Here is a 114,073-nt window from a genome sequence, read left to right on the forward strand (position 1 = left end):
CGCCCGCATCCAGGCCGGCCAGCACGCCCGCCTCGCCTTCAACCTCGACAAGGCCGTGTTCTTCGATCCGCAAAGCCAAACCCGCATCGCTTAAACCAGGAGCCAGGATTCCAAACATGAACAGCTCGGATGTGGGGCTGCGCGAGTGCCAAGACAGACCAGCATCCGTCGGTACGCGTGAGAAGGGATCGGACCGGAAGCTGTTGTCGGTCTCGATTCCAGGGTCCATGGTCTAGAGGCTTCGCGTGCGTGATTCGTTGGTCATGCCGCGAATTCCATCGTACAACAACGCACCAACCATCATGGTTGGCGAACGAGGCTCCGACTTATCCGGAGACTTCCGCCGTTGCCTGCCGCGATCCTCGCTCACGAGCGCAAATGAAACGCGCCAGAGGGCAGGGCAATCGCCCGCCAGACCAGGCAGGTGTTCGGACTGCGAACTTTGAAAATGGAGTAGGGTTTGATTTCCGATCCACGAGCTTTCCTGCAAACCCTGTTTCACCAAGCCGTCAAGGCCGCCGATCCTTACGAGGCCCTGGTTCGCCATCTTCCGGATCCGCCGAAAGGCAGGACAATCGTTGTTGGGGCAGGGAAGGCCGCAAGCCAGATGGCGGCCGCTTTCGAACGCGCTTGGTCTCATCCCTTCGAAGGTCTCGTTGTTGCCAGGCATGGGCCAATCGCAGAGTGCCGATCGACGAAGATTCTCCAGGCGGCTCATCCGGTCCCAGACAGAGCCGGTCTTATCGGCGCCGAGGCGCTGATGAACCATCTGCATGGGCTGACGTGTGATGATCTGGTGATCGCACTGATATCCGGCGGCGGCTCGGCCTTGCTGCCGGCCCCGCCGACCGGTTTCACCCTCACCGACGAGAGCGCGTTGAACGAAGCGCTGCTGGCGTCGGGCGCGCCGATCTCCGGGATGAATGTGGTGCGGAAGCATTTCTCCCGCATCAAGGGGGGACGGCTTGCCGCACTTGCCCATCCGGCAAAGGTCGTCAGCCTCGTCGTCTCCGATGTTCCGGGCGACAATCCGGCCTTCGTTGCGTCGGGGCCGACGGTTCCCGACAGCAGCGATGCGGAGGAGGCGCTACGAGTGATCCGGGACTACCGGATCGATCTCCCGGCGCGCGTGATCGATTGTATCCGCAATACCAGAGCGCCAAGTGCCGGTGACCGCGTCTTCGCCAACAACGAAGTGCATGTGATCGCCTCGGCGCGGGTGTCCCTGGAGGCGGCTGCCGATCGGGCAAGATCTCTCTGCGTGCAACCCCTCATCCTTTCGGATTCGATCGAAGGGGAGGCGAAGGATATCGGCCGGATGCATGCGGCGCTTGCTCGGGAGTTTTTGACGAGACCGCCGGCTCCAAAGCCTCTCGTGCTGCTTTCGGGCGGGGAGACTACGGTCAGCATCGGAACCGGAACATATGGCAAGGGCGGGCGAAATTCCGAGCTTCTCCTCTCGGCGGCGATCGATCTACAAGGAGTCGATGGCGTTGTAGCGATGGCCGCTGATACCGACGGTATCGACGGCTCCGAAGACAATGCTGGCGCCTTCTGTGACGGCGGGACGGTGGCGCGGATCAGGAGCGCCGGCGGCGATGCGCGCGCGTTCCTGGCGGGCCATGATGCGTGGTCGGCCTTCAACCTCGCGGGCGATCTGTTCGTTCCGGGACCGACAGGTACCAACGTGAATGATTTCCGCGCTTTTCTTGTAGAATAGCGCGCCACAAGGCCGAGCAGCTTTAGCGTGTGCCAAGCTGCCGACGTCCTGCGTGGAGCGTCGGCGGCGCCAAATCAGTAAGGCGCAAGCCTGCCTAGTAGGTTGTCACAGACACGTATGTCTTTGTAAGAGTTGGGAAGCCCGCCCCAGGCCCCTCGGGGGCGGGCTCTATCGATCCGGACCCCTTCCGGACCGCGGCTGATGGTGAGCCGCTGGAAACACACATGCCCGGTGTTGCGTGTTGAGACAACCGAAAGCTGTTTTGTTGGTTATTTGGTAAGGTTACCGGGCGACGCAGGTGCGTCTGGACATTGACCGGGACTCTCTTCAACACTGCATCGGCAGACGCCCACTCGACGACGAGTGAGTGACGGCGAACAACGGGAGCAAGGGGATTGGGGTCATGGTCGACCGGCTGAAGGGGAAGATTGCAATTATTTCAGGCGGCGCGACGGGCATGGGCGGAGCGGCCTCGCGCCTCTTCGCTGCCGAGGGCGCCAGGGTAGCGATCATTGACCGGAATGAAGCGGCAGCACGGCAAACGGCGGAGGAGATTTGTTCCGCCGGTCATGTCGCCGACTACTGGGTCGCCGACGTGTCGGAGGAGGCCGCCGTCGTCGCGGCCGTCAGGGGTGTGGAGGATAGGTTCGGCGCCGTCACCGTGCTCTTCAATCACGCCGGCACTATCGTCATCAAGCCGTTCCTGGAGACCACGCTCGAGGAGTGGGAGTGGCTGCACGCGGTCAACGTGCGATCGATGTTCCTGATGACGCGGGCGGTCCTGCCGGGGATGATCGCCGCGGGCGGTGGTTCCATCGTCTGCACGTCATCAATCTCGGCCGTGGCCGCAACGCCGATGGAAGTGCTCTACGACACGACGAAGGGCGCTGTGCATATGTTTGCTCGTGCGATCGGGGTCGAATTCAGGGATCGCAACATCCGCTGCAACGCCGTCTGCCCCGGCTTCATCCGCACGCCGCACGGATTGCGCGAGGTCAGCGAATTGCAGGCATTCGGCGTCGATGTGTCGGACGCGGCTATTGCCGCCCAGCAGGGACGGATCGGCGAACCCGAGGACGTGGCACGCGCCGCGCTCTATCTCGCTAGCGACGAGTCGATGTTCGTCAATGGCGCGCATCTCTTCGTCGACAACGGCTTCACCGCTATCTAAATTAAACGCTGCAACGCCGCCAGCGTGCCGGAGGATGCCCCGTTTGGCGTCGGAACACTGTGATGAAATGGGTCCGCGATCGAAATCCGACGTCGATCGCGATTTCATCGATGCTCAGGCCATCGCTGATCAGCTTCGCTTTCGCGCGCTCTATCCGACGTCCCTGCAGATAGACGCGTGGACTGAAGCCCGTCGCCGACCGGAACCCTGCTGCGAAGTGCATTGGACTGAGCCCCGCCGCGTGCGCGATGTCCGCGAGCCGAAGCGAGGTCGCCAGGTTGAGTTCGATGAAATCCACGGCGCGCTTAACCCGCCAGGGTGCGAGGATGACGGAATTATTCCGGTGCTTCTTCATCTCTGCTTCTCTCCACTGGTCGCGGCAAAAAGTCGGGACTGGACCCGCTGAAGGGTCCGTTCGAAAACCTCAGGCTCGTCGAGTGCTCTGGCGACCACGAGGGCTCCCTGAACGGCAACGACGGTCTCCTCGGCCAGCGCGGCGGCATCCGGCTCGAGGCATCCGGCTCGCGTGAGAGCTGAGGCAAGCGCGCTATGCCATTCGGCGAAGTAGTCCCTGACCTGAGCGCTGAACCGGTTGCGGACATTATCGAGTGCGAACGCACCAACGAGGCACACTCGGCTGCCGGAGCGAAAATACCGGGAAACAGAGCGAAACATGTCGGAGATAGCGGAGCGCGGATCATCCGCGTTCCGTAACGGTTCGAAAACCTGTGTCACGAACCATTCGTCGATCTCGCCGAGCACGGCTATGGCCATCTCTTCCTTTCCGCCGGGAAAGAAGTGATAGAGGCTTCCCTTTCCGAGTCCTGTTTTTTCCGTGATGGTTGAAAGACTTGCGCCCTCGAAGCCATACTCCCGAAAGACTTCGGCCAGGGATGGGATTGCGTCGGAGCGCTCGGCGACGATCTTTGGCATGTGTTACAGTCCCAATTCAGAAAGGCTTGGGTGGTCAGCAGGCCTGGGGCCGGACCGATCCCAGAAAAACTTGCGTTCGGATTCCTTGATGGGCATATCGTTGATGCAAGCATAGCGGTGGTGCATCAGGCCGCTCGCGTCGAACTCCCAGTTCTCGTTGCCGTATGCCCGATACCAGTTCCCGGAGTCGTCGCGGTATTCGTAGGCGAAGCGAACCGCGATGCGGTCGCCGTCGTGGGCCCACAGTTCCTTGATCAGCCGATACTCGAGTTCCTTGCGCCATTTCCTGGTCAGGAACTCGACGATCTTTTCCCGCCCTTGGACAAATTCCGCGCGATTGCGCCAGTAACTGTCAACGGTATAGGCGAGTGACACCCTGTCGGGATCGCAACTGTTCCATCCATCCTCTGCGGCTCGGACTTTGGCAGCCGCGGTTTCGCGGGTGAAGGGAGGGAGTGGTGGGCGGTGTTCAGGCATGGTTTCGATCTCCTAGTGCTCGTTTCTGTACCGATCGGTAAACAGTATTTCAATCGGTACAATCGATGGTGCGCAGAGTCAACGCAATCGCCAGGCACTGCATCTTTTTGCCGTGCGAATCGAAAGTTTTCGGATTGGAAAGCACGCAGTCCAGCAAGTGCCAACCACTGCAGACTGAGTGCGACAGGGTTTAGGTACACGCCAGCTGCCGAAGGCTGAAAAGGGCCGAGATGGTGATCTTGGCCCTTGTCGTTGTGCGCCCAGCATGGGCGCATTCTTGTGGGTGGAAGTCCCACCGTAAGCTGGTCACAGCGAGCGAAGTGAAGCGCAACTGCGGCAGGGTGACCAACCGTGGGGAGGAAGCGATCCGATCAAAATTATCTGTAAAAACCCTTGCAAGTGGGAGCCGTCCACATATGGGGAGATCTCGCAAGTGGCAGCAAATGCCGGTCGCTGGTCGCGCAACAGCGGCAAGCTCCTTAACGCCACCCTCACCATTAGATGGGCTGACCAACTTGGAATGCCCAGGCTCGTCTAACCTCAATCTCTCGAACCACCCGGTGCGGACCCGCATGCCGGGTGGTGTGGCAGGGGTGCGATCACATCGATCGCCCCCTATGCCGATTGGTAATCCTGCGGGTGTTCGCTTACTTGCCCGCTTTCGTGGTGTGGCGGCGGCCCTTGCCGATGTCCGGCAGGAAGATGGTCAACAGGCCGAGCAGCGGTAAATACGAGCAGATTTTGTAGACGAACTCGATGCCCATGTGGTCGGCCACCATGCCGAGGCCTGCTGCGCCAATGCCGCCGATACCGAAGGCAAAGCCGAAGAACAGGCCGGCAATCATGCCGACACGACCCGGAACCAGCTCCTGCGCAAAGACGACGATGGCCGAGAAGGCGGAGGCCAGGATGATGCCGATCAGGAAGGTCAGGAAGACCGTCCAGTTGTAGTCGGCATAAGGCAGGGCAAGGGTGAAGGGCAGGGCGCCGAGGATCGAGAACCAAATGACGAACTTGGTGCCGAACCAGTCGACGACAGGGCCGCCGGCGACGGTGCCGATGGCCACGGCGCCGAGGAATACGAACAGCAGAATCTGCGCGTGCTGCACCGACACTCCGAAGCGTTCGATCATATAGAAAGTGTAGTAGCTCGAAAGGCTCGTCATGTAGACGTATTTCGAGAACACTAGCAGTGCCAGGACACCGATCGCCGCAATGACCTTGTTGCGTGGGAGATGGACCGCGGGTGCCGCCGCCTTGCGACCGGCGTTATTCTTGCGGTGATCGGCGTACCAGACGCCGACGCGCCACAGGACGATCATGCCGGTCAGAGCTGCGAGCGAGAACCATGCAACGCTATGCTGGCCCCGCGGTAGTACGATGAAGGCGGCCAGGAGCGGACCTATCGCCGAGCCGAAGTTGCCGCCAACCTGGAACAGTGACTGGGCAAGGCCATGGCGTCCGCCTGATGCCAGCCGGGCAACGCGCGAGGATTCTGGATGGAACACGGCGGAGCCGAGGCCGACGACACCCGCGCCGATGAGCAAGACCCAATAGGCGTGCGCATATGCGAGCAGCACCAGGCCGATCAGCGTGAAGCCCATGCCGACAGACAATGAGTAAGGCAACGGGCGTTTGTCGGTGTAAATGCCGATCAGCGGCTGCAGGAGCGACGCGGTGACCTGGAACACGAGGCCGAGGAAGCCGATCTGCGTGAAGTCGAGGCCGTAGCCGTCCTTGATCATCGGATAGAGCGCGGGGATCAGCGACTGCATGGTATCGTTGAGAAGATGGCAGAAGCTTACCGCCATGATAATGCCGAAAACCGTCTGTTCCGCAGAGTGCCTCTCTGCCGTCATTGCGCTGTCTGTCACGATTCTGCTCCGTCCTACGAGGCTTTGGAATAACCGACTTGTGGTCGTCCCGCTTTCGTGTTTTGGTCTTGCTATTTCGCAAGTGGGCCAAAAATGGTGAAATCCAAGCAAAGCCTGGCGACGAGTGAGTTGGCCAAGCTCCATGTGGAGCGTCTTGCTGCCATCGAGGCAGCCTCAGAGCCGGTCTATGCCATCCCCTCGGAATATCCGGCCGGCTACCATGTGGAACCCCATAGTCACAGCCGTGCACAGTTCGTCTATGCTCGGTCCGGCGTGCTTATGGTGTCGTCGATACTGGGGCGCTGGATGGTGCCGCCGCAGCATGCGTTGTGGATACCGGCAGGACTTGTCCACACCGTCGACATGCTCGGCGATGTTGCGATGCTTTCGGCCTATGTCTCGCCCCAGGCCTTGGCCGATCCACCGACGGCCATCCGCGTCGTGGCGCTGACTGATCTTGCCAGAGCGTTGATCACCGAGGCTGTTGCGCCGCCCGAGGCCAAGAGCGGCAGACGGGATCTCATCATGGCGCTGCTGCTCGAGGAGGTCTTGCGGCTTCCCGACCGGCCGTTGGGATTGCCGTTCCCCTCAGATACGCGCCTGGCGACGCTCTGCCGCGGCTTCATGGAAAGTCCGAGTGCAAGGCTGGTCATCGACGATTGGGCGGAGCGGCTTGCCATGAGCCGGCGCGCCTTTACTCGGTTCTTTCGCAAGGAAACGGGTATCAGTCTCTCAACCTGGCGGCAGCAGGCGGCGGTGTTCACCGCCTTGCCCCGCCTCGCAGCCGGGGAGGCGGTTACAGCCGTTGCCCTCGACCTTGGCTACGACAGCGTCGCCGCCTTCACCACGATGTTCAGGCGGACGATGGGAGCCGCTCCCCGCGCGTATTTCAGGGCACCCGAACAATATTGAGCCTCTGCCCAAGCATGGATCCGCCGTCTCGCAGGACCGGGCGATGACGCGCTGCGTCCTCGATTTGACGTTTACGTTCACGGCAAATCTGTGAGTTTTAAGAATTCGAAAAACATTCGTTTGACATTCGAATAATCTTCGCTTTAATTGCTCTGACTTTCGCAAATGCGTGAGCATGTTGCGTTGCGGCATATTCTGGCTCGGAGGGGGAACGTGAGCCGTCAGATTCACGATCTTTTCATTATCGGCGGCGGCATCAATGGCTGCGGGATCGCGCGGGATGCGATCGGGCGGGGCTATTCGGTCGCGCTTGCGGAAATGAACGATTTCGCTTCGGGCACGTCTTCCGGCGCGACCAAGCTCATCCATGGCGGCTTGCGCTATCTCGAGCACTACGAGTTTCGTCTGGTGCGCGAATCTCTGATGGAGCGCGAAGTGCTCTGGGCGATGGCGCCGCACATCATCTGGCCGATGCGCTTCGTGCTGCCCTATCACAAGGGTGGCATCCGCCCGGCATGGCTGATCCGTCTCGGGCTGTTTCTCTACGATCACCTCGGCGGACGAAAGTTGTTGCCGCCGACCGCGGTTCTCGACATGCGCCGCGACCCGGCCTCCAAGCCATTGAAGGCACTCTTCACGAAGGCGTTCGAGTATTCGGATGGTTGGGTCGACGATGCGCGCATGGTAGTGCTCAATGCGCGGGACGCGGCCGACCGCGGCGCGCTGATCATGCCGAGAACGAGAGTCGTTTCGGCGCGGCGCGAGAACGGATTGTGGTCGATCGAGACGGTCGACACCGTCAGCGGGCAGGGCAACAGTTTTCAGGCGCGGATGCTGGTGAATGCTGCCGGGCCATGGGTCGATCAGGTCATTCGCACGGCCTTCGGGCAGAACGAGGCCCGCCACGTGCGGCTCGTGCAGGGCAGCCACATCGTCGTAAAGAAGAAGTTCGACGATCCGCGGGCCTATTTCTTCCAGAACCCGGACAACCGCATCATCTTCGCGATCCCGTACGAGCAGGACTTCACGCTGATCGGTACCACCGACCGCGACTACTCGGCCGATCCGAAGGATGTGAAAATATCCGAGGAAGAGACGATCTATCTCTGCAACGCGGCGAGCGAGTATTTCAAGGAGCCGGTACGGCCGGAAGACATCGTCTGGACCTATTCGGCTGTGCGGCCTCTATTTGACGACGGCGCTTCCAAGGCGCAGGAGGCGACCCGCGACTACGTGCTGAAGATCGAAGGCGAGGGTGAAAGCGCACCGCTGCTCAATGTCTTCGGCGGCAAGCTCACGACCTATCGGCGCCTATCCGAACACGCACTGGAAAGGATCGCCGAGGCGATCGGCGCCAAAGGCGCGTCCTGGACAGCGAAGAGCCATCTGCCGGGCGGGGATTTCGCCGCGACCGGCTACGAGGCGGAGGTTGCTAAGCTGAAGGGCGGTTATCCGTTCCTGGCGGACCGGCATGCGCGCCAACTGGTGCGCCGCTACGGCACCAAGGCGTCGGTCCTGCTCGGGCGGGCCGCCAGCGCGGAGGACCTGGGACACTGTTTCGGAGGCGATCTCTTCGAGGCAGAGGTTCGCTATCTCATCGATCACGAATGGGCCAGACGCGCAGAGGATGTGCTTTGGCGAAGAACGAAAGTCGGCCTGCGCCTGACCAAGGAACAGGCTGCGCTATTGGAGGAGTACATGGCCGCGCGACCGGCGCAGATGGCTGGTTGAAGCGGTAATGTCCCCGCTGTTGAGGAGGCACGGGAACCGGAATGCTTGAATTGCGGAACGCTGCAAAGATGGTGGGCGGGGAGTATCACATCCACGCAACCAATCTTGCATTTGAAAAAGGCACATTGAATGTGCTGCTGGGGCCGACGCTGTCCGGCAAGACATCGCTGATGCGACTGATGGCCGGGCTCGATCGACCGACGAGCGGTTCCGTCCATTTCGACGGCGTAGACGTGACCGGCATGCCGGTGCAGAAGCGCAACGTCGCGATGGTTTACCAGCAGTTCATCAACTATCCGGCCCTGACGGTGTACGAAAACATCGCCTCGCCAATGCGGATTTCAGGCAAGGACACCGCGACGATCGATCGTGAGGTTCGCAAGGCCGCCGAACTCTTGCGCCTTACGCCCTATCTGGATCGCACCCCGCTCAATCTCTCCGGCGGCCAGCAGCAGCGCACGGCGCTTGCGCGTGCCCTTGTGAAGAATGCCAGCCTTGTGCTGATGGACGAGCCGCTCGCGAACCTCGACTACAAGCTGCGCGAGGAACTGCGTGCCGAACTGCCGCGGATCTTTGCGCAGTCCGGCGCCATCTTCGTCTACGCCACAACGGAGCCTTCCGAAGCGCTTCTGCTCGGCGGCAACACGGCCACTCTTTCGGAAGGCCACGTGACGCAGTTCGGACCGACGATCGCCGTCTACCGAAATCCGCTCGACCTCGTAACTGCAAAGACCTTTGCCGATCCGCCGCTCAATTTCATGGATGTGATAAAGGCCGGCGGTTCGTTCCAGAGGCAAGGAGCTGATATCCTGCCGGTGCCCGCGCATTTGGACGACATGGCCGATGGTCCGGTCACGATCGCCTTCCATCCGCACCACCTCGCTCTTTCGCCGCAGACTCAGACGGCAGCAAAACTGCAGGCACGCACGCAGGTTTCCGAGATCACAGGCTCCGAAAGCTTTGTGCATATGGATTTCGACGGTGTCCGTTGGGTCATGCTTGCCCACGGCATTCACAACATCGATCCGGATACCGAGGTCGACATCTACCTCGACACCCGTCACGTCATGGCGTTCGGCACCGATGGCCGGGCAATCGCAACTGGCGCAAAGGCGTAAGGGAGAAGGACATGGCACGCATCACGCTCGACCACATCCGCCACGCCTACGGACCGAACCCGAAGTCCGACGCAGACTATGCGCTTCGTGAAGTCGATCACGAATGGCGGGACGGCGGCGCCTACGCGCTTCTCGGACCATCCGGCTGCGGAAAGACGACGCTACTCAACATCATTTCCGGCCTGCTGCAGCCGTCGCACGGCCGTATCCTCTTCGATGGCCAGGATGTGACGAACCTTTCCACGCAGGCGCGAAACATTGCGCAGGTGTTCCAGTTCCCGGTCATCTACGACACCATGACTGTCTACGACAACCTGGCTTTCCCGCTGCGCAATCGCAGGGTCCCCGAGCCGGAAGTCGATCGGCGCGTTCGCGACATTCTCGAGATGATCGATCTCGGCGGTATGGCCAAGCGCAAGGCACAGGGCCTGACGGCCGACCAGAAGCAGAAGATCTCGCTCGGCCGCGGACTGGTGCGCAACGACGTCAACGCGATCCTGTTCGACGAGCCTTTGACCGTGATCGACCCGCACATGAAGTGGGTACTGCGTTCGCAGTTGAAGCGCCTGCACAAGCAGTTCGGCTTCACCATGGTCTATGTGACGCACGACCAGACGGAAGCGCTGACCTTCGCCGACAAGGTTGTCGTCATGTACGAAGGACAAATCGTCCAGATCGGCACGCCGGCAGAGCTTTTCGAGCGGCCGAGCCATACCTTCGTCGGTTACTTCATCGGGTCGCCGGGCATGAACGTCCTGCCGGTGCAACTGCAGGGCAACGCGGTGCGTATCGGCAGCGAGACGCTGTCATTGGACTACGCGCCGCAAGCGGCTGCCGGCGCCAAGACCGAGCTCGGCATACGCCCGGAGTTCGTCAATATCGGCCGCGAAGGAATGCCGGTCACCGTCAACAGGGTCGAGGACATTGGACGGCAGAAGATCGTGCGCGCCACCTTTGCCGGCCAGCCGATCGCCATCGTCGTGACGGAGGACTCCGAAATCCCGGCTGATGCGCGGGTGACCTTCGATCCGGCTGCCATCAATATTTACGCCAATTCCTGGCGCGTCGGCAGGGAGGGCTGAGCATGGAAAAGACCTGGAACAACAAAGCCTGGTTTCTGGTTCTGCCGGTCCTTGTGCTGGTCGCCTTCTCGGCCGTCATTCCGCTGATGACCGTTGTGAACTACTCGGTCCAAGATACGTTCGGGAACAACGAGTTCTTCTGGGCGGGGACTGACTGGTTCGTGCAGACGCTTCATTCCGACCGCTTCTGGGCGGCGTTGCAGCGCAATCTCGTCTTCTCGCTGATCGTTCTGGCGCTGCAGATCCCGCTTGGCATCTTCATTGCCCTCAACATGCCGAAGAAGGGGATCGGCGTACCGATCTGCCTCGTGCTGATGGCGCTGCCGCTGCTCATTCCGTGGAACGTGGTCGGCACCATCTGGCAGGTTTTCGGGCGTGTCGACATCGGCCTGCTTGGTCATACTCTTGAGGCAATGGGGTTTGACTACAACTATGTCCGCGACCCCCTCGATGCGTGGATCACCATCATCCTGATGGACGTCTGGCACTGGACGAGCCTTGTGGTGCTGCTCTGCTATGCCGGCCTCGTTTCGATCCCGGATGCGTATTATCAGGCAGCGAAGATCGACGGCGCGTCGCGCTGGTCCGTCTTCCGCTACATCCAGCTGCCGAAGATGAAGCGCGTGCTACTCATCGCCGTCCTGCTGCGTTTCATGGACAGCTTCATGATCTACACCGAACCTTTCGTCGTCACCGGCGGCGGTCCCGGCAACTCGACCACCTTCCTGTCGATTGACCTTGTGAAGATGGCCGTTGGCCAGTTTGACCTCGGTCCGGCAGCGGCAATGTCGATCATCTACTTCCTTATCATCCTGCTTCTGTCATGGGTCTTCTACACCGTCATGACCAGCAGCGACGCGAACGCCTGAGAAAGGAGAGGACCATGGCTCAAACAATGAAATACAAGCCTGCGGGCAACTTCTCCTGGGTCGTTTCGACGGTCTACATCATCTTTCTGCTGCTGCCGATCTACTGGCTGATGAACATGAGCTTCAAGGAGAATGCCGAGATCACCGGCGCCTTCTCGCTGTGGCCGCAGAACCCGACGCTCGGGAACTACATGGTGATCTTCACCGATCCCTCCTGGTACAACGGCTACATCAACTCGATCATCTACGTGGTCATGAATACGGTGATCTCGGTGCTGGCGGCGCTGCCTGCGGCCTATGCCTTCTCGCGCTACCGGTTCCTGGGCGACAAGCATCTGTTCTTCTGGCTGCTGACGAACCGCATGGCACCGCCGGCCGTCTTCGCGCTGCCGTTCTTCCAGCTCTATTCGGCTTTCGGGCTGATCGATACGCACATCGCCGTGGCGCTCGCCCACTGCCTGTTCAACGTGCCGCTGGCAGTCTGGATCCTGGAAGGCTTCATGTCCGGCGTGCCGAAGGAGATCGACGAAACGGCCTATATCGACGGCTATTCTTTCCCGCGGTTCTTCGTGAGGATCTTCATGCCGCTGATCGCGTCAGGGATCGGTGTCGCCGCCTTCTTCTGCTTCATGTTCTCGTGGGTGGAACTGCTGCTGGCCCGCACGCTGACGACGACTGCCGCAAAGCCGATTTCGGCGATCATGACGCGCACCGTCTCGGCTGCAGGGATGGATTGGGGTGTGCTGGCGGCTGCCGGTGTGCTGACCATCATCCCCGGCGCGCTCGTCATCTACTTCGTACGCAATTACATCGCCAAGGGCTTCGCGCTCGGCCGCGTCTGACAAGGGAGGACCACTCATGAACTTTTCCTGGATGGCGTGGACGCTGCCGACTGCATTGTTTTTCCTGGCGATTTTCATGCTGCTCGTTGGCATGAGCATCTGGGAGTATTTCGTGCCTGGCGGCTCGCCGCGCGTCGGAATCCTCAGGTTCGAAACCACGCGAGGGGATCGGCTCTTCGTGTCGCTGCTTGGCGCAGCATACATACATCTCGCATGGCTGGGTCTTGTCGGACCCAACCTGTGGTGGGCTCTTGCCCTCTCCGTAGTCTACGCCATCGGCGTCTTCCGCTACGTGTGACGGCAGGGAAATACAGATGGCCGGGGGTACTGGCCGCCTGAACGTGAAGACTGCAATCGCAACCCTGGGAGGATATTATGCGAAGGCATTTACTAGCGACAACAGCAGGCATGTTGCTGACCATGGCGGGCGCCGCCTATGCCGGCATGGATGAAGCGAAAACTTTCCTGGACAAGGAAATCGGCGATCTTTCGACGCTTTCCCGCGCGGACCAGGAAAAGGAAATGCAGTGGTTCATGGATGCGGCGAAGCCTTTCGCCGGCATGGACATCAAGGTCGTTTCCGAAACCCTGACGACGCACGAATATGAATCGAAGGTTCTGGCGCCGGCCTTCACCGCGATCACCGGTATCAAGATCACGCACGATCTCATCGGCGAAGGCGACGTTGTCGAAAAGCTGCAGACGCAGATGCAGTCGGGCGAAAACATCTATGACGCCTATGTCAATGACTCGGACCTCATCGGTACGCATTGGCGCTACCAGCAGGCCCGCTCGCTGACCGACTGGATGGCGAACGAAGGCAAGGATGTCACCAACCCGGGCCTCGATATCAACGACTTCGTCGGCACCAAGTTCACGACTGCACCGGACAAGAAGCTTTACCAGCTTCCCGACCAGCAGTTCGCGAACCTCTACTGGTTCCGCTACGACTGGTTCAACGACGAGAAGAACAAGGCCGACTTCAAGGCGAAGTATGGTTACGATCTCGGCGTTCCGGTCAACTGGTCTGCCTACGAGGACATCGCCGAATTCTTCACCGGCCGTGAGATCAACGGCAAGAAGGTCTTCGGCCACATGGACTACGGCAAGAAGGACCCATCACTCGGATGGCGCTTCACCGATGCCTGGCTATCGATGGCCGGCAACGGCGACAAGGGCCTTCCGAACGGCCTTCCGGTCGACGAGTGGGGCATCAAGGTCGACGAGAACTCGCGTCCGGTTGGTTCGTGCGTTGCGCGTGGCGGCGATACGAACGGCCCGGCTGCCGTCTACTCGATCCAGAAGTATCTGGATTGGTTGAAGGCCTATGCACCGCCGGCAGCGCAGGGCATGAACTTCTCCGAATCCGGTCCTGTGCCGGCGCAGGGCGAAGTCGCCCAGCAGATCTTCTGGTACACCGCCTTCACGGCCGATGCCGTCAAGCCCGGTCTGCCAGTCGTCAACGAGGACGGTACGCCGAAGTGGCGCATGGCGCCAAGCCCGCATGGCGTCTACTGGAAGGACGGCATGAAGCTCGGCTACCAGGACGTCGGTTCCTGGACGCTGATGAAGTCGACGCCTGACGATCGCGCCAAGGCCGCTTGGCTCTATGCGCAGTTCGTGACCTCGAAGACGGTCGACGTGAAGAAGAGCCACGTCGGTCTGACCTTCATCCGCGAGTCCACCATTCGCGACAAGAGCTTCACGGAGCGCGCTCCGAAGCTTGGCGGTCTGGTCGAGTTCTACCGCTCGCCCGCCCGCGTCCAGTGGTCGCCGACCGGTACGAACGTTCCTGACTATCCGAAGCTCGCTCAGCTTTGGTGGCAGGCGGTCGGCGATGCGTCGTCCGGTGCGAAGACCGCGCAGGAAGCGATGGACTCGCTTTGCTCCGAACAGGAAAAGGTGATGCAGCGACTGGAACGCGCCGGAGTGCAGGGCGATATCGGTCCGAAGCTCGCCGAAGAGCATGATCTCGAGTTCTGGAACAAGGATGCGGTCGCCAAGGGCAACCTCGCGCCGCAGCTGAAGATCGAGAACGAGAAGGAAAAGCCGGTTACCGTCAACTACGACGAACTGGTCAAGAGCTGGCAGTCGAACTGATCAGCAAGGTTGGCCGGGGTGTGTGCCCCGGCCAACCGCCGACCGCATAACGTCGGCATTACACCCTCTTATGAATGACCTATCGCTTCCGCTGGCGCGTTCGCGCCGGCGAGGTGAGCTATTGCGCCGGAGAAGACAATGAGCGGCCATATTCTCGCGATCGACCAGGGCACGACGTCCTCGCGTGCGATCGTCTTCGACGCCGGGATGAAGATGATCTCGTCAGCACAGGAGGAGATCAAACAATCCTATCCGCAGCCAGGCTGGGTCGAGCATGATCCGAATGAGATCTGGACGAGCGTGGTTAGCACGGCGCGGCAAGCGCTGGCGAATGCCAACATTCCACTCACCGATATCGCCGCGATTGGCATCACCAACCAGCGCGAGACTACGGTCGTCTGGGAACGCAAGTCGGGCAGGGCGCTTAACAAGGCGATCGTCTGGCAGGACAGGCGGACGGCTGAAGTCTGCGATAGTCTCAAGGCGGATGGATATGAGAAACTGTTCAGCGCGAAGACGGGTCTGCTGCTCGATCCTTATTTCTCCGGGACCAAGCTGCGCTGGCTGCTCGACAACGTCGACGGATTGCGGGAGCGCGCCGAGGCAGGCGAGGTCTGTTTCGGCACGGTCGACAGCTGGCTGATCTTCAATCTGACTGGCGGACGCGTTCATGCGACTGATGCCACCAACGCGTCGCGAACGCTGCTTTTCAACATTACCGAGGGCAGGTGGGACGAGGAGCTTCTCGGCCTGCTCAGGATCCCGGCATCCATGCTTCCGGAGGTCAAGGACTGCGCGGACGATTTCGGCGTCACTGATCCGGATATCTTCGGTGCGCCGATACCGATCCTCGGTGTTGCGGGCGACCAACAGGCAGCAACTATCGGTAGTGCCTGCTTCGAAGCGGGCATGATGAAATCGACCTATGGGACAGGCTGCTTTGCCTTGCTGAATACGGGGCGGGATTGCGTAACATCCAGCAACCGGATGATCACGACGATCGCCTATCGGCTCGGCGGCGAAACCACCTATGCGCTGGAAGGATCGATCTTCATCGCCGGTGCGGCGGTGCAATGGCTACGCGACGGCCTCGGCTTGATTTCAAACGCATCGGAGAGCGGCACGCTGGCGATGAGGGCCGATCCCAATCAGCAGGTCTATGTGGTGCCGGCCTTTACCGGCCTCGGTGCTCCCTATTGGGACCCGGAGGCGAGGGGTGCGATCTTCGGTTTGACCAGGAACAGCGGGCCGGCGGAATTGGCGCGCGCCGTGCTCGAGTCTGTCGCCTACCAGACGCTCGATCTCCTCATCGCGATGCGGAAGGATTGGGGCGGCCATCACATTGAGACGGTCCTGCGTGTCGATGGCGGCATGGCAAGTTCCGACTGGACGATGCAGCGTCTTGCCGACGTTGTCGGAAACCCGGTGGATCGGTCGGCTGTCGTCGAGACGACGGCGCTCGGCGCGGCCTGGCTCGCCGGTTCGCGAGCAGGGGTTTGGCCCGACAAGGAGAGTTTCGGAAAAGCATGGGCGTGCAGCCGGCGGTTCCAACCCTCCATGGAGGAGGCAGAGCGACAGAGGAAGATCGCTGGCTGGCGCAATGCGGTCTCACGCACCTTGTCGGGCGCGCAATTCAGCAATCAGTTGGCCTGACCGTCGTCACGCCACCATCAGGACGCCGTTTTCAGGTGGTTGTCAGGCCAAACCGGCAATGCTAGCTCGCTGCAAAAGTTGCGACGAGGTTGGCATGAAACGCCTGTGGAATTTTCGGTGGTGGAAGGCATCCCTCATCGGCACCGTTACGATTGGCGCGATGTTCGGGGGCTATATTGTTTATCTCCAAGCGAGCGGGAATTTTCACGCCGTCATCGCGGATCAGCTCTACCGTTCGGCGCAACCCTCGCCTGAGCAGCTGGCATCTTACGTGCGTAGTCATGGCATCGAGACGGTCATAAACCTGCGCGGGATGCACGTTGGCAAGAAATGGTATGCCGACGAGATTGCAACTGCACGCGGTCTCGGTGTTCAGCATATCGACTTCGAAATGTCGCCGTCCAAGGTCTTGTCGCCCGAGCGCGCCGAGCAGCTGCTGGCGATCATGAGAGCGGCACCAAAGCCCATCCTTCTCCACTGCCAATCTGGCGCCGATAGGACAGGGCTCGTGTCGGTCCTCTACAGCCAACAAGTGGCCGGTATCAATGAGGACGTCGCCGAGCGTCAGCTCTCGGTCTACTACGGCCATATTGCCATTCCTTACCTGTCGGGAACCTACGCGATGGACAGGAGCTGGAAGGGCCTCGAAAGGTATTTTGGGATCCAGGGGTAGCCGAACGGCCGCAGCGCTTGCCAAGGTTATTCAGGTGACTGTCAGAAAATCCGGTCATGGCTGGCGAATATTCTTCGACGGCCATCAACTACAGATGATTCGATCCTGGTTCCGTCGACGCCAAAATCTGGACGCGGAGACGACCAATTGGAAGATAATGCCACCAAGGTCCGCCTGATCGAGCGGCGGCCCGCAATCGGCAGCGTGACGCTTTGCCTTGCTACGACTCTCTACCTGCTTCTTGTGACAAACAGATCGTTCTGGAGCACGGCCTTTAGCTATTTTGCGTCCGATCATCTCTCGTTCGTGCTCTTTGTCGTCGGCATTTCGGCTATGAGCATGGCAATCATCACGGCCTTCTCCGCCAAATATGTCACCAAGCCTTTTTTGATCTTCTTCGTTCTCGCGGCAGCCGCCGGCTCCTGGTTTACCGATCAGTTCGGCGTGGTCGTGGACAAGGAAATGATCCGCAACGCGGCGGTGTCGACGGGCGCGGAGGCAGGGCATCTGATAACGACGCGTTTTGCCCTTTATTTGATGCTCACTGGTATACTTCCGTCACTCGTCATCCTCTGGGTACGCATCCGGCATCGCCCGGTGCTGTCCAAACTTGCTCATAATACCGGCGTGATCGTGGCTTGCCTGGCTGTCTTCGTCGTGGTCGGATTCGGCGACTACCGTGCCTTTGCGGGCGTCGGGCGCGCCCACAGAGACATCCTCGACCGGCTGAACCCATTCGTACCGATCACCAGCACCATTCGCTTTGCGGTTTCGTCCGAGCAGGATGCGCATGTCGTCGCCGAGCCGCTCGGTACGGATGCGCATCGGGTGAACACTGCCGGCCTTAACAAGCCGCGCGTAACGATCATCGTTGCGGGCGAGACAGCGCGTGCCGATGACTTCTCGCTTGGCGGTTATGCGCGGAAAACCAATCCGGAGCTCGAAAAGCGGAACGTTGTCTATTTTCCGAAAACGACCAGCTGCGGCACAGCGACGGCAATTTCTATCCCGTGCATGTTTTCGGTCTATCCGCGAACAGCCTATACGCACCGGAAGGGCCTTGCGACCGAGAACCTCCTCGACGTGCTGAGCCATGCCAAGGTGGACGTATCCTGGCTGGATAATGACACCGGCAGCTATCATGTCACCGACCGGGTCCCGTTCACGTTCTTGCCGGAGTCGGCCGATCCACGTTTTTGCAAGGATGGTGAGTGCCTCGACGCTATCCTTCTCGACAAGGTCGACGATTGGCTCGACCACGTAAAGGGTGACAGCGTGCTGGTCTTGCACCAGCTCGGAAGCCATGGGCCAGCCTACTTCGCTCGTTATCCCGATGAATACCGACGTTTCGTTCCTGATTGCCAGGCGAATGATTTCGGCAGCTGCACGGCCGAAGAGATTACCAACGCCTATGACAATACGATCCTCTACACGGACCACATTGTCTCGACGGTCATCGATAAGCTCAAGCAGCATTCCGACAAGGTTGCCGGTGCAGCGATCTACGTGTCGGATCACGGTGAATCGCTTGGCGAAAACGGAATCTACCTGCATGGCGCGCCCTATATCGTAGCGCCGTCGCAGCAGACGCACGTGCCGTTCCTGGCGTGGGTCAGTGACGATCTCGCGAAGGGGGCCGGCTTCGATATGAGTTGCATGGCTAAGCAGGCAGACAGGGACCGTTCGCACGACAACTTCTTCCACAGTGTGCTCGGGCTCATGGACGTGGCGACCAAGGCCTACGATCCGAATCTGGATGTTTTCGCCGGATGCCGCCGACAGGCGGATAAACTCGCAAGCCTTCAGCGATGAGACAGCGAGGCTGCTGCAACGCAACAGCCGGAATAGGCTCTATCGTTGTATCGATTGCCTCGGGATGCCAATCCAGGTCTCAGTGCTTGTGGTTTGCCGCTTTCATCCGCTCTGAAAGCTCGGAGAGCCCGAAGGGCTTCACCAGGAAATCGTCCGCGCCGCTTCGCAGGCCCTCGATCTGATCCGAAGTCTGGTCGTGCGCCGTCAGAATGATGACGGGGACGGAGTTCGCTTGTCGTCTAAGCGCCTTCAATAGGGTTAAGCCATTACCATCGGGCAAGCGCAGGTCGAGCAGGATGACGCCGTATTTGCCGGTTTCGGCCGCTTGGGTTGCTTCCGCGAGATTGAGGCACCAATCGACCGAATGACCGTCGGCCGCGATGTGATCGCGCACGGCGTCTCCCAAAAGGACGTTGTCCTCGACCAGCAATACGTTCACACGCTATCTCCCTTGAATGCCTGCCTTCCGGCGGCATCCTCCATGGCCATGACGGCGTCTATCCGTCGCCAGGATTTCTAATGAGATCGCTAGCTGACAATGACCTTAAGGCTTTGCGGGGATCGGCATTAAACGCGGTTGTGATCCCGGCTTCCTCGGCACTGGCCTGCAGGTGAGAATATACGTCGGCGTGCTGCCAGGTCATGTCGGCATTCCGACGTCAGAACCGGCGAGCAGCGAAAGCTCGTTGGCGGTCTTCATCACCATGGTGATCGTCTGGCTGATATCGGGCGCTGCCGAGGCATTGACCAGCGCGATATAGGGGCAGGTGAGGGCCGCAATGCAGCGTCCGTCCGGCCCAAGGATAGGAGCGGAAAGGTTATTGACGCCTGCCGTCTGGGCGCTCGCCATCATTTCGTAACCGTGTTCGCGGATCTGGGCGAGGCGCTCGTAAAATTCCGGTCCGAGATTCACTTCCGCGCGGCTGCGCACGTGTTCCGCGATCATCATCTGCCGCTCTTCATCGCTTCGGAACGCAAGAAGCACGTGGCCGGAGCCGGTGTCGAAGAGACTGATGTGCGACCCGATGCGGATCGAGAGACCCCAGTAATCCGGCGCCTCGTGCTGCGCGATCACCACCGCCGAACCGCGGTCAAAGACGACCAGGTGGTTCGCCTGTTTGGTCTTCTGCGCTAGTTCACGCATCAATGGCATTGCGAAAGACGCCAGCCGGCGTGTTGGCGCGTGCAACTGGGCCAGCCCGAATAGCTTGAGTGTCAGTGTAAACCGGTCACCCTCCAGCTTCGTCACGTAGCCGCGGCGGACGAGGCGATCGAGCATGCGATAGAATTCGTTGGGGCTACGATCGAGACGCTTGGCGATCTCCGCCTGGGTCAGCCCTTCCTCGACGCTGGCCAAAAGCTCGAGGATATCGAGCCCCTTGTCCAGCGCCGGAGCGCGGTACCGATCAGCGTCATCTGCTTCCATCAATTTCTCCTGTGAATGCCACCTTACATATACAAATGCGTAGCTGCCGAAAAGCGCAGCGTGCAGCTCGGTTCGGTCGGTAGCGTCGCCTGTATATGAAAAGGAACCTCATATATGGGTAGGTGCTTGCCGGCGCGAACTGCCGATCCGCAGCGCGTGGCGGACCTTAGTAGTGAACTTCTTCATCGACTATGGAAAACGGGCAGGTTAGGCTCGCGCTCTTGAGGTGAGGCTGTTCGTGTTCCGAGGATTCTGGTGATGTTTTTGACTGATGGAGAACTAAGCGAAATCAAAGCGTTTCGACGGGAACTTCATCGCAATCCGGAAGTCTCGGGTGAGGAGGCGGAAACCGCATCCCGCGTTACAGAGGAACTCGGCCGCACGAGGCCAGATCGCATCGTTGCCGGCATCGGCGGCCATGGCCTCGCGGCCGTCTATGAAGGAGCGGCATCAGGTCCGACGATCATGATCCGTGCGGAACTGGATGGCCTGCCGATCGAGGAAATCTCCGATGTCGCGCACCGTTCGACGGTGCCGGGCAAGGGCCACCTTTGCGGCCATGACGGTCACATGGCGATCCTGATGGCACTCGCGAAGGGTCTTGGGCACGAGCGGCCTGCGAAGGGGCGGGTTATCCTGATGTTCCAGCCGGCCGAGGAGAACGGTGCAGGGGCAGCGGCCGTGCTTGCCGATCCGAAGTTTGCGACGCTGACGCAGGATCTATCGCTCTCGCTTCATAACTTCCCGGGTATCCGGCTCGGACACGTCCTTCTCAAGGAGGGGCCGGTCAATTGCGCATCGCGCGGAATGAAGATCATTCTAAAGGGTAAGACATCGCACGCCTCTTATCCGGAGCAGGGCATTGCGCCGACTTTCGTGCTGGCGCGGTTGCTCGGTGATCTGACGGCGTTGGGCAACAATGGGCCGCTGGGGCCGGACTACTCGCTGGTTACGGTCACACATGCGCGGCTCGGGGAGCCGGCATTTGGGATCAGTCCCGGCGAAGCGCAGATCTGGGCGACCCTGCGGACGCTGACCGATGAAGCGATGGCCGCGTTGGTTTCCCGCGCCGAGGAACTGGTGCAGACCCAGGCGAAGGCCGGGCAATTGCAGGTGGAGATCAGTTACGAGGACGTGTTCCGCCAGTGCTACAATTCCGCCGAAGCGGTCAAGGAGCTGCGGCGTGCCCTGGATGACGAGGGCGTCAGCCATGACGATGTCAGTAGCCTGCTGCCAATGAAAGCTTCTGAAGACTTCGGTCTGTTCCGGACTGTGGCGCCCGCAGCGATGTTCTTTCTCGGGGCGGGTGAAGATCATCCGCGACTGCACAACCCCGACTACGATTTTCCCGATGAGCTGATCGCGACCGGATCGCGGGTCTTCATGCGCGCCATCAGGAACATTCTCGGCCGAGCTACCCTCCGGCGGCCCCTGTAGTAGCTGCCGGACATTCCCGCCGGTGATTTGGCCGATGGCGAGGACCCTGCTTCCGTTCCGTCGGCGCGGTGCCTTCGCATCTCCGGTCAAATTAGATCGCAATCCCTGATCGACTTGGGAGTGGATTTGCGCAATATTTTCAGCATCGGATGCATGCGCGGTTCGCGCAGCGTCACGTCGGAACCATTTGACTTCCTCCAGAGTGCAATGGGATTAGCATGTTTGCTCAAGACATCATGAACACCGACATCACAACGATCAGCGCCGATAGCAGCATCCATCAGGCAATAGACCTGATGGTTGCCAAGAATATCAGCGGCCTGCCTGTTATCGACAACGATGGCAATGTTTGTGGCCTGCTGACAGAAGGAGACCTCCTCCGGCGCATCGAGTTCGGTGGCGGCAGATCGGCCGGCAAGCCGGATGAGACGTCGCTCGTCGACCTCGACGACTATATCCGAAGCCGCAGCTGGCGGGTATCGGATGTCATGTCCGCAAGCGTGATCAGCGTGACGCCGGATACGCCGGTTGCGGCGATCGCCGAGGCGATGTTCCGGCACAAGATCAAGCGGGTGCCCGTCGTCAGCGACAAGCGCCTTCTCGGTATCGTCAGCCGTATCGATCTCCTCAAAGCAATCGTTGCGGCGCCGGCCGAGAGAACGGCAAGTGGTGACGATGCTCTCGCCCGCGCCATCCGCGCGCGACTGCAGGGTGACCTTGGTCTCGACACCGATGCGATCAAGGTATCGGTTCAGGATTCCAGAGCGGTGCTTGAAGGGACCGTATCGAGCGAACTGGAGCGGCGCGCCATCCGTGTCCTGGTAGAGAACCTCAAGGGCGTCAGCGGCTTCATTGACAAGCTCGGTGTTGCCTGATCGGAGATCCTCAGGCTACCGTACGGAGAAGCTTTTTCGCTTGTGTTGCCATCAGTCGTTCTTCGTTGGTCGGGATCACTAGCGTTTTGAAATCACCCAGGAAGCGCAGCCTTCGCAGGATTGCCTCGCGGACAGGGGCGGCGTGCTCGCCAATCCCGCCCGTAAAGACAAGCGCATCGATGCCGCCTAGGGAGACGGCCATCATCGCGATATGCTGAGCCGTTTTGCGGGCAAAATACTCGAGCGCAAAGGCGGCTTTGGGATCGTCGCTTTGAAGCAATGCCTCGACGTCGTTGCTGATGCCGGACAAGCCTTTCAGGCCCGAACACTCATAGAGGATATCCTGGACCGCTTCGACGCCGAGCTCCAGGTCGTGGATCATGTAGAGAACGGCGCCCGGATCGATTGAGCCGCTGCGGGTTCCCATAGGAATGCCGTCGAGCGCGGTCATGCTCATCGTCGTATCGACGCTGACGCCGTTCTTCAACGCACAGAGGCTGGCGCCATTGCCGAGGTGGCCAACAACGACACGGCCGGCATGGAGGTCCGGATAGTCCTTGGACAGCACCTGAGAAATCCAATCATAGGAAAGCCCATGGAAGCCATAGCGGCGCATGCCTTTGTCGCGCATCTCCTGCGGTAGTGCGAAGCTGCTGGTCAGCTCGTCGTGGCCTGCGTGAAAGGCTGTGTCGAAGCAGGCAATATCGGGCGCTCCGCTCGCGATTCTCGCCGAAGCGGTGATACCGGCGAGATTGTGGGGTTGGTGAAGCGGCGCTAACGGGATCAGCGCCTCGAGGCGGCGCATCACATCCGGCGTGACAATGACGGGCTCTCGGAAGGTCTGCCCACCATGGACAACGCGATGGGCAACGGCTGTTGTGCGCCAGCCGTGATCCTGCCCGCCTATGAGCTCAGTCACCGCGCGGAGTGCTAGATTGTGATCAGTGCTCGCGGGCAGGGTACTTCGCGTCTCCTCACCATTGGGAAGCTTCGCACGCATCTCAGGCGTGTCACCAATACCGGTGACCTTGCCGCTCATCAGCACGTTTAGGTCCCGTTCCGCGAAGATCTGAAACTTCAGGCTCGATGAACCGGTGTTGAGAACAAGCAGCGTGTCGATCATCGAATTGTGCTCCGAGGCCGATCAAGAGAGTACAAAAGCGAGACGGTGTGTCAGGGCGTCGCAATTGCCCTGCGCCGGCACTGAGTACCCCTCTGCTGCGGCAGGGTGGCCGCAGAAGATGCAAGTGTCAAATTGTTTCTGTTTCAGGATTCGCGTATAACGAGTTCTTTCTCAGGTGGCGTTGCGGTGGATCAAATCCTGCCTTTATGCGGTTATGGTCGCCGGCTCTATTCCCGAGGGTTTGGACTTGCCGTGGTCGATGCGGGCAGACTCCAGCGTGTTATGGTTGTGGGCAGCTCGAGCACCACGCTACTCGATTTGGGAGGGATGGGAATGGAAATGCAGCTATCCATTGCTGCTCGCCCTGAAGCGGTCAGCTTCGATCCTAGCCGGACTGCCGTCATGGTCATCGATATGCAGAACGACTTCGGCTGCCGTGGTGGAATGTTCGATCGCGCCGGCCTTGACGTCGCGCCCATCGCGCATCTCGTTCAGCCGATTTCGCGGTTGCTCGAAGCGGCGCGGCGTAACGCATTGCTCATCGTCTACACCAGGCAAGAGCATAATGCGGACCTTTCCGATGCCGGTAACGAAGATGCTCCGCATCGCATCAAGCACAAGCGCCTGAATATCGGGGCAGCCGTGGTAGCCCCAAACGGCATCCAAAGCCAAATCCTGGTGCGCGATACCTGGAACACTGCAATTATCCCGGAACTCGAGCCCCAGCCAGGCGACGCCGTGATCTCCAAGCATCGCTACAGTGCATTTTTCGAAACGTCGCTCGATACCCTCCTTCGCGCCAGGAGGATCAACACGCTCATCTTCACCGGTGCCACGACCAGCATCTGCGTTGAGTCCACAGTCCGTGACGCGACTTTTCGCGACTATCGTTGCATCGTGCTTAGGGACTGTACGGCAGAACTAATCGCGGCTGACACAATGCGCAGCAACCATGAAGCGTCGCTGCTCGCAATCGAGCTGCTCTTCGGTTGGACAGCGGAGTCCGAGGCGGTGATTAACGCCTTATCCAGAAGTGCAAAAGCCGGGTAGGGGGCAAGCCGTAATCGCCGCTGATCGGTGCCCCTACTCACAAAATCCTCTGAGATCTCAGGATTTTTCTCTTTTCGGGTTGCGCCGATCGGCCTATCAAGCGGTAGTGCTGTTCGGCACGCCTCGGATCCCGCTTCTGTGTCCATTCTATCCGGATGCATCCATTCCACATCGGCAGATCAATGACAGCTATGCAGACGACTGAGAAAGACGATGTGGAGAGCATCCGCAGGGCAAAGATCGTCGCGCTGGTCGTTGCCGTTTCGTTTTTCATGCAGATTCTCGACGGCACCATCGTCACCACTTCATTGCCGCAGATGGCGGCGAGTTTTGGCGTTCAACCGATATCCATGAGCATCGGCATCACGGTCTATATGCTGACGATGGCGGCCTTCATTCCGCTTTCGGGATGGCTTGGGGATCGATACGGCGCACGGCGCGTCTTCATGGCCTCGATCGCCGTCTTTACGATCGCATCGCTCTTCTGTGGGGTCTCCGATGGGCTTGCGGAGTTTGTCATCGCCCGCGCGGTGCAGGGCGCGGGCAGTGCGCTGATGACGCCGGTCGGCCGGATCATTGTCCTCAAGAATGCCCGCAAATCGGAGCTCGTCCAGGCGATCGCGCTGATAACCTGGCCGGCGCTGACGGCTCCCGTTGTCGGTCCGCTGCTCGGCAGCTTCATCACCACCTACGCAAGTTGGCATTGGAACTTCCTCATCAATGTGCCGATCGGGGTGCTCGGCATGGCGCTGGTTCTTCGTTTCGTGCCGGAACAGCGCGAGGAAGATGCCGGGCGGCTGGATTTACTTGGCTTCGTTCTCAGCGGCGGCGGATTGACCTTCCTGCTGGCAGCACTTGAGTTCTCGGTGAAATGGCATGGCGGGCTGGTACCAATTTTGCTGATGCTGGTGGCAGGGCTCGTGCTCTCGGTCATGGCGACCCGGCATTTCCGGCGAGTCAGCAATCCATTGCTCGATCTGTCTGCCTTCAAAGTGCAAACCTTTGCGATCGCGACCCTTTCAGGCGGGACGGCGAGCCGTCTCGCGATCAACGCGACGCCCTTCCTCTTGCCGCTCCTCTTCCAACTCGGATTCGGATTGAGCTCGATCGAAGCGGGTGCCTATCTGCTGGTCTACTTTCTCGGAAACCTCGGCATGAAGGTCGTCACGACACCGCTGCTCGCCAGGTTTGGATTTCGCGCGGTGCTCTTCTTCAACGGGTTGATTGCTGCATCGGCGATTGCCGCCTGCGGCTTTCTCGTACCCGAAACGCCGCGTATTGTTATCTACGTGCTGTTGATGACCGCGGGTCTCTCGCGCTCAATGGAATTCACGGCACTGAATACACTGGCCTTTGCCGATATCAGTTCTGCACAACGCAGTTCGGCTTCCACTCTGTCGAGCATGCTGCAGCAGATTTCGATGTTGCTCGGCGTGGCGATCGCGGCGGCGGTGCTCAACATCTCCGTCGCCTTGCGCGGTGTCGAGGGGCCGGGGCTCGTCGATTTCCGATGGGCGTTTCTTGTCGTCGGCGCAATCGGCATCATATCGTCAGTGAGCTTCCTGCGGCTGGTGCCGGATGCAGGCGCCGAGGTGTCGGGTCACAAGATCGGCACGAAATAGTTGGCCGCCGTGCAGTCGGGCGGCTCTCGCGGGAGGAAATATGGAACTCGGATATGTCTGCACGCCACAGGAGGTCTTCGACTTCTGGTTCGAGGAGTGCGGCCGCGATCAATGGTTCAAAGCGACGACGGCGCTTGATCGGGATATTCGCAAGCGCTTCCGCGACACGCATCTTGCGCTCTCGCGCGACGTGTCGGAGGAGTGGCGTGCGACGCCCCACAGCAGGCTTGCCGCAGTAATCGTGCTGGACCAGTTTCCTCGCAACATCTACCGCACGACACCGCTCGCCTTTGCCACCGATGGGCTTGCGCTGCGGGAAGCAAAGCTTGCCGTGGAAGCTGGCGCCGACCAGCAGGTCAGCCCGGAATGCCGGACGTTTTTTTACATGCCCTTCGAGCACTGCGAAGATCTGGCCGAGCAGGATCGTGCCGTGGCACTATTCAGTGCGCTTGGCGATGAGGAATATATCGACTATGCGCTTCGCCACCATAAGGTGATCGCCGCCCACGGTCGATTTCCGCATCGAAACGCCATCGTCGGACGACAATCGACCGTGGCAGAACTAGAATATCTGGCACAGCCGGGTGCAGGCTTCTGAGCGCGTCGCCTTTCTGTTGCCTTTCTTTCTTATGAAAAACTGGACTCCAATTTTGATCCAGAACCTTCCGAGCGGGGATATTTTGCGGCCGACCCAACTCTTGCTTCGCATTTTCCTAGTCGCTGCGCTGGCGACCGTTGGCGCGAGCCTTGCAAGCGCGGAGGCGCCTCAACCGCAGGCCGAGCAACAGCCCCAGGCGACCGAGCAGGCTTCAGTTGCTGACGGTCCGATCGAGCAGGCCGCTAAGGCGCTGGAGAAGGCAAAGCAGGACCTCGTCGCGCTCGAGGACGGCGTAAGGCAGAAAGGCGACGATGACGACGCGCTGGTGGCTCTCGCCGGAAAGACCGACGAACTTGGGCGCTCGGTTCTCAACATATCCGTCGGCCTCCGGCCGCGGCTCGACCAGATCAAGAACCGCCTTGGCGAGCTAGGCGATCCACCAAAGGAAGGGCAGCCGACCGAAGCGGAGATCGTTACGACCGAACGCAACGCCCTGACGGCCGAGCGCGCCCAGATTAACGCCGTTACCGGTGATGCCGAGACCCTGTCTGCTTCCATCAGCAAGCTTGGTAACGTTATCGCTGAAACACGCCGACAGCTTTTCGCCGCGACCTTGCTGCGACGCACCGATGTCTCGGTTTCTGTTATTGACGATGCGGCGCGCGCCTTCGTCCAAGAGGGGTCGGAGTTTGTCCAAGCCCTTGGAAGCTGGCTGGGATTTGTACTGAAGTTCAAGGCTTTCGCGTTCTTCGCGGCCATCTTCATGTCGCTTGTGACGGCGTTGGTGCTGTTGTCCGGCGGTTACCGCATCTTCGGTCGCTACCTGCAGCGTAAGGAAACGGACGAGCAGCCCTCCTATATCAATCGTCTCTCGATTGCTTTCTGGTCGACGCTGATCCGGACGTTCGCGCTTACTACGCTCCTGGTGACCTCCTATTTCTTCCTCAACAGTTTCAACGTTCTGAGACCGGATATCGCGCCGATCATCGGGGCGCTCTTCGGTGCGATCGGGTTGATCTATTTCGTCAGGCGTTTCACCAATGCGGTGTTCGCACCGAAGGAGCCGCAATGGCGTCTCGTCAAGCTTTCCAACCGCGGTGCGAGTTCCATCGGAGCCTGCTTGCTCGCGATGGCCATCGTCAATGCGCTTGACTACCTCTTCGGCAGCATCAGCGAGGCGATGGGGTCCCCACTCGTCCTGACCGTGGTCAAAAGTTTGATTGCGGCATTGATCATCGGCTTCATCCTGATTGCTGCCTCGTTTGGCAGGCCGATGCTGGCGCGAAATGGCGATCCTGACGCGCCGGGACGCCATTGGCCGCGGGGCATGGCGATCATTCTGCGCGTCCTGGGTGCGGGGCTGATCATAACCGCGCTGACTGGTTATGTCGGGCTTGCGCGCTTTGTTGCGACCCAGTTGATCATCACCGGCGCGATCATCGTCACGACCTATATCGGTCTCCTGTCGGGCAAAGCGATTTCACGCAGCGAGACTTTTGGCGAGACATCGCTTGGTCGTTTCCTCCAAAAGCGTTTCAAACTCGGCCCTGTTGCCATCGACCAAGCGGGCCTGTTGGTTGGCATGTGCATCTCGGCCGTCGCGCTGATAGTTGGGATTCCGCTGGTGCTGCTCCTGTGGGGCTTCCACATCCAGGATCTTGAACTTATCGCCTATCGCCTTCTCACGGAGGTCAGGCTGGGTGGGATCAGCATTTCGCTGGTCGGGATAATGACTGGTGTCCTTCTCTTTGCAGGCGGCTACCTGCTGACGCGCTGGATCCAGCGCTGGCTCGACAGCAACGTCATGGCGCGGAGCCACGTCGACCTCGGCGTTCGAAATTCGGTCAAGACAGGAATCGGCTACCTTGGCGTTGGTCTTGCGGCGATTGTCGGCGTTTCCGCTGCGGGCATCGACCTCTCAAACCTCGCGCTCGTTGCCTCGGCGCTTTCGGTCGGCATCGGTTTCGGCCTCCAGAACATCGTGTCGAACTTCGTTTCCGGTCTGATTTTGCTCGTAGAACGGCCGTTCAAGGTCGGCGACCACGTGGTTTCCGGTACCGCTGAGGGCATCGTGAAGCGCATCTCCGTGCGCGCAACCGAGATCGAGACATTCCGCAAGCAGTCGATCATCGTGCCGAATTCCGAGCTGATCAACGCATCGGTCGGTAACTGGACCCATCGCAACAAGATGGGGCGCTCCGAAATTCCGGTTTCGGTGAGCTACGATTCCGATCCGCAGAAGGTGATGGACATCCTGCTGGAGCTGGTGAATGCCGTGCCTGTCGTCCTGCGCAATCCTGAGCCGCATGTCGAGTTCCTTCGCTTCGGGCCGTATTCGCTGGATTTCGAGCTTCGCTTCATGCTTGCTGACATGGGGGACGGCTTGAAGGTCCGGAACGATCTCCGGATCGCGATCCTCAAGAGATTCAGGGAGGAGGGCGTCCAAATCCCGCTTCCGCAAAGCGATGTCGTATTCCATCGCCAGCCGGACCAAGTCGGAGGGGCAACTCCCGCAAGCAAGGCGCCGGCGAAGATCGAAGATGTCTCCGAGACGAGCGAAATGGACGACGAGGCCGGCACTGTGCGCCGGTTGCGCGGTAAGTCGGCTGATGGCAATCTCAAGGGGTAAAGGCGTTGTTCAGCGATCGTTCAGAGCGGTCGCCGTATAACGCCTGCAATCGGGTTTTCGCTGCTGGGGGCAGCAGCGCCGAGACGCTCCGAGGGAGGGCGCAACATCCGCGCCGCACTGCATGGCAAGATTTGCCGTCGTACTGCTTTTTTCGCTCACGGCCGTAGGCCAAACTCACGCAGCTTCCATCACCAATACCGATAGCGCCGCTGTTGTGATCGTCCTTTCCGAGGGCGGTCACAAGATGCAGCTCGTGCTCGATCCTGGTGCATCCGAGACGTTCTGCCAGTCGGGCTGCTTCATCACAACGCCTGACGGTGATCGCATCGGGCTCGATGGCGGCGAAACGATCGACATCATCAAGGGATCGGCCGTCGTAAAGTGAACGACGGCGCGCTCTGATCACAATTTTTGTCCACGGATTTTCGACCAAAGGCCTTTTGCGGCTTGCCTATTTGCATGCAGTCGCGGCAAGCTTTTCGCATGTCGTAAACAGGCATTTGGCAAGCCCGGCCTCGCTGCATAGTTCGCTAAGGCGATTTCCGTCGGCGGCATTCGTCGGACAGGTTAGTAGAACAGAGGGTAATTCTCCATGAAGACACATGCGCGCGCAGTGGTCATCGGCGGCGGCGTCGTTGGCGTTTCGACGCTTTATCACCTCGCCAAGAAGGGCTGGGACGATGTCGTCCTGATCGAACGCAAGGAACTGACCTCCGGTTCGACATGGCATGCCGCGGGTCTGCTGCCTTTGTTCAACATGAGCTACTCGGTCGGCCAGATCCACAAGTACTCGGTTCGGTTCTATCAGGAGCTTCAAAAGGAAACCGGCATGAACGTCGGTTTCAGCCAGGTTTCCAACATTCGTCTGGCGCGCACCAAGGATCGCTGGGACGAGTACATGTACTATGCCGGCATCGCGGAGACGATTGGCGTCAAGGTCAACGTACTGACGCCGGAGCAGGTCAAGGAGATTTGGCCGCTCTGCGAGACGGATGGTCTCCTCGGCGCGATCCAGCATCCCGATGACGGCTACATCCAGCCTGCAGATCTGACCCAGGCGCTCGCCAAGGGTGCGCGCGACCGCGGTGCCACGATCTATCGCAACACCACAGTCACCGCGATCGAGCAGCAGCATGATGGCCTCTGGAAGGTGACGACGGACAAGGGCGAGATCACGGCAGAGCACATCATCTCCTGTACCGGCAACTTTGCCCGCAAGACCGGAGAGATGGTCGGGATCAACATTCCGGTTATCCCGGTCGAGCACCAGTATATCGTCACCGAGCCGCATCCGGCGATCCTCGAGCGCAAGGCCAAGGGCCTGCCGGAGATGGGCGTGCTCCGCGAATCCGACAGCGCCTGGTACATGCGCGAAGAGAATGGCGGCCTCATTCTCGGGCCGTACGAGCACGGCGCGCCAGTCTGTTACGTCAACGGTCCGTCGGATGAGAGCGAGTACGAACTCTTCCAGGAAGAGCTCGATCGCCTGATGCCGCATATCGAGACCGCGATCGCCCGCGTCCCTGCTTTTGGTGAAGTCGGCATCAAGAAGGTCTATAACGGCGCGATCGCCTATACGCCCGATGGCAACCCGATTGTTGGTCCCGCACCGGGCCTCCGCAATTTCTGGCTCAACGAGGGGCACTCCTTCGGGATCACCGCAGCCGGTGGCGCCGGTTGGCAGTTGGCGGAATGGATCGTGGATGGCGAGCCGACCGTCGACATGATGGGCGTCGATCCGCGTCGTTTCGGTCCCTATGCGACCGAAGGCTACCTCATCGCCAAGAACGAAGAGGCATACGCCAACGTCTTCACCATGCACTATCCCGATGAAGAGCGCGGTGCCGCTCGTCCGCTGAAGACGACGCCGGTCTACGATCGCCTGAAGAAGCTGGGTGCTGTTTTCGGTTCCGTCTATGGCTGGGAGCGCGCCAACTGGTTTGCACCTGAAGGCTACGACCTGCCGAAGGATCAGATTGGCGTTGGCGAGGATGTCCTCACCAACCATAATCACTCCGATCCTGAAGAGGATGGTCGCATCCTTGAACGCTGGTCGTTCCGGCGCTCGAACTACTTCGAGCATGTCGGCAACGAAGTCATGAATGTGCACAAGAATGTCGGTGTGCTCGACATGTCCGCCTTCGCCAAGATGGAAGTCTCCGGCCCCGGCGCACGCGCCTGGTTGGAATCGATCTTTGCCAACGCCATCCCGAAGAAGCGCGGTCGCATCGCGCTCTGCCACATGCTGACGGTTCACGGTGGCGTTCGCGCCGAGTTCACGGTCTATGAATGGGCTCCGAACCGCTTCTACCTTGTGTCAGCCGGCGCCTACGAGGCGCACGACCATGACTATTTGCGCAGGCTCGCGCCGACCGATGGTTCCGTTCGGCTGCAGCAGATCACGCAGCGACTCGGTGTGCTGGTGCTTGCCGGTCCCAAGTCGCGTGACCTGCTCAAGAAGCTCACGCGGACGAGCCTTGAGAACAAGGACTTCCCGTGGTTGTCGGGCAAGGAGATCTCGATCGGCGTTGCGAGCGCACATGCGCTGCGCGTCAATTTCGTCGGCGAGCTTGGCTGGGAATTGCATCATCCGATCGAGATGCAGAACTACATCTTCGACAAGCTGATGGAAGCCGGGGCCGAATTCGGCATCAAGCCGTTCGGTATTCGCGCGATGCTGTCGATGTCGATCGAGAAGTCCTACCGTCTCATCCCCCGCGAGATGTCGATCGAGTACAACGCCTATGAATCGGCGCTTGATCGCTTCATCAAGCCGGAGAAGGAGTTCCTCGGTCGTGAGGGGCTGTTGGCCTACAAGGACAAGGGGCTGAAGTGGAACTTCGCGACCCTCGTCGTCGAGACCGGCAACGATGTCGATGCCCGCGGTTCCGAAGCCATCTACAACGAGGCTGGCGAGCTCGTCGGACGTGCGACAAACGGCACCTTCGGCTTCCGCATCAATCGGTCGCTGGCGCTGGCGATGCTGCGTCCCGACTACGCCAAGGAAGGCACGAAGCTGAAGATCAAGATCCTCGGCACGACGTACAACGCCACCGTCGTCGGCGAGAGCCCCTTCGATCCGGACAACGCCGCGCTGAGGGCATAGTCCTTTAAGCATGTTTCGAAGAAAGTCAGGGCGGCCCTCGTGGCCGCCTTTTTGTTGGTCAGTGACCGCAGCCGATTAATACTTATTCAAACCGGCTACTGTACCGCTTTGAAGCGGGGATACCATTTTATCAAAAGGTTTCGAAATGGCGTTTTTGGGTATTTCAGGAATGCAATATTCCGGAGGCATGTTTGCCGGTGCGCGCATTATTCTCGCCGAGGATTCCAATGTCTTCACATCGATGATCGGCAGGCGGCTGAAGGAGCTTTTCGATATCGACGTGGAGATCTGCCGGAGTTTCGAAGAGCTGCAGCTGTCATATGACAAGTCCACCGACCCGATCACGCTTGCCATTTCCAACATCAATCTGCCCGGTGCCGAAAATGGCGAAGCATTGGAATATCTGGTCGATCTCAGCATCCCGACCATCGTCTTCACCGGCACGTTCCAAGAAGGTATGCGCGACAAGCTGATCGCCAAGGACATCGTCGATTACATCCTCAAGGACAATGTCTTCGCGGTTGATCTTCTTGCCGAATCGATCTGCCGCTTCCTTACCAATCATCGTCATCATGTTCTGATTGTCGATGACAGCGCTACGGCCCGCGCGCTGCTCTCGAGCCGCCTCAAGCGCTACAATTTCCGGGTCAACACCGCGGAAAGCGGCGCCAAGGCGCTCGAAATCCTCAAGGCGAATCGCGACATCGGCTTGATGATCACCGACTACAACATGCCCGATATCGATGGCTTCGAGCTGACGCGACGCATACGCGCCAACATCGGCTCGCACGAGTTGCGCATCATCGGCGTGTCGTCATCGTCCAACCGGCTGCTGTCGGCGCGGTTCCTCAAAGCCGGCGGTAACGACTTCATGCTGCGCCCATTCATCGACGAAGAGTTCTACTGCCGCGTCAACCAGAACCTCGACACGCTGCTGCAGATCCAGTTGATGCGCAGGGAGCGGGCCGTTGCCTGACGCACTTCCTGCGCTCGAGGATTGTAGATGGGACGCATTCACGCCCCCGGAAACGGAGATTTATGCAATTTCCGGTGTTGCCAAGTCTCGATATCTTCTCAGGCGTGTTTCTGTGAGTTATCTTCATAAAAGTCGAGAAGACGGTCGATTCGGACTGCGGCGGCTTTCTGGGGGATAGGAGTGAATGGCGTTCCAGGAGGATCTCCATCGGGATGGATTCGGACCACGTTTTGGTGGCCAGCGGGTGCTCCTGGTTGAAGATTCCCGGATGTTTTCAGCGGTTCTGTGCCACCGGCTTCATGCAGAACTCGGCCTGAACGTCAAACCGTGCGCCTCCCTGAAAATCCTCGAAGAGACGATCGCCCAGTCGCCAAACGATTACACAATGGCGATTGTCGACCTCAATTTGCCGGACGCACCCTATGGCGAGGCGCTCGACTACACCATACAGGCCAGTATCCCGACCATTGTCTTCACCGCCACTTTCGACCTCGATACGCGCAATCGCATCATGGAGCGCAATGTCATCGACTATGTGCTGAAAGACAACGAGTTCGCGCTCGATAGCGTTGTTGCCAGCGTCAGGCGGGCATTATCGAACAGGAAGATACGGGTGCTCGTGGTCGACGATGTCCCTTCCGCGCGCGAACTCCTGGTCGGGTTGCTCGAAGCGCAACAGTATATGGTTGTGGAAGCCGCTTCCGGCCTCGAGGCCTTCGCCGCGCTTGAGACCTACGACGATATCGAGGTCGTCATCACTGATCATCATATGCCCGACATGAGCGGTTGCGAGCTGACGCGGCGGATACGGCGGCACTTCGGCTCTGATCGGCTGCGGATCATCGGGGTTTCATCTTCGAGCGATCGCCTGCTCTCTGCGAGCTTTCTGAAGGCCGGCGCTTCGGATTTTCTCTATAGGCCGTTCGTGGCTGAGGAACTGCAGTGCCGGGTCGCCAACAACGTCGAGACTTTGGCGCAGCTGAAGCAGCTTCGGGCGGCTGCGGCCTGCGACTACCTCACTGGCCTCTACAATCGCCGCTACTTCTACGATCTCGGGCCCAAGCTGGTGAATGACTGCCTGCGCCAGAAGACCGCGGCCGCTGTCGCGATCCTCGACATCGATCATTTCAAGCGGTTGAACGATACATACGGGCACGAGATCGGAGACGAGGTGCTGAAGGCGGTCGCAGACCGGCTTGCAACGATCTTCGAGGGAAGCGACAACCTTCTTTCGCGCCTCGGTGGTGAGGAGTTTGCGATCTTGTTCCCGATGATGGATTCAATGGCCGCGAGCAAGCTGTGTGATGAGATACGGTCGGATATCTCACGCATGAAGGTGATGGCCGATGACGAGGAGCTTTCCGTCACCGTGTCGATCGGCGTTGCCGAGATTTCCGACTATGAAACCTTCGACAACTATCTCAATGCCGCCGACCAGTTTCTCTATATGGCCAAGCACAAAGGGCGCAATCAGGTCTATTCCGACGCGCGGATGACGGCGGAGGCGGCTCAATAGCCGCCCGGGCTGAGATCACGCGGCGATGGCCTGGCGTGCGGTTGCCATCGTCATCTTGCGTTCTGCGCGCTCCTGTTGCGGCGAGCGATGATAGAGTTCGCGATAACACTTGGAGAAGTGTGAGGCCGAAACGAAGCCACAGGCGACGGCGACTTCGACGACCGGCATGGAGGACTGCACCAGCAGGTGGCGGGCGCGATCAAGCCGTATTTCCAGATAATACCGCGCCGGCGAGCGCCCCATTTCCTGACGGAACAACCGCTCGATCTGGCGGCGTGACAGGTCTACGCCGTCCGCGATCTCAAGCAGCGAGAGCGGTTCGGAGAGGTTGCCTTCCATCAGTTCGATGATGGAGAGAACCTTGGCATTCTGGACGCCGAGGCGCGCGCGCAGCGGCAGGCGCTGGCGATCGTTCGGGCTGCGGACGCGATCCGTCAGATGCTGCTCGCAGACCCGGTTCACCAGCGTTTCGCCGAAATCCTGGCCGATCAGATTCAGCATCATGTCCAGCGACGCCGTGCCGCCGGCGCAGGTGTAGAGATTACTGTCCACTTCATAGAGATCGGCATAGACCTCGGCCTGCGGAAAGGCTTCCGAAAAGCCCGGCAGGTTTTCCCAGTGGATAGCACAGCGCTTGCCGTTCAGAAGCCCCGCCTGTGCGAGGATGTGCGCGCCGGTACAAAGGCTGCCGACGGCGACGCCGCGGTTGTAGGATTCGCGCAACCAAGCACTGACGGACTTGTTGTTGAAGTCTTCGACATCGATGCCGGAACAGACCAGCACCATGCTCGGGCGATATTCGCCGCCGAGATTGCGGCGCTCATCGGCCAGCGACGTATTTGCCTCGACGCCGATGCCGCAGGAAGAATAGACCTTCTGCCCGTCAACCGAGGTCAGCCGCCACGTGTAGGCCTGGTAGCCGAGCATGCGGTTGGCTATGCGCAGGGTATCGATCGCCGCTGAAAAGGGCAGCATCGTAAACTGCGGAACCATGAAGAAGACGAGAGAGCGTTGCTTGTGCGACATCTTGTTCATGAGACAAATCCGTGCTGGAGGTGCGAATGCACTATTCGTTGCTTGGAATACGTCGTTTCGATATCCTGAAAGCGACATTCTCATGGATAAATGCGGCCGCAAAGAGCAAATTTGCGACATTGCTGAAATTGACGATGGTCAAATGACGTTTGCGTTCTTCAAAAGTTCGAAAAAGGCGCTCGAAGAAAATATATGTGTCTGAAATTCAAGATTTAATTAGGAGCCCCTAAAGACGGAGAAAGCGGCGCTGCACGAAGGCGGGCGCCGCTCTCACGCGGGGAGGAATGTCGGATTCATTACATAACCTTGCGTTCATCCTCGCCATCCGCCGACGGCCAGCCAATGTCCTTACGCATGTCGAAGGGCATGGATTCGATTTCGCGGGCGGCCTGCCGCTGGTGCCAAGCATGAACCAGCTTGCGGGCATAGTCGACAATATGCTCATGAGCTTCGCTTGAGGACGCCTTGGTGTGCCTGAAGGTAATCGTCGTCATAGCCGTTCCTTTCTTCGTCGGATGACGCCTTGTTTGATGAGTAAAATATGGGTGTTTTCATCCCATCAATCAAACGAATAGCATTTATGGATATCATCAGTGATTTTGAACGATGGCGACGCGCGGCGGATTGATATCCGCCGACACGGCCAATTCAATTCGAGGGGCGTCGTGCCTACCGGCGGCGCGGGGAGGAGCCGCCACGCATGGTGTTGATCTAAAGGGAGATGCGGGCACAGCGCTGCCGGCGGAACAGTGGCCGATCTGGCGGGGCGGATTCATATGTCCCGAGGGCAACTTGGGCGGCTGGCGGCCGCCGCGGTATGTCGATTGCCCTAGTTTAGGGGCCTGCAATCGGTTCGGCTACTCCACCCTCCAGGCGCGATTCCTGCGATCTGATCACCATAATGTTTCCGCGCCAATCGAAACTGCCTCTCAACCAACTCCGTGTCCAGATCGCTGGCTGCAAGACATCGCGGGTAACCATTGCGAGGAGTGACAGCAGGGATAGGTGCCAATGCTTGCGGGCTGCAAGAATAAGTTCCGGCGCGTAGGCGGTGCATAAGACTGCCAGGGTTGTAGTAACGAGACTGGTGCCGGAAACGACGGCAGCGCTCAGGCCCAGCAATAGGGGAGGAACTACGCCAAGCAGGATCTCCGGCGCGAAGAAGTGCGGGAAAGTGACGCGTCTCAGCCGCGCCCAACGAGACTGCCTGGCCCAGAGCTCGCGGAAGGTCCTTCTGCCTAGGGGCTGCTCGAATGGTCCGGCGACGAGATGCACCTTGAGGCCCATGCTGTTGACCAGCTTTGTGGCGGCGGCGTCTTCTGCGATCTCGGCCGCAAGGGCTTGGATGCCACCGTGGGCGTCGAGGATCGTCTTTTGCCAGAGCATGCTCTTGCCTTGCGCGAAGCCGAATCCAAGCGCTTCCCCGGCATATTGCCAACGGGCTTGGTGGGTGTTGAGAAAAGCACATTCGACCTCCGCCCAAAATCCGCTCGGACGGGAGCCAAGTGGCGTCGAGCAAACGAGGCCGCTGTCGGGTCGCCATGCGGCCATAAGGCGTGCGAGATAGTTCGCCGGCATCAGGACATTGGAATCGGCAAGGACGACCCATTCATGCGCCGCCGCGCTCCAGCCCTTGACGCAGTTGTTGAGTTTCGGATTTGCGCTGATGCGGTCATCCCCGATCAAAATCCTTGCATTTGCCAGCGGCCTTGCTCGGAGGGTGTTCTCCGCCAGACCAATGATCGGATCGGCCTTGTCTGCAACGCAAAAAATGACTTCGTAGTCGGGCCAATCCAGGATCAGCGCGCTTTCGAGTGTTTCCCGCGAGAACTGTTCCATGCCGCAAAGGGGTATCACGATCGAGACAGGCGGACGCACAGCGACACTTGGCGTCTTGTCTTGGCGGGACCGAATTCGCCATCCCGCGATCATAAGGCTGAGGGTATTGGCTGCCAGCAGGGCACCGGCGACGGCAATGATATACAGCATCAGTCATTCCAGCGGTGAACAGCGCCTGAATGAAAACGAGTCTCAGCGCTCGGTGAGTCAAAACATCACCGTCAGATGACGCGATGATGACATCTACCCAACGGTGACGCCTTAGTCATGCGAAGATCCACAGGATCTGTCTGCCGACGAGGACCGGCTTGCCCGCCGCGACGCCGATGCCGACGGGCCCCGGCTCAGTGTTTCTTCCTCAGCGCCTTCTGGATCTTCACAACCTCACCCTTCATCAAGATCAGGAAGTGCTTCTTGTCGAGGCGATTGGCGACCTCGCCATCCATTGTCATGTAATCGGTTCTGGGCCTAGGGATGGCTTCATCGGCAACCCTGATCTGTTCGATGACAATGCAGGGATTTCCTGCGCCGCCCGTGCATTTGAACCGCCGCGTCTCCTGATACTGTGACATCAACGCCCCTCCTAGCTGACAGCAAGCATCATCGTTTCCGACGCGGCGATTTCAAGTTTTATTTTAGTCATTACTGAAATAGATGGAGGGGAGATCGCCGAGATGAGCGGACAAAGCCCGGTGCTGGTTTGGACAGCGCCGGGCCTCTGCGACTGCAGTTGAGGGAAACGCAGTCAGCGCAACGACAAAGCAAAGCGTGCGTTGCCCACAAGGAACGCCTCCTAGCATCGGATGTTCCGACAATTCGAGGCATTGTCGGACGAGCCGTGTTTTGGTGCGCGCCTTCGCGCGTCGGCACAATGAGCGGCTGCCGTGCGCGTGATATCTACCGTGGCGCCTCGGCGGTGAACACCAGCGCTGACATCGGCCCTTCGATCGGACCTTTGCCGAAAGCCTGCTCGAGAGCCGCCGTGACTCGTGCCACGACGTCGAATTTCGGGTTGCGGGCTTCGATTTCCATGCGGAGCGGGCTGCCCTTGCAGAAGGCGGTTGCGGCGTCCCTTGCCGAGGACGCATGGGCAGTCTTTTCGACCTTGGTGAAAGCGGCCGACTCGAATCCGGCCCGTTCGAGTTCCGAGAGGATCGCCTCAGCATCAAAATAGCTGTGCGGCGTTCGCCGGAAGAAGTCCAGCGGATCTTCTGGAAACAATGCATCCGTCTCAGTCATCATGACCTTTGCGAAGGCGTTGCTCTCGAGGGAGTCCCAGGTGCTGAAGAGGAAGGTCCCTTTCGGCTTGAGTACGCGGAGGATTTCGCGGTAGGCGCGTTGCTTATCGGGAAAGAACATGACGCCGAACTGGCATGTGACGGTGTCAAAGATGTGATCGGGAAAGGGCAGGCTCAACGCGTCAGCCTGTCGCCATGCGATATGCCCGCCAGAATGTCTCAATGCGGCGACATCCAGCATCGCCTGGTTCAAATCGGTGGCGATGATTTGGGCGTGCGGAAGCGCCGACGATATCGCGCGCGTGAGGGCCCCGGACCCTGCTGCGACTTCGAGAACGCGGTGCGGATGAACCGATGCCAGGCGCTGCGCCAGATCGGCGGCATAAGGGTCAAACAGGATCGGCACCAGATACCGATCGTATGCTGCAGGGATATCGCCTTGGAAACACGCATCGTTCATCGCGATGGTCCTTACGCTCCGTCGCCGCGCCCGGAGCGTATATTAGAACCTTTCGATGCGTCTTTGAAGCCGCTGGCGGCGCTCGCATCTTCAGCGAGGGACGGTCATACCTAGTGCCTGTAGGTCGAGGTCATCAGCGAGATGCCTCGGCAGTCGAGCCAACTGATCTCGTGTGCGATTGCGTGTCTGACGTGAGATCTGACGAGATCTGAATGCGTAGAAGATGTCGAAGATTACAATGAGCGTGTTCATCGCGGCCTCCTTTCATCAGTACTAGCCGCTATGAACCAAGGGTATTGTCGGGTTGACTTTCAATCAAACAAAATGATATGGAAGTCAAATTCAGAAAAATTGAAAGATGTGACGATGAGCATTCCCTTTCGCCGTCCCATTCCTTTGCTTGACAACGACGTGCTGCGCACCTTCGTTGCCATTGCAGAGACCGGCAATTTTTCCACGGCCGCGGAAGCCGTCTATCGGACGCCGTCGGCGGTATCCATGCAGATCAAGAAGCTGGAAGAGCAACTCGGCGCCACGCTGTTTCTGCGTGATGCGCGATCGGTCAGTCTGACCCAGCATGGCGAAGTGCTGCTCTCCTACGCGCGCAACATCCTCGCTCTGTCGAACGAGGCCGTCTCGCGGTTCATCATGCCCGAGCTGAGCGGCGTGGTGCGGCTCGGCGCGCCTGAAGATATCGGCGAACGGCTGCTGCCGAATATCCTGAAAAGCTTCGCCGAGAGTTTCCCGAGCATCATGGTCGATGTCACCATTGACATGAGCATCGGCCTCAAGAAGCGCATGGAAGAGCAGCGCCTGGACCTGGCACTGATCAATTGCGCGACGCGTCCGCTGCCGACGGATGGGGAGATCGTCTTCCGCGAGAGGCTTGTATGGGCCGGTGCCAAATGTGGTACGGCGCACCGCCGCGATCCGCTGCCGATCTCGATCTGGGAGGATGGCTGCATTTGGCGCTCTGAGGCACTGTCTCAGCTTGAGCGAATGAAGCGCGGCTATCGTGTCGCTTTTCTTAGCGGTCACACCATGGCCCAGCGAGCGGCCGTCGTTTCCGACCTCGCGATCGCGCCCCTGCCGCGCTCCTATGTCACTGATGAGATGACAATTCTCGGCGTGCAGGAGGGGCTGCCCGAACTCGGTTCCTTCGACATCAGGCTGCTCACTGCGTCACAGATGAACAACCCGATGCGGGCGGTAGCCGATAGCATCCGCTTTGCCTTTGCGGAAAAAGCCAAGGCCGTAGCGGCTTGACAACTTAGTACGGACCTCTTTTCTTCCTCCGGGGTTTAATGCGCGCGGAGTCGCCCGCGCGTGGACGATTGAAAAGAAGGATTTCGCAATGACGACAATGGCCAAGATCGGCTCCGCCCTCGCAATTCTGCTCGTGCTTTCTTCGTGTGGAAACACAATCCGCGGCATCGGTCGCGACACGGCAAATGCCGTAAACGCGACTCAGGATGCAGGTCGTTCGGTCGGTCGCGCGGCCACCAGGTAAGACGGCGTCAGATCACCGCCGGCGGGTAGGCCCTTTCCAGCCCGCCGGAACGCGAAAGCCCACTCCGGAACGCCGCATAGGCCGGGTGCTGGCTTGATTTCGCTGCCTCCATGAGGCGTATCTGCAGGCGGGCCGGCGCTGCGCCGCCAATCCATTTCCCAAGGCTCTCGAGTTTCAGCGTATTCAGGAATGGCGCGCTCGCGGCATTGTTCAGGTGACGGTGAAGACCATCGATGACGTTCTCGTCCTGTGCCGCATTTTCCATCAGCAGGGAGACGTAGGATTTTTCCTGCTCCTCCAGGCTGGCAAGCTTCGAGGCGATTGTGTCGCGGTCGGGAAACGGGGTGGATGTCATCTTTTTTCTCTTCGTCTGGGCAAGCAGCTTGGCACGATTGGGTGCCGCCGCTTACAGGAAACCGATACCGTCAGAAGACGGCTGCTCCTTTTGCCCGCTCACTCTTGCGCGAATCCTGCGCTGACCAATCGAAGAATATTGCACCGTCTGGTGAGCGATTGCTTTGCTCTTCCTAGAGCCCGGCCTTGACCTTCTGCGCGACATCGGCAGGAACCCATTTGGTCCATAGCGCGGCGTAGTTCTGGAGGAAGTAGACGGTCGCTTCCTCGTTGCTCTTGTGGTTGTCATCCTGCCAGGCGAGCACTTCGTTGATTGTCGTATTGTCCCACGAGCGGAGCTTCAGGTAATCCATGGCCGGTCCGGCACGGTCGGCGAAGGCTTTGGTGACAATCGTAAAGGCCCGTGAGACGGGATAGGAATTCACCTGCGGCCGCGCGCAGCCGGGGACAGATGTGCACTTATCCCATTCTGCCTTGTCATGACCCACGCCGAAGCTCAGGCGCGTCATGTCGTATTTGCCGAGGACGGCCGTGGGTGCCCAGTAATAGCCAAGCCAGCCCTCCTTTTTCTGGAAGGCGTTTGTGATAGAATCATCAAGGTCCTGTGGGCTGCCGGTTTCGATCAACTGAAACCCGCTCTTCTCGGCGTCCAGCGCGCGGAACAGGTTGGATGTCGAAATCTGACAGCTCCAGCCGACGGGGCAACTAAAGACGGCGCCCTGCGATGCATTTCCCGGCGCGGGGAAGAGTTCCGGATGCTTGAGCGCATCCTGTACGCTGCGGATATTGGGGTTAGCGTCGGCGACGAATTTGGGTATCCACCAGCCTTCGACAGCTCCCTCCGAAAGGATTTCCGCCGCCAGGGTCAGCCTGCCTTCCTTGACCGCACCGTCGAGTTCTGTGCGGACGGAATTGATCCAGAACTCCGAAGCGATATCCGGCTCACCGTTCTCGTTCATCGACAGGAAGGTCGGCATCGTGTCGCCCGGGACGATTTTGACAGAGCAGCCATAACCCTTCTCAAGAATGAACCTGTCGAAGTTGGCCGCAATACCCGCCGAAGCCCACTTCATTTCAGCGATGGTGACGTTGCCGCATTCGGCAGCCTGCGCAGTCGTAGCGGCCGCACAGATTCCTGCGGCGAGCAGGATCGACGTGCAGAGAGATCTCATTTGCCTTCCCATTCTTGCTGCCCCGCCACAACTAGGCGTTCCGCGTCTTGCGGAGATCTTTATCCTGTTTGTCCGGCTATTGCTGTGGCGCTCGTCTTGATGCCTTGGAATGGCAGCCTACGCGTTCGGCTGTGGAAATCAATCGTTCTTCTGTGCATGAGGCGTGAAGTCTAAGCGTCTGATTTGAAAACGTATTGCCAGCCCCACCAAAAGGTTACCACGAGCGTCCCAAAGCCGGAAAATGCCGAAATTCATCTTTGCTTAGGGAGTTGCTAACCGTCCGGTAACAATGTGGCGGTATCTGTTCTTCCGTGGCGGGGGACACCGCCGCTTCTCCGGATCAGGTAATGCGTCCCGGAGAACGTGAGCTTCGCCGTGTATGGGCGAATGCGCCAGCGTATTTCGGCAGGCCGCGCTACCCTAAGCGGGTGACGTGGCCTTCGCATTTTCGGCGCTTGCGATTGACCACGGCAGAGAGGCCGTTGTAGGCGGGGGTCGGGTTCTCCGGAGTTCCGTGACAATGACCAAGGCCATCATGCTGCAAGGGACCGGCTCCGATGTCGGCAAGACCGTTCTTGTCGCGGGGCTTTGCCGTCTTGCTGCCAATCGTGGCCTTTCGGTCCGTCCCTTCAAACCGCAGAACATGTCGAACAATGCCGCGGTCGCCGACGACGGCGGCGAGATCGGCCGGGCGCAATGGCTGCAGTCGCTTGCCGCGCGTGTGCCGTCCTCGGTGCACATGAATCCTGTATTGCTCAAACCGCAATCCGAATACGGCAGCCAGATCATCGTTCAGGGCAAGGTCTGGGGGCAGGCCAAGGGACGGGACTATCAGAAACTCAAGCCAGCGCTCCTCGACTACGTGATGCAGAGCTTTTCGGCCGTTTCGGCCGGAGCGGATCTTGTGATCGTGGAAGGCGCAGGTTCGCCCGCCGAAATCAATCTCAGGGCCGGCGATATCGCCAATATGGGATTTGCCACCCGTGCCGGTGTGCCTGTCGTGCTTGTCGGCGATATTGACCGCGGGGGCGTGATCGCCTCGCTGGTTGGGACGCATACGATCCTCTCCGAGGACGACCGGGCAATGATATCCGGCTACCTCATCAACAAGTTCCGTGGCGACGTCTCGCTCTTTGATACGGGTATCGATGCGGTGCGCCGCTTCACCGGATGGCCATGCTTCGGTGTCGTGCCGTGGCTCAGGCACGCTTCGCGTCTGCCGGCCGAGGACTCGGTGGCGTTGGAACGCCTCGCACGCGGCGGCACGGGGGCACTCAAGGTCGCCGTGCCGGTCTTTACCCGCATCGCAAATTTCGACGATCTCGACCCCTTGAAGCCGGAGCCGGATGTCGATTTGGTTTTCGTCCGCGCGGGCGAGCGGCTGCCTGCGGACGCGCGGCTGGTGATCTTGCCCGGTTCGAAATCAACGATATCAGACCTGGCTGATATGCGTGCGCAGGGTTGGGATGCCGACATACTGGCCCATGTGAAGCGGGGTGGTCGGGTGATCGGGATTTGCGGCGGCTATCAGATGCTCGGGCGCAAGGTCCATGATCCCCTGGGCATCGAGGGACATGCGGTGGATATGGCGGGCCTCGGGCTGCTTGACGTCGAGACGGAGATGGCGCCTGAAAAGACCGTCCGCAACAGTGTTGCGACAGCAGTGGAGGACGGGTCCCCGCTTTCCGGCTACCAGATCCATCTCGGTATCACCTCCGGCGAAGACTGCGGCCGGCCGTTCGCGATCGTCGATGGTAGGCCGGATGGCGCGGTATCGGCAGACGGCCGGATTGCGGGAACCTATCTGCATGGGCTGTTCGCCAGCGACATCTACCGTTCTCGCTTGCTGCGCAGCTTTGGCCTTTCGGGCGACACGAATGACTATCGTGCCGGCGTCGAGAAAGCCCTGGACGACGTTGCGGCCGAACTGGAAGCCTGTCTTGACCGGCGCTGGCTGGACGAACTTCTCGGCTAGATCTCGCCGGATATTTCGCGGCGGCGGCGATCGAGTTCTTCGCTGTAACGGCGCAGCGTATGCGCCTCGCTCAACTGGCCGACAACCTTGCGCTCAATCAGATTGTTGACGACGGCGAGCGCTTCGCTTTCGGTCTTGTCGAAGATGGCGGCTGCCTGCTTGGCGTTCATCTGCGGCTGCAGGAAATCGTTCTTGTAGCGGATGAATTCGCTGAGATCCTTGCCGGTTTCGTCGGTATCGGTCAGGTTCGCGTAAATCTCCGGAACGAGCACGAGGCCGCTGTACTTGCCGGTACCATCGACCAGGACGACCCGCTGCGCCGAGCCGATGGGGAAGCGTTCCTTGAACTCATCGATCGAGAGAGCGGCATTGGCGGTCTTCACATCGGCGCGCATCAGCCGGTCAACCGTTAGGTTGCGGATCCAGCCGACATCGTGCGCGCTGCGAATGCTCTCGCCGCGCAGGTGGAAGCGCCATGTTGCGAAGGAGTAGCCGAAGGTGCTGCGGACGACGAGCGAGGAGGTGATGACCGCCGCCAGCACAAGCGCCGTGATCGGAAAGTCGCCGGTAATTTCGAGAGCAAGGAACGTCATCGTCAGCGGCCCGCCGATGACGGCGACCGCAAGCGAACTCATGCCGACGACCGCGTAGATGACCGGTGTCAGCGTAGCGTGAGCGAAGTAGGGGGCGGAATAGGCGAAGAACTTGCCTACCAGCGCGCCCATGAACAGCGACGCGAAGAACAGACCGCCTCTGAAGCCCGAACCGATCGAGATCGCGGAGGCGAAGGCTTTCAGGAGGAACAGGCCCACGAGCACCGGAATCGCGACGTCGCGCCCGAGGTTGAGGTGGAGCGCGCCATGTCCTGCCGACAGCACCTGCGGTGTGATCAGCGCGAGGAGGCCAACGACGATGCCGCCAAGGGCAGGGCGCAGCGGCGTCGCGATCGAACTCCGGCGAGCCAATTCCTCGATCCAGGCAACGCCCTGCATGATCATGATACCGACACCCGCACAGAATGCGCCGAGCAGGAGAGCCGGGACGTAATCAGCCGGCATGACCGTACCGAATTCGCCAACGTCGATCAGGAAATCGCTGCCACCGAGCAGCCGAGCCACCAGCGTCGAAACCAGCGCAGAAACCACAACCGGCGTTAGCGAGACGATGGTGTACGAGCCGATGATGAGCTCGAAGGCGTAGAATGCGCCGGTCAGCGGGGCATTGAAGGCAGCGGCAATCGCACCCGCTGCGCCGCACCCAACGAGAACGCGCAGGTCCGAGCGGCGAAGCTGCAGCTTCAGCCCGAGCTTCGAGGCCAGTCCGGCCGCCAGCTGCGTGTAACCGGCTTCCAGGCCGACGGAGGCCCCGAAACCATTAGAAATAAGATTTTGGACTGCGACCAGAATGCTATCGGTGAGAGATAGCCGACCGCCATGCAGTGCGTTCGCCTCGATCGGATCCACCATCGGCTTCTTGCGGGTCTTGGCAAGCACGAACAGCAACAGACCCAGGAGAATGCCGCCGCAGACCGGCGCCGTCAGCAACAGCAGCTTGTTGTCGATCTGCGACGAACTCAGTCTCTCGACGTCGCTGATTCCGAAGATCAGGCTGTGCATTTCGCGGGAAATGAGACCCATACCGGTCACCGCCAAACCCGATATGACACCGACGATCGCGCCGGCGATGACCATCCCCATCTCGCTGCGGCGCAGCAGGGCGCGCATCCGCCCGATATCGAGAAGGGTATGAAACGGACCGAAGCGGCGAATATCGATTTTGAGGAGCATGGCAGGAAAACTAGGCGGGCGCAGGCGCGTTCAAGTGCGAGGAAGGGAGGGGCAAATCAGTGGCGCGACCCGCTTGCGATGCAATTGCGGCAAAAGACCGGCGCGGACAATAATTATTTATGACGTAAGCCACTGATAAAAGACGATAAATCTTGTAGAGTAGGTCGACTTGACAGCGTTTCGCGGCGATGACGGCAATCTTAGGAGCGACGGCTTTTGATTGACTTCAGGAGTGGCCTTGCCTAACGATGACGCCATAACGGATGGTTCCGGACCGGTTGAATCGGTGCGGATGAAAAGGGAATGTGAAGCGGTGGACCCAATTCGGGCACCGTCATCAGAGCCGACCCCGCGACTGTAGAGCGGTCAGGGTTTTCTGTCCGGCGTTGGTTTCGCGTGGCTGACAGCCTGCAAGGGTGCAGGCGGGCTGTGCGAAAGTGGCGACGGAAAAGTCACTGGCAGTGCATCATGATCAACCGGGGCAGGACGCCTCTTACGTCTACGAATCGTCCGCCTTTTCATGAAATGCAGCCGGGAAGGCGAGGAAGATCCGCTGGCACGATCTGGGGCGACCGGTTTCCGGTTTGCCCCGATCGCGGCCAAGACCCGCGAGCCAGGAGACCTGCCAACTGTGCCGGGCGAAAAGCCCATTCCTGGGTGATGCCCGCTGCCAGCACGGAGGTTGTCATGGCTGAAAGACAGATTTGCCGGCTGCGCTCCGCAGTCGTTCCGGTCTCTCGCGGAAGGCTTCCGAAGATCGGTCAGCGTTTTCCATGAGCCCGATATCATCAGGCGCGACTTTCATCCTGGGCGGCGCGCGCTCGGGCAAATCGCGTTTTGCCGAGCAACTGGTCGTCTCGAGCGGCCTGGAGCACCATTACGTGGCGACCGGTCGGGCTTGGGACAACGAGATGCGCGCCCGGATCGACAAGCACAAAGCCGATCGCGGCGATCTCTGGCATACCCATGAAGAGCCGCTGGATCTTGTCGGCTGCCTGCGGGCGATCGATGGCGAGAAGCGGGCAGTTTTGGTGGATTGCCTGACGCTTTGGATCACCAATCTGATGATGGAAGACCGCGACATAGGGGCGGAATTTGCCTCGCTTGTGGCGTATCTGCCGACGGCACGAGCCCGTCTCGTCATCGTTTCCAATGAGGTCGGTCTCGGTATCGTGCCGGAAAACCGCATGGCGCGGGAGTTTCGGGACCATGCCGGCCGTCTGCATCAAATGATCGCGGCCGAGGCCGTGGATGTGTATTTTATCGCGGCTGGACTGCCGTTGAAGATGAAGGGTTGAATTTCATGAACCAGCAGAAAATTCCGGCGACCGTGATCACGGGTTTCCTCGGCGCCGGCAAGACGACGATGATCCGCAATCTGCTCTCCAATGCCAACGGTAAGAAGATCGCGCTTATCATCAACGAATTCGGCGATCTCGGCGTCGACGGCGACGTGCTCAAGGGCTGCGGCGCGGAGAACTGCACCGAGGATGACATCATCGAGCTCACCAATGGCTGCATCTGCTGCACGGTTGCCGACGACTTCATTCCGACGATGACCAAGCTTCTGGAGCGCGAACAGCGCCCCGACCATATCGTTATTGAAACATCCGGTCTCGCGCTGCCGCAGCCGCTCGTTGCGGCGTTCAACTGGCCTGATATCCGCACGCAGGTCACCGTCGATGGCGTCGTTACCGTTGTCGACAGCGCCGCCGTTGCCGCGGGCCGCTTCGCGGACGATCACGATGCCGTCGAGGCTCGTCGGGTCGAAGACGAGTCGCTCGACCATGAGAGCCCGATCGAGGAGCTTTTCGAGGACCAGCTGACCTGCGCCGATCTGATCGTACTCAACAAGACCGACCTTCTCGACACCGCCGGCCTTGGTCGCGTGCGCGATGAGGTTGCTTCCCGTATCGCTCGCAAGCCTGTCATGATCGAGGCGCGCAATGGCGAGGTTCCGGCAAGCGTGCTGCTCGGGCTCGGCGTCGGTACGGAAGACGATGTGGTCAATCGCAAGTCCCACCATGAACTCGAACACGAGGACGGCGTGCCGCACGATCATGACGAGTTCGACAGCTTCGTGGTCGAGCTTGGTCCTGTTGCCGATCCGGCAGCCTTCGTGGATGCGCTGAGGGGCATCATCGGGGAACATGACGTGCTGCGGCTCAAGGGCTTCATCGATGTTCCCGGCAAGCCGATGCGCCTGCAGTTGCAGGCGGTCGGCAGCCGGATCGACCACTATTTCGATCGCGCCTGGGCGCCGGGCGAAGCACGCGGCACCCGTCTTGTCGTCATCGGCTTGCACGAGATGGACGAAGCGGCGGTGCGCAAGGCGATCGAAGCGCTGGCATAAGGCAAGACCGATGCATCTGCTTCTGGCACAGCAGGGAACAATCAGTGACGCCGAGGAGGCGATCGATCTCGGTCAATCGCCCGGCGATGTCCTGTTCCTGTCGGCTGCCGATACCGAGCTTGCCGCGATAGCCGCCGCTTATGACGAACCGTCGGCCGGCTTCTCGCTGCGGCTGGCAAGCCTGATGAGCCTGAAGCATCCAATGTCGGTCGATGCCTATATCGAGCGGACGGCCCGCCACTCCAAGCTAATCGTCGTGAGGGCGCTGGGTGGCGCCAGCTACTTCCACTATGCGCTGGAGGCGCTCCATACGGCGGCAGCTCGATCTGGCGCGTTCATCGCCGTGCTGCCCGGAGATTCGAAGTCCGATGCGGGGTTGACACCATTTTCGAATGTACCGCTTGAAGACCTGAACGCCCTTTGGGCCTATCTCATCGAAGGCGGCGATGCCAATTCGCGGGCGTTTCTGGACTATGCCGGTGCGATGCTCTCGGGAACTGAAAAGCCGGAAGCGGCATCGCCGCTGATGAAGGCTGGGATCTGGTGGCCGGGCAAGGGCGTCGTCGGCGTCGAAGAGTGGAGGTCGGCGTGCGACGAACGGGTGCGCTTCGTACAGGGAGTGTCACAAACGCCTGTGGTCGCGGTCAGCTTCTATCGCGCGCTCGTGCAAAGCGGAGAGACCAAGCCTGTCGAAGCCTTGATCGATACGCTGCTGGCTGAAGGCATCCGGCCGCTGCCGGTGTTTGCTTACAGCCTCAAGGATCCTGTCTCGAAGGGCATTCTCGAAAGTGTTTTTAACGCCATCAAGCCCGAGGTGGTGATCAATACGACAGGCTTTGCCGTGTCTGCGCCTGGTGCGGATCGCGAGCAGACCGTGCTCGAGGCGAACGACGCGGTGGTGCTTCAGGCGATCTTTTCGGCGTCGTCGCGCCAAGCGTGGGCCGCTTCCTCGCAGGGGCTCTCCGTACGCGACCTTGGAATGAATGTTGCGCTGCCGGAGGTTGACGGACGGGTGCTTGCCCGAGCGGTTTCATTCAAGTCGGCATCGCGCTACGACGCGCGCGTCGAGGCCAATATTGTCGGCAGCGAGCCGGATATCGAGCGGATGCGCTATACAGCGCGGCTTGCAGCCAACTGGGCCAATCTGCGGACGACACCCGTCGGCAAGAGACACATCGCTCTTGTCATGGCGAACTATCCGAACCGCGATGGCAGACTCGGTAACGGCGTCGGGTTGGACACGCCCGCCGGCACCGTTGAGGTGCTGAAGGCAATGGGTGGCGCCGGCTATCCAGTCGCGGATATTCCCGATGATGGCGATGCGCTGATACGACGCCTGATGGAAGGGCCGACAAGTTCAGGACAGGATGGGAAGCTTGTTCGCGAATCGCTTTCAGTGAGTCGATACAAGGCTTTCTTCGGAAGTCTTCCCAAAAAGATTCAGGATGAAATCTGTGGGCGTTGGGGCGCACCCGAGGCCGATCCCTATGTCGTGGAGGGCGCTTTTGCGCTGCCGTTCATGCGTCTTGGTGAGCTGCTGGTCGGCATCCAGCCGGCGCGCGGCTACAACGTCGATCCAAAGGAAAGCTACCATTCCCCGGATCTCGTGCCACCGCATGGCTATCTTGCCTTTTACGCTTTCCTTCGCCACGAATTCGGTGCCCACGCCGTTATTCACATGGGCAAGCACGGCAATCTGGAATGGCTGCCGGGCAAGGCGCTGGCTTTGTCAGTGGAATGCTACCCCGAAGCTGTCCTCGGCCCCATGCCGCATCTTTATCCCTTCATCGTCAACGATCCCGGCGAGGGGACGCAAGCCAAGCGTCGCGCCGGCGCCGTGATCATCGATCATCTGACGCCGCCGCTGACGCGTGCCGAGAGCTACGGGCCGCTCAAGGATCTGGAAGCGCTGGTCGACGAATACTACGAGGCGTCGGGCGGTGATCCGCGCCGCATCCGGCTTCTCAGCAAGCAGATCCTCGATCTCGTGGCCGACATCGGCCTCGATCGCGATGCCGGCATTGACAAGGGTGAGAGCGAGACGGAGGCTTTGAAGAAGCTCGACGCCTATCTCTGCGATCTCAAGGAGATGCAGATCCGCGACGGCCTGCATGTTTTCGGCGTCTCGCCGCAGGGACGGTTGCTGACGGATCTGACGGTCGCGCTGGCCCGGGTTCCGCGCGGGCTCGGACAGGGAGGTGACCGTAGCCTTCAGCGTGCGATTGCCGCGGATCTCGACTTGGCGTTCGACCCGCTCGATTGCGATATGGCCGAGGCCTGGGCTGGACCGCATCCGGATTTTCTCGTGGGCATCACGGACGCTGTCTGGCGAACGAACGGCGATACAGTCGAGCGGATCGAACTTCTTGCCGCAAAGTTGGTGGCAGCTGAGTTCACCTGCCCGGAGAACTGGGCAGCGACGCGCGCCGTTCTTGCGGAGATCGAGATGCGCCTCAGGCCAGCCATTCTCGCCTGTGGGACGGCGGAGATCGAAGGTCTGCTCCGCGGGCTCGATGGGCGTTTCGTGCCGCCCGGTCCGTCAGGTGCGCCCACGCGAGGACGTCCCGATGTGCTGCCGACAGGGCGGAATTTCTACTCGGTCGACAGCCGTGCCGTGCCGACGCCGGCGGCCTACGAGCTCGGGAAGAAGTCCGCTGAACTCGTGATCCGCCGTTACGTGCAGGATCACGGCGAATGGCCGGTCTCCTTCGGCCTGACCGCCTGGGGCACCTCGAACATGCGCACGGGCGGCGATGACATCGCCCAGGCTCTGGCCTTAATCGGCGTGAAGCCGGTGTGGGACATGACCTCGCGGCGCGTCACCGGCTATGAAATCATCCCGCCCGCATTGCTACGGCATCCGCGTGTCGATGTGACGCTGCGTATCTCAGGCTTCTTCCGGGATGCCTTTCCGGAACAGATTGCACTGTTCGACAAGGCAATCCGTGCCGTCGGGGCGCTGGAAGAAGATGCTACCGACAACCCGATTGCGCAGCGCATGCGCGGCGAGGCTGCACGGCTTGAAGCGGCCGGACTGGACCCGGCCCAAGCAAGCCGTCGGGCCGGCTATCGCGTTTTCGGCTCGAAGCCAGGCGCCTACGGTGCCGGCTTGCAGGCATTGATCGACGAGAAGGGATGGGAACGCCGGGCCGATCTCGCTGAAGCCTATCTCGTGTGGGGAAGCTACGCTTATGGCGCCGGCGAAGAGGGCCGGGCAGAGCGTGGTGTCTTCGAAGAGCGCCTCCGCTCGATCCAGGCGGTCGTGCAGAACCAGGACAATCGCGAGCACGACCTTCTTGATAGCGACGATTATTACCAGTTCGAGGGCGGTATGGCGGCTGCGGCCGAAATGCTCGCGGGTGATCGGCCAGCGATCTACCATAACGATCACTCCAGGCCCGAGAAGCCGGTGATCCGGTCTTTGGAAGAGGAGATCGGGCGTGTCGTGCGCGGCCGTGTCGTCAATCCGAAGTGGATCGACGGCGTCATGCGCCATGGCTACAAGGGCGCTTTCGAGATCGCCGCGACCGTCGACTACCTCTTTGCCTTTGCGGCAACGACGGGCGCTGTGGGCAATCATCATTTCGAAGCCGTCTACCAGGCCTTCGTGGTTGATCCGAAGGTGCGCGATTTCATGATCGAGAAGAACCCAGCCGCCTTCGAGGATATCAAGGAGCGGCTGCTCGAGGCCATCGATCGCCATCTCTGGACGCCGCGCAGCAATTCCGCGCGCTTCGACCTTTCAGACACATTCAAGCTTGCATCCGGGGAGAATTGAGATGACCGCCGAAAATACCGAAACCGCTGGCCACGACGACGCGCGCCACGCCGAGAAGATGGCGAAGAAGAAGGCCGCCCGCGACAAGATCATGGCGACGAAGACGGACGAAAAGGGCCTCATCATCGTCCATACCGGCAAGGGCAAGGGCAAGTCGTCCTCCGCGTTCGGGATGATTTTCCGGCATATCGCGCACAGAAAGCCGTCTGCCGTCGTTCAGTTCATCAAGGGCGCGATGTGGACCGGCGAGCGCGACCTGATCGAAAAGCACTTCTCCGACATCTGCCAGTTCCACACCATGGGCGAGGGCTTCACCTGGGAGACGCAGGATCGCGCTCGCGATGTGGCTGCGGCTGGTACAGCCTGGGAGAAGGCGAAAGAACTGATCCGCGACGAACGGAATTCGATGGTGCTCCTCGACGAGATCAATATAGCGTTGCGCTACGACTACCTCGATATCAACGAAGTGGTCGAGTTCCTGAAGAACGAGAAGCCGTATATGACCCACGTCGTCCTGACCGGGCGCAACGCCAAGGATGAGCTGATCGAGATCGCCGATCTCGTCACCGAGATGGAGCTGATCAAGCATCCGTTCCGTTCCGGCATCAAGGGACAGCCCGGCGTGGAGTTCTGATGACACAGAGTTGGATTTTCTGGGCGGTGCTTTCGGCGGCGTTTGCTGCGTTGACGGCGATCTTTGCAAAGATCGGCGTCGTCGGCATCAATTCCGATCTCGCCACGCTGATCCGCACTGTCGTTATCATCTTCATCATCAGCGCCATTGTTGTGGCAACCGGGCAATGGCAGCCCTTCTCCAGCATTTCAGGCAAGACCTGGCTTTTCCTTTGCCTTTCAGGCGCCGCGACGGGCGCCTCGTGGCTTGCCTATTTCCGCGCACTGAAGATCGGCGATGCCGCACGCGTCGCGCCGATCGACAAGCTTTCCATCGTTCTTGTCGCGGTTTTCGGCGTCGTCTTTCTCGGTGAAAAGCTCAATCTCATGAACTGGCTCGGCGTAAGCCTGATTGCCGGCGGGGCGCTCTTGCTCGCCTTGTTCTAGCCGCTCGCCTGTGCCGTTGTTGCGAGAAGTCTTGCCGTTTCCTCGTTCGCGGGGAAAAAGGATTCGATCGCAAGTTCGGAAAGGGTGACGTCCACGGGCGTGCCGAAAACAGTGGTTGTCGAAAGGAAAGAGAGCAGGCCTGCTTCCGTTTCCAGTTCGAGCGGCACGGCGATGCCGGCATAGTCGGCTTTCCTGCTCGTCTCCGGCCGGCCACCGCTTAGCGGGTAGGCGGACAATTCCTTCAGCAGTTCGCCGAGAATCGGATCTCCCGTGGCCGAAATCTGTTGGTGCAGCCGCTCGAGGAGATGTGCGCGCCATTCCGGCAGATTGACAATCTTCGGCGCCAACCCATCGGGATGCAGGCTGAGGCGGAGAACGTTGATTGGCCCTTCCCGCAAAGCGCGATCCCTGACGCCCTCAAGAAGCGGGGCGATCGCGTCATTGGCGGCAATCAATGTCCAGTGCCGGTCGATCGCAAGGGCGGGGTAGGGCTCGTGTCCCTTGAGGATCATGTCGACTGCCTGCCGCGCCGGTCGAAGGGTCGGATCGTCGAGCGAACGCTCGGAAAACAGCGGCGCAAAACCTGCGGCCAGCAGCAGCGGATTGCGATCCCTGAGCGGCACGCCGAGCCGTTCGACCAGATGCAGCAGCATGTCGCGGCTTGGGATCGACCGCCCGCTCTCGATGAAACTCAGATGTCTCTGCGAGATTTCGGCCTCCAAGGCAAGGGCGAGCTGGCTCATTCGGCGCTTCTGCCGCCAGTCGCGCAGATAGTCCCCAAGGGAGCGGGCGGGCGTCATCATCATGCGGCTTCCGGGAGTTGGTCGATGAAGCCGTGCACGGATTTCAGTCGTCCACCTTCGAGCACCGCGAAATCGGTGCCCTTGATGAGGTGTTCCCCGCCCGTCGGTCCGAGACCCCACGAGAAGCGCAGGTTGTCGCCGTAGCCATCGGCGGTGCCGACGAGTTCGAACCGGAAACCCGGGAAGCGCGCATGCACGGCTTCAACAAGTGCGTTGATCTGCTCATGGCCTTCGCCGCGCATCAAGGGATCGATATAAGTTGCCGCTTCATGCCAGCTTTCCGCGATCAAGGCGGTGCGGCGGGCCGCATCCGTCTCGTTCCAGATCGCGATGTAGCGCTGGGCTTCGGTGTTCGCATCGGTCATCAGATCATCTCCTGTTGGCGCCTGGTTCGTCCAGACATCGCGATCATGGAGAAGCGCCGGCGCCTCATCAATTACGCCGAAGGTAATCGGACGCGGCGTCAGATTTCGAGCCAGATACGGATGGGATTGGCCGGATCGGCCAGAAGCTTGATCGTGAAGGCGACGCAGACGATGACGAGCAGCGGCTTGATCAGGCGGGCGCCGGTGCGCATCGCAAGCCGGGAGCCGAGCTGCGCCCCCAGAAATTGGCAGACGCCCATCATCAAGCCGATCTTCCAAAGGATCGCACCGAAGGAAATGAAGACGATGAGCGCGCCGATATTCGAGCCGAGGTTCAGAAGCTTGGTGTGCGCCGTTGCCTTCAACATGCCGAAGCCGGCAAGGGATACGAAGGACAGCATGAAGAAGGAGCCGGCACCAGGACCAAAGACGCCATCGTAGAATCCGATTGCCGGAACCAGCGTCAGGCCGAAGACGAAGGGCGTCATGCGGCGATGCTTGTCGACGTCATTCAGGTTCGGCTTCAAGGCAAAATAGAGAGCGATTGCCACAAGCAGGATCGGCATGACCGCGCGCAGCACTTCGCCCGGAACGACCGTTGCCAAGGCGGCGCCGAGAGACCCGCCGAGGACTGCCATCAAGGCCATCGGCAATTGCGTGCGCAGATGCACGTGTCCCTTTCGGGCATAGGCGATCGTGGCGGAAGCTGCCCCGAATACGGATTGCACCTTGTTGGAGCCCAGCGTTTGCAGCGGAGGAATACCGGCAATCAGCATCGCCGGGACCGTGATCAGGCCACCGCCGCCCGCGATGGAATCGACGAAGCCGGCGAAAAAGCCAGCTGCAGCCAGCATGAATAGCAGATGAGGGGCAAGGTCAGACAAGGAGGGAGAACTCTGGAATGTGGTACGCGGCGCATGTTGCATTTCCAGCCCCGTGCTGCAATGGCTTGAGGAACACAGGGGCGGGTTTCATTGTCGCATGTGACCGAAATTGTATTCGATGGGACGCGCCGGTACGTGCTCGGTCTCGGCTGCGAGCGCGGAACGCCTGAAAACGAGGTGAGCGAGCTTGCCAGCGCGGCGTTGACGGCGGCGGGTATCGACCCCGGTGAGCTGGCGGCCGTTGCGTCGATCGATACGCGATGCAATGAGCCCGCGATCCTTGCAGCAGCGCGCCGCCTTGGCGTGCCGTTCTTGCTCTTCGCTCCGGCGCGGCTCGAGGAAGAAACGCCGCGGCTGAAAAATCCTTCGGCAGTCGTCTTCGCCCGAGTGGGGTGTCACGGGGTTGCCGAATCGGCTGCGTTGGCGGCGATTGGGCCGCATGCGGAACTCGTCGTTCCGAAGACCAAGTCACGACGCGCCACCGCTGCGATCGCGTGCGCCCTGTTGCAGAAAGAATAGCGGACGCTATGGTGGCCGCCGACTTCGCGGCGCCGTCCGGCTGCCCTGCGACAATAACGAAAAGAGGCACACTCATGCACAAGGTCATTTATGACACGGATCCGGGCGTCGATGATGCAATGGCTCTGCTTTTTCTGCACCGCCATCCCGAGATCGATCTGCTTGGAATCACGACCGTGTTCGGCAACGCGTCGGTGGAGACGACGACGCGCAACGCGCTGTTCCTGAAGCGTGAGTGGAACATTCCCGCTCCGGTCGCCAAGGGCGCCAGCGTGACGATCGATCCAGCGCGCACAGAGGGGGCATGGCCGACCTTCGTGCACGGCGAGAACGGCCTCGGCAACATCGAAGTGCCCGAAACGATCGATCTGCCGCTCGATCCGCGTCCCGCTCACCGCTTCATCATCGATACCGTCCGCGCCCACCCGGGCGAGGTCAGACTGGTTGCCGTCGGTCGCATGACCAACCTGGCGATGGCGCTCAAGGAAGATCCGGAGATTGCGGGCCTCGTGAAGGACGTCGTCATCATGGGCGGCAACTTCTACGTTCCGGGCAACGTGTCGCCGGTCGCGGAAGCCAACATCCATGGGGATCCGGAAGCGGCCGACATCGTCCTGACCGCGCCCTGGAAGGTTGCCGTCATTGGCCTCGACGTGACCGCGATCACGACGATGAGCCGCGGCTATCTTGCCGACGTCGCGGCCAAGGGCGACAGCGCCGTAAAGCTGTTGAACGATCTTTCACAGGACTACATCGACTTCTACAAGCACGCAGTCGAAGACGGCATGATGGTTCACGACAGCTGTGCCTGCGTCTACGCAATCGCACCCGAGCGGTTCTCGACCATCAGCGGCCCGGTGCGCGTCGTCTGCGGCGGCATTGCCGATGGGCAGACAATCGTGAAACCGGACGGCCGCCGCTTCCCGCCGGGCGATTGGGACGGCCTGCCGAGCCAGGTCGTCTGCACCGGCATCGAGTCCGAAAAGGTGATCAGTCTCATACGCGACACGCTTCTGCGTGGGTGAGAACTTCGCCCGGTCGCGCGTCGGCTGGGCGTGAAACCTTGCTTGCCGCAAGAGGAGACGGAATGGTTGGAGGACGTGTGCCTTTCACATCTGTCTCGAGCGCGATCAGCGGCGTTGACCTTGCCTGCGACGGGGCATAGATCATGCCAATGATCGAAGCTGCGTTTTCACATCTGCCGGCTCTTGAGCCGGGCAGCGTTTGGCTTGTTGGTGCGGGCCCAGGCGAGCCCGGATTGCTGACGCTTCTTGCCGTCAAGGGATTGGCGGAGGCGGATGTCGTGGTTCACGATGCGCTCGTGAACGTCGATTGCCTGAAGCTTGCACGACCCGACGCCTTGTTGGAATATGCTGGAAAGCGTGGCGGCAAGCCGTCCGCCAAGCAGCGCGACATTTCGCTGCGGCTGGTCGAACTCGCCCACGCAGGCAAGCGCGTCCTGCGCCTCAAGGGCGGCGATCCCTTCGTCTTCGGGCGCGGTGGCGAGGAGGCGTTGACGCTAGTCGAGCACAATGTCCCGTTCCGTATCGTACCGGGCATTACCGCGGGTATCGGCGGGCTGGCCTATGCTGGCATTCCCGTCACGCACAGGGATGTCAACCATGCGGTGACGTTCCTGACGGGACACGATTCCTCGGGCATCGTGCCGGATGCGATCAATTGGGAAGCCATCGGCAAGGGCTCGCCTGTTATCGTCATGTATATGGCGATGAAGCATATCGATCAGATCAGCAAGAAGCTCGTCGCCGCTGGGCGATCGCCATCGGAACCGGTTGCCTTCGTCTGCAACGCATCGACCGGCCTCCAACAGGTGCTAGAAACCACGCTCGATGAGGCGCCGGCCGCTGTTGCAGCCTCCGGCCTCGAACCGCCGGCGATCGTGGTGGTCGGGGAGGTTGTCCGGCTGAGGCCGTCGCTCGATTGGCTGGGGGCGCTTGCAGGACGCAGGCTGCGCCCCGATCCATTCCAGGACTCGAACAGCAGGGAGACGGCATGAGCGGTTTGTTGATTGCGGCCCCGTCCTCCGGATCGGGGAAGACTACGGTGACTCTGGGCCTGCTGCGTGCGCTTCGTAAGCGCGGCATTGCGGTAGCGCCCGGCAAGGCGGGGCCCGACTATATCGATCCGGCCTTTCATGCGGCGGCCAGCGGCGTTGCCTGCCTCAACTTCGATCCATGGGCGATGCGCGCGGAATTGATCGCCGCCAATGCGACCCTGCATCGCTCTGGCGACCGCGTCCTCGTTATCGAAGCGATGATGGGGCTTTTCGACGGCGCGACCGACGGGAAGGGCACTGCGGCCGACCTTGCTGCCATGCTTGGTCTTTCCGTCGTGCTTGTCGTCGATGCGTCGCACATGTCGCAGTCGGTGGCTGCACTGGTAACGGGATTTGCGGGCTTTCGCGCGGATGTTCGCATCGCCGGCGTCATTCTCAATAAGGTTGGCGGCGAACGCCACGAGATGATGCTGCGCAAGGCGCTCGATGAGATCCGCATGCCGATTGTTGCCGTCGTCCGCCGTGACAATGACATCGCTCTTCCCGAGAGGCATCTCGGCCTCGTCCAGGCGGGAGAGCATGATATGCTTGAAAGCTTCATCGAGCATGCTGCCGATGCGGTGTCCGACGAATGCAATTTCGAGTTCCTGCTGCGCATTGCGCGCCAGGGGCTCAATCGCCCGTCCACTGCCAACATTGCTCGGTTGCCGCCGCTCGGCAGCAGGATAGCAGTGGCGCGCGACATCGCCTTTGCCTTCTCCTACGAGCACATGCTGCTTGGTTGGCGTCGGCGCGGTGCAGAAATCTCGTTCTTCTCGCCGCTTGCGGACGAGGCGCCGGATCCGGCGGCAGATGCGATCTATCTTCCGGGCGGCTATCCGGAGCTCCACCCCGGACGTATTGCGGCGGCCGCCAATTTCCGGGCCAAAGTGCTCGACGCCGCCAACAGGGGCGTGCGCATCTACGGGGAGTGCGGCGGATACATGGTTCTCGGCGAAGGGCTGGTCGACGGGGCCAGCGTCCGTCATGAGATGCTCGGCCTCTTGCCTGTGGTGACCAGCTACGAGGAGCGCAAACGCCACCTGGGTTATCGCCGCGTGAAGCCATTGAACGGCGCCTATTTTGAGCTGCCTATGACCGCGCATGAGTTTCATTATTCGGCCGTGGTTTCCGAGGGTGAAGCCGATCGTCTCTTCCAGGTGACGGACGCGTTGGGCAATGACCTTGGACAAGCCGGGCTCCAGCGCGGGCAGATCGCAGGGTCCTACATGCATCTGATCGACCTTGCCGAGGGGGCAAGATGAACGCCCCGATTGTTCATGGAGGTGGCATCACGGCTGCCGCCGCAATGTACGGCGGCGAGGTAGAGCAGTGGCTTGACCTTTCGACGGGTATCAACCCGTGCCCGGTATCACTGCCGGCTATCCCAATGCGCGCCTGGCATCGCCTGCCCGACAAGCATCTCATCGATCGCGCGCGTGCGGCGGCGCGAGACTATTATCGCAGCTGCGACATCCTCCCGCTGCCTGTTCCCGGTACGCAATCGGTTATCCAGCTATTGCCGCGGCTCTTTGATGTTGCCGGACGGGTTGCCATTCTGGCTCCGACCTACGGCGAATATGAGCGCGCCTTCCGGATGGCGGGCCATTCCGTGGATCTGGTCTCCGGTCTGGATGACGTCAAAGCCGGTCACGCAATTGTCGTCATCGTCAATCCGAACAACCCCGATGGTCGCGTCTACGCTCCGGAGAAGGTCGTAGTATTCAGTGAAGAGATGAGGACCAGAGGAGGTTTCGTCGTTGTGGATGAAGCCTTCGGCGATACATGCCCCGAGATGAGCCTGGCGCCGTTTGCCTCGCGGCTGCCGAATGTTCTCGTCTCTCGTTCCTTTGGCAAGTTCTTCGGGCTGGCAGGGTTGCGCCTGGGATTTGCCGTCGCCGCTCCGCAAATCCTGGCGCAACTCGAAGACCTGCTTGGGCCGTGGTCGGTGTCCGGTCCCGCGCTTTCGATCGCAACCGATCTCCTTGCATCGGATCTGGCCCCGATACAGCTGCGGATCTCCGAGAGGGCCGATGCGCTACGCACGATTCTCGAGCAAGGCAGTCTAAGCATTGTCGGAGGAACGCACCTCTTTGCACTCGTCGATCACGAGCAAGCCGCCGAGCTGCACCGGCATCTATGCCAGCATCGCATTCTGGTTCGCAAATTCGATTATCAGCCGCGTTGGCTGCGTTTCGGTCTCGCCGCCGATGCGGCCGGCGACCAACGGCTATCTGATGCATTGCAGAGTTATAGATCATGACATTTGACCATAATCTTCTCGTGCTGGTTCTCGCGCTTCTGCTCGACAGGATTGTCGGGGACCCAGATGCGTTGTGGATGCGCATGCCGCACCCCGTTGCGCTCTTCGGAAACGCGATCTCTCGAGTCGACCGGATGTTCAATCGCACGGAACTTCACAAGCGCGTGCGGCGCCGCAACGGCGTCTGGTCGATCGCCGGTCTTTTGATCCTCAGTGCCGCTGCGGGTTTCGTCTTGCATCGTTTCTTCTCGTTGTTCGGCCTGATCGGGATCCTCCTTGAAGTTGTTTGCGTTGCCGTCTTCATGGCGCAGAAGAGCCTTGCCGATCATGTGGAGGCCGTTGCCGCCGGATTGAAAACCGAAGGCATCAGTGGCGGCCGGCTGGCTGTTTCGCGGATTGTCGGGCGTGATCCGGAAACACTGGACGAGCCCGCCGTCTGCCGTGCGGCAATCGAGAGCCTGGCCGAGAATTTCTCGGATGGCGTGGTTGCTCCAGCGCTGTGGTACGCCGTTTTTGGCTTGCCCGGCCTATTCGCCTACAAGATGCTGAACACGGCGGACTCGATGATCGGACACAAGTCCGACAGGTATGCCGATTTCGGCTGGGCGGCTGCTCGGTTGGACGACTTTGCCAACTGGCCGGCTGCGCGCCTTTCGATTTTCCTGATTGCGGCCGGGGCCTGGCTGCGGCGAGGGAGCGCCGCCTGCCGGGAAGCGCTGCGTATTGCCGCCCGCGACGGCGGCCTGCATCGCTCTCCCAATTCCGGCCGGCCGGAGGCGGCGATGGCGGGGGCGCTGAATGTGCAACTTGCTGGCCCACGCGTTTATTCCGGGGTTGTCGTCATGGAGCCGATGATCAACGGCAGCGGACGTGAAACGGCAACGGTCGCCGACATCGAGGATGGCGTCTCGGTCTTTTATGCCAGCTGTTCGATCCTTGCGGGGACCGCCCTGGTTCTTTTCCTGGTACTGCTCTGATCGCGAAGGGGTGAGTTCACCCAGCACGCTGTGCGGCAAGCCGCCCGTGTGCTTTGCTGTTTAAGCAACACTGGTCGTGCAAATTGCGTGCCGGGAGGGAGGAAAGCATTGGCTTTTTGAAATGGATTTGCCTATGAGGAGGGTTAACTCGTCATTTCAAGAGGTAAGTGCGTGACCGCCACATTCGATAAAGTTGCCGACATCATTGCAGAAACCAGCGAGATCGATCGCGATACGATCAAGCCGGAAAGCCATACGATCGACGACCTCGGTATCGACAGCCTCGACTTCCTCGATATCGTCTTCGCGATCGACAAGGAATTCGGCATCAAGATCCCGCTCGAGAAGTGGACGCAGGAAGTCAACGAGGGCAAGGTTTCCACGGAAGAATATTTCGTGCTGAAGAACCTCTGTGCCAAGATCGACGAGCTGCGCGCCGCCAAGGCCTGATTGGCGCCGTCATCTTTTTCTCCGCCCTGCCGCTGTTAACCATGGCGGCCGGGCGGTTTCGTTCCTAAGTAGGCCTAGCCGCAGGGCAGGTATCCTTGTGGCCGGAGGATTCGATGCTACTGGAGTACTTCCAGATGATTGACCGCATCGAGGCGGTCAACCTTCAGAAAGGGACGCTCAAGGCGCGCTCTGTCGTGCCTGCGAAAAGCCCGGTCTTTGAAGGTCATTTTCCCGGTATGCCCCTGGTTCCCGGTGTGCTGCTGATCGAAACGATGGCGCAGGCATCCGGCATGCTCGTGCTGGCGGCCACCGATTTTGCCGCAATGCCGTTCCTGATGTCCGTCGACGGGGCCAAGATGCGTACCTTCGTGGAACCCGAGGCGGTGTTGGACATCGAGGCGTTTCTGGAACACGACGGCTCCGGATTTGCGGTAACCAAGGCAAAGATCACGAGCGGCGGTAAGAAGGTCTGCGACGCGCAGCTCAAGCTGCGGACCATGCCTTTCAGCGAGGTTCCGCTTGGAGATATCGTCAAGAAGCGTGCCGCTGAAGTTGGCCTCATGGATGCGATTGCTTCGCAGGGAGTAAATGAATGAGCAAGGCTCAGAATGATGTCGTGATCACGGGCGTCGGCATTGTAACGTGCCAGGGCGTCGGCAAGGAGCCGCATATCGCGCTGCTCACTGCTGAAGGCGCGCCGCAGACAATCGTCGAGCTTGAGAAATTCAAGCCCTATCCGGTCCACCCGCTTCCGGAGATCGACTGGTCGCAGCAGATCGCCAAGCGCGGCGACCAGCGGCAGATGGAAAACTGGCAGCGTATCGGTGTTTTCGCCGCTGGTCTCGCTCTCGATGACGCCGGCTTCAAGGAAGACGCGGAAGCCTGCGGCACCATGGACATGATCGTCGCTGCTGGCGGCGGCGAGCGCGACATCAATGTCGATACGCTGATCGTCGACGAAGGCCTGAAGCGCAACGACCGTGAGGTTCTCCTGAACGAAAAGCTGACGACGGAACTGCGCCCGACGCTATTCCTGGCGCAGCTGTCCAACCTGCTCGCCGGCAACATTTCCATCGTCCACAAGGTTACCGGTTCTTCGCGGACCTTCATGGGCGAAGAGTCCGCTGGCATCTCCGCTGTCGAGACGGCCTTCCATCGCATCAAGTCGGGCGAATCGACGCACGCACTGGTCGGCGGGGCTTATTCGGCGGAACGTCTGGACATGGTCCTCCTGTTCGAGGCGATCAATGTCTACTGCCGCAACGAATGGCAGCCGCTTTGGTCCCGAGATCACGGCGGCGTCATTTCTGGATCGCTCGGCGCGTTCCTCGTCCTGGAGTCGCGCGCGCATGCGGACGCACGTGGCGCGCACATCTATGCGTCGATCTCGTCCATTGAAGGCGATCGCGGCAATCGCAACTCGGGCAACCTCGAGAAGCGCCTTGAGCGATTGCTGGAAACCGCGTCCGACCTTCCGCCGGAGAGCACCGCAATCTTCTCCGGCTCTACGGGCATTCCTGACCTCGCCGGCCGTGAGAAGGCCGTGCTCGAGCGTCATCTGCCTGGCGCCGCTGTTCGCGGCTTCGGCGGTGTCACCGGCCATGGACTTGAGGCGCATTTTACGCTCGGCCTGGCGCTGGGGGCGTTGGCCGTCGACAGTAAGGCGAAGATTCCGGTCTTCGATCAGGCCCATGAAAAGCCGATGGCGGCCGCGACCAAGGCGGCCGTCGTTACTACAGTCGGTCATCAGCGCGGCGAAGGCGTCGCGGTTCTTTCCGCGGAAGCGTGAGGAGTGTGCAAATGAAAGATTCGGCTTACAAGGATCACCTCGGCCGCCCGATCGTCGCAGTGACGGGTGTCGGTATCATCACCTCGCTGGGGCAGGGCCTGAAAGATAACTGGTCAGCACTGACCGCCGGTAACTCTGGCATTCATGCGATCAATCGTTTTCCGACCGAGGGACTTTCGACCCGCATCGCCGGAACCGTCGATTTCATCGACATTCCGGTCGCGAACGCAGTCGAACGCTCTTACGCGTTTGCCCGTGAAACCACGATCGAAGCGCTCGCCGATGCTGGTATCAGCGGCGATTTTGATGGTCCGTTGTTCCTTGCTGCGCCGCCGATCGAGCCGGAGTGGAGCGCGCGTTTCGATCTCGCCGACCGTTCGCCGCCGGCCGATCATGCCGGGGATGCCTATGACCGGTTCCTGGCTGCTATGCGCCAGCGCCCGGACGGCGCTTTCCATGAGGCGTCGCTGTTCGGCGCAATTTCCGAGCGCCTTGCCGATCGTTTCGGCACACGCGGTCTGCCGGTGACATTGTCGACCGCCTGTGCATCAGGCGCGACTGCAATCCAGCTCGGCATCGAGGCGATCCGCCAGGGTCGTAGCTCGCGAGCGCTTGCGGTAGCGACCGACGGCTCTGTCAGCGCGGAGGCACTCATCCGCTTCTCGCTGCTTTCGGCTCTCTCGACGCAAAACGATCCGCCGACCAAGGCCTCCAAGCCGTTCAGCAAGGATCGTGACGGTTTCGTCATTGCCGAAGGTGCCGCCACACTGGTGTTGGAGTCGCTCGAGGCAGCTGTCGCGCGCGGCGCGAAGATCCTCGGCATCATGAAGGGCGCTGGCGAAAAGGCCGACTCCTTCCATCGTACCCGTTCGTCTCCCGACGGCGGCCCGGCGATTGCGACGATCCGCGCAGCGCTGGCGGATGCTGGCATGGGCGAGGGCGATGTCGGCTACATCAATGCCCACGGCACCTCGACGCCAGAGAACGACAAGATGGAATATGCTTCCATGCTGGCCGTGTTCGGCGAGCGGATGGCGTCCATCCCGTTGTCGTCGAATAAGTCGATGATCGGTCACACGCTGACGGCTGCGGGCGCGGTGGAGGCGGTGTTCTCGCTGCAGACGATGCTGACGGGCACGCTGCCGCCGACGATCAACTACACCAACCCCGATCCATCGATCGTTATCGACGTGGTGCCAAACAAGAAGCGGGAAAGCCAGGTCAACGCCGTGCTTTCCAACTCCTTCGGCTTCGGCGGGCAGAATGCCAGCCTTGTCATGGCGCTCGAACCGGCTTAATCGGTTCCCGACAAAACATCGAGATAGAACGCCCTCGCGGCGAAGGACTTTGCCATGCGCGCCTTGCAACTGATTGACGATCGCAAGCTTGAGATCACCGACCTTCCAGAACCGGCCGCTCCCGGCCCGGGTGAGGTTACGCTGCGCGTCAAGGCAGTGGCTCTCAATCACATCGACGTCTGGGGCTGGCGCGGCATGGCGTTTGCGAAGCGCAAGATGCCGCTGGTGATCGGCGCGGAAGCTGCGGGCGTTGTCGAAGCGATCGGGCCGGGCGTTGCCAATGTCCTGCCGGGCCAACTGGTGTCGATCTATGGTGCACGTACCTGCGGCCTCTGCCGTCCGTGCAGTGAGGGCCGCGACAATCTCTGTGAGCATGTTTCCGGCGTTCATGGTTTCCATCTGGACGGTTTTGCGCAGGAAAAGGTGAACCTGCCTACGCGCCTCCTCGTTCCGGCCCCTCCCGGGGTTGATGCCATCGGCGCGGCGCTTGCTCCAGTGACCTTTGGAACGGTCGAGCACATGCTGTTCGACAACGCCAAGCTGGAACCGGGCGAAACCATCCTCGTGCACGCCGGCGGCTCCGGCATCGGCACGGCGGCGATCCAGCTGGCGAAAAAGATCGGCTGCACCGTCATCACGACTGTGGGCTCCGACGACAAGATCGAGAAGGCCAAGGCACTCGGCGCCGATCATGTCATCAACTACCGCACCGACCGCTTTGAAGGCGTCGTGCGCAAGCTCACCAAGAAGAAGGGCGTCGACGTCGTCTTCGAGCACGTCGGCAAGGATACGTGGGCGGGCTCCATGCTCTCGATGAAGCGCGGCGGGCGTCTTGTCACCTGCGGTTCTACCTCGGGTGTCTCCACCGACATGAACCTTATGATGCTCTTCCAGCAACAGCTGAAGCTGCTCGGCTCGTTCGGCTGCCGCATGGAGAACATGGCGAATGCCATGCAGAAGATGGGGCGCGGACTGGTCCATCCTGTCATCGACACCGAAGTCGGCTTCGACGACATCGACCGCGCACTGGAGCGCATGGAGTCGCGCCAGATCTTCGGCAAGATCATCCTCAAGATGGATTGAGCCCTTGAAGCTCTTCATCACTAAGGTCGTGCTGGCCCTCATCCACTTTCGCCAGTGGTTGATCGCCCAGGCGATGTTCGGTTTTCTGAACTTCCTGAAGCTGTTTCCGGCTGACGGTGCGATCAACTTTGCCGACTGGCTGACGCGAAAACTCGGCCCGCGCGTGAAGCGCCACCAGCTGATGCTGACCAATCTGCGCAACGCGTTTCCTGAGAAGAGCGAAGCGGAGATCCAGGAAATCGCGCTGGCGAGCTGGGGGAATATGGGGCGTCTTGCCGCCGAGTATGTGTTTCTCGACCGGCTGTTCGATTTCGACTATTTGAGCAAGGAGCCGGGCCGGGTCGAGGTGTCGGGGATACCGATCTTCATCGATCTGCTGGAAAATCCGCGCCCATTCATCGTTTTCACTGCGCACACGGGCAATTTCGAGCTGCTGCCGGTAGCCGGCGCGGCATTTGGCCTTCATGTGTCGGTGCTGTTTCGCCCCCCGAACAACCCCTATGTCGCGAAGAGAGTTTTCGATTTTCGCAGCGCACGAATGGGCAAGCTCGTGCCGTCTCATGCTGGCTCGTCTTTCGCGTTGGCGCGGCAGCTGGAGGCGGGGCAGGGCGTTGGTGTCCTTGTGGACCAGAAATTCCGCAAGGGACTGAAGACAAAGTTCTTCGGGCTCGACGCCCAGACCAATCCGCTGCTCGGAAAGCTCGTCCGTCAATTCAACTGCGAGGTCTATCCTGCACGCTGCATCCGGCTTCCGGGAAATCGCTATCGGCTGGAAATCGAGCCGAAGCTCGCGATGCCCCGGGATAGCAACGGCAATCTCGATATGGTCGCGACGGCGCAGCTCTTGAACGACAAGGTGGAGAGCTGGGTGCGGGAGTATCCCGAGCAGTGGCTCTGGTATCACGACCGGTGGAAGATAAAACACGACGTGTTCAAGTAAGCCTGCGTCGATCCCTATATCTCATCATTGAAAAACCTGCGCCCGCGTTCATTGAATATGAACCTACGTCATGTTAGCGATTGCCATCAAGGCGAGTGGCTAAGCGCTGTTGGCTTCAACTTGCGTGACGCATAGCTCGGTCGATCTCGGTCGCATTCGTTCACGGAATGCATTGGAGGCGTCTTGCTGGGTCTTTTTCGAGCGTTCTCATTGTGTTGTGCGCAGATTGATGCGGCGATCGCCGTCGGTGACGACGCGCGCGTGAACATGCTGGATCGCTCGGTCGAACCGCTCGTCGACGCAATTCTCGGGCATGCCGCTACGAGCATTCTTGAAGTTCATATGCAGCTGGAATTCATCAGTTGCCTTATCGACCAATATGCGGACGACAGTGAGACCGTTCGCGGTTATGTCGCGCTGCTTTCGGCGCTTATGGAAAGGTACTTCGGGGGATCTGCACCCCGTTGGCGGATGCCGCCGGTTGAGCGACAGCCTGTTACCGATCCTTTTGCGTTCGCGCCGAGCGTCGACAATGGCCACTTTCTGAATGCTGCAATCCTCGATGCGATGCCCGACCGTGTCGCGGTGCTGACGAGGGACTATCGCTATCTTTATTCGAACACCGTCAACTCGGCATATCTTGGCCGGAAGCCAATCGATATGATTGGTCGTCACGTGATGGAGTTTATTGGCGAGAAGCGCTTTCACGAAGGCGCGAAGGCAAAGCTCGACGCTTGTTTTGCGGGGCGTGGCAGCGACTACGCCTACGAGCGCCACGACAGCGACGCGGTGAAGATCGTCCACTGCCGCATGTCGCCATTGCGAGATTCGTCTGGAAGTGTGATCGGGGCCTTGATCATCTTGCAGCACGCGGGAGCGAAGGCGCCGACCGTCGTCGCGTAATCAGGCCTTCGTCCACACGGCAAGTTCATATCCGTCCGGATCACTGAAGTGAAACCTGCGTCCACCGGGGAAGCCGGTGATGGGTTTTACGATGGTTCCGCCGGCAGCTTCCACGCTTGAAAGGGCGGCCTCAAGATCATCCGCGTAGAGAATGACGAGAGGCCCGCCGGGCCGGGGATTGCCTAGCGTCGTAAACCCGCCTTTCAGCCGTCCGTCATCAAATTCGCAGTATTCGGGACCATAGTCGGTAAAGGTCCAGCCGAAAGCCTTGCCGTAGAACGCCTTGCAGGCCTCTATATTGCTGACGTTAAATTCGACGTAGTCGATGCGTCGGTTGTCCCCTGTTGCAGCCATGATCGCCTCCTATGCTTCCATCAACGCCTTGAGTGCCGTGAGATCTTTCGCGACGTGGGTGGCATCGGCCTCGAACTGCTCGTCCGTCATGCCCGGGATGCGCAACAACGTGAACATGACCTCGCAGCCATCGCCGTTCGGCACGATCCGCAGTGCGTTGTAGACCCGTAACCCGCTCTCGATCGTCACTGTGTGGTCGATGACGCCGAACTCGTTGTTCGGGACGAAACTGACCTTGACCGTGCCGAGCGGACCAGTGGCAATCCAGTCGTCGCCGTTGCGTTCCAGCCCGGAGGCCAGTCCAGAGGCCCAAAGCGGCATGTTCTCCGGGGCGGCGGCAAAGGCATAGACGTCGCGCCAGTTCCTGTCGATGGAGCTGTGGACGATCCTTGCGGGCATCGTAGACATGGCATTTTCCTGTGTTGCTCTCAATGGAGATAGCAGAACGGCCAGTTTCATATTGAAGAAAACGGACGTTCAACCGGTTATCTGCTGCTGAAGCTGCATGGGCGTCAGCGTAGAAATTTCGCGCGCATCTCGGGTCATATGCGCCTGGTCGGCATAACCGGCTGCCACCGCCAACTCCGCGAGCGGAAGGCTCTTGCTGCTCCGGCAGAGGCCGAGCATGCGCTGAAACCGGCGAATTCGCGCAAGGGTCTTCGGTCCGTAGCCGAAATGGGTGTGGCAACGCCGGCGAAGCTGGCGCGCCCCGATGGACAGGTCCTCGAGCATCGCGTCGGCCACGTCGCCGGACTGCGAAATACCGCTTGCGCGCGCAAACACCGAGGCCATGTCACCGGCCGGCGCGATGCGTCTGGCGGCCTCCTGCTCAAGTGCGGCTTTTAACTGCAGCAACCGTTCGTTCGATCCGACACCGACGCCCAGCAATTCATTCAATCTCAAGGCCGCCGCGCCCCAGAAGTCCTCCAGAGGAATGGACTGTCCGACGATGTCGCAGAGCTGCACCTTGAGCCACCCGGCTGCGGCGCCCGGAGCGAAGCGCGCACCCACTATCCTCTCGCCACCGGCAAGCGACGGAAAGGCACTGCTGCGGTCCGGTCCGGCCACCATCAGCGTGCCACCCATCCAGACGATGTCGCAATAACCGTCCGGCACGATCGCTATCCTATCGGCTCCGCTGCGGATCTCGTGTGACCAAAGACAATGAAAATGAGCGCCAAGCACAGGCGAGGGCGCATACTCCGTGTATCGGCCTGCGCGAGCGGCCAGAACGGCCTCCTCCTGTGTTGCTGCGCGGCTCATTGGTCCTCATCCTGTAAGATCAAGTGGGAATATGGCTTACTTTGCAATGCCGGCAATACGAGGCCGATTCGAAGCCGAATCGAACTTGCCGTTTGAGCCAGAGAGTGCCACAACACCGGTCCAAAAATGACACATCGGAGGTGTATCGTGGAAAAGGCAGAAATCGGGCTGATCGGCCTTGCGGTCATGGGTTCCAACCTGGCGCTCAACATTGCGGAGAAGGGCAACAAGATTGCTGTCTTTAACCGTACACCTGAGAAAACGGACGAATTCTACGAAAGCGCCGGCGATCTGAAGAAGCAGATCATTCCCTGCAAGACGATCGAGGAGTTCGTCGAAGCGATCCGCCCGCCGCGTCCGATTATCATCATGATCAAGGCCGGTGAGGCCGTCGATCAGCAGATGGAAGCACTGCGCCCGCATCTTTCCAAGGGCGACATCATGATCGATGCCGGCAACGCCAACTTCCGCGACACGATCGCCCGTTTCGACCGCCTGAAGAACACCGACCTCACCTTCATCGGCATGGGTGTCTCGGGTGGTGAAGAGGGTGCACGCCATGGGCCTTCGATCATGGTCGGTGGCACCGAGGACTCCTGGAAGCGCGTCGAGAAGGTGCTGACCTCGATCGCCGCCAAATACAACGATGATCCTTGCGTTGCCTGGCTCGGCAATGACGGTGCCGGCCATTTCGTCAAGACGATCCACAACGGCATCGAATATGCCGACATGCAGATGATCGCCGAAATCTACGGCATCCTGCGCGATGGTCTCGGCAAGAGCGCCAAGGACATTTCCGGCATCTTCGGCGAATGGAACAAGGGTCGCTTGAACTCCTACCTGATCGAGATTTCCGAGAAGGTGCTGGCCGCGAGTGATCCGGTCTCCGGTGGCCCGATGGTCGACATGATCCTTGACAAGGCCGGCCAGAAGGGCACCGGCAAGTGGTCGGCGATCGAAGCGCAGAACATGGGCATTCCGGCAACCGCGATCGAAGCCGCCGTTGCCGCCCGCAGCCTGTCGTCGATGAAGACCGAGCGCGAAGCCGCCGAGAAGATCTTCGGCAAGCCGGAATACAAGTTCCCGATCGCCTACGGCCCCGAACTCAACAAGGATCTGGAGCTGGCGCTGTTCGCCGCCAAGATCGGCGCTTATGCGCAGGGCTTCGCCGTCATGGCGGAAGCATCGCGCGAGTTCAACTGGTCGCTGCCGATGCCTGTCATCGCCAAGATCTGGCGAGCCGGCTGTATCATCCGCTCGCAGTTCCTCGACGAGATCACCTCGGCCTTCACCAAGGCTCCGGATGCTGCCAACCTGGTCGTGACGCCTGCCTTCTCCGAGATGGTCAAGGAATCGATCCCGGCGCTGCGCCGCGTCGTTGCGGCGGCCCTGCAAGCCGGCCTGCCGGTTCCGGCGCTGACCTCGGCGCTGACCTATTTCGACGCCTATCGCCAAGGCCGCGGCACCGCGAACCTGATCCAGGCGCAGCGTGACTTCTTCGGCGCGCACGGCTTTGATCGCCTCGACAGCAAGGACTTCCACCACGGCCCGTGGGGTAGCGGTGCGGCGACCTTCTGAGCCGGCGCGCGTTCCCTAAATGAAAAAGCCCGGCCGGAGCTGGGCTTTTTTGATTCTCGCCGCTTTGGTTTCCTGTTGGGTCAGTCGAAGACGCCGTCCGGCCAGGTCGGCTGGCTGACGCTCTGCAGCTTTTCGGGCGGAACGCCTTCGATGCGGCCGATCACCGCGCGGGCGAGTTCGCGGCCGGCCTCGCGAACGTCCTCGAAACAGGTGATCATATTCGGTCGTATCCAGTTGAGGATCTCCGTCGATTGCTTCGAGACGAGGTCGACGTCGCGACCGACGACGCAACCGGCAGCCTCTACACCGGCATTGACGGCGATCGCGCCGGCGGCCGAGGAGGAAACGATGCCATCTGGCGCATGCGAGGAACGCATCAGTGCTTCCACCTCGTCGCGTATCTGCTGCAACGGCGCGTCGATGTTGACGCGCAGCGGGATCTCTTCGGCGCCATAGACATGCAGCGCCGTCTGGAAGCCGATCCGCGTATGGGCGAAATAGGTGAGCCGGCCTGGCGGCGGCAGCAGCGCTATCTTCCGACGGCCTTTGGCGACGAGGGCGCGGACGGCCTGATAAGCGTAAGCCTCGCTGTCGAAATCATGATAGGGATGTACGAGATCGCTCTCGGTGCGCCCGTGCGTGGAGAAGGGCATGTTGCGTTCGATCATCAGGCTGACGCGAGGGTCGTCGGGCTCGATTCGCGAGATAATAACGCCGTCGGCGGAGCCGGTGTCGAGAATGTAGCGGACCGGTAATAGCGGATCCTTGGCGATGGAATAGGGCGTCACGACGAGGTGATAGGGCGTGCCCGACAAAACGTCCGAAATGCCGAAGACAATCTGGCTGGTGAAGCCCATGATCTCTTCGTCGATGCTGAGCACGAGCGCGATGACGTTGGTTTTGCCGGTTCTGAGGCGCACGCCCGCTCTGTTCGGCTGATAGCCGAGCTGGCGGGCGACCATGCGCACGCGCTCCTTGGTTTCGGCACCGATATCGGGCGCATCCTTCAGGGCACGCGAAACGGTGGTCACACCGAGGCCCGTCATGAAGGCAATCGTCTTGAGCGTCGGCCTCTCCCGCTGGAGCACGCCGGTGGCGTCTCCGAATTTTTCGTTATTTTTCATCCCTCTAGACCATCCTATGCGATTTGGTCCGCTTATAGAGTCTTTTTAGAAGCGTCGTAAGCGCAAGTGCGACCAAAGATGCTCCTCCCTCAGACAGCGAAATCTGTAACGATACAGTAGAATTGTCGAGACCTTTTTCGCGTTTGAACAGCATGGGTGCGCCCATAGGTTTAGTCGTGGTGTTTTGCTCACATTTTTTGCACCTGCGAATGAAACGTGCTGCCGAAAATGCGATAACGACGATATTTTGTGCGTTAAAACAATTCGATAATCCAGATTGTGCACTTGCTCGCTCGTTGTGCTTTCCACGCTCTCCCGTGCAAAAATCAACGCCATTATGCAGTCTGAGATTGCAAAGAAAAAAGTTTAGAAATTTTTCATCGGCTGGCTGTTGCGCGAAAATATCGATTGCACTAAGTTTTTCCGGCAACGTTTCAGTGAGGGAGGAGAACTCATGAATTTTCGTTTGATCGCGGCTGCACTTGCCGCTTCCGTCGTGCTGCCGCTCGGTGCGGCGAACGCGACCGATCTTGAAGTCACCCATTGGTGGACTTCTGGTGGCGAAGCCGCTGCCGTGGCAGAACTCGCAAAGGCATTCGACGCGACCGGCAACAAGTGGGTCGACGGTGCGATCGCCGGCTCCGGCGGTACCGCGCGTCCGATCATGATCAGCCGCATCACCGGCGGTGATCCGATGGGTGCCACGCAGTTCAACCATGGTCGTCAGGCCGAAGAGCTGGTTCAGGCTGGCCTGATGCGGGACCTGACCGACGTCGCCACCGCCGAGCACTGGAAGGACATCGTTCGTCCGTCGAGCCTGCTCGATTCCTGCACGATCGACGGCAAGATCTATTGTGCCCCGGTCAACATCCACTCCTGGCAGTGGCTGTGGCTCTCCAATGCAGCCTTCAAGAAGGCTGGCGTTGAAGTGCCGAAGAACTGGGACGAATTTGTCGCCGCCTCTCCGGCGCTCGAAAAGGCCGGCATCGTTCCGCTCGCCGTTGGCGGTCAGCCCTGGCAAGCTGCCGGCGCGTTCGACGTGCTGATGGTTGCCATTGCCGGCAAGGATACCTTCCTCAAGGTGTTCAAGGACAAGGACGCTGAAGCGGCTGCCGGTCCGGAGATCGCAAAGGTTTTCAAGGCCGCCGATGACGCTCGCCGTATGTCCAAGGGCAGCAATGTTCAGGACTGGAATCAAGCAACCAACCTCGTCATCACGGGCAAGGCCGGTGGCCAGATCATGGGTGACTGGGCGCAAGGCGAGTTCCAGCTGGCTGGTCAGAAGGCCGGTACCGACTACACATGCCTTCCGGGCCTCGGCGTGAACGAAATCATCTCCACCGGCGGTGATGCCTTCTACTTCCCCCTGCTCAAGGACGAAGAGAAGTCTAAGGCACAGGCTGTGCTTGCCAAGACGCTTCTCGATCCCAAGACGCAGGTTGCCTTCAACCTGAAGAAGGGCTCGCTGCCAGTTCGCGGTGACGTTGACCTTGGTGCAGCCAACGACTGCATGAAGAAGGGTCTCGACATCCTCGCAAAGGGCAATGTGATCCAAGGTACCGACCAGCTTCTGTCGGCGGATAGCCAGAAGCAGAAGGAAGACCTCTTCTCGGAGTTCTTCGCAAATCCGTCGATGACGCCGGAAGCCGCTCAGAAGCGCTTCGCTGAAATCATCGCTTCTGCCGACTGATCGTCGCTTTTCCGACGCTGTTGCGATCCGGCTCCGTGTGACGGAGCCGGATTTGCCTGGAACTCCCATCGTGTCCGGGTGGCGGCAGCGCTCGAGGCTGGTAGCAGCTGATGCAGGGCATCCGGCCTTGGTGTGGGAGTGAGAAGAGGAGGCGACCGGTAGACGGTTCGCTGCTCTGGATCACAGCAGAATTGCGATTCAGGAGGAATTACAATGACGGGTCAAGCGAAAGCCGGCCGGCCAAATCAGTTACTGCGCAATCTGAATTCGAAGATTGCATCCATTCCGATGATCCTGACCGCCTTGGTCATCTTCGTCGGTGGCTCGGCCTGGACGGTCGTTTATTCATTCACGAACTCGAAGCTCCTTCCGCGGTTGAGCTTCGTAGGTCTCGAACAATACAGGCGCCTGTGGGCTGCCCCGCGCTGGATCGTGTCCATCGAGAATCTTGCGATCTACGGCGTGCTATCGATTATCTTCAGCCTGGTGATTGGCTTTGTGCTCGCGGCGTTGATGGACCAAAAGATCCGGTTCGAAAATACGTTCCGTACGATCTTCCTCTACCCATTCGCCCTGTCTTTCATCGTTACCGGCCTCGTCTGGCAGTGGATCCTGAACCCTGAGTTTGGCATCCAATCAGTTGTCCGGTCGCTTGGCTGGACAAGCTTCAATTTCGACCCGCTCTACACACCTGAAATCGTCATCTACGGCATTTTGATCGCCGCGCTGTGGCAGGGCACGGGTCTCGTCATGTGCCTTATGCTCGCCGGCTTGCGCGGTATCGATGAAGACATCTGGAAGGCCGCGCGCGTCGACGGCATCCCGATGTGGAAGACCTATCTCTTCATCGTCATTCCGATGATGCGGCCTGTCTTCATCACGACGCTTGTCATCATCGCCAGTGGCATCGTCAAGGTCTACGACCTGGTGGTGGCGCAGACATCAGGTGGTCCAGGCATCGCCTCTGAAGTGCCTGCGAAATACGTTTACGACTACATGTTCCAGGCTCAGAATCTGGGGCAGGGTTTCGCCGCCTCGACCATGATGCTGGTCACCGTCGCGATCATCATCATCCCGTGGGCCTATCTGGAATTCGGAGGGCGTAAACGTGCCTGATTCTGTTACTCTCAAGACCTCCGGTGGCCGCGCGTCCGGCCCCAGCGGCCCGAAGCCGAAGCGGGTGATCTCTCCGCGCAACATCATTCTCTATGGCACGCTTTTTGTTGCCGCTGCATATTACCTTCTTCCGCTTTACGTGATGATGGTCACGTCGCTGAAGGGCATGCCCGAAATCCGCCTCGGCAATATCTTCTCACCGCCGGTCGAAATCACCTTCGAGCCCTGGGTGAAGGCTTGGGCGACGGCCTGCACAGGCCTGAACTGCGACGGCCTCTCGCGCGGCTTCTGGAATTCGGTGCGTATCACCGTTCCCTCGGTGGTCCTGTCGATCGCCATTGCCTCGGTGAACGGCTATGCGCTCGCCAACTGGCGCTTCAAGGGTTCGGAAGTCTTCTTTGCGATCCTCGTCGTCGGCGCGTTCATTCCCTATCAGGTGATGATCTATCCTATCGTTATCGTGCTGCGTGAGATCGGCGTCTATGGAACTCTGACGGGCCTGATCATCGTGCACAGCATCTTCGGGATGCCGATCCTGACGCTGCTGTTCCGCAACTACTTCGCATCGCTGCCGCAGGAGCTCTTCAAGGCTGCCCGCATCGATGGGGCCGGCTTCTGGCAGATTTTCCTGAAGATCATGCTGCCCATGTCGCTGCCGATCTTCGTCGTCGCCATGATCCTGCAGGTCACCGGCATCTGGAACGACTTCCTGTTCGGTGTCGTCTTCACCCGACCGGAGTACTACCCGATGACCGTGCAGCTCAACAACATCGTCAACTCTGTCCAGGGCGTGAAGGAATACAACGTCAATATGGCCGCAACGATCCTGACGGGTCTGGTGCCGCTCGTTGTCTATTTCGTATCGGGACGACTTTTCGTCCGTGGTATTGCCGCTGGCGCAGTGAAAGGCTGATCCATGAATTCAAGTGTTTCCATCCGAGATCTCTCGTTGAACTTCGGTTCGGTCAGCGTTCTCAAGGACCTCAACCTCGAAATCAACGACGGCGAGTTCCTGGTTCTCCTGGGCTCTTCCGGCTGCGGCAAGTCCACGCTGTTGAACTGCATCGCCGGACTGCTCGACGCATCCGACGGCCAGATCTTCATCAAGGGCAAGAACGTCACCTGGGAAGAGCCGAAGGATCGCGGCATCGGCATGGTGTTCCAGTCCTACGCGCTCTATCCGCAGATGAGCGTCGAGAAGAACCTGTCTTTCGGCCTCCAGGTCGCCAAGGTGCCACAGCAGGAGATCGACAAGCGCGTGGCGCGTGCGGCGGAAATCCTGCAGATCCAGCCGCTGCTGAAGCGCAAGCCGGCCGAGCTCTCGGGCGGCCAGCGTCAGCGCGTTGCGATCGGTCGCGCATTGGTGCGCGACGTGGATGTGTTCCTGTTCGACGAGCCGCTGTCGAACCTCGACGCCAAGCTGCGCTCAGAGCTGCGCGTCGAAATCAAGCGCCTGCACCAGTCGCTGAACAACACGATGATCTACGTCACGCACGACCAGATCGAAGCGCTGACCTTGGCCGATCGTATCGCGATCATGAAAAACGGCATCATCCAGCAGCTTGCCGACCCGACGACGATCTACAACAAGCCACGCAATCTCTTTGTTGCAGGCTTTATCGGCTCGCCGTCGATGAATTTCTTGCGTGGGGAGATCACCAAGCAGGGTGACGAGGCGTTCTTCACTGCCAACGGCGTGAACTTCTCTGTTGCAGCCTATGAGGCGCCCGAATCGCTGCAAGCGGGCCGCAAGGTCATTCTCGGCGTTCGTCCTGAACATGTGAAGGTCAACGAGAATCTCGGCGCCGAGGTCCACGAAGCGACCGTCGACATCGAGGAACCAATGGGCGCCGACAACCTGCTTTGGCTGAAGCATGCCGGCCACACGATGTCCGTGCGTATCAATGGTGCACGCCGCTTCAGCCCCGGTTCCGCCGTCAAGCTCGGCTTCGATATGTCGCTGGCGTCGCTCTTTGATGCGGAGACTGAGCTTCGCATCTAGAAATCGCAATAGGGCGGAGCGTATAGTTCCGCCCGTTCTCCAATCGGCCATCTGGCCACCAAGTTCGGCTGCGGCCCGCGATTGCGGGCGGTCCTAAGCGCGGCCCGATCGGGATAATGCTATGACTTCCTTGCCGACAAACGGGTTTAACCTCGACCTATCCGGATCGTGGAAGCTCACCTCAGCCGACGGCGAGGTCACGACATCGATCACGCTGCCGGGCGATGTGCACACGGCGCTGCATGCCGCTGAACTGATCCCCGATCCCTATTTCGGCCGTAACGAGGAGATCGTTCAGTGGGTGGCGCAGCGCGACTGGGTGCTGGAACGCAGTTTCACGCTGTCCGAGCCGGACGGCGAGTGGTATCTCGATATCGACTATCTCGATACCGTTGCCGCGGTGTTCGTCAACGGTTCTCCGGTGCTGCTCGCCGATAACAGCTTCCGTCGCTACCGGCCCGATGTAGGTGGCCAGCTGAAGACTGGCGAGAACCACATTCGGATCGTGCTGCACTCGAGCATTTCGGCCGGTGCCGACCGGCAGGCCAAGCAGCCGTTCTACATCCCATATCACCCCGGCAATTCGCCTATTGCGAATGGCAATATGCTGCGCAAGCCGCAGTGCCATTTCGGTTGGGACTGGAACATCGCGATTGCGCCGCTCGGCCTCTATGGCACGATCGCTTTGCGCAGGCTCGAGACTGCGCGCATCGACCACGTCACGACACGTCAGGTCCATAATCTCGACGGCTCCGTCGATCTGCAGGTGACGGCGACATTGTTCGCCAAGAATCCGGGGATTGTGCCTGTTCATTTTACGCTCGACGGGGAACGCATTCGGCTCGACGTAGGCGTCGGCGCCGGCGAAACCGTCGTCAACCACGTCTTCCAGATCGATAAGCCGCGCTTGTGGTGGCCGGCGGGCAGTGGTGAGCAGGCGCTCTACACATTGACTGTCGATCTTCCGTCGGATGCGGTCAGCAAGCAAATCGGTCTTCGCACCGTCGAGCTGATCACGACGCCCGATGCCGCCGGCAGCCGTTTCGCGCTGAAGGTCAACGGCCGCGAGATCTTCTGCCGCGGCGCCAACTGGATCCCGGCTGATGCGCTGTTTTCGCTGTCATCGCCCGAGAAGACTGAAGACCTGCTGCAGTCGGCTCATGCCGCAAACATGAACATGATCCGCGTCTGGGGCGGCGGCTTCTACGAACATGACTATTTCTACGATCTTTGCGATCGGATGGGCCTGATGGTCTGGCAGGATTTCATGTTCGCCTGCAACCTCTATCCTTCGACGGAGGATTTCCTCGACAACGTCGCGCTTGAGGTCGACTATCAGGTGCGCCGTCTGTCCTCGCATCCGTCGATCGCGCTGTGGTGCGGCGACAACGAACTGGTCGGTGCGCTCACCTGGTTCGACGAGTCGAAGAAGGATCGCGACCGCTATCTTGTCTCCTACGATCGCCTCAACCGTACGATCGAGCAGGCGATGAAGAAGGCGGCGCCCGACGCCATCTGGTGGCCGTCGAGCCCGGCATCCGGTTATCTCGATTTCGGCGATGCCTGGCATGCCGACGGTTCCGGCGACATGCACTACTGGTCGGTCTGGCACGAGAACAAGTCGTTCGACAATTATCGATCGGTGCGCCCGCGCTTCTGCTCGGAATTCGGCTTCCAGTCCTATACGTCGCTGCCTGTCATCAAGACCTACGCCGATCCGAAGGACATGAACGTAGCGTCGCCTGTCATGGAGCTGCACCAGAAGAATGCAGGTGGCAACGAGCGCATTGCCGGGACGATGTTCCGCTATTTCCGCTTCCCGAAGGACTTCCCGAATTTCGTCTATCTCAGCCAGATCCAGCAGGGTCTCGCAATCAAGACCGCAGTGGAATACTGGCGGTCGCTGAAGCCGCATTGCATGGGCACCATCTACTGGCAGCTCAATGACACATGGCCGGTCGCCTCGTGGTCGAGCCTCGACCACGGCGGTCGCTGGAAGGCGATGCATTATCTGGTCAAGCGCTTCTTCCAGCCGGTCGCCGTTGCGGCGATCCCTGATGAGGACGGCAAGCAGATCCGCTTCTCGCTGGTCAACGACACGCTTGCCGAGGTCAGCATCGACCTGTCGGTCTCGGTCCTCGACATGAAGGGCGAACGCAAGCACCTGAAGGACGTGCAGGCGGTCTGCACCCCTGACGCAGCCGTAACGGCGACGAGCATCGACGTTTCCGAAATTCCTGCCGGGACACTGCTTGCCTGGCGCTTCACGGCGTCGAATGGCATGGGTGGCGAGGGGCACTATGTGCACGGCACCTACAAGGCACTGGAGCTCGAGGCTGCGGGCCTCATGGTCACACACGAGTATGTCGAGGAAGACGGCTCCGTGTGCCTTAACGTCACTGCGAAGGGACTTGCGCTCTTCGTGATGATCGAGACCGAGACCGACGGCAAGTATTCAGACAATGCCTTCGATCTGGCGGCGGGCGAGACGCGCCGCATTACCTTCACCCCGGCAAAGCCGCTCGAGGGCGGCACCTTGCCGGAATTCCGTTTCTACGACCTGCAATCCTGTCAGTCCGTGGATTGATCCTGACTGAAATGCAATGGGCACGAGGCCCGAGGAGGAATGATGACGAAACTGAGTTTCCAGCTTTACAGCGCCCGTAACTTCCAGCCCTATTCGGCGATCTTTGAAAAGCTCGGCAAGGCCGGCTATCAGGAAGTCGAAGGTTTCGGCGGCATCTATGCCGACCTCGATGATGCCGGCCTGAACAGCCTGCGTGCCGAACTCGACAAGAACGGTCTTGTCATGGCCAGTGGCCATTTCAGCCCCGATTTCCTCGACGGCGAAGTCCAGAAGTCGCTGAACATTGCAAAGGTCCTCGGCATGGACTCGATCTATGCGCCGCATCTCGCCGCCGAGCAGCGCCCGACCGATGGTGCCGGCTGGCTGGCCTTCGGCAAGCGGCTGCATGAGATGGCAAAGCCCTACAAGGATGCCGGCTATGAGTTCGGCTGGCACAACCACGACTTCGAATTCGTGAAGCTCGCCGATGGCTCACTGCCGATCGAACGCATCTTTGAAGGCGCTCCTGACATTTCCTGGGAAGCGGATATCGCCTGGGTCGTTCGCGGTGGTGCTGACCCGTTCTCTTGGATCGAAAAGCTCGGATCGCGCATCACCTCGGCTCACGTCAAGGACATTGCGCCGGCTGGCGAGAACAAGAACGAGGATGGTTGGGCAGATGTTGGCCACGGCACTCTGCAGTGGGCCAAGCTCATCGCTGCACTCAAGAGCACCAAGACCAAGCACTACGTCGTCGAGCATGACAACCCGGCCGATGTCGACCGCCTGATCACGCGCTCGATCGCATCCTTCAAGACTTATTGAGGCATATCATGACCAAGGAACTTGGCGTCGGCATCATCGGATGCGGCAACATCTCCACCACCTACTTCTCACTCTCTCCGCTTTTCAAGGGTCTGAAGGTCCTGGCCTGCGCCGATATCAACGTGCAGGCTGCCCAGGCCCGCGCCGAGGAATACGGCGTAAAGGCGCAGACGATCGATGAGCTTCTCGCCAATGACGAGATCGACGTCGTCGTCAACCTGACGATCCCGGATGCTCACTTCCCGGTTTCCAAGGCGATCCTTGAATCCGGCAAGCACGTCTATTCGGAAAAGCCGCTGGTTCTCACCCTCGAGCAGGGTGAAGAGTTGCGCCGCATTGCCAAGGAGAAGAACCTCTCCGTCGGCTGCGCGCCGGATACCTTCCTCGGCGGCGCGCACCAGCTTGCCCGCAAGTTTATCGACGACGGTGGCATCGGCCGCGTCACCTCGGGCGCGTGCTACGTCATGAGCCCGGGCATGGAGATGTGGCATCCGAACCCGGACTTCTTCTTCCTGCCCGGCGGCGGCCCGATCCTCGATCTCGGTCCATACTACATCGCCAACCTGATCAACCTGATCGGTCCGGTGAAGCGCGTCGGCGCGATGACCTCCATGGCGTCCGAGACCCGCACCATCACCAGCCAGCCGCGTCATGGCGAGACCATCCCGGTCAAGACGCCGACGACGATCCAGGCGATCCTCGAATTTGTCAGCGGCGCGACTGTCACGCTGACGGCGAGCTGGGATGTCTGGTCTCATCGCCACGCCAACATGGAGCTCTATGGCACCGAGGGCTCGCTTTACGTGCCGGATCCGAACTTCTTCGGCGGCGTCGTCGAGGCCAGCGGCAAGGACAAGGACATCAAGCCGGTCGAAGGCTGGGAACATCCCTTCGGTATCTTCAACCAGGAGAGCCCGCAGGGACCGCGCGCCAACTACCGCACGGCGGGTCTCGCCGACATGGCGATGGCGATCATCGAGGGGCGCGATGCGCGTTGCTCGCTCGATCGCACGCTGCACGGCGTCGACGTCATGACTTCAATCCTGAAGTCGGGCGAGGAAGGCCGTTTCATCGAGCTGACGACGACCTGCACGCAGCCGGCCGCACTCGGCATCGAAGAAGCGCAGGCGCTCTTGAAGTAAGCGACCAAAGGACTATGGTCCGGCGCGGGCGACAAGCCCGCGCTTTTTCGCTTAAAGGATCAGAATTATGAGCTGGCAACCGGCTTCCGACCGCTATTCAAAGATGAAGTATAACCGCACAGGCCGTTCCGGCCTGAAGCTGCCTGCGGTATCGCTCGGCCTCTGGCACAATTTCGGCGGCGACACGCCGCATGACCGCAAGATCGACATGTGCCGCACGGCCTTCGATCTCGGTATCACCCATTTCGACCTCGCCAACAACTACGGCCCGCCTCCTGGGAGCGCCGAAACCGCCTTCGGTGAAATCCTGCGCACTGAATTTTCAGGCCTGCGCGACGAGTTGATCATCTCGTCCAAGGCCGGCTACGACATGTGGCCGGGTCCCTACGGCGAATGGGGCAGCCGCAAGTATCTGATCGCGTCGTGTGACCAGAGCTTGAAGCGCATGGGTCTCGACTACGTCGATATCTTCTATTCGCATCGTTTCGATCCGGATACCCCGCTCGAGGAAACCTGCGGCGCGCTCGATCATATTGTCCGCTCCGGCCGGGCGCTCTATGTCGGCATCTCGTCCTACAATTCGCAGCGCACCCGGGAGGCTGCCGCTATCCTGAAGGATCTCGGGACGCCGTGCCTGATCCATCAGCCGAGTTATTCGATGCTCAACCGCTGGGTCGAGGACGACAAGCTGCTGGATACGCTTGACGAGGCCGGCATGGGGTCGATCGTGTTCTCGCCGCTGGCGCAGGGTATGCTGACGACCAAGTATCTCGGCGGCATCCCGCAGGATAGCCGTGCTGCCCAGAACCACTTCCTCAAGAAGGACTTCATTCGTCCTCAGATCATCGACAACATCCGCAAGCTCAATGAGATCGCGGAGCGTCGTGGCCAGACGCTGGCGCAGATGGCGATTGCCTGGGTTCTGCGTGGCGACCGGGTGACGTCGGCGCTGATCGGCGCGAGCCGTTCGTCGCAGATCGTCGATTGCGTCAAGGCGCTCGACAATCTCGAATTTACCGCCGCTGAGCTCAAGGAGATCGATGTCTATGCCCGCGAGGCCGACATCAATCTCTGGGCAAAGTCCGCGGAACGCGAATAAACCGAAGCGCCCGGTCCAGTGCGCCGGGCGTTTCTCCTATCATTTTTTGATGTACGTGCGGCAAGCCGCGCGTATTTCAGGGAGGAGACTTCACCATGATCCGCAACCCGATCCTGCCGGGCTTCAACCCCGATCCATCCATTTGCCGCGTTGGAGACGACTACTATATCGCCACCTCGACGTTCGAATGGTATCCCGGCGTCCAGATCCATCATTCGCGCGATCTTGTGAACTGGACGATGGTTCGGCGTCCTCTCGAGCGCAAGTCGCAACTCGACATGCGCGGCAATCCCGACAGCTGCGGCGTCTGGGCCCCCTGCCTTTCTTATGCCGACGGGCTGTTCTGGCTGGTCTATACCGACGTCAAGCGCTTCGACGGCAACTTCAAGGATGCGCATAACTACATCGTGACTTCGCCAACCATTGAGGGCGAATGGTCGGAGCCGGTCTACGTGAACTCTTCGGGCTTCGACCCGTCCCTGTTCCATGATGAGGACGGCCGCAAGTGGTTCATGAACATGCAGTGGAATCATCGCACCGAGAGCTTCGGCGGTGCGCCGAAGTCGCCGGCCTTCGATGGCATTCTGCTGCAGGAATGGGATGCGGCGACCAGGTCGCTGAAGGGCCCGATCAAGAACATATTCGCCGGCAGTTCGCTGGGCCTCGTCGAGGGACCGCATCTCTTCAAGCGGAACGGCTACTATTACCTGACGACCGCCGAGGGCGGCACTGGCTACGACCATGCCGTCACCATGGCTCGTTCGCGCACGATCGACGGTCCCTATGAGATGCATCCGAACAAGCACCTCATCACGTCAAAGGATCATCCTGAAGCCATTCTCCAGCGAGCAGGGCACGGCCAGTATGTCGAAACGCCCGACGGACAGGCCTATCACACGCACCTCTGCGGTCGTCCGATGCCGCCAAAGCGCCGCTGCACGCTCGGTCGCGAGACCAGCCTGCAGAAGTGTGTCTGGAAGGAGGACGGGTGGCTTTACCTCGGGAACGGCACTGTTGTTCCCGATGTCACCGTGCCGGGACTGGCCGGCGCTGTGCCGGTCGAGAAGCCCGTGCGCAGCGAATACAGCTTCGACGGTGGAAAGCTGCCTGATGATTTCCAGTGGCTTCGCACGCCACAGCCGGAGCGCATTTTCAACCTTACCGATCGGGCAGGACATCTGAGGCTGATCGGGCGCGAAAGCATCGGTTCGTGGTTCGAACAGTCTCTTGTCGCCCGTCGTCAGGAGCACCACAGCTTCAGGGCGGAGACGGTCGTGGAGTTTGATCCCCACACCTACCAGCAGGTTGCCGGCCTGACGCATTACTATAACAGGCACAAGTTCCACGCGGTCGCCGTGACCCTCCACGAGAAGCTAGGACGGTGCGTCACCATTCTCTCCTGCAATGGCGACTATCCCCACAGCCGTCTCGACTTCCCGGTCGGCAGCGGCGTTGCGGTGCCTGCCGAAGGGCGCGTTCAGCTTTCCATGGAAATCCGCGACAATGACCTGCAGTTCTTCTGGCAGACGGAAGGCAAGGGGGCCTGGCAGCCGATCGGGCCTGTGCTGGATGCCGGTGTGGTCTCCGACGAGGGCGGACGTGGCGAGCACGGCTCGTTCACCGGTGCATTCGCCGGCGTTTTCGCCTTCGATACGTCGGGTCGCGCAAAGACCGCGGATTTCGATTGGTTCAATTACGAGGAACTATGATCGAACCAGCGACATCGCCTGAAATTGCGGGAGATGTCGCATTTGCTAATTTAATAGATACTTTTAAACACGTGTTTTCATTACGTAAGTTTAATCAAACTTTCAGTTTCGGTTCATCATTTTGGACCTAGGTTCTGGGCGTGTTCAACACGAGGAACCTCCCAATGAAAAAGCTCACCACCGTCCTTCTCGCTACTGCTGTGCTCGCTTCTCCGCTGCTGGCAACGACCGAAGCGAGCGCCCAGGATCACCGCCGGCCGGTCGTCGTGGAGCGCGACGTTCACGTCACGAAGTACAAGTGGAGCCGCGGCCATCGCATGACGCCTACCGAGCGCCGCCATATGCGTGACGTGCGCGACTATCATCGCTACCGCCTGTCGGCTCCGCCACGCGGCTATCGCTGGGTGCAGGTCGACAACGACTTCCTGCTCATCGGCTCGGTCAACGGTGTGATCGCGAACATCGTCATTCGCTAAACGCTGACGTCACCATGTGAAAAGGGGGCTTTAATGCCGCCCTTCTGATTCAATCAGACGCCAATTACAGGCTTCCGTAGGACGCTGTGCGCGTGGCCAGAACTAGTGAAGGGCGGGGGTTCCGCACCCGCCCCTGCAATCTCAGCTTTCTCGCGCGAGGCAGGCCTTCATGCTGTTGGCAATGCCGAGCATGAGGTTGGGATAGAGGTCCGCGCCGGCATCGAGCGTGGCGGCCTCCGGATCGAGGACACCGGCCTTCGCCTTGGTCCCCTCGATGACCACATCGACCAATCGCGGCTGGAACTGCGGTTCGGCGAAGACGCAGGTGGCGCCAAGTTCGCCGACCTTCTTGTGGATCTCCGCAATGCGTTCCGCGCCGGGGATCGTTTCGGGGCTGACGGTGATCGAGCCCGCGACCCGTACATGATAGCGGTTCTCGAAATACTGGTAGGCATCGTGGAAGACGATGAACGGCTTGTCCTTCACCGGTGACACGATGCCGGCGATTTCCTTGTCCAGCGCGTCGAGGCTGTCGTCCAGCGTCTTGGCGTTGGCCTGGTAGGTGAGGGCATTGGCGGGGTCGGCTGCGACGAGGGTGGTGGTGATCTCGGAGGCCATCGCCCTGGCATTCTGCGGATCGAGCCAGAGATGGGTGTCGAAAGTCCCGTGATCGTGGCCCTGATCGGTGTCGGCACGGGCATGATCGTGTCCATCGCCGTCATGATGATCTTCACCGTCATGGTCGCTGTGGTCGTGCGGTTCGAAGGCGCCGCCCTCACGGAACTTGAGCTTGGTCAGGCCGGGCGCCTTGTCGAGCTCGGCGACGACGGCATCAGACCCGATCGCCTCCAGCGGCTTCTCCAGAAACGTTTCAAGCCCGGGACCGACCCAGAACACCACCTTGGCGTTTTGCAGCGCGCGCGCGTTTGACGGCTTCATATTGTAGGTGTGGGGCGAGGCGGCGCCATCGACGATCAGTTCGGGTGTGCCGACGCCCTGCATGATCGCCGATACGAGCGAGTGAACCGGCTTGATCGAGGTCACCACGACAGGCGCATCCGCCGTTCTGCCCGCCTCGGCAAAGAAGATGGCGGGAATTGCGAGGGTAAGGGCCGTCGCGAATTTCATCGGTGTACTCCGCTTGAATTGCAGTTGTAATGTTATTACATCGATTGCGTTATGCTATAACGTGTGCGATAGCAAGTCGCAACAGCACATTCGGAAAAATGATGTTCTCTCCCGCAAATTCCGAAGCGAAGCCATTGGTCTCGCTTTCCAACGTCGGCGTCCAAAGAAGCGGCCGCTGGCTCGTCCGGGGCGTGGATTTCTCGGTCTCGCGCGGCGAGATCGTGACGCTGATCGGCCCCAATGGCTCGGGCAAATCGACCACCGTCAAGACGGCGATCGGCGTGCTGAAGCCCGATGAGGGTACGGTTGAACGCGCCGACGGCCTCAAGGTCGGTTATGTGCCACAGAAGCTTGCGATCGATTGGACGCTGCCGCTCACCCTACGCCGGCTGATGACGCTGACCGGACCGCTCTCCGAACACGACATGACCGCCGCGCTCGAAGCCGTCGGGCTTTCACATATGCTCGGCGCCGAAGTGCAGCATCTCTCGGGCGGCGAGTTTCAGCGGGCCTTGATGGCGCGGGCGATTGCGCGCAAGCCTGATCTCCTCGTCCTCGACGAACCCGTTCAGGGCGTCGATTTCTCAGGCGAGATCGCGATCTACGACCTGATCCAGTCGATCCGCAACTCGACCGGCTGCGGCATCCTGCTGATTTCGCACGACCTGCATGTCGTCATGGCGGCGACGGATACCGTCATCTGCCTCAACGGCCATGTCTGCTGCCGCGGCACACCGCAGGCGGTGACGCAGAGCGCCGAATATGTCCGCCTCTTTGGTAGCCGCGCTGCGCAGGCGCTTGCCGTCTACAGCCATCACCACGACCACACGCATCTACCGGATGGCCGTGTGCTGCATTCCGATGGCTCCGTCACCGATAACTGCCATCCTGATGACGGCCACCATCATGGCCACGAAGGGCACGACCACGCCCACCACAACCACGCCGGTCACAGCCACGATCATCATGCTGACGATCATAGCCATGATCACAAACAGCCCGCAGGAGAGCGCCATGTTTGACGATTTCTTCGTCCGCGCGATCCTTGCAGGCGTCGGGCTTGCGCTGACGACCGGCCCGCTCGGCTGTTTCATCATCTGGCGGCGTATGGCTTATTTCGGCGATACGATCGCCCACTCGGCACTGCTCGGCGTCGCGCTCTCGCTGCTCCTGCAGTTCAACCTGACGCTTGCCGTGTTCCTCGTCGCGGCTACCGTGTCGATCCTCCTGCTGTTCCTGCAAAAACGCCAGGCGCTGTCTGCGGATGCGCTGCTCGGTATTCTGTCGCACGCGACGCTGGCGATCGGTCTCGTCATGGTCGCCTTCATGAGCTGGGTGCGCATCGACCTCATCGCTTTCCTGTTCGGCGACATCCTTGCGGTCTCGAAGACGGATATTGTCATGATCTGGGGCGGCGGCATTCTCGTTTTGGCGGCGATCGCCTGGCTCTGGCGACCGCTTCTGGCCTCCACGGTCAACCCCGAGCTTGCCGAGGCCGAGGGACTGCAGCCGGAGCGGGCGCGGCTGTTCTTCATGCTGCTGATGGCTGTTGTCATCGCAATCGCCATGAAGATCGTCGGCATCATGCTGATCACCTCGCTGCTGATCATCCCGGCGGCCGCAGCGCGCCGTTTCGCCTCGACGCCTGAGGTGATGGCGGTCTTCGCCTCGCTGATCGGCGCCGTCGCCGTGGTCGGCGGGCTGTTCGGTTCGCTGACCTACGACACGCCCTCCGGCCCCTCGATCGTCGTCGCGGCCCTGATCCTTTTCATTCTGAGCCTGCTGCCGAGGCGCGGGCGCGGGCAGGCCTTGGAAGGACAACGTTCATGAACGCACCTGCTTTGACCAAGAACCAGGCTCTCGTTTTCGAGGTACTCGAAAAGGCGGACGGACCGCTCAGCGCCTATACGATCCTCGACAAGCTGCGCGATCATGGTTTTCGCGCGCCACTGCAGGTCTACCGCGCCCTCGAGAAGCTGCTCGAGTATGGCGTGGTGCACCGGCTGGAAAGCATCAACGCCTTCGTCGCCTGCGCCCATCCGGACCAGAACTGCCACAGTCACGGCATCGTCGCCTTCGCGATCTGCGAGAGCTGTGGGCATGTCATGGAGTTCCACGACCACGAGGTCGATCACCGCCTCATGGACTGGACGCGCGGCAAGAAGTTCAAGGCAGAGAAGACCACGATCGAGATCCGTGGTCTGTGTGAGGCGTGTGCCGCTTAGGCCTGACCGCTCAACCAAATTCTCTCTATGATTGCTGATTATTGTTTATGTAAGTATTGATTGTATTTGTAGCTGGTTTATGATGTTCGGCGGGGCTGGGGACTCACACATGCCGAAATGTCATCTATCTTTGCTGATATTGGCAATTCCGCTCAGCGGATGTTCCATCTTTGCGCCTGTTTACAACGAGGCCGTCTATACGAAGCTTGACGGCGCACATTCGAGCCTGACGAAAATCGATATTACATCGAAGCTCTCGCCATGGTGAAGGACGCGGGCGATATCGCAGGGCGGCGCACGGCTTATCTCCAGGGCAAACCATCTGCGCGCGCCGCACAGCTCGTGGCCGACAACATCGAACGCTGCCGGCAGGCGATCGAAGCATCCCGGGCGAAGTTCGAGGCCAAAGGTCAGCGGGCCAACGAAACGGACAATATTACGATCGTTCAGAACACCTGAGGCATAGCCAGAACGATGGAGGGGTCATTGAAATAGGGGGGACAGCCATGTCTGTTGACGCGAATTTCGCACCGGAATCTGCCGAAGAACTGCTTGAAGGCCTGCTGTCCGTCGCTGCCGCGACGGCAAAGGGCCAATGGACCGCCATTCGCGACGAGATGACCTACCAGCTGGGTTTCATCGCGCAGAAGACCGCCAAGGTCATGGCGCAGCTTGCGGCGAGACGATCACCGCCAAGTCTGCTGACCTGACGCTGCATCTTCTCGAACTCAATCTCAACAGCGCGTGGCCGAGTTCGAATTCCTCCTTTATGTCGCCGCGCAGAAGATCCTGAACGCCGTTTTCGATCTCGTGAAGATGGCCGTCAAGAACGTGACCGGCGTCGGTCTGCTGTTCTAACAGTTCAGAGTGGGCGCAAGTCCCGCGCGAAACGTTGCCAGTTGCCGACATATTTTTCGGCTGAGCGGCGTAACCCGGCGATCGCCGCCTCGTCCAGGGTGCGGACCACGCGCGCCGGCGAGCCGACGATCAAGGAGTTATCCGGAAACTCCTTGCCCTCGGTGATCAGCGCATTTGCGCCGACGAGGCAGTTGTTGCCGATCTTGGCGCCATTCAGCACCGTGGCACCCATGCCGATTAGGGAATTGTCGCCGATCGTGCAGCCGTGGACGATGGCGTGATGACCGATGGTGCAGCCTTCGCCGATCGTTACGGGAAATCCCGGATCGGTGTGCAGCATCGCGCCTTCCTGGATGTTCGTCGCCGCGCCGACGGTGATCGGCTCGTTATCGCCGCGCAGCACTGCACCGAACCAGACGCCGACGTCGACGCCAAGTAACACCTGACCAATGACATGGGCATCCGGGGCGATCCAATAGTTGCCTGATGGCGGCAGGTCCGGCATCAATTCGCCAAGCGCGTAGACAGGCATGACGTCTCCCCTCAGGCCACGTTGATCGACAGCGTGGAAATGCCGTCGATGCCGCAATCGACACGGTCGCCCTTCTTTACGGCGCCGACGCCTGCCGGCGTACCGGTCATGATGACATCGCCCGGCGCCAGGATGAAGAGTCTCGAGAGTTCGGCAATGATCTCAGGCACCTTCCAGATCATCTGGTTGAGGTCGCCATCCTGGACGCGCTTGCCGTTCAATTCCAACCAGATCCGGCCCGCCGAGGGATGCCCAAATTGGCTTGCCGGGACGATAGGCGACACCGGTGCTGAATATTCGAAGGCCTTGGCGACTTCCCAGGGGCGGCCGAGCTTCTTCGCCTCGGCCTGTAGATCGCGACGTGTGAAATCGATGCCGACGGCGTAGCCATAAATGCAGTCGAGCGCCTTGTCGGCGGCGATATCCTGGCCGCCGGCTTTTAGCGCCAGCACACACTCGACCTCGAAATGCACATCGCTGGACAGCGGCGGGTAGGGGAAGTCCTTGCCTGCGGGCAGCAGATTGTCGGCGTTCTTCTGGAAAAAGAACGGCGGCTCGCGGCTCGGGTCATGGCCCATCTCGATCGCATGGTCGGCGTAGTTACGCCCGACGCAGTAAACGCGGCGTACCGGGAACGCCTCGGCTGTGCCTTCGACGGGAAGCAGGACGGGATGCGGAAGCGGGATGACGGTGGCGGGAAGGGACATTGCACGCTCTTGCTGTTCGTGAGTCCTGACATCTTAGACGGAAAGCAACGGCGGGGGAACGCGTGGTTCGACAACGCAGCATCATCATCGCCTTGCATCCTGACATGGCTGCCTTGCGTGAGGAAAACTGGCGTTTTGCCTGCCTTTACGCTATGAGCGCGGCATGACGACATCCAATTTCTACGCCGAGGCCCTGACGTCGGGCCAGCCGATCTTCGCGATTGCGCCGATGATCGACTGGACCGATCGCCATTGCCGCTATTTTCACCGGCAGATCAGCCGCAATGCGCTGCTCTACACGGAAATGGTGGTGGCCGATGCGATCATCCATGGGCCGCGCGAACGGCTGCTGTCCTTCGACGGAGCGGAGCATCCGGTGGCGCTGCAGCTCGGTGGGTCGGATCCGGCGAAACTTGCCGAGGCGGTTCGGATCGCTGGCCCTTACGGCTACGACGAGATCAATCTCAATGTCGGCTGTCCCTCGGACCGGGTGCAGTCAGGCACCTTCGGCGCTTGCCTGATGCTGACACCGGAGACGGTGGCTGCCTGCGTGGCGGCGATGAAGGCGGTGGCCGACGTGCCTGTCACGGTGAAGTGCCGGATTGGTGTCGACGAGCAGGATCCGGAAGCGGCTCTGCCCGATCTTCTCGATCGTGTGCTCGATGCCGGTGCCGACGCCGTCTGGATCCACGCCCGAAAGGCCTGGCTGAAGGGCCTGTCGCCGAAGGAGAATCGGGAAATCCCGCCGCTCGACTACGAGATCGTCTACCGCACGAAAGAGGCGCGGCCCGATGTCTTTATCGGCATCAACGGCGGCATCCAGACGCTGGACGAGGCGGCTGATCATTTGAACCACGTCGACGGCATCATGCTCGGGCGTGCGGCCTACCAGAACGCCGCGATTCTTGCCGATGTCGACCATCGCTTCTATGGCGCGGTTGCCGACGAAGCTGACTGGGGCGATATCCGCGGCCGGATGATGGCTTATGCCGAGCGCCATATCGCCAACGGCGGGCGGCTGCAGCAGGTGGCGCGGCACATGGTCGGGCTGTTTACGGGGCTGCCTGGCGCGCGGCGCTACCGACAGATTCTCTCGACCGACGCGGTCAAGATGGGAGCAGGCCCCGAGGTGATCGCAGCCGCCTTTGCGGCGGTGGATTTCGAGGGCGCGCGGGAAACGGTCAGCGCCTAGGGCGACGCTACGACCGGCCAAACGAAAAACGGCGCCCCTTGCGGAGCGCCGTTCTCTTTCCTGCCGAAGCAGAGAATGAATTAGTTAGCCGAGATGTTCACGGCCTTCGGGCCCTTGCCCATGCGGTCCGGCTCGGTGTCGAAGGTGACCTGCTGGCCTTCGCGCAGCGACTGGATGCCAGAAGCCTGGAGCGCGGAGATGTGGACGAAAACGTCCTTCGCGCCGCCTTCCGGCGTGATGAAACCAAAACCCTTGTCCTGGTTGAAGAATTTTACGGTGCCCTTGGTGGCCATTGGGATAGTCCTTTTCCCTTAGTCTGTTTGGTATCCATCCCCCGCGAGAGGAAACGGACGGCTTTAGCTTTCGCGCTCCCTCATCAAAATTCAGCGCGCGAAGGGTCAGTCGAGTAGTTCACGAACGGGGAAAGAACGTCTACGTACGCGGGTGTCCCCCACGCTGCCTTCCTGCCGGAAAGCTTTACCACATCAGTCCAGTCACCGGCATGCAAATGCCCGAGAGCCGCATTTGGTGACAGCATTCGAAGCAAAAGGCAAGCGGCAATATTGTGGCACCAGAATCGCCGGAGCGGGAATCGCCAAAGATTCAGACGCTTGACGAATTGTAAGCATTCACAGCCACTGCTGTGCCGTTTCCGGAAACTGTGCCGGAACGGCACCCCCGCGCGCCTTTGCCCCCTCGGCCGTGACCGCCTCGAGCGCGCAATCCTAGCGGGCAGCCGCGCTGGCGAGCTTGTGCTGCACGATGTCGGCGCTGCCGCGCACATGCGACACGACGGGCTTGCCGCTGGCATCGGTGACGGCATAGGCGACAATGGTGACGTCTTCCTCGAAGGAGGAAACGTAGATGACCTGCTCGGGGTTGATATAGATCGTGTTGTTGTGGGTGTTCCTGAAGCCGACGAAGGCCATGCAATGTCTCCTTATGCGCTGCCGGGGCAGGTATGCCACCCAGGGGTTGAAGCAAGTTTAACGGGCGGCGCTGCCGAAGAGGATGCCTTGCAGTCCGGTGCGAGATCGTCCGACACGAGCACGCGCCGCCGTACCGCTCCGGCGGTCATCGCCGGAAACGTGTTTTCCAGCTCCACGCGGCGGGCGCTTGGCCGGCCCTGATCCTGTCGATCGCGTCGAGGCCGCCATGGGCGCGATGGCCGGGGCGGCAGGGCGTGGCGGACGATCTTGGTCACCGCATAGTGATACTCGGGCGGCTTGTCGATCAGCAGCCGGTAGAGATTGCCGAAATGGCCGGACTGCGCCGCCTCGTAGACGCTGGCGGCGAAATCGAAGAACTCGTCATGCGCCTTCCGCTCGTCCTCGGTCAGCATGGTGTAGCAGAGCGGCAGCCTGTTGTGGGTGAAGACGAGCACGCAGGATCGCGTGCGGCGGCAGTTGCGCACGCCGCAGACCCTCGCTGGCAGGCCGAGCATCTCGGCGGTGCGCAGGCGCAGCCTCAGCGTGCCGTAGTCGCCGATCCGGCGTTCCCATTCGCTCATCGTCGCTTCGTCCGTTTTCCCTGCGGATCCCATCATGTCTGCGCCTCCGTCTCTCCTTCGCCGGTGCGCCGGCGGCGGCGCGCGGCATTGCCTTCACGCGGCTGGTTTCGCCCGTGGTTTGATCCTGGCATCGGTTTGCCGTCCCGTGCGGGCGACAGGGTTCGGACGGGGTGCTCGAAAGAGCCTCATCTGAAAAGTGTAAAATGGCGCTGTCGAGCGCCCCGTTCGGCGGTTTATGCCGTCAACTCCGGTCCCTCTGCCGCCTTGCCCGAGGAAGCTTCACTGCTCCTGGGGGCCATGTGTGCCACACAGGCACGTCCGGGGCTCAACTCGACGCCGCATTCGCGCGATCGCCGCCGTCCCCGGAGGGAGACCATTTTCTGCGGACCCGGTGCATGAGGTTTTGCGTCCGACCCTCACACCCGCGCCGGTCCCGCCTCGCCGCAACGCCTTGCGGTGTATCCGTGACGGGACGAGAGGGATGATGGCATGTGTTGGGAGGGGTGGGGATGAATTTCGAGTAGAATTTCACCTAACGTGTAAAAGGAAAGAAAGTAGGCCCATCAAATCATGCGCATAAATTTGCTCACATGCGCTGATCTCCGCACTTCTCAATGCGGGCCTCTATTGCGGAGGCCCGCTCGTGTGCCGATAGGACCGGCTAACGGACCTTGCTGAACTCGGCTATAATATCATCCACGTTGATCTCGCTCAGCTTACTAAATAGTAATTCTGGAGATATTACATCAATATGATCCGCTCCCAAACGTTGGACCAGCGGAGGCTGGAGTTTTCCGGCTTGTGTCAGGGGGGCGGGCTGGTTGCGCCTCCCGGATTCATCAGTGCGATCGGGACCTTGTTGCCGATCGCACCATGTGGCCGAACCATCACTTCCAGGTCGCCGTGTTCCCGTCATGCATGATCCTTGTGGTTGAAAAAGTCAAACACACCACCAGAGATAAAACCAGGTTTTGCACAGCCTGCATTAGAACTGCTTTGGAGAAATATTACCACGTGAGGACCCCGGATCAGGTCCGGGGTGACGGGTAAGTTGGCGACGAGTGCCGCGCGGATGAGGTGGTGTTGTGGGCACGAGTTCAGGGGCCGTGCAGGAAATGGGCGATGTCCTCCCAGTCGGGGTTCATTGTCTCGATGAGGTCGAGTTTCCATTTGCGCGGCCAGTTCTTGATGGTCTTTTCGCGAGCGATCGCATCGGTGACGAGGTCGTATTCCTAGACGAGCGTCTTGACGCCGTAGCGGCTGGTGAAGCCCGGGGTGAGGTTGGTCTGATGCTCGAAGAGGCGGCGCGGCAGGTTGGATGTCACGCCCGTGTAGAGCGTGCCGTTGCGCTGCGAAGTCAGGATGTAGACGTAGCCCTTCATGAGCGGATGATGCGTGTTCCTGAGATAGAATGCAATCAGCGATGGCCGTCATGCCGGACTTGATCCGGCACCCAGCGGCGCGATGTCCATCGCGCGGAGATTGCTGTTGTTTGCTGATTCATTCACCGTGCGGACGCGCGGTTGCTGGATCTCCGATCAAGTCCGGGATGACGGGGAGTGTGGGTGGTGGCGCGACAGAGGGAATGGTCTGGCCGAGGCGATCACTGCCCAGGCCGCCCCGTCTTGCCCTTCGTGCGCCCCTTGCGCTTCTGGTCCACCGGATCCTCATAACTCCCCACGCCCGCCTTGCCGCGCACAAGCGGCCTGACGTCGTCGCGCTCCGGCTGGCCTTCCAGCAGCGGTGAGAAGCGCTTCGTGCCCTTGGCGGCGTCGGGCTTGTCCGGCAGGTGGCCGGCGACCGGCTTTTCGGTGCGGCCGACGGTCATTTCGTCGAGGCTGTTGCGGCGGAAGAGGCTCTTGCCAGCGGGGTCGGCGACGTCGCGGCCCATATCGTCGAGATCGGGTTTGCGGAAGAGCGGGGTTTCGGTGTCGGTGCCGGGGCCCATGTCGTCGAGGCCGGGCTTGGCGAAGAGCGAGCCGCCGCCTGCGGCCGGCTTGCCGCTCTTCTTGCCGCTGCCTTCCTGCGAGCGGGCTTCCTCGCGTGCCATCGGGTCGTCCATGACCGCGAGTTCGGCGGCCTTGAGGCGCTTGATCTCGTCGCGCAGGCGGGCGGCCTTCTCGAAGTCGAGGTCCGCGGCGGCGTCGCGCATCTGCTTTTCCAGCGCGTTGAGATGGGTCTGCAGGTTGCCGCCGACGAGGTTGCCGCCATCGGCAAAGCCCTTGCCCGAGGCGCCCGATATGTCGGCGCGGACGTGGTCGCGTTCGTAAACCGAGTCGAGGATGTCCGAGATCTTCGCCTTGACGCTCTCCGGCGTGATGCCGTGTTCCTCGTTGTAGGCCACCTGCTTTTCGCGGCGCCGCGCGGTCTCGTCCATGGCGCGCTGCATCGAGCCGGTGATGTTGTCGGCATAGAGGATGACCTTGCCGTCGACGTTACGCGCGGCGCGGCCGATCGTCTGGATCAGCGAGGTCTCGGAGCGCAGGAAGCCTTCCTTGTCGGCATCGAGGATGGCGACGAAGCCGCATTCGGGAATGTCGAGGCCTTCGCGCAGGAGGTTGATGCCGACGAGCACGTCGAAGGCGCCGAGGCGGAGGTCGCGGATGATCTCGATGCGCTCCAGCGTGTCGATGTCACTGTGCATGTAGCGGACGCGGACGCCCTGTTCGTGCAGGTATTCGGTTAGGTCCTCGGCCATGCGCTTGGTCAGCACGGTGCAGAGGGTGCGGTAGCCCTTGGCCGCGGTCTCGCGGATTTCGCCGAGCACGTCGTCGACCTGGCTGCGGGCGGAGCGGACCTCGACGGGAGGGTCGATCAGGCCGGTCGGGCGGATGACCTGCTCGGCGAAGACGCCGCCTGACTGGTCCATCTCCCAGCCGCCGGGGGTGGCCGAGACGGCGATCGTGTCGGGGCGCATGGCGTCCCATTCCTCGAAGCGCAAGGGACGGTTGTCCATGCAGGAGGGCAGGCGGAAGCCGTATTCGGCGAGCGTCGCCTTGCGGCGGAAGTCGCCCCGGTACATTCCGCCGATCTGCGGGATGGTGACGTGGCTTTCGTCGATGAAGACGATGGCGTTGTCGGGGACGTATTCGAACAGCGTCGGCGGCGGGTCGCCGGGGTCACGGCCAGTGAGGTAGCGCGAATAATTCTCGATACCCTGGCAGGAGCCTGTCGCTTCCAGCATTTCGATATCGTAGCGGGTGCGCTGTTCCAGGCGCTGGGCTTCCAAGAGACGGCCGGCCTTCTCGAGTTCGACGAGACGGAGCTTCAGCTCCTCCTTGATCGACTTGATGGCGGCGTTCAGCGTAGGGCGCGGGGTGACGTAGTGCGAGTTGGCGTAGATCTTCACCGATTTCAGGTCGCCGGTCTTGGCGCCGGTCAGCGGGTCGAACTCGGTGATGGCGTCGATCTCGTCGCCGAACATGGAGATGCGCCAGGCCGCATCTTCCAGGTGGGCCGGGAAGATTTCGATGGTGTCGCCGCGGACGCGGAAGGAGCCGCGCTGGAAATCCATGTCGCGGCGCTTGTATTGCTGGGCGACGAGGTCGGCGAGCAGCTGGCGCTGGTCGAGGCGGTCGCCGACGTTCATCTGGAAGGTCATGGCGGTATAGGTTTCGACCGAGCCGATACCGTAGATGCAGGAGACCGAGGCGACGATGATGCAGTCGTCGCGCTCGAGCAGCGAGCGCGTCGCCGAGTGGCGCATGCGGTCGATCTGCTCGTTGATCGAGGATTCCTTCTCGATATAGGTGTCGGAGCGCGGGACGTAGGCTTCCGGCTGGTAGTAGTCGTAGTAGGAGACAAAGTACTCGACCGCGTTGTCGGGGAAGAAGTTCTTGAACTCGGAATAGAGCTGCGCGGCGAGCGTCTTGTTCGGCGCCAGGATCAGGGCCGGGCGCTGGGTTTCCTCGATCACCTTGGCCATGGTGAAGGTCTTGCCGGAGCCGGTGACGCCGAGCAGGACCTGGCTGCGGTCGCCATTGCCGAGGCCCTCGACGAGGTCCTTGATGGCAGTCGGCTGGTCGCCGGCGGGCTGATATTCGCTGTTCATGCGGATCGAGATGCCGCCTTCGGACTTGTCCGGCCGGGCGGGGCGGTGCGGCGTCCAGATCTTGCCGTTCTTGTGCAGCGGGTTGCCGCTCTCGATCAGCGCCGACAAAGCCTCGACAGTGGCGGTGACGGCGGTGCCGGCCTGCAATGAGGCGGCTTCCTCCAGCGTCGTGTCCATGCCCGCCACCGGATTGAGGCCGGCGGCCGCACGGGTCTTCGGATCGGTCGAGCCGCCCATCGACGTGCCGCGCGCCGACTTCGAGGCGGCGATTTCGACCTTCTTGCGGTGCTTTCCGGCCTTCGAGGCGATCTGGCGTTGCGTCTCGACACTTGACGCCTCGGCATCGGCCTCCAGCTGCTTCACCCAGTCGGCAACGGAACCGGACAGGGGAGCGCCCTCGAAGGACGACTGCGGAGCTTCCTCGAAGCCAACAGGGGCGGCGGATTTCTTCGGAGTTTTGGCCATGGGCGGAATATGGCGAGAGTCACCGCGAAAGTGAAGGGGCAAAGAGTACTGATGGGGGAGCGACGCGTGACGTGGCGGGGGTGCCGCGTCCAGGCGGCGTTGAAGCCACCCGGTCCTGATCATCGTCGTTACGGCTGCTTGCGGATATCAGGTCGGCGTCATCCGCGTGCCGGCTGAAAGAGCTCAACGGAATTTCCGGAGGGATCAATCAGCAGGATCTGCGACCCGCCCGGTCCGGTGACGATCTCGTTGCGGAACTGGACGCCGGCGCCGCGCAGGCGCGCCACTTCCGCCGACAGATCGTCGACGATCAGATGGATGCGGTTCCAACCGCCGGGGCGGGGCAGTTCGCCGTCCGGCATCGGCCGTCCCGCGGAACTGGTCGGTCCGCTGAGCAGCAGCCGCAGCGCTCCACGCCGCACATCCGCGAAGGCGGGAGCGTAATTCGTCAGAACGGAAAAGCCGAGATGCGTCGTGTACCAGGCGATGGCTGCCTCGACATCATCGACCATGTAGCGGACATTGACTGTGGTTTCCGCCATGTCCTCCTCCCGATGTTGGGCGGCCAACGGTGGCGCCGGTCGCCGTCACGCGTAACCGCCAATTGTCTCACCAGGAAAAGTGTCGCGGCCCGGAGAAAAGGGAAGCCCGTCGCGGCAGATGATGTGCGCCTCATTTGCGTGCGGGCTGTATAGTGGCTGAAAAGCTTGGGCGCCTGGGACGTCGGGTGCGAACACGCACTCGGTCTCGCTCTTGCGGCTCACCCCTGCCACGGGCACAGGGGTGAGGAGTGTTCGATGCGTAAACGGGAACCGACCGGCTAGGGGAGGCTGCGAAAGAAGGCCAGCGACGGCATGAAGAAGTATTCGCCGCCCTTCATGGTCACTGCCTGCGGCGGTGCGGTCGTGGTGGTCATCGTCGAGTCGCCCCATTGCGCCGGACAATCGATATCGGGGCGCGGGTTGGGGCTCTGGCCGATCACCAGGTTGAGACCGGGGCTTCCGGCGCCTGCGGGCACCAACAGGGCCCGGCCGCCGGCCGGGTCGGTGAATTTCAGGAACAGGACGGTCAGGAATTCGCGGGTGTGCGCCTTGACGATGTTCGGTTGGAGCTCGTCGAGCATCACCGCTGCGTCTCCTGCCGCGTTCTCCCACGAGAGCGGCTGGGTAAGATCAAAAGGCATGGCTTCTCTCCACAGGGCTTGTCGGCCTAGGATGTCAATGCGCATGGCGGTAACTGTTCAGACCGACGATTGATCTACTGTTGTCTTCAATATGTCTGAGGTCCCAGGCTATCGTTCTTTCGCAAGCGGTATCATCGCCGCCAGACAGCTGACGGGCGTTTTGCCGGTATCGATCTATTTATGCTTACTTATCTTGGTTGCGCGATTGCAACCTGTATATGTATTTCACGAATTACCTTTTGTCGCGATAACTATTTATAACTAGAGGCTTGGCGGAAATTTCCGTACCGAAATTGGGGCGTTCGCTTTGTGGTAAACGCTCCGGTTGTATCCGCGTGCATCAACTGGCGGCGTTTGCTGTTGAGGTGCGGATGGAACGAGAGTGATTGCAGGACGCCTCGTCATCGGCTTCAGGTCACTTCGCCCAGTCGACGACGCCCGACAGGATAGCGCCTTACAGGTTCGATTTTATCTCAGACGGTTGTCGGCACGTCGCATGGGCGATCGTCCTTGGAGTGTAAGAGACGTTTGAAAGCCGGGTGGCGTTTTGAGGCCGTCCGGATTCAAGCGTCTGACGCGGACAGTACTAGGCGACACCTTGTAGATTGGAACGACACCTTGGAGATTGGAAGCATGGCGCTCAAGCGGATGGATAATGTGGGAATCGTCGTCGAAGACCTCGGAGAGACGATTGAATTCTTTCGCGAGCTCGGCCTCGAGCTCGAAGGGCGGGCCACGATCGAGGGAGAATGGGCCGGACGTGTCACTGGACTGGCCCATCAGCGTGTCGAGATTGCCATGATGCGCACACCCGATGGACACAGCCGGCTTGAGCTCTCCCGCTTCCTTGCGCCTGATGTCGTCGCAGATCACCGGAACGCCCCGGTCAACGCCCTAGGCTACCTCCGCGTCATGTTCGCCGTGGACGACATCGACGAGACGCTTGAAAGGCTCCGCAGGCGCGGCGCGCAACTCGTGGGCGAAGTCGTCCGGTACAAAGATATATATCAGCTCTGCTATATCAGGGGGCCTGAAGGGGTTCTCATCGGGCTCGCCCAAGAACTCAGCTGAGCGCAATACGAAGACAAGACTAATGTCAGCGAGCGAGTCCGAGGCAGGCCCAGTGTTCGAGATCCATCCCGCCATGGCCGGCCGCGTTCTCGCCAAGAGCAATTAAGTCGTCAATACCGGCCGGCTCGCTCGAGAAAGCCGCCGTCAGCAGCCTAAACGGCCACAAAGGAGAACAGGCATGAGGAAGATCATCACTGGTGCATTCGTCAGTCTCGACGGCATCATGCAGGCGCCGGGCGGTCCGGACGAGGACCCGATCGGCGACTTCAGGTATGGCGGCTGGGCCGCTCCCTATTTCGACGAGGCGATGGGCGAGACCGTGGGTGAGATGTTCGCCAATCCTTTCGATCTTTTGCTCGGCCGCAAGACCTACGACATCTTCGCCGCGCACTGGCCCTATGTCGCGGCCGACGACCCGATCGGTCCACTTTTCGATCGGGTCACCAAATATGTCGCGACCCGCAACCCGGACTTTGTGCCCAGCTGGCAGAACAGCCAGGTGCTCGGTGCCGATGTGGTCGGCGCGCTCAAGGCGTTGAAAGGCGGCGATGGACCGCACCTGTTGACACAAGGGTCAACCGACTTCCTGCAGACGCTTTTCAAGAACGACCTGGTCGACGAGCTGAATATTTCATTCTTTCCCGTCGTGCTCGGCAAGGGCAAGAAGCTGTTCGGTGACGGCGCCTTTCCGGGCAAACTAAAGCTCGTCAGCTCGCGGGTTTCGGGCTCCGGCGTTACTGCGAACAAGTATGTTCGTGACGGCGACATCGTCACCGGCTCGTTCGAATTCGAGCAGCCGACTACGGCCGAGCTCGAGCGACGCAAGAACCTGACCTGAGGCAATAGCCGGGTGGTGCGGCATAGGCTGGGCGAGGAGCGGCGGCAATGCATCGCTCTTCGTCTTCCATGCACGCCCTTTTCAAAGGTGAGCATGAAGGTTCAAGGATTCCAAAATGCGGCGTCGCGGCAGAAGTCCCTGAGGTTGGGATGCCGCGGCCGTTTTCCCTGCCAGTATCGCGCGTATTTTTCTGGCTCAATCCCGCGTCGTGTGCCAGATTTCCGGCAGCAAACCGTCGCCGCGGCAGACGTGGCGAATCTTGGGGAAGGGTGGCGCGTGGCGGCAATTCAGGTTCCGGGGCTACTGTCTTTCACGATTGCAATTCTGGTGTTCTTTGCTGGGGCAACTCTGAACCATCTTTTCCCCATTCTGACGCGGTGGAGCATTCCGGAGGCGGTGACAGGCGGGATGCTTGCGGCGGCGGTGACGCTCCTCGCATACACGCTGTTCGACATCGAGATCAGCTTCGCGCTTCAGGCACGCGATCTGCTGCTTCTCTATTTCTTCACAGGTATCGGTCTCAACGCCCGGCTCACCGATCTTGCCGCCGGCGGCAGGCCTTTTCTGATCCTTCTGGTCATAACGGTCGCCTTCCTGATCATCCAGAATCTGACGGCCATTGGAACAAGCGCGGCGCTCGGCCTGCCCAGGGGCATCGACATTCTGCTCGGCTCGATTTCGCTCATTGGCGGACACGGCACAACGATCGCTTGGGCTCCAATCGTTTCGAGCCGCTTCGGGGTCACCAACGCCATGGAAGTCGGCATTGCCAGCGCAACGCTTGGCCTTGTCATCGCCAGCCTTATCGGCGGGCCGATCGCACAGCGACTGATCGCCCGATACCACCTGAGCGGAGCGGCGAACGAAGAGTTGACGATCGGGGTGTCGCATAAGTCGGCGCGTGAACATGACGATGAGGTCAGCGCGGTCAGCCTGTTGAGGACATTGTTCGTCACCAACATCGCGATCCTGACAGGATATGCCTTGGAGGAGGTGATCGAGGAGACCGGCTTCAAGCTCCCGCTTTTCGTCGTTTGCCTTCTGGTGGCCATCGTGATGACCAATGTCGTCCCGTTGGCGGCTCCACGCCTGCCATGGCCGACGCGGAGCCGTGCGCTGTCGCTGATATCCGATCTTTCGTTGAACGTGTTTCTCTCGATGTCGCTGATGAGCATGCAGCTCTGGGCCTTGAGCGGCCTAGGGCTCTCGCTCATCCTGGTGCTCGGGGCGCAGACGTGCGTGACCGTCATCTACATCCTTTTCGTCGTGTTCCCGGCGATGGGGCGGAACTACGACGCTGCAGTGATTTCCGCCGGCTTTGGCGGTATCGCGCTAGGCGCCACACCGACGGCTATCGCCAATATGACAGCGGTCACCAAGATTCACGGTGCCTCCAGCATGGCGTTCATCATTCTGCCGCTCGTTTCCGCCTTCTTCATCGACCTGATAAACGCGGCAGTCCTTGGCTATCTTGTCCAATAGGGACTGACGACGCAGCGCTGGTCCTCGGCGTCGTCAGGCATTCCGCGGATCGGGGCCTGCTGCTACACGATGACCGACATCAAGAAGGCGACGAATTCGGATTGCTTTGCGCCTGCTGCGTTCTTCTCCAGACGGGGGAATGTCCTCTCGCAGATCGTGTTGCCCTGGTTGCCGCCGAGGAGCGTTACCGTCGTGCTGGTCCAGGAGACCACGAAGCCGACATGGCCGTTTCCCGTTGCCCAGCTCGCGTCGGAGAAGGGGGCGTAGCGGCGAACCGCGATCGCGCCTGGTTGCGGGGCTTGAAGGACATGAAACTGCTTCTTCTTGTTCCAGAAGAAGGAGCGGGCGCTTGGATGGTCGGCGCCCATGTGCCCACTCGTGACAAGGCAGTAGTTGACGAAGGCGGCGCACCAATCGACTTCGTCGCAACCATCAACCTCGAACCATGGGCGCAGACCTTGAAATAGTTCAGGATGCGCGGATTCTCTCCGGGATCAGGCCATTGGCTGCGTTCATGTGCGGGAAGGGCAGCTTCCCGGCGAGCAATGGCCATCCAGTCCTGCGTGGCCGACGCCGCCGACGACGCCACGCCGATGGCCGCGCCTGCGCCGATCAGCGGCGCAGGCGGTCCGTTCGGCCTGATTGTGCCAGGTTTCCAGCCCTCGACGACCTGGATGAATTTCGCGATCTTGCGGAAGTCGTCCATCTTGAGGTCGGCGAGAACCGCCGTCAGCGCAATGCCGGTCTTGTCACGGATGAACTTGGCGTAGTCTTCGGATTGGTTCTCGTTCGGCGGCGCATAGCGGAAGATTGCCTGCCTGAGGGTGAGCTTGATGTAGGCGGTCGTTCTCAGCAGGGCGATGATCGCCGCCTTCCCGCTCTCCTCGTCGGGAAAGATCGCGAAGCTGCCGTCATCGCCGATGGCGCCGCAATTGATCGAGAAGTCGCCCTTGCGGATATTGCCGGCGTTGCAATTACGCCAGGAGCGCGAGCCGCCTTCGCGGATTTCGTCACGCCCGTTCGTGTCGGTATAAAGGATCGTTTTCGGCGCGATCGCGCGGGCGTGGACGAAGGGTCCATGCGCGCCTGCTGGCGCCGGGGCAGGGCTATCCATGTTGGCAATGTGCTCGGCATAGTCTCGCTGAGCTGGGCTCCGTCCGATGCGGAAGGCAAGGGCTCGTAGGTAACGGTATAGCTGCCATCGGCATTGGCGATCGAACCGACCTTCATTTTCGCCGTCGCGAGCGCCGCAAGCAGGCCAGCCAAACTGGATTTGTTGATATCTGTGATCGTGTCCATGGCGCGTCCCCTCCGGCGGAGGTCTGGTGAGGCCATCCGGACCGGCGATGCGCGGCAGTGCCTTGCGTTGCAGCGTATCGGACTGTCAATCTGCGGATGCCTTCCCTATTAGGCGCACAGCTTTGGAGGAATTGACACCAATCAACATCAATCATGGATTGTGCTTTTGAGGCTGGCTGACGGGCATCGATTTCAGTTACCGGGCGTGCATGAGGCGACAAGATGGGGTAACCCCTTGCGGAGCAGAAAATTGGCGATACATGCTGCCGCCACCTTTAACTCCAGGAATCGACCATGCCTTTTGCCCTTAGCCCAACCGCCATCTGGCCGGTTGTCATGCTTTTCGCCTCAAATATCTTCATGACCTTCGCCTGGTACGGGCATCTCAAGCACAAAGGCGCGGCGCTCTATATCGCCATTGTCGTCAGCTGGGCGATCGCCTTCTTCGAATACTGCCTTGCCGTGCCTGCCAACCGTATCGGTTCGGCCGTCTATACGACGGCACAGCTGAAGACGATGCAGGAGGTGATCACGCTTATCGTCTTTTCCGGCTTCTCCGTCTTCTGGCTCGGCGAGAACCTGACGTGGAACCACGCCATTGGCTTCGCCCTGATCGCGATCGGCGCATCGTTCATCTTCCGCGCCTGAGGTCTGACTGGTGGCTTGCTGCACGCCAGGGGCCTAACGCTCCACGAACGCGCGCAGGCGCTCGAGCGCGTCGTCCCATTGCCGGGAGACGCTGTCGAGATACGCGCGCATCTCGCCGATCCGATCGGGTTGGAAGGCGTAATGGCTTTCCCGCCCGACCTTGGTGGAGCGGACGAGGCCGACCTGTTCCAGCACATGCAGGTGTTTCGTTATCGCCTGGCGGGTAAGCTCGGTGCCGGCGGAGAGGCCGGCGATCGAGCGCTCGCACCCGTCGCTGAGGGTTGTCAGCAGCGACAGGCGCGTCGGGTCTCCCAAGGCGGCAAACAGGGGGGCCGCATTGTCGCGGCGGAATTCAATGTTAGCGATCGAGGTATTCCTTGATGTTTTTCATTTGCTCGGCCCAGCCGCCGTCGTTCATCCGGAAGGCTTCCTCGCGGCGATGCGGCGGGACCTTGTCGAAACCTGACTCCGTCACCGTCAGGCGCGACCCTGACGGCGTCGGCTCCAGGCGGAATTCGACGAGGGTCGGCGGTTCGCCGGAATAGTCGACATCGGGATCGATAGCGTAGGGATGCCAGGTGAAAGAGAAGAGCTCGGGCTTCTCCATGCGTTTGACGGTCGCCTGCCAGCGGATGTGCTCGTAGCCGGGATAGGTTATGTGGCCGGTCGAATTCTCTCCCGGCACGAAGGGTCCGTCCAGCTGGACGCGGAACCATTCGCCGAACTCGCGGTGATCGGTGATGGCCTTCCAGACGCGTTCGACGGGCGCGTTCAGTTCGATGATCTTCTCGATGCGATCAGACATATCAGCAACCTCCTGGTTGCCTTTTTTAATCGCATATCCGCGACCAATTGGCAACCAAAAAGTTGCACATCATAATCCGAGGACATCGTAGATGCGGAAAATGAAGCTGATCTGATAGACGAGATTGAGCCAGACAAAAGCAGTGTGGAAGCGGCGGCTTCCGGTCCAGGCGGCAATACAGCAGAGTACGATGTAGACGACGTTGCGCGCCGGAAACTCCCAGCCGAGCGACTGGATGTGATCGGCTCCCTTGATCGCCGTATCGACGATGTCGACAGCATAGGTGATGGCGAGCGTGCCGAAAAACCACTTGCGGCGGGAGTAGAAATATTCCTCGTAGCCGCCGTACTCATCCAGCGAAGCGGGGAAGAGCAGGGCACACAACATGAAGAACAGCCCGCAGAAACAGATGAGAAACAAATAGACGCCGAAATGGAGCACCGGTACGGCCTGCAGCCGGTACTCCCACCACCAGATGTGGATGATGAAGAGGAACATGGAGGCCGCCCAGCCGAGATGCACGGCATAGGGCTTCGCCTTTCCGGGGTGTTGGATAATGCCGGCGATCCCGGTCAGCAGCCGCGCAAGGCTAAGCGAGATCACCATCCCCATCACGACCTTGATGTGGAGAAAGACCTCCGGCGAGGCGACCGTTTCCATGCCTACTCCGCGGGAACCGGCGTCGGCTGGCCGCTTTCGTCGAGGGCGACCATGATGAAGGTCGCGGCCGTCACCTTTTCCATGTTGTTGTATCGTGCGCGGGTCGCCCAGGCCTCGACCGACAGTGTGATCGACGTGCGGCCGACGCGTTCGATTGTCGTGAAGACTGACAGCGTATCGCCGATCTTCACCGGTAGGGCGAAGGCCATTTCCTTGACGGCAGCGGTGACGACGCGGCCCTTGGCGCGTTCGGATGCGGTGATGCCCGAGGCAAGGTCCATCTGTGCCATGACCCAGCCACCAAAAATGTCGCCGGCTGGATTGGCGTCGGCCGGCATGGCCACTGTGCGAAGGGTCAGCGCGCCATTCGGCTTGGCGTCGGTCATGAAAGGCTCCTGTTCAGTGATACGGGGACAACGATTCCGAGGGACCCTAGCGCAGATGCCTTTAAAGCGAAACGCGGCCTGGTCCGGTGGCGATGCGTACAACGCCGCAGACTGCTACCATAGTTCTATAAGATCTTACCTAGCGTGTTTGTATGGGCGGAAGCTTGTTGAAATAAATCAATGCTTTGTCGCGAGAAGTGAGTCCCTGGCGAAATCTCTCGCCTTACGGCAGTTCAATAAAATCCAATTCAAATTCACCATCCGGTAAGACCCGCATAGCAGTATTCGACCATTATTAAATTCTGAACTGCCGGGGCTCAATGCGTAACGTCAAGATTTCTACCCGCCTTTATTCTCTTGTGGCACTGGCACTGGCTATTCTGGTGCTCGCGATCACCTTCTTCCTCAACTATTCGCACGCGAAGCTGGAGAGCGAGCGCAAGCACGGTCTTGCGCAAATGGATGCCACGGCCATCGCCATCTTCCAGAAATACTACAAGCTGGAACAATCCGGCGCGATGACGCGGGAGCAGGCGCAGGGTGCAGCGAAGGAAGTGATTTCGGCCATGCGCTACGGCGACAACGGCTACTTCTGGATCAACGACATGCATCCGACGATGATCATGCATCCGATCAAGCCGGAGCTGAACGGAACGGACCTGTCGCAGAACAAGGATCCGACTGGCAAGTTCATCTTCGTCGAGTTCGCCAACACCGTGAAGAGGAGCGGTGAGGGCTTCGTCGACTACTACTGGCCGAAGCCGGGTGCAGCGGATCCTGTGCTGAAATATTCTCACGTGGTCGGTTTCGAGCCCTGGGGCTGGGTGGTCGGTACCGGCGTCTATGCTGACGATCTTGCGGCGCTCTATCGCCAGAATGCGATCTGGGCCGCAGGCGCCTGCCTCGTCGGCGCGATCGTGATTATCGCCGTGGCCTTCGGGATTGTGCGCAGCGTCACGGCGCCGATCGCCCGGCTGAAGGGTGCGATGAACGCCATTGCCGATGAAGCCGGCGCCGTCGATATTGTCGACCACGATAGGCGCGACGAGATCGGCGCCATGGCGAAGTCTCTCCTTGTGCTGCGGGATTCCGTCCGCGAGCGGGCCCTGATGCGGGATCGCGAGAGCCAGCACCAGTTGCAGATCGAGGAGGAGCGTCGCGGCAACGAGGCCAACTGGCGCTCGGCAGCGGATCGCCAGACCTTCGCGATCCAGTCGCTCGGCGCGGGACTTGAGAAACTGGCTGCGGGCGACCTGACCGTGTCGATCGGCGATCTCGGCCAGGATTATGCCAAGCTGCGCTCCGACTTCAATTCCGCTGTGGACGCACTGAACGGCGTGATCCGGGCGATCGCGGAGTCGACCAGCGTCGTCAACGACAGCGCCGGCGACATCAGCGAGGCGACCAACAATCTGTCGAAGCGTACCGAGCAGCAGGCGGCTGCGCTGGAAGAAACGGCGGCAGCTCTCGACGAGATCACTGCGACGGTGCGGACCGCTTCCGAACGTGCAGCAGAAGCCCGCGAGATGGTGGCGGAAACCAAGACCAGCGCCGGCAAGTCTGGCGATATCGTCCGCAACGCAGTCACCGCGATGAACCGGATCGAGGATTCGTCGAACCGCATCGGCCAGATTATCGGCGTCATCGATGAGATTGCCTTCCAGACAAACCTCCTCGCACTCAATGCCGGAGTGGAGGCAGCGCGCGCGGGCGAGGCGGGACGCGGGTTCGCCGTGGTCGCACAGGAAGTGCGCGAATTGGCACAGCGCTCCGCCAATGCAGCGAAGGAGATCAAAGTGCTGATCAGCACCTCGGCAAGCGAGGTAAACAACGGCGTGACGCTCGTGCGTTCGACTGGGGATGCGTTGCTCGAAATCGAGGAACTGGTCAACCGCGTGAACAATCACGTCATTTCAATCGCGACTGCGGCCCGCGAACAGGCCACGGGGCTCAACGAGATCAACACTTCGGTCAATCACATGGACCAGATGACGCAGCAGAATGCCGCGATGGTCGAGGAAACCACGGCTGCAAGCCAGACGCTGGCCGACGAAAGCCGGCAGTTGAGCACGTTGCTTGCCAATTTCAGACTACGGGCTGCCGGCGGAACCAGCGCCGGACGCATGTCGTACGCGGCCTGAACGGTAAATCCCTAAGGAGGAAGAGGGCTCCCGGACGGTGTTCGGGAGCCCTCTTGTCTGCGTCTACTCCCTCGTGCGTCCCTTGAATTTGCGCTTTCAGATAGTAAAGTGCATGGCGTCCCCAACGGAGGCTAAGAATGCTTCGATTCTCGCCTTGCCTGCCGAGGAGCCTTTTTAGTCTCGTTTTCTGCCTATCGTCGATTGTGTTTTCGGCAGCCAGGGCTGCCGATTTTGATGCCGAACGCATGGAGCCGGAACCCAAATGGGCAGTGATTGTCAGCCCTTATGTGTGGGCAGCCTCCCTGAAAGGCAACGCGTCGCTTGCCGGCTTCGATACCGACGTGGACGTGCCGTTCTCTGAAATCTTCGACCATCTCGATCTCGCGCTGATGGGCAACGTCGAAGTCACGAACGGCAAATGGGGTGTCTACTTCGACGGGCAGCATGTTCAGACAAGCCAGGATGAGCGGGTCTTCGCGCATGAGATCGGGATCGACATAAAAACCACGACACTTGCTGCGGGGGCGTTTTTCAAAGCGTATGAAGTAGAACTTGGCGGGCAGACCGTCTTTGGAAAGCCGCGCACAATATCCTTCGAGCCGACAGTCGGCGTTCGCTGGACAGAACTGAAGGCAGACGTTTCTGCCTTTGGCGTCAGTTCGACGAAGAGTTCTGACTGGGCCGATCCATTCATCGGCCTTCGAATGAACGCCGACCTCACCGACCGTTGGAACCTGTTTGCCGAGGCTGACGTCGGCGGTTTCGATGTCGGCTCAAAGGTCAGCGTCAATGCGCAGGCGTATCTCGGGTACCGGATCGAGATGTTCGGCAAGCCGACGATCCTGCGTGCAGGCTATCGTCTGTTGTATCAGGACTATGAGAACGACGATTTCACCGGCGCGAACAAGTTTCGCTGGGATGTCAGCCAACATGGGCCGGTCGTCGGCTTCTCGATGCGCTTCTAGTTCAGTTCAAAACAACGAATGGAGTAGCGGATGATCTTCGGCAATAACCCTCTGGCTCGTTCGCTTGTTGCGTTCGCCTTCGGATCGATGATGGTCTTCGGGCAATCGGCGGCTCAGGCTTGCACGCGATTGGTCTATCTCGGCCCTGACGGCAATATCATCACCGCGCGGTCGATGGATTGGAAGAGCGACGTTGCCACGAACCTGTGGGTGCTGCCGCGCGGCATTGAACGCAATGGTGAGGCGGGGCCAAACTCGATCAAGTGGACCGCGAAATACGGCAGCGTCGTTGCGACGGGATACGACGTATCGACGACCGATGGGCTCAACGAGGCGGGCCTTAATGTCAATCTGCTCTGGCTCGTCGAATCCGAGTATCCGAAGTTTGACAAGGACAGCAAGCCCGGCCTGACGATCGCCGCGTGGGGGCAGTATGTGCTCGATAACTTTGCGACCGTCGACGAGGCTGTAGCGGCGTTGGAAAAGGAACCCTTCACGATTGTCAGCGACAACGTGCCAGGTGAGAACCGGCTCACGACGCTTCATCTATCCATGTCCGACAAGACCGGCGACAGCGCGATCGTCGAATATCTCAAGGGCAAGCAGGTCATTCACCACGACCGCAAATACCAGGTGATGACGAATTCGCCGACCTTCGATGAGCAACTGGCGCTGAACACCTATTGGAAGCAGATCGGCGGGACAGTCATGCTGCCGGGCACAAATCGGGCGTCCGACCGTTTCGCGCGCGCCTCGTTCTATGTGAATGCCATTCCCAAGGATGAGGACCCCAACAGGGCATTGGCGAGTGTCTTCAGCGTCGTTCGAAACACCTCGGTCCCTTATGGCCTGAACACGCCCGAAGAGCCGAACATTTCGTCGACGCGCTGGCGGACCGTCGTCGACCACAAGCGCATGCTGTATTTCTTCGAGTCGGCCCTGACACCCAATACGTTCTGGGTCGATCTCAAGGCAATCGACTTCTCCAAGGGGAGCGGTAAAGTGAAGAAACTCGACCTGGGCGAGAACCAGGACCACACCTATTCCGGGGACGTGACAAAGGAGTTCAAGGACTCTCAGCCGTTCAAGTTCCTCGGACTTCAGATGTAGGCAGGCTGGGCGGTCGTGCTGCCTTTACCGGCGCAAGACGCATGAGAGGGAACGCATGAAACGTTTGCTGTTGCGCCTGTTCGTATCGCTTTCGACGCCTGGGTTGGCGCTTGGCTTCATCTTCTTCGCCGCGTCGCTGACGCCGAGCCTGATGCCACGCTCCTATTTGATTCAAGGCGTGTTGTCCGGCATTGCCGCGGCCGTGGGATATTTCTTCGGGGTGGCCTTCAGCTGGCTCTGGAAGTACCTGGAACTGCGGGTCCCCGGTGTTGGCAGGCTGCGCGGCAACCTGATCGTTTGCGTACTCGGCGTCGTGCTGGCCGTAATCTTCCTTCGGCGAGTTGTCGACTGGCAGAATTCCATTCGCGACTTGTGGCACATGGAGCGCGTCGATACCGCTGAACCCTTCAGCGTCGCGTTCGTCGCAATCGTCACCTTCTTCGTTGCTGTTCTGATCGGCCGGCTGTTTCGGTTCACCTGTCTGTTCCTGTCGGGATGGCTATCACGATACGTTCCGCGCCGCGTCTCGCAGGTCATCGCAGGTGTTCTTGCGATCGCACTCTTCTGGTCGGTCGTGGATGGCGTATTGCTGCGGGCGGGATTGCATCTCGCTGATAGTTCGTTCCGCAGCGTCGACGCGCTTGTGGAAACGGGCGTGCCGATGCCAGATGACCCGGCAAAGACCGGGAGCACTGCCTCGCTTGTCACATGGGAGGGACTTGGGCGTCGCGGACGCCAGTTTATCGCTTCGGGACCGACAGCGGCCGAGATCAGCGATTTCTGGAAGGCGCCTGCGCGCGAGCCGATACGAACCTATGTGGGCCTGAACAACGCTGAAACGATCGAGGGGCGCGCAAAGCTCGCACTCGAGGAGATGAAGCGGCAGGGCGCGTTCGAACGCTCGCTTCTCGTCATCATCGTTCCGACCGGCACCGGCTGGATCGACCCGCAGGCGATGGACCCGCTCGAATATCTGCATCACGGTGACGTGGCGAGCGTCGCTCTTCAATATTCCTATCTGGCGAGTTGGCTATCGCTGCTGGTTGAGCCGGAATATGGCTCGGCCTCAGGCAAGGCGTTGTTTCGGGAAGTCTATGGCTACTGGACGACCTTGCCACGAGACAAGAGACCGAAGCTCTACCTGCATGGCCTCAGCCTTGGCGCGCTGAATTCGCAGGTATCTGCCGATATATTCGACATTGTCGCGGATCCGTTTCAGGGGGCTTTGTGGAGCGGGCCCCCTTTTGAAAGCAGGATGTGGCGAGACGTGACGGCGGCGCGCAATCCCCAATCGCCCGCGTGGCTGCCGCAGTTCCGCGACGGATCCCTCATCCGATTTACCAACCAGACGAACCACCTGGATATTCCCGGGGCGACCTGGGGACCCATTCGCATCGTCTACCTGCAATATGCCAGCGACCCAATAACCTTCTTCGATGCCTATTCCTTCTATCGGGAGCCGGCATGGATGAGGCGTCCGCGCGGCCCGGATGTTTCGCCGAGCCTGCGTTGGTTTCCCGCGCTGACGATGCTGCAATTGCTGGTCGACGTGGCAATCGCCACGAGCTCTCCCATGGGGTACGGTCACGTCTATGCGCCCCAGCACTATATCGATGGCTGGGTCGCTGTGACCGACCCGAAGATTGATGCTGAGAAGCTCGATGCGTTGAAGCGGTTGTTCCAAGAGCGGTCCGCGCAGGCCAGTGCTGCCGATTAGTTATCCACAACACGCCGGTCAAGAACGGAAAGGCTGTGCGTTAACCACGTTCATTATGCTTTCATTTAGGCTCTCGTATCAGTTTGCGCCGCAGTGGCTGGGAAACCACAGCATTGAGGCTCGAAACATGACCTATAGCGGCTTGATTGTGACTGCCATCGTGGCCGGTCTGATCACAATTCTGGCAGTCGGTAGCCGTCCGGCGACCGAAGCCGCGTCCAACTGGCCGCAGATGGACGTGATGAAAACGGATCGTATCGTTACGGGGAGCGTCCCTGCGCAATAAAACGGGGACCTTGGATTTGCTCTGTGCCGACGGCCGCGAGCGCCTCTGAAGGGCGTCGCAACTTGTATTCAGGGCCTACCTGCCGCGAGGCGACATCGCTGCGAGAGCTCCGGCAGGATCAGGAACCGTTTTTGTCCTGGTCGTTTCTGGGCTTCCGGCCACCAGCACAAAAAATCGTTCACCCTAATTGCTAATCCAAAGCAAGAGGACGTTAAGAGTCAGTGGGTTAAGTGGGTGGGGTTATCGAGGCAATCTACCATGTACAGTTCCGACCTACGCTACGACGTCATTTGCGACCCGCTCGATCTCTGGATGGTGTGGGACAACGACACCGAGGAGCCCGCATCCTTCGGCGGGCAGATATTGCACGGCTTGACGGAAGGCTATGCCGTCGAAGTCGCCAAGATCATGAACGAGCTCTACGGCAGCGAGAAACACGAGGCGCCCGTGGCACTTCGCAGTGCAGGCGCCTGATTATCTGAAAGCGTTCCGTCGGTGGGTTGAGCCGTTTAGCTGGCTCCGGCACTGAGTTCAGGCTATTCTCCGCCATCGCAGGCTCAACTGCCTGATGTTGGGGGGGGCGGACGCATGGGCACGAAGGAATTGTTCTCAATCGCTGCCGACCACGCCGCGCGCTTTCGCGACACGATCGATAGTCGGCCTCATCATCCGTTGCGGGATTACGCCGGCTCGCTGGAGGCTTTCGCCGCTCCGCTGCCGGAACAGCCATCGCCACTTGTCGACGTACTTGACGAGCTAGTAACAACGGCCGAGCCCGGACTGCATTTGATGACCGGCCCTCGCTTCTTCGGCTGGGTCATCGGTGGCTCTCACCCAATGGGGGTAGCGGCTGACTTCCTTACCAGTGCGTGGGGACAGAATGCCGGCAACCATACGGTATCGCCTTCGGCCGCGGCTGTTGAAACAGTGGGCGGGCGCTGGCTGCTTCAGCTGCTCGGACTCCCCTTAGAGGCCTCAGTTGGTTTCGTTACCGGCGCAACCGTCGCGAATTTCACGTGCCTGGCGGCGGCCCGAGGCGAGGTGCTGTTGCGCGCCGGCTGGGATGCCGACGCCAACGGGCTGTTCGGAGCGCCGCCCATTTCAGTGCTGATCGGCGATGATGCGCATACGACGGTATTTTCTGCCTTGCAGTTTCTCGGTCTCGGCCACGACCGCGTGATACGGGTCCCGACCGATGATCAGGGGCGTATCGTGCCGGCAGGGTTCGAACAGGCCGTTGCTGATGTCTCTGGCCCGCGCATAGCGATCCTCCAGGCCGGGCAGATCAATACGGGTGCCTGCGATGATTTCGGCAGGTTGATCCCGATCGCCAAATCGAAAGGCGCATGGGTGCATGTCGACGGGGCGTTCGGCCTCTGGGCGCAGGTATCGGCACGGCGCCGTCATCTCACTTCAGGCGTGGAGCAGGCGGACAGCTGGGCGACGGACGGGCACAAGTGGCTGCAGACGCCATACGATTGCGGCTATGCAATCGTTCGCGACGAAGTCGCGCATCGGCGGGCCATGACCATATCGGCGAGCTATCTGCCGCTTGCCAGCGAAGGCGAGCGCGATCCCTCGCACTATGTGCCGGAGCTGTCGCGGCGCGCGCGTGGCTTTGCCACGTGGGCGATGATCAGGCATCTCGGACGCCA

Annotated in this window: 109 protein-coding genes, 2 pseudogenes and 1 riboswitch (1 of these 112 cut by a window edge); of the genes and pseudogenes, 74 read left to right on the plus strand and 37 right to left on the minus strand. The window is 60.4% G+C overall.

Features of this window, described 5'->3' with window-relative positions; genetic code table 11:
• Window positions 1–141: 141 nt before the first annotated feature.
• The 3 genes and pseudogenes from IB248_RS31600 to IB248_RS06150 form a co-directional block, all read left to right on the plus strand.
• Window positions 142–382 (plus strand): annotated as a pseudogene (locus tag IB248_RS31600) (GMC oxidoreductase); the annotation flags it as partial.
• Window positions 383–460: 78 nt separating this feature from the next.
• The gene (locus tag IB248_RS06145) at window positions 461–1,720 is read left to right on the plus strand and encodes a glycerate kinase (protein WP_192240545.1); all 1,260 of its coding nucleotides are present in this window, start codon (window positions 461–463) and stop codon (window positions 1,718–1,720) included.
• Window positions 1,721–2,123: 403 nt separating this feature from the next.
• The gene (locus IB248_RS06150; RefSeq protein WP_018854672.1) at window positions 2,124–2,891 is read left to right on the plus strand and encodes an SDR family oxidoreductase; all 768 of its coding nucleotides are present in this window, start codon (window positions 2,124–2,126) and stop codon (window positions 2,889–2,891) included.
• 1 nt (window position 2,892) lies between these two features.
• On the opposite strand, the gene IB248_RS06155 is transcribed toward IB248_RS06150, so the two are convergent.
• From IB248_RS06155 to IB248_RS06170, 4 genes are all read right to left on the minus strand, one after another.
• Window positions 2,893–3,246 (minus strand): AraC family transcriptional regulator, encoded by a 354-nt coding sequence (locus IB248_RS06155; RefSeq protein WP_113472083.1) that lies wholly within the window; start codon window positions 3,244–3,246, stop codon window positions 2,893–2,895.
• Window positions 3,243–3,824, minus strand: a complete 582-nt coding sequence (locus IB248_RS06160; RefSeq protein WP_112647741.1) for a TetR/AcrR family transcriptional regulator — start codon at window positions 3,822–3,824, stop codon at window positions 3,243–3,245. The genes IB248_RS06155 and IB248_RS06160 overlap by 4 nt, the downstream gene beginning before the upstream one ends.
• A gap of 3 nt (window positions 3,825–3,827) precedes the next feature.
• On the minus strand, window positions 3,828–4,301 hold the full coding sequence (locus IB248_RS06165; RefSeq protein WP_018854675.1) for a nuclear transport factor 2 family protein: 474 nt from the start codon (window positions 4,299–4,301) through the stop codon (window positions 3,828–3,830).
• A 647-nt stretch (window positions 4,302–4,948) separates the two neighbouring features.
• The gene (locus IB248_RS06170; RefSeq protein WP_018117065.1) at window positions 4,949–6,160 is read right to left on the minus strand and encodes an MFS transporter; all 1,212 of its coding nucleotides are present in this window, start codon (window positions 6,158–6,160) and stop codon (window positions 4,949–4,951) included.
• A gap of 108 nt (window positions 6,161–6,268) precedes the next feature.
• Here IB248_RS06170 and IB248_RS06175 point away from each other — a divergent pair, with 108 nt between their 5' ends.
• From IB248_RS06175 to IB248_RS06225, 11 genes are all read left to right on the plus strand, one after another.
• The gene (locus IB248_RS06175) at window positions 6,269–7,087 is read left to right on the plus strand and encodes a helix-turn-helix transcriptional regulator (RefSeq protein WP_018854676.1); all 819 of its coding nucleotides are present in this window, start codon (window positions 6,269–6,271) and stop codon (window positions 7,085–7,087) included.
• A 213-nt stretch (window positions 7,088–7,300) separates the two neighbouring features.
• Entirely contained in the window at window positions 7,301–8,818 is a 1,518-nt protein-coding gene (gene glpD / locus IB248_RS06180; RefSeq protein ID WP_018854677.1) for a glycerol-3-phosphate dehydrogenase, read from the plus strand.
• A 41-nt stretch (window positions 8,819–8,859) separates the two neighbouring features.
• Entirely contained in the window at window positions 8,860–9,936 is a 1,077-nt protein-coding gene (locus IB248_RS06185; RefSeq protein ID WP_018117062.1) for an ABC transporter ATP-binding protein, read from the plus strand.
• An 11-nt stretch (window positions 9,937–9,947) separates the two neighbouring features.
• Window positions 9,948–11,018 carry an ABC transporter ATP-binding protein gene (locus IB248_RS06190; protein WP_025660740.1) on the plus strand — a complete coding sequence of 357 codons (1,071 nt, stop codon included), beginning with the start codon at window positions 9,948–9,950 and terminating at the stop codon, window positions 11,016–11,018.
• A gap of 2 nt (window positions 11,019–11,020) precedes the next feature.
• Window positions 11,021–11,887 carry a sugar ABC transporter permease gene (locus IB248_RS06195; RefSeq protein WP_018117060.1) on the plus strand — a complete coding sequence of 289 codons (867 nt, stop codon included), beginning with the start codon at window positions 11,021–11,023 and terminating at the stop codon, window positions 11,885–11,887.
• Between the two features lie 14 nt (window positions 11,888–11,901).
• Window positions 11,902–12,729 carry a carbohydrate ABC transporter permease gene (locus IB248_RS06200; protein ID WP_018117059.1) on the plus strand — a complete coding sequence of 276 codons (828 nt, stop codon included), beginning with the start codon at window positions 11,902–11,904 and terminating at the stop codon, window positions 12,727–12,729.
• A 16-nt stretch (window positions 12,730–12,745) separates the two neighbouring features.
• Entirely contained in the window at window positions 12,746–13,027 is a 282-nt protein-coding gene (locus IB248_RS06205; protein ID WP_018117058.1) for a DUF2160 domain-containing protein, read from the plus strand.
• 77 nt (window positions 13,028–13,104) lie between these two features.
• Entirely contained in the window at window positions 13,105–14,829 is a 1,725-nt protein-coding gene (locus IB248_RS06210; RefSeq protein ID WP_041912341.1) for an ABC transporter substrate-binding protein, read from the plus strand.
• Between the two features lie 138 nt (window positions 14,830–14,967).
• Window positions 14,968–16,482, plus strand: a complete 1,515-nt coding sequence (gene glpK / locus IB248_RS06215; protein WP_112666673.1) for a glycerol kinase GlpK — start codon at window positions 14,968–14,970, stop codon at window positions 16,480–16,482.
• Window positions 16,483–16,576: 94 nt separating this feature from the next.
• Complete coding sequence (locus IB248_RS06220; RefSeq protein WP_018854683.1) at window positions 16,577–17,155, plus strand: dual specificity protein phosphatase family protein; 579 nt, start codon at window positions 16,577–16,579, stop codon at window positions 17,153–17,155.
• Between the two features lie 147 nt (window positions 17,156–17,302).
• Complete coding sequence (locus IB248_RS06225; RefSeq protein ID WP_192240546.1) at window positions 17,303–18,967, plus strand: phosphoethanolamine--lipid A transferase; 1,665 nt, start codon at window positions 17,303–17,305, stop codon at window positions 18,965–18,967.
• Between the two features lie 79 nt (window positions 18,968–19,046).
• Here the strand turns inward: IB248_RS06225 and IB248_RS06230 are convergent, their stop codons facing one another.
• Together IB248_RS06230 and IB248_RS06235 are read right to left on the minus strand one after the other, a co-directional pair.
• Window positions 19,047–19,406 carry a response regulator gene (locus IB248_RS06230; protein WP_018117053.1) on the minus strand — a complete coding sequence of 120 codons (360 nt, stop codon included), beginning with the start codon at window positions 19,404–19,406 and terminating at the stop codon, window positions 19,047–19,049.
• Between the two features lie 201 nt (window positions 19,407–19,607).
• Window positions 19,608–20,393: an IclR family transcriptional regulator gene (locus tag IB248_RS06235; protein WP_018854686.1), complete on the minus strand. Its 786-nt coding sequence runs from the start codon at window positions 20,391–20,393 to the stop codon at window positions 19,608–19,610.
• A 258-nt stretch (window positions 20,394–20,651) separates the two neighbouring features.
• On the opposite strand from IB248_RS06235, the gene IB248_RS06240 reads away from it, so the two are divergent.
• Together IB248_RS06240 and IB248_RS06245 are read left to right on the plus strand one after the other, a co-directional pair.
• Window positions 20,652–21,830: an amidohydrolase gene (locus IB248_RS06240; RefSeq protein ID WP_018854687.1), complete on the plus strand. Its 1,179-nt coding sequence runs from the start codon at window positions 20,652–20,654 to the stop codon at window positions 21,828–21,830.
• A 218-nt stretch (window positions 21,831–22,048) separates the two neighbouring features.
• Window positions 22,049–22,705: a CBS domain-containing protein gene (locus IB248_RS06245; RefSeq protein ID WP_018854688.1), complete on the plus strand. Its 657-nt coding sequence runs from the start codon at window positions 22,049–22,051 to the stop codon at window positions 22,703–22,705.
• Window positions 22,706–22,715: 10 nt separating this feature from the next.
• Here the strand turns inward: IB248_RS06245 and IB248_RS06250 are convergent, their stop codons facing one another.
• Entirely contained in the window at window positions 22,716–23,828 is a 1,113-nt protein-coding gene (locus tag IB248_RS06250; protein WP_192240547.1) for an acetate/propionate family kinase, read from the minus strand.
• A gap of 186 nt (window positions 23,829–24,014) precedes the next feature.
• Here IB248_RS06250 and IB248_RS06255 point away from each other — a divergent pair, with 186 nt between their 5' ends.
• The 8 genes from IB248_RS06255 (at window position 24,015) to IB248_RS06290 (ending at window position 35,325) form a co-directional block, all read left to right on the plus strand.
• On the plus strand, window positions 24,015–24,878 hold the full coding sequence (locus IB248_RS06255) for a cysteine hydrolase (protein WP_348648553.1): 864 nt from the start codon (window positions 24,015–24,017) through the stop codon (window positions 24,876–24,878).
• Between the two features lie 182 nt (window positions 24,879–25,060).
• Entirely contained in the window at window positions 25,061–26,500 is a 1,440-nt protein-coding gene (locus IB248_RS06260; protein ID WP_192240548.1) for an MFS transporter, read from the plus strand.
• Between the two features lie 40 nt (window positions 26,501–26,540).
• Window positions 26,541–27,098: a DUF924 family protein gene (locus tag IB248_RS06265; protein ID WP_192240549.1), complete on the plus strand. Its 558-nt coding sequence runs from the start codon at window positions 26,541–26,543 to the stop codon at window positions 27,096–27,098.
• Between the two features lie 82 nt (window positions 27,099–27,180).
• Window positions 27,181–29,727, plus strand: a complete 2,547-nt coding sequence (locus tag IB248_RS06270; protein WP_192240625.1) for a mechanosensitive ion channel family protein — start codon at window positions 27,181–27,183, stop codon at window positions 29,725–29,727.
• 121 nt (window positions 29,728–29,848) lie between these two features.
• Window positions 29,849–30,112 carry a hypothetical protein gene (locus IB248_RS06275; RefSeq protein ID WP_192240550.1) on the plus strand — a complete coding sequence of 88 codons (264 nt, stop codon included), beginning with the start codon at window positions 29,849–29,851 and terminating at the stop codon, window positions 30,110–30,112.
• A 207-nt stretch (window positions 30,113–30,319) separates the two neighbouring features.
• Complete coding sequence (locus tag IB248_RS06280; protein WP_025660725.1) at window positions 30,320–32,833, plus strand: FAD-dependent oxidoreductase; 2,514 nt, start codon at window positions 30,320–30,322, stop codon at window positions 32,831–32,833.
• Window positions 32,834–32,978: 145 nt separating this feature from the next.
• Entirely contained in the window at window positions 32,979–33,809 is an 831-nt protein-coding gene (locus IB248_RS06285; RefSeq protein ID WP_192240551.1) for a response regulator, read from the plus strand.
• Between the two features lie 184 nt (window positions 33,810–33,993).
• Window positions 33,994–35,325 carry a diguanylate cyclase gene (locus IB248_RS06290; RefSeq protein WP_192240552.1) on the plus strand — a complete coding sequence of 444 codons (1,332 nt, stop codon included), beginning with the start codon at window positions 33,994–33,996 and terminating at the stop codon, window positions 35,323–35,325.
• 15 nt (window positions 35,326–35,340) lie between these two features.
• Here IB248_RS06290 and IB248_RS06295 read toward each other — a convergent pair whose 3' ends face one another.
• From IB248_RS06295 to IB248_RS06315, 5 genes are all read right to left on the minus strand, one after another.
• A complete protein-coding gene (locus IB248_RS06295) occupies window positions 35,341–36,360 on the minus strand; it encodes a GlxA family transcriptional regulator (RefSeq protein WP_018854697.1) in 1,020 nt (339 codons plus the stop codon).
• A 296-nt stretch (window positions 36,361–36,656) separates the two neighbouring features.
• Window positions 36,657–36,854: a hypothetical protein gene (locus IB248_RS06300; protein ID WP_192240553.1), complete on the minus strand. Its 198-nt coding sequence runs from the start codon at window positions 36,852–36,854 to the stop codon at window positions 36,657–36,659.
• Between the two features lie 340 nt (window positions 36,855–37,194).
• Window positions 37,195–38,349, minus strand: coding sequence for a glycosyltransferase (locus IB248_RS06305; RefSeq protein ID WP_192240554.1), 1,155 nt, complete (start codon window positions 38,347–38,349; stop codon window positions 37,195–37,197).
• Window positions 38,350–38,543: 194 nt separating this feature from the next.
• Window positions 38,544–38,771, minus strand: coding sequence for a hypothetical protein (locus IB248_RS06310; protein ID WP_192240555.1), 228 nt, complete (start codon window positions 38,769–38,771; stop codon window positions 38,544–38,546).
• Window positions 38,772–39,096: 325 nt separating this feature from the next.
• Window positions 39,097–39,897 (minus strand): methyltransferase domain-containing protein, encoded by an 801-nt coding sequence (locus IB248_RS06315; RefSeq protein WP_018854702.1) that lies wholly within the window; start codon window positions 39,895–39,897, stop codon window positions 39,097–39,099.
• 324 nt (window positions 39,898–40,221) lie between these two features.
• On the opposite strand from IB248_RS06315, the gene IB248_RS06320 reads away from it, so the two are divergent.
• Together IB248_RS06320 and IB248_RS06325 are read left to right on the plus strand one after the other, a co-directional pair.
• Complete coding sequence (locus IB248_RS06320; RefSeq protein ID WP_025660718.1) at window positions 40,222–41,163, plus strand: LysR family transcriptional regulator; 942 nt, start codon at window positions 40,222–40,224, stop codon at window positions 41,161–41,163.
• An 88-nt stretch (window positions 41,164–41,251) separates the two neighbouring features.
• Window positions 41,252–41,407, plus strand: a complete 156-nt coding sequence (locus tag IB248_RS06325) for an entericidin A/B family lipoprotein (protein ID WP_007788385.1) — start codon at window positions 41,252–41,254, stop codon at window positions 41,405–41,407.
• 7 nt (window positions 41,408–41,414) lie between these two features.
• Here IB248_RS06325 and IB248_RS06330 read toward each other — a convergent pair whose 3' ends face one another.
• Window positions 41,415–41,762: a hypothetical protein gene (locus IB248_RS06330; RefSeq protein WP_169680161.1), complete on the minus strand. Its 348-nt coding sequence runs from the start codon at window positions 41,760–41,762 to the stop codon at window positions 41,415–41,417.
• 172 nt (window positions 41,763–41,934) lie between these two features.
• A complete protein-coding gene (locus tag IB248_RS06335; RefSeq protein WP_192240556.1) occupies window positions 41,935–42,933 on the minus strand; it encodes a glycine betaine ABC transporter substrate-binding protein in 999 nt (332 codons plus the stop codon).
• A gap of 520 nt (window positions 42,934–43,453) precedes the next feature.
• Between IB248_RS06335 and IB248_RS06340 the strand changes: the two genes are divergently transcribed.
• On the plus strand, window positions 43,454–44,908 hold the full coding sequence (locus IB248_RS06340; protein ID WP_192240557.1) for a cobyric acid synthase: 1,455 nt from the start codon (window positions 43,454–43,456) through the stop codon (window positions 44,906–44,908).
• On the opposite strand, the gene IB248_RS06345 is transcribed toward IB248_RS06340, so the two are convergent.
• Window positions 44,905–46,695 (minus strand): chloride channel protein, encoded by a 1,791-nt coding sequence (locus IB248_RS06345; protein WP_018854708.1) that lies wholly within the window; start codon window positions 46,693–46,695, stop codon window positions 44,905–44,907. The two genes, IB248_RS06340 and IB248_RS06345, sit on opposite strands and share 4 nt — an antisense overlap.
• Before the next feature lie 247 nt (window positions 46,696–46,942).
• A riboswitch (cobalamin riboswitch) is annotated at window positions 46,943–47,340 on the plus strand.
• Between the two features lie 128 nt (window positions 47,341–47,468).
• Here IB248_RS06345 and cobU point away from each other — a divergent pair.
• From cobU to IB248_RS06370, 5 genes are read left to right on the plus strand one after another with little or no spacing between them, the layout of a single operon-like run.
• Complete coding sequence (cobU, locus tag IB248_RS06350) at window positions 47,469–47,993, plus strand: bifunctional adenosylcobinamide kinase/adenosylcobinamide-phosphate guanylyltransferase (protein WP_192240558.1); 525 nt, start codon at window positions 47,469–47,471, stop codon at window positions 47,991–47,993.
• Between the two features lie 5 nt (window positions 47,994–47,998).
• Window positions 47,999–49,048, plus strand: coding sequence for a cobalamin biosynthesis protein CobW (cobW, locus tag IB248_RS06355; protein WP_026371454.1), 1,050 nt, complete (start codon window positions 47,999–48,001; stop codon window positions 49,046–49,048).
• Window positions 49,049–49,058: 10 nt separating this feature from the next.
• A complete protein-coding gene (cobN, locus tag IB248_RS06360) occupies window positions 49,059–52,826 on the plus strand; it encodes a cobaltochelatase subunit CobN (protein ID WP_192240559.1) in 3,768 nt (1,255 codons plus the stop codon).
• Between the two features lies 1 nt (window position 52,827).
• The gene (gene cobO / locus IB248_RS06365; protein WP_018854712.1) at window positions 52,828–53,460 is read left to right on the plus strand and encodes a cob(I)yrinic acid a,c-diamide adenosyltransferase; all 633 of its coding nucleotides are present in this window, start codon (window positions 52,828–52,830) and stop codon (window positions 53,458–53,460) included.
• Window positions 53,460–53,885 carry an EamA family transporter gene (locus IB248_RS06370; protein WP_192240560.1) on the plus strand — a complete coding sequence of 142 codons (426 nt, stop codon included), beginning with the start codon at window positions 53,460–53,462 and terminating at the stop codon, window positions 53,883–53,885. The genes cobO and IB248_RS06370 overlap by 1 nt, the downstream gene beginning before the upstream one ends.
• On the opposite strand, the gene IB248_RS06375 is transcribed toward IB248_RS06370, so the two are convergent.
• The 3 genes from IB248_RS06375 to IB248_RS06385 all read right to left on the minus strand — a co-directional run bounded on the left by IB248_RS06375 (window position 53,882) and on the right by IB248_RS06385 (window position 55,937).
• Complete coding sequence (locus tag IB248_RS06375) at window positions 53,882–54,685, minus strand: helix-turn-helix transcriptional regulator (protein ID WP_192240626.1); 804 nt, start codon at window positions 54,683–54,685, stop codon at window positions 53,882–53,884. The two genes, IB248_RS06370 and IB248_RS06375, sit on opposite strands and share 4 nt — an antisense overlap.
• A 2-nt stretch (window positions 54,686–54,687) precedes the next feature.
• Window positions 54,688–55,053: a nuclear transport factor 2 family protein gene (locus IB248_RS06380; protein ID WP_192240561.1), complete on the minus strand. Its 366-nt coding sequence runs from the start codon at window positions 55,051–55,053 to the stop codon at window positions 54,688–54,690.
• A gap of 98 nt (window positions 55,054–55,151) precedes the next feature.
• Window positions 55,152–55,937: a TSUP family transporter gene (locus IB248_RS06385; protein WP_025660706.1), complete on the minus strand. Its 786-nt coding sequence runs from the start codon at window positions 55,935–55,937 to the stop codon at window positions 55,152–55,154.
• A 99-nt stretch (window positions 55,938–56,036) separates the two neighbouring features.
• Between IB248_RS06385 and IB248_RS06390 the strand changes: the two genes are divergently transcribed.
• From IB248_RS06390 to IB248_RS06450, 13 genes are all read left to right on the plus strand, one after another.
• Window positions 56,037–56,456, plus strand: a complete 420-nt coding sequence (locus IB248_RS06390; protein WP_018854717.1) for a cobalamin biosynthesis protein — start codon at window positions 56,037–56,039, stop codon at window positions 56,454–56,456.
• Between the two features lie 74 nt (window positions 56,457–56,530).
• Window positions 56,531–57,481: a nucleoside hydrolase gene (locus IB248_RS06395; protein WP_192240562.1), complete on the plus strand. Its 951-nt coding sequence runs from the start codon at window positions 56,531–56,533 to the stop codon at window positions 57,479–57,481.
• A gap of 149 nt (window positions 57,482–57,630) precedes the next feature.
• Window positions 57,631–58,473, plus strand: a complete 843-nt coding sequence (cobA, locus tag IB248_RS06400; protein ID WP_025660704.1) for a uroporphyrinogen-III C-methyltransferase — start codon at window positions 57,631–57,633, stop codon at window positions 58,471–58,473.
• Window positions 58,470–59,777 carry a cobyrinate a,c-diamide synthase gene (locus IB248_RS06405; RefSeq protein WP_018854720.1) on the plus strand — a complete coding sequence of 436 codons (1,308 nt, stop codon included), beginning with the start codon at window positions 58,470–58,472 and terminating at the stop codon, window positions 59,775–59,777. Before cobA ends, IB248_RS06405 begins: the two co-directional genes overlap by 4 nt.
• Window positions 59,774–60,775, plus strand: coding sequence for a threonine-phosphate decarboxylase CobD (cobD, locus tag IB248_RS06410; RefSeq protein WP_192240563.1), 1,002 nt, complete (start codon window positions 59,774–59,776; stop codon window positions 60,773–60,775). Before IB248_RS06405 ends, cobD begins: the two co-directional genes overlap by 4 nt.
• Entirely contained in the window at window positions 60,772–61,752 is a 981-nt protein-coding gene (gene cbiB, locus IB248_RS06415; protein ID WP_018854722.1) for an adenosylcobinamide-phosphate synthase CbiB, read from the plus strand. The genes cobD and cbiB overlap by 4 nt, the downstream gene beginning before the upstream one ends.
• Before the next feature lie 171 nt (window positions 61,753–61,923).
• Window positions 61,924–62,202, plus strand: a complete 279-nt coding sequence (locus IB248_RS06420) for an acyl carrier protein (protein WP_007533215.1) — start codon at window positions 61,924–61,926, stop codon at window positions 62,200–62,202.
• Window positions 62,203–62,315: 113 nt separating this feature from the next.
• Window positions 62,316–62,798: a 3-hydroxyacyl-ACP dehydratase FabZ family protein gene (locus IB248_RS06425; protein WP_018854723.1), complete on the plus strand. Its 483-nt coding sequence runs from the start codon at window positions 62,316–62,318 to the stop codon at window positions 62,796–62,798.
• Window positions 62,795–63,991 carry a beta-ketoacyl-ACP synthase gene (locus IB248_RS06430; protein WP_018854724.1) on the plus strand — a complete coding sequence of 399 codons (1,197 nt, stop codon included), beginning with the start codon at window positions 62,795–62,797 and terminating at the stop codon, window positions 63,989–63,991. The genes IB248_RS06425 and IB248_RS06430 overlap by 4 nt, the downstream gene beginning before the upstream one ends.
• An 11-nt stretch (window positions 63,992–64,002) precedes the next feature.
• Entirely contained in the window at window positions 64,003–65,289 is a 1,287-nt protein-coding gene (locus IB248_RS06435) for a beta-ketoacyl-ACP synthase (protein WP_192240564.1), read from the plus strand.
• A gap of 54 nt (window positions 65,290–65,343) precedes the next feature.
• Window positions 65,344–66,372, plus strand: coding sequence for a zinc-binding dehydrogenase (locus tag IB248_RS06440; protein WP_018854726.1), 1,029 nt, complete (start codon window positions 65,344–65,346; stop codon window positions 66,370–66,372).
• Window positions 66,373–66,376: 4 nt separating this feature from the next.
• Window positions 66,377–67,312 (plus strand): lipid A biosynthesis lauroyl acyltransferase, encoded by a 936-nt coding sequence (locus IB248_RS06445; protein ID WP_018854727.1) that lies wholly within the window; start codon window positions 66,377–66,379, stop codon window positions 67,310–67,312.
• 183 nt (window positions 67,313–67,495) lie between these two features.
• Window positions 67,496–68,215 carry a PAS domain-containing protein gene (locus IB248_RS06450; RefSeq protein WP_037088996.1) on the plus strand — a complete coding sequence of 240 codons (720 nt, stop codon included), beginning with the start codon at window positions 67,496–67,498 and terminating at the stop codon, window positions 68,213–68,215.
• Here the strand turns inward: IB248_RS06450 and IB248_RS06455 are convergent, their stop codons facing one another.
• The 3 genes from IB248_RS06455 to IB248_RS06465 form a co-directional block, all read right to left on the minus strand.
• Window positions 68,216–68,569 carry a VOC family protein gene (locus IB248_RS06455; protein ID WP_018854729.1) on the minus strand — a complete coding sequence of 118 codons (354 nt, stop codon included), beginning with the start codon at window positions 68,567–68,569 and terminating at the stop codon, window positions 68,216–68,218.
• Between the two features lie 9 nt (window positions 68,570–68,578).
• Window positions 68,579–68,977 carry an SRPBCC family protein gene (locus tag IB248_RS06460; protein WP_192240565.1) on the minus strand — a complete coding sequence of 133 codons (399 nt, stop codon included), beginning with the start codon at window positions 68,975–68,977 and terminating at the stop codon, window positions 68,579–68,581.
• A gap of 69 nt (window positions 68,978–69,046) precedes the next feature.
• On the minus strand, window positions 69,047–69,832 hold the full coding sequence (locus IB248_RS06465) for a helix-turn-helix domain-containing protein (RefSeq protein ID WP_192240566.1): 786 nt from the start codon (window positions 69,830–69,832) through the stop codon (window positions 69,047–69,049).
• 126 nt (window positions 69,833–69,958) lie between these two features.
• Between IB248_RS06465 and gndA the strand changes: the two genes are divergently transcribed.
• A complete protein-coding gene (gene gndA / locus IB248_RS06470) occupies window positions 69,959–71,410 on the plus strand; it encodes an NADP-dependent phosphogluconate dehydrogenase (protein ID WP_192240567.1) in 1,452 nt (483 codons plus the stop codon).
• A gap of 80 nt (window positions 71,411–71,490) precedes the next feature.
• Here gndA and IB248_RS06475 read toward each other — a convergent pair whose 3' ends face one another.
• Window positions 71,491–72,534 (minus strand): LacI family transcriptional regulator, encoded by a 1,044-nt coding sequence (locus IB248_RS06475; RefSeq protein ID WP_062371141.1) that lies wholly within the window; start codon window positions 72,532–72,534, stop codon window positions 71,491–71,493.
• Window positions 72,535–72,988: 454 nt separating this feature from the next.
• Here IB248_RS06475 and IB248_RS06480 point away from each other — a divergent pair, with 454 nt between their 5' ends.
• The 10 genes from IB248_RS06480 to IB248_RS06525 all read left to right on the plus strand — a co-directional run bounded on the left by IB248_RS06480 (window position 72,989) and on the right by IB248_RS06525 (window position 85,159).
• On the plus strand, window positions 72,989–74,224 hold the full coding sequence (locus IB248_RS06480) for an ABC transporter substrate-binding protein (RefSeq protein WP_025660692.1): 1,236 nt from the start codon (window positions 72,989–72,991) through the stop codon (window positions 74,222–74,224).
• 213 nt (window positions 74,225–74,437) lie between these two features.
• The gene (locus IB248_RS06485) at window positions 74,438–75,340 is read left to right on the plus strand and encodes a sugar ABC transporter permease (protein WP_025660691.1); all 903 of its coding nucleotides are present in this window, start codon (window positions 74,438–74,440) and stop codon (window positions 75,338–75,340) included.
• Complete coding sequence (locus tag IB248_RS06490; protein ID WP_018854736.1) at window positions 75,333–76,253, plus strand: carbohydrate ABC transporter permease; 921 nt, start codon at window positions 75,333–75,335, stop codon at window positions 76,251–76,253. Before IB248_RS06485 ends, IB248_RS06490 begins: the two co-directional genes overlap by 8 nt.
• Before the next feature lie 3 nt (window positions 76,254–76,256).
• The gene (locus IB248_RS06495) at window positions 76,257–77,342 is read left to right on the plus strand and encodes an ABC transporter ATP-binding protein (RefSeq protein ID WP_018854737.1); all 1,086 of its coding nucleotides are present in this window, start codon (window positions 76,257–76,259) and stop codon (window positions 77,340–77,342) included.
• Between the two features lie 121 nt (window positions 77,343–77,463).
• Window positions 77,464–79,929: a glycoside hydrolase family 2 protein gene (locus tag IB248_RS06500; protein WP_018854738.1), complete on the plus strand. Its 2,466-nt coding sequence runs from the start codon at window positions 77,464–77,466 to the stop codon at window positions 79,927–79,929.
• Between the two features lie 42 nt (window positions 79,930–79,971).
• A complete protein-coding gene (locus IB248_RS06505; RefSeq protein ID WP_192240627.1) occupies window positions 79,972–80,733 on the plus strand; it encodes a sugar phosphate isomerase/epimerase in 762 nt (253 codons plus the stop codon).
• An 8-nt stretch (window positions 80,734–80,741) separates the two neighbouring features.
• On the plus strand, window positions 80,742–81,875 hold the full coding sequence (locus IB248_RS06510) for a Gfo/Idh/MocA family oxidoreductase (RefSeq protein WP_018854740.1): 1,134 nt from the start codon (window positions 80,742–80,744) through the stop codon (window positions 81,873–81,875).
• Window positions 81,876–81,942: 67 nt separating this feature from the next.
• Window positions 81,943–82,974 (plus strand): L-glyceraldehyde 3-phosphate reductase, encoded by a 1,032-nt coding sequence (gene mgrA / locus IB248_RS06515; RefSeq protein ID WP_062371138.1) that lies wholly within the window; start codon window positions 81,943–81,945, stop codon window positions 82,972–82,974.
• A 95-nt stretch (window positions 82,975–83,069) separates the two neighbouring features.
• Complete coding sequence (locus IB248_RS06520; RefSeq protein WP_192240568.1) at window positions 83,070–84,683, plus strand: glycoside hydrolase family 43 protein; 1,614 nt, start codon at window positions 83,070–83,072, stop codon at window positions 84,681–84,683.
• A gap of 164 nt (window positions 84,684–84,847) precedes the next feature.
• Window positions 84,848–85,159 carry an RcnB family protein gene (locus IB248_RS06525; RefSeq protein WP_018854743.1) on the plus strand — a complete coding sequence of 104 codons (312 nt, stop codon included), beginning with the start codon at window positions 84,848–84,850 and terminating at the stop codon, window positions 85,157–85,159.
• Window positions 85,160–85,300: 141 nt separating this feature from the next.
• Here the strand turns inward: IB248_RS06525 and IB248_RS06530 are convergent, their stop codons facing one another.
• Window positions 85,301–86,287, minus strand: a complete 987-nt coding sequence (locus IB248_RS06530; protein ID WP_018854744.1) for a zinc ABC transporter substrate-binding protein — start codon at window positions 86,285–86,287, stop codon at window positions 85,301–85,303.
• A 101-nt stretch (window positions 86,288–86,388) separates the two neighbouring features.
• Here IB248_RS06530 and IB248_RS06535 point away from each other — a divergent pair, with 101 nt between their 5' ends.
• The 5 genes from IB248_RS06535 (at window position 86,389) to IB248_RS06555 (ending at window position 89,222) form a co-directional block, all read left to right on the plus strand.
• A complete protein-coding gene (locus IB248_RS06535; RefSeq protein ID WP_192240628.1) occupies window positions 86,389–87,309 on the plus strand; it encodes a metal ABC transporter ATP-binding protein in 921 nt (306 codons plus the stop codon).
• Entirely contained in the window at window positions 87,302–88,117 is an 816-nt protein-coding gene (znuB, locus tag IB248_RS06540; RefSeq protein ID WP_018854746.1) for a zinc ABC transporter permease subunit ZnuB, read from the plus strand. The genes IB248_RS06535 and znuB overlap by 8 nt, the downstream gene beginning before the upstream one ends.
• Window positions 88,114–88,512, plus strand: a complete 399-nt coding sequence (locus IB248_RS06545) for a Fur family transcriptional regulator (protein WP_016554263.1) — start codon at window positions 88,114–88,116, stop codon at window positions 88,510–88,512. The genes znuB and IB248_RS06545 overlap by 4 nt, the downstream gene beginning before the upstream one ends.
• Window positions 88,513–88,773: 261 nt before the next feature.
• Entirely contained in the window at window positions 88,774–88,971 is a 198-nt protein-coding gene (locus IB248_RS06550; protein ID WP_018854748.1) for a hypothetical protein, read from the plus strand.
• Window positions 88,972–89,018: 47 nt separating this feature from the next.
• Window positions 89,019–89,222: a hypothetical protein gene (locus IB248_RS06555; RefSeq protein WP_018854749.1), complete on the plus strand. Its 204-nt coding sequence runs from the start codon at window positions 89,019–89,021 to the stop codon at window positions 89,220–89,222.
• Between the two features lie 152 nt (window positions 89,223–89,374).
• Here the strand turns inward: IB248_RS06555 and IB248_RS06560 are convergent, their stop codons facing one another.
• Both IB248_RS06560 and IB248_RS06565 read right to left on the minus strand, forming a co-directional pair.
• Window positions 89,375–89,902 carry a gamma carbonic anhydrase family protein gene (locus IB248_RS06560; protein WP_018854751.1) on the minus strand — a complete coding sequence of 176 codons (528 nt, stop codon included), beginning with the start codon at window positions 89,900–89,902 and terminating at the stop codon, window positions 89,375–89,377.
• A gap of 11 nt (window positions 89,903–89,913) precedes the next feature.
• Window positions 89,914–90,609, minus strand: a complete 696-nt coding sequence (locus IB248_RS06565; RefSeq protein ID WP_018854752.1) for a fumarylacetoacetate hydrolase family protein — start codon at window positions 90,607–90,609, stop codon at window positions 89,914–89,916.
• 193 nt (window positions 90,610–90,802) lie between these two features.
• Here IB248_RS06565 and dusA point away from each other — a divergent pair, with 193 nt between their 5' ends.
• Complete coding sequence (dusA, locus tag IB248_RS06570; protein ID WP_192240629.1) at window positions 90,803–91,801, plus strand: tRNA dihydrouridine(20/20a) synthase DusA; 999 nt, start codon at window positions 90,803–90,805, stop codon at window positions 91,799–91,801.
• An 80-nt stretch (window positions 91,802–91,881) separates the two neighbouring features.
• On the opposite strand, the gene IB248_RS06575 is transcribed toward dusA, so the two are convergent.
• From IB248_RS06575 to IB248_RS31605, 7 genes and pseudogenes are all read right to left on the minus strand, one after another.
• Window positions 91,882–92,094, minus strand: a complete 213-nt coding sequence (locus tag IB248_RS06575) for a cold-shock protein (protein WP_007533154.1) — start codon at window positions 92,092–92,094, stop codon at window positions 91,882–91,884.
• A 432-nt stretch (window positions 92,095–92,526) separates the two neighbouring features.
• Window positions 92,527–92,730, minus strand: a complete 204-nt coding sequence (locus tag IB248_RS06580) for a hypothetical protein (protein ID WP_018116365.1) — start codon at window positions 92,728–92,730, stop codon at window positions 92,527–92,529.
• Window positions 92,731–92,741: 11 nt separating this feature from the next.
• The gene (locus IB248_RS06585) at window positions 92,742–93,347 is read right to left on the minus strand and encodes a hypothetical protein (protein ID WP_192240569.1); all 606 of its coding nucleotides are present in this window, start codon (window positions 93,345–93,347) and stop codon (window positions 92,742–92,744) included.
• A gap of 1,061 nt (window positions 93,348–94,408) precedes the next feature.
• A pseudogene (locus IB248_RS06590) lies at window positions 94,409–94,693 on the minus strand (GIY-YIG nuclease family protein).
• A 221-nt stretch (window positions 94,694–94,914) separates the two neighbouring features.
• Window positions 94,915–97,827 carry an excinuclease ABC subunit UvrB gene (gene uvrB / locus IB248_RS06595; RefSeq protein ID WP_169680188.1) on the minus strand — a complete coding sequence of 971 codons (2,913 nt, stop codon included), beginning with the start codon at window positions 97,825–97,827 and terminating at the stop codon, window positions 94,915–94,917.
• Window positions 97,828–97,985: 158 nt separating this feature from the next.
• Entirely contained in the window at window positions 97,986–98,369 is a 384-nt protein-coding gene (locus tag IB248_RS06600; RefSeq protein WP_018854757.1) for a VOC family protein, read from the minus strand.
• Window positions 98,370–98,647: 278 nt separating this feature from the next.
• Window positions 98,648–99,010 carry a hypothetical protein gene (locus tag IB248_RS31605; RefSeq protein ID WP_246779218.1) on the minus strand — a complete coding sequence of 121 codons (363 nt, stop codon included), beginning with the start codon at window positions 99,008–99,010 and terminating at the stop codon, window positions 98,648–98,650.
• Between the two features lie 633 nt (window positions 99,011–99,643).
• Here IB248_RS31605 and IB248_RS06610 point away from each other — a divergent pair.
• The 3 genes from IB248_RS06610 (at window position 99,644) to gltS (ending at window position 102,401) form a co-directional block, all read left to right on the plus strand.
• Window positions 99,644–100,081: a VOC family protein gene (locus tag IB248_RS06610; RefSeq protein ID WP_169680190.1), complete on the plus strand. Its 438-nt coding sequence runs from the start codon at window positions 99,644–99,646 to the stop codon at window positions 100,079–100,081.
• A 178-nt stretch (window positions 100,082–100,259) separates the two neighbouring features.
• Window positions 100,260–100,919 carry a dihydrofolate reductase family protein gene (locus IB248_RS06615; protein ID WP_169680192.1) on the plus strand — a complete coding sequence of 220 codons (660 nt, stop codon included), beginning with the start codon at window positions 100,260–100,262 and terminating at the stop codon, window positions 100,917–100,919.
• A 276-nt stretch (window positions 100,920–101,195) separates the two neighbouring features.
• Window positions 101,196–102,401: a sodium/glutamate symporter gene (gltS, locus tag IB248_RS06620; RefSeq protein WP_192240570.1), complete on the plus strand. Its 1,206-nt coding sequence runs from the start codon at window positions 101,196–101,198 to the stop codon at window positions 102,399–102,401.
• Between the two features lie 62 nt (window positions 102,402–102,463).
• Here gltS and IB248_RS31610 read toward each other — a convergent pair whose 3' ends face one another.
• Complete coding sequence (locus IB248_RS31610; protein ID WP_246733581.1) at window positions 102,464–102,769, minus strand: hypothetical protein; 306 nt, start codon at window positions 102,767–102,769, stop codon at window positions 102,464–102,466.
• 134 nt (window positions 102,770–102,903) lie between these two features.
• Between IB248_RS31610 and IB248_RS31615 the strand changes: the two genes are divergently transcribed.
• Together IB248_RS31615 and IB248_RS06630 are read left to right on the plus strand one after the other, a co-directional pair.
• On the plus strand, window positions 102,904–103,584 hold the full coding sequence (locus IB248_RS31615) for a hypothetical protein (RefSeq protein ID WP_246733582.1): 681 nt from the start codon (window positions 102,904–102,906) through the stop codon (window positions 103,582–103,584).
• A gap of 410 nt (window positions 103,585–103,994) precedes the next feature.
• Window positions 103,995–104,348, plus strand: a complete 354-nt coding sequence (locus IB248_RS06630) for a DMT family protein (protein ID WP_018116323.1) — start codon at window positions 103,995–103,997, stop codon at window positions 104,346–104,348.
• Window positions 104,349–104,381: 33 nt separating this feature from the next.
• Here the strand turns inward: IB248_RS06630 and IB248_RS06635 are convergent, their stop codons facing one another.
• The 4 genes from IB248_RS06635 to IB248_RS06650 form a co-directional block, all read right to left on the minus strand.
• On the minus strand, window positions 104,382–104,705 hold the full coding sequence (locus IB248_RS06635) for a metalloregulator ArsR/SmtB family transcription factor (protein ID WP_169680301.1): 324 nt from the start codon (window positions 104,703–104,705) through the stop codon (window positions 104,382–104,384).
• A 1-nt stretch (window position 104,706) separates the two neighbouring features.
• Window positions 104,707–105,153, minus strand: a complete 447-nt coding sequence (locus IB248_RS06640) for an SRPBCC family protein (RefSeq protein ID WP_018116196.1) — start codon at window positions 105,151–105,153, stop codon at window positions 104,707–104,709.
• 69 nt (window positions 105,154–105,222) lie between these two features.
• The gene (locus IB248_RS06645; protein WP_018854765.1) at window positions 105,223–105,813 is read right to left on the minus strand and encodes a hypothetical protein; all 591 of its coding nucleotides are present in this window, start codon (window positions 105,811–105,813) and stop codon (window positions 105,223–105,225) included.
• 2 nt (window positions 105,814–105,815) lie between these two features.
• Complete coding sequence (locus IB248_RS06650) at window positions 105,816–106,199, minus strand: acyl-CoA thioesterase (protein ID WP_018854766.1); 384 nt, start codon at window positions 106,197–106,199, stop codon at window positions 105,816–105,818.
• A 320-nt stretch (window positions 106,200–106,519) separates the two neighbouring features.
• Between IB248_RS06650 and IB248_RS06655 the strand changes: the two genes are divergently transcribed.
• The 7 genes from IB248_RS06655 to IB248_RS06685 form a co-directional block, all read left to right on the plus strand.
• Window positions 106,520–108,340, plus strand: coding sequence for a methyl-accepting chemotaxis protein (locus IB248_RS06655; RefSeq protein WP_018854767.1), 1,821 nt, complete (start codon window positions 106,520–106,522; stop codon window positions 108,338–108,340).
• A gap of 137 nt (window positions 108,341–108,477) precedes the next feature.
• Entirely contained in the window at window positions 108,478–109,305 is an 828-nt protein-coding gene (locus tag IB248_RS06660) for a hypothetical protein (protein WP_246733583.1), read from the plus strand.
• An 87-nt stretch (window positions 109,306–109,392) separates the two neighbouring features.
• Entirely contained in the window at window positions 109,393–110,415 is a 1,023-nt protein-coding gene (locus IB248_RS06665) for a linear amide C-N hydrolase (protein WP_246779222.1), read from the plus strand.
• 55 nt (window positions 110,416–110,470) lie between these two features.
• On the plus strand, window positions 110,471–112,132 hold the full coding sequence (locus tag IB248_RS06670; RefSeq protein WP_018854769.1) for an alpha/beta-hydrolase family protein: 1,662 nt from the start codon (window positions 110,471–110,473) through the stop codon (window positions 112,130–112,132).
• 127 nt (window positions 112,133–112,259) lie between these two features.
• The gene (locus IB248_RS06675) at window positions 112,260–112,418 is read left to right on the plus strand and encodes a hypothetical protein (RefSeq protein ID WP_167354909.1); all 159 of its coding nucleotides are present in this window, start codon (window positions 112,260–112,262) and stop codon (window positions 112,416–112,418) included.
• A 258-nt stretch (window positions 112,419–112,676) separates the two neighbouring features.
• Window positions 112,677–112,892 (plus strand): hypothetical protein, encoded by a 216-nt coding sequence (locus tag IB248_RS06680; RefSeq protein WP_018854771.1) that lies wholly within the window; start codon window positions 112,677–112,679, stop codon window positions 112,890–112,892.
• A 114-nt stretch (window positions 112,893–113,006) separates the two neighbouring features.
• A protein-coding gene (locus IB248_RS06685; protein ID WP_169680198.1) for an aspartate aminotransferase family protein crosses the window boundary here: on the plus strand, window positions 113,007–114,073 show its 5' portion. 343 nt of this gene lie beyond the right edge of the window; only the first 1,067 of its 1,410 coding nucleotides appear in the window; its start codon is at window positions 113,007–113,009; its stop codon lies beyond the right edge, outside the window.

Origin of the sequence: Rhizobium sp. RHZ01, from assembly GCF_014851595.1 — a bacterium.
Lineage (GTDB): Bacteria > Pseudomonadota > Alphaproteobacteria > Rhizobiales > Rhizobiaceae > Rhizobium > Rhizobium altiplani.

Bases quoted from the DNA above. Each gene is read 5' to 3' on its own strand.
- IB248_RS06295 (WP_018854697.1), bottom strand. From the start codon at position 36,360: ATGAACAAGATGTCGCACAAGCAACGCTCTCTCGTCTTCTTCATGGTT.
- uvrB (WP_169680188.1), bottom strand. From the start codon at position 97,827: ATGGCCAAAACTCCGAAGAAATCCGCCGCCCCTGTTGGCTTCGAGGAA.
- IB248_RS06340 (WP_192240557.1), top strand. From the start codon at position 43,454: ATGACCAAGGCCATCATGCTGCAAGGGACCGGCTCCGATGTCGGCAAG.
- IB248_RS06315 (WP_018854702.1), bottom strand. From the start codon at position 39,897: ATGAACGATGCGTGTTTCCAAGGCGATATCCCTGCAGCATACGATCGG.
- IB248_RS06525 (WP_018854743.1), top strand. From the start codon at position 84,848: ATGAAAAAGCTCACCACCGTCCTTCTCGCTACTGCTGTGCTCGCTTCT.
- IB248_RS06435 (WP_192240564.1), top strand. From the start codon at position 64,003: ATGAAAGATTCGGCTTACAAGGATCACCTCGGCCGCCCGATCGTCGCA.
- IB248_RS06220 (WP_018854683.1), top strand. From the start codon at position 16,577: ATGAAACGCCTGTGGAATTTTCGGTGGTGGAAGGCATCCCTCATCGGC.
- IB248_RS06575 (WP_007533154.1), bottom strand. From the start codon at position 92,094: ATGGCCACCAAGGGCACCGTAAAATTCTTCAACCAGGACAAGGGTTTT.
- IB248_RS06650 (WP_018854766.1), bottom strand. From the start codon at position 106,199: ATGACCGACGCCAAGCCGAATGGCGCGCTGACCCTTCGCACAGTGGCC.
- IB248_RS06530 (WP_018854744.1), bottom strand. From the start codon at position 86,287: ATGAAATTCGCGACGGCCCTTACCCTCGCAATTCCCGCCATCTTCTTT.
- mgrA (WP_062371138.1), top strand. From the start codon at position 81,943: ATGAGCTGGCAACCGGCTTCCGACCGCTATTCAAAGATGAAGTATAAC.
- IB248_RS06310 (WP_192240555.1), bottom strand. From the start codon at position 38,771: ATGTCACAGTATCAGGAGACGCGGCGGTTCAAATGCACGGGCGGCGCA.
- IB248_RS06150 (WP_018854672.1), top strand. From the start codon at position 2,124: ATGGTCGACCGGCTGAAGGGGAAGATTGCAATTATTTCAGGCGGCGCG.
- IB248_RS06375 (WP_192240626.1), bottom strand. From the start codon at position 54,685: ATGACGCCCGCCCGCTCCCTTGGGGACTATCTGCGCGACTGGCGGCAG.
- IB248_RS06630 (WP_018116323.1), top strand. From the start codon at position 103,995: ATGCCTTTTGCCCTTAGCCCAACCGCCATCTGGCCGGTTGTCATGCTT.
- IB248_RS06485 (WP_025660691.1), top strand. From the start codon at position 74,438: ATGACGGGTCAAGCGAAAGCCGGCCGGCCAAATCAGTTACTGCGCAAT.
- IB248_RS06615 (WP_169680192.1), top strand. From the start codon at position 100,260: ATGAGGAAGATCATCACTGGTGCATTCGTCAGTCTCGACGGCATCATG.
- cobD (WP_192240563.1), top strand. From the start codon at position 59,774: ATGAACGCCCCGATTGTTCATGGAGGTGGCATCACGGCTGCCGCCGCA.
- IB248_RS06275 (WP_192240550.1), top strand. From the start codon at position 29,849: ATGGCAAGATTTGCCGTCGTACTGCTTTTTTCGCTCACGGCCGTAGGC.
- IB248_RS06505 (WP_192240627.1), top strand. From the start codon at position 79,972: ATGACGAAACTGAGTTTCCAGCTTTACAGCGCCCGTAACTTCCAGCCC.
- IB248_RS06665 (WP_246779222.1), top strand. From the start codon at position 109,393: ATGATGGTCTTCGGGCAATCGGCGGCTCAGGCTTGCACGCGATTGGTC.
- IB248_RS06190 (WP_025660740.1), top strand. From the start codon at position 9,948: ATGGCACGCATCACGCTCGACCACATCCGCCACGCCTACGGACCGAAC.
- IB248_RS06680 (WP_018854771.1), top strand. From the start codon at position 112,677: ATGTACAGTTCCGACCTACGCTACGACGTCATTTGCGACCCGCTCGAT.
- IB248_RS06320 (WP_025660718.1), top strand. From the start codon at position 40,222: ATGATATGGAAGTCAAATTCAGAAAAATTGAAAGATGTGACGATGAGC.
- IB248_RS06580 (WP_018116365.1), bottom strand. From the start codon at position 92,730: ATGGCCTTCGTCGGCTTCAGGAACACCCACAACAACACGATCTATATC.
- IB248_RS06300 (WP_192240553.1), bottom strand. From the start codon at position 36,854: ATGACGACGATTACCTTCAGGCACACCAAGGCGTCCTCAAGCGAAGCT.
- IB248_RS06655 (WP_018854767.1), top strand. From the start codon at position 106,520: ATGCGTAACGTCAAGATTTCTACCCGCCTTTATTCTCTTGTGGCACTG.
- IB248_RS06495 (WP_018854737.1), top strand. From the start codon at position 76,257: ATGAATTCAAGTGTTTCCATCCGAGATCTCTCGTTGAACTTCGGTTCG.
- IB248_RS06565 (WP_018854752.1), bottom strand. From the start codon at position 90,609: ATGTCCCTTCCCGCCACCGTCATCCCGCTTCCGCATCCCGTCCTGCTT.
- cobN (WP_192240559.1), top strand. From the start codon at position 49,059: ATGCATCTGCTTCTGGCACAGCAGGGAACAATCAGTGACGCCGAGGAG.
- IB248_RS06330 (WP_169680161.1), bottom strand. From the start codon at position 41,762: ATGACATCCACCCCGTTTCCCGACCGCGACACAATCGCCTCGAAGCTT.
- IB248_RS06370 (WP_192240560.1), top strand. From the start codon at position 53,460: ATGACACAGAGTTGGATTTTCTGGGCGGTGCTTTCGGCGGCGTTTGCT.
- IB248_RS06675 (WP_167354909.1), top strand. From the start codon at position 112,260: ATGACCTATAGCGGCTTGATTGTGACTGCCATCGTGGCCGGTCTGATC.
- IB248_RS06210 (WP_041912341.1), top strand. From the start codon at position 13,105: ATGCGAAGGCATTTACTAGCGACAACAGCAGGCATGTTGCTGACCATG.
- IB248_RS06285 (WP_192240551.1), top strand. From the start codon at position 32,979: ATGGCGTTTTTGGGTATTTCAGGAATGCAATATTCCGGAGGCATGTTT.
- cbiB (WP_018854722.1), top strand. From the start codon at position 60,772: ATGACATTTGACCATAATCTTCTCGTGCTGGTTCTCGCGCTTCTGCTC.
- IB248_RS06465 (WP_192240566.1), bottom strand. From the start codon at position 69,832: ATGAGCCGCGCAGCAACACAGGAGGAGGCCGTTCTGGCCGCTCGCGCA.
- IB248_RS06430 (WP_018854724.1), top strand. From the start codon at position 62,795: ATGAGCAAGGCTCAGAATGATGTCGTGATCACGGGCGTCGGCATTGTA.
- IB248_RS06560 (WP_018854751.1), bottom strand. From the start codon at position 89,902: ATGCCTGTCTACGCGCTTGGCGAATTGATGCCGGACCTGCCGCCATCA.
- IB248_RS06250 (WP_192240547.1), bottom strand. From the start codon at position 23,828: ATGATCGACACGCTGCTTGTTCTCAACACCGGTTCATCGAGCCTGAAG.
- IB248_RS31605 (WP_246779218.1), bottom strand. From the start codon at position 99,010: ATGCCTTTTGATCTTACCCAGCCGCTCTCGTGGGAGAACGCGGCAGGA.
- IB248_RS06335 (WP_192240556.1), bottom strand. From the start codon at position 42,933: ATGAGATCTCTCTGCACGTCGATCCTGCTCGCCGCAGGAATCTGTGCG.
- IB248_RS06545 (WP_016554263.1), top strand. From the start codon at position 88,114: ATGAACGCACCTGCTTTGACCAAGAACCAGGCTCTCGTTTTCGAGGTA.
- IB248_RS06235 (WP_018854686.1), bottom strand. From the start codon at position 20,393: ATGGAAGCAGATGACGCTGATCGGTACCGCGCTCCGGCGCTGGACAAG.
- cobU (WP_192240558.1), top strand. From the start codon at position 47,469: ATGAGCCCGATATCATCAGGCGCGACTTTCATCCTGGGCGGCGCGCGC.
- IB248_RS06555 (WP_018854749.1), top strand. From the start codon at position 89,019: ATGTCTGTTGACGCGAATTTCGCACCGGAATCTGCCGAAGAACTGCTT.
- IB248_RS06535 (WP_192240628.1), top strand. From the start codon at position 86,389: ATGTTCTCTCCCGCAAATTCCGAAGCGAAGCCATTGGTCTCGCTTTCC.
- IB248_RS06155 (WP_113472083.1), bottom strand. From the start codon at position 3,246: ATGAAGAAGCACCGGAATAATTCCGTCATCCTCGCACCCTGGCGGGTT.
- IB248_RS06170 (WP_018117065.1), bottom strand. From the start codon at position 6,160: ATGACGGCAGAGAGGCACTCTGCGGAACAGACGGTTTTCGGCATTATC.
- IB248_RS06205 (WP_018117058.1), top strand. From the start codon at position 12,746: ATGAACTTTTCCTGGATGGCGTGGACGCTGCCGACTGCATTGTTTTTC.
- IB248_RS06195 (WP_018117060.1), top strand. From the start codon at position 11,021: ATGGAAAAGACCTGGAACAACAAAGCCTGGTTTCTGGTTCTGCCGGTC.
- IB248_RS06460 (WP_192240565.1), bottom strand. From the start codon at position 68,977: ATGTCTACGATGCCCGCAAGGATCGTCCACAGCTCCATCGACAGGAAC.
- IB248_RS06185 (WP_018117062.1), top strand. From the start codon at position 8,860: ATGCTTGAATTGCGGAACGCTGCAAAGATGGTGGGCGGGGAGTATCAC.
- IB248_RS06645 (WP_018854765.1), bottom strand. From the start codon at position 105,813: ATGGAAACGGTCGCCTCGCCGGAGGTCTTTCTCCACATCAAGGTCGTG.
- IB248_RS06305 (WP_192240554.1), bottom strand. From the start codon at position 38,349: ATGCTGTATATCATTGCCGTCGCCGGTGCCCTGCTGGCAGCCAATACC.
- IB248_RS06660 (WP_246733583.1), top strand. From the start codon at position 108,478: ATGCTTCGATTCTCGCCTTGCCTGCCGAGGAGCCTTTTTAGTCTCGTT.
- IB248_RS06280 (WP_025660725.1), top strand. From the start codon at position 30,320: ATGAAGACACATGCGCGCGCAGTGGTCATCGGCGGCGGCGTCGTTGGC.
- IB248_RS06610 (WP_169680190.1), top strand. From the start codon at position 99,644: ATGGCGCTCAAGCGGATGGATAATGTGGGAATCGTCGTCGAAGACCTC.
- IB248_RS06160 (WP_112647741.1), bottom strand. From the start codon at position 3,824: ATGCCAAAGATCGTCGCCGAGCGCTCCGACGCAATCCCATCCCTGGCC.
- IB248_RS06475 (WP_062371141.1), bottom strand. From the start codon at position 72,534: ATGAAAAATAACGAAAAATTCGGAGACGCCACCGGCGTGCTCCAGCGG.
- IB248_RS06510 (WP_018854740.1), top strand. From the start codon at position 80,742: ATGACCAAGGAACTTGGCGTCGGCATCATCGGATGCGGCAACATCTCC.
- IB248_RS06395 (WP_192240562.1), top strand. From the start codon at position 56,531: ATGCACAAGGTCATTTATGACACGGATCCGGGCGTCGATGATGCAATG.
- IB248_RS06175 (WP_018854676.1), top strand. From the start codon at position 6,269: ATGGTGAAATCCAAGCAAAGCCTGGCGACGAGTGAGTTGGCCAAGCTC.
- cobW (WP_026371454.1), top strand. From the start codon at position 47,999: ATGAACCAGCAGAAAATTCCGGCGACCGTGATCACGGGTTTCCTCGGC.
- IB248_RS06380 (WP_192240561.1), bottom strand. From the start codon at position 55,053: ATGACCGATGCGAACACCGAAGCCCAGCGCTACATCGCGATCTGGAAC.
- IB248_RS06200 (WP_018117059.1), top strand. From the start codon at position 11,902: ATGGCTCAAACAATGAAATACAAGCCTGCGGGCAACTTCTCCTGGGTC.
- IB248_RS06165 (WP_018854675.1), bottom strand. From the start codon at position 4,301: ATGCCTGAACACCGCCCACCACTCCCTCCCTTCACCCGCGAAACCGCG.
- IB248_RS06640 (WP_018116196.1), bottom strand. From the start codon at position 105,153: ATGTCTGATCGCATCGAGAAGATCATCGAACTGAACGCGCCCGTCGAA.
- IB248_RS06345 (WP_018854708.1), bottom strand. From the start codon at position 46,695: ATGCTCCTCAAAATCGATATTCGCCGCTTCGGTCCGTTTCATACCCTT.
- gndA (WP_192240567.1), top strand. From the start codon at position 69,959: ATGACACATCGGAGGTGTATCGTGGAAAAGGCAGAAATCGGGCTGATC.
- IB248_RS06440 (WP_018854726.1), top strand. From the start codon at position 65,344: ATGCGCGCCTTGCAACTGATTGACGATCGCAAGCTTGAGATCACCGAC.
- IB248_RS06425 (WP_018854723.1), top strand. From the start codon at position 62,316: ATGCTACTGGAGTACTTCCAGATGATTGACCGCATCGAGGCGGTCAAC.
- IB248_RS06500 (WP_018854738.1), top strand. From the start codon at position 77,464: ATGACTTCCTTGCCGACAAACGGGTTTAACCTCGACCTATCCGGATCG.
- IB248_RS06405 (WP_018854720.1), top strand. From the start codon at position 58,470: ATGAGCGGTTTGTTGATTGCGGCCCCGTCCTCCGGATCGGGGAAGACT.
- IB248_RS06600 (WP_018854757.1), bottom strand. From the start codon at position 98,369: ATGGCGGAAACCACAGTCAATGTCCGCTACATGGTCGATGATGTCGAG.
- IB248_RS06480 (WP_025660692.1), top strand. From the start codon at position 72,989: ATGAATTTTCGTTTGATCGCGGCTGCACTTGCCGCTTCCGTCGTGCTG.
- IB248_RS06240 (WP_018854687.1), top strand. From the start codon at position 20,652: ATGTTTTTGACTGATGGAGAACTAAGCGAAATCAAAGCGTTTCGACGG.
- IB248_RS06245 (WP_018854688.1), top strand. From the start codon at position 22,049: ATGTTTGCTCAAGACATCATGAACACCGACATCACAACGATCAGCGCC.
- IB248_RS06670 (WP_018854769.1), top strand. From the start codon at position 110,471: ATGAAACGTTTGCTGTTGCGCCTGTTCGTATCGCTTTCGACGCCTGGG.
- znuB (WP_018854746.1), top strand. From the start codon at position 87,302: ATGTTTGACGATTTCTTCGTCCGCGCGATCCTTGCAGGCGTCGGGCTT.
- IB248_RS06520 (WP_192240568.1), top strand. From the start codon at position 83,070: ATGATCCGCAACCCGATCCTGCCGGGCTTCAACCCCGATCCATCCATT.
- IB248_RS06585 (WP_192240569.1), bottom strand. From the start codon at position 93,347: ATGATGGGATCCGCAGGGAAAACGGACGAAGCGACGATGAGCGAATGG.
- glpK (WP_112666673.1), top strand. From the start codon at position 14,968: ATGAGCGGCCATATTCTCGCGATCGACCAGGGCACGACGTCCTCGCGT.
- IB248_RS06265 (WP_192240549.1), top strand. From the start codon at position 26,541: ATGGAACTCGGATATGTCTGCACGCCACAGGAGGTCTTCGACTTCTGG.
- IB248_RS06290 (WP_192240552.1), top strand. From the start codon at position 33,994: ATGGCGTTCCAGGAGGATCTCCATCGGGATGGATTCGGACCACGTTTT.
- IB248_RS06455 (WP_018854729.1), bottom strand. From the start codon at position 68,569: ATGGCTGCAACAGGGGACAACCGACGCATCGACTACGTCGAATTTAAC.
- IB248_RS31610 (WP_246733581.1), bottom strand. From the start codon at position 102,769: ATGGGCGCCGACCATCCAAGCGCCCGCTCCTTCTTCTGGAACAAGAAG.
- IB248_RS06550 (WP_018854748.1), top strand. From the start codon at position 88,774: ATGGTGAAGGACGCGGGCGATATCGCAGGGCGGCGCACGGCTTATCTC.
- IB248_RS06325 (WP_007788385.1), top strand. From the start codon at position 41,252: ATGACGACAATGGCCAAGATCGGCTCCGCCCTCGCAATTCTGCTCGTG.
- cobA (WP_025660704.1), top strand. From the start codon at position 57,631: ATGATCGAAGCTGCGTTTTCACATCTGCCGGCTCTTGAGCCGGGCAGC.
- cobO (WP_018854712.1), top strand. From the start codon at position 52,828: ATGACCGCCGAAAATACCGAAACCGCTGGCCACGACGACGCGCGCCAC.
- IB248_RS06260 (WP_192240548.1), top strand. From the start codon at position 25,061: ATGACAGCTATGCAGACGACTGAGAAAGACGATGTGGAGAGCATCCGC.